This window comes from Polynucleobacter necessarius, from assembly GCF_900095185.1.
In the GTDB taxonomy this organism is placed as follows: Bacteria; Pseudomonadota; Gammaproteobacteria; order Burkholderiales; family Burkholderiaceae; genus Polynucleobacter.
Genome location: NZ_LT606948.1, coordinates 1194871 through 1305261, shown reverse-complemented (window position 1 = coordinate 1305261; position 110391 = coordinate 1194871). Strand labels below are relative to the sequence as shown.

Below are 110391 nucleotides of genomic sequence, written 5' to 3'. Positions count from 1 at the left end.
TGAGGCAAATAACCACCCAGCTCTTGGCGACGCGCTTTCATATACTCCAATTCTGGACTACCCTCGGCAAACTTCACCAATGGCATTTCATCCAACCGCTCATCTTTGACTGGAATCTCAAAGCGATCACGGAAGCGACGTACGTCATCGGCATTCATCTTCTTAGCCTGATGCGCAATATTCATCGCCTCACCTGAACCCCCCATACCGTAACCTTTAATGGTGTGAGCCAAAATAACGGTCGGCTGCTCTTTGTGATTGACTGCAGCGTGAAAAGCTGCAAAGACTTTATGTGGATCATGGCCACCACGATTAAGCTGCCAAATCTCATCATCACTCCAGTCACTTACTAACGCCTTTAACTCTGGGGTGTTAAAAACCGTCTCACGAACGTAAGCACCATTTTTAGACTTCATTGTTTGATATTGACCATCAACGATGTCGCCAAGGCGTTGCATCAAGATGCCTTTTTTATCGCGAGCAAATAAGGCATCCCATTGACCGCCCCACACCACCTTAATGACATTCCAGCCAGCGCCACGGAACTCGCTCTCGAGCTCTTGAATAATTTTGCCGTTACCGCGCACTGGGCCATCTAAGCGCTGCAAGTTACAGTTGATTACAAAAATCAGGTTATCGAGCTTTTCACGACCGGCCATACCAATTGTTCCCAAAGATTCTGGCTCATCAGTTTCACCATCACCTAAGAATGCCCAGACTTTACGACCTTGCTCTTGTATAAAACCACGATCTCCGAGGTATTTCATAAAGCGGGCTTGATAAATTGCCATGATGGGACCTAAACCCATTGAGACTGTTGGGAACTGCCAGAAATCAGGCATCAACCAAGGATGAGGATAGCTAGAGATGCCCTTACCGCCGACTTCTTGACGGAAATTATTCAGTTGATCTTCTTCGAGGCGTCCGAGCATATACGCGCGGGCATAAACACCTGGAGCTGAGTGACCCTGTACGAAGATCAAATCTCCACCGTGCTCTGGAGATGGAGCATGCCAAAAATGATTAAAGCCAACATCATATAAGGTTGCAGCAGATTGGAAAGAGGAAATATGGCCACCAACATTGGTGTCTTTATTGGCACGTAACACCATCGTCATAGCATTCCAACGAGTGTAAGAACGAATACGATGCTCTACGTTTTGGTCGCCCGGTAAGCGCGCTTGATTCTCAACCGGAATCGTATTGATGTATGGAGTTTCTGCATGGAAAGGCTGAACGACCCCGTTTACCCGCGCATGAGAAATTTGTTGATCGATCAGATAGGCAGCTCTTTCTGGCCCTTCAGTACGAATGACGCCATCGAGCGCCTGTAACCATTCTTGCGTTTCGCCAGGATCAGCGTCCCGGGCACTCTGTTTACCTAATACTTGTTCTGGAACGGCTGCCATCTTTTGTCTCCATTAAATAGTGCTGAATTTGTCATTAACTCTATAGTTCTATGCCAAAACTCTCAAGACAATATTCTAGGAAGATATATGGGTGTAAACAAGCAATTTTCCGCATAATGATAGTATTTCTCATAATATGGTATTTTATTGCAGCGCAAATAAGAGAGTGATTTACTAGTCAAAAACCAAATTAAAATGCCTCAAATAGGACAAAATGTTCGTTATTTATGAAATTTACGGCCTTTTCCAGCTTAGTCCTGAGCCCCTTTAGATGGGCTCCGCAAAATACGCGGATTTAAGCTTGTCTACACCCCATCTCTCGCAATCGTGCTCTTTACAGTCGTCATGGGCATTATTTTGGGTACACTGCATTTACAAAAGAAGAATCAATAAGAGGCAGCTCTATTTAGAGAGCTTTCGTTTTCTAAGCAACGCATTCAATCACGCTTTGCAAATAATCTTGAGGCATTAGCCACCATCAATCGTGAAGTTGCTTCTAGCCAAGAGGTGAAGCTGACGCAAATCACGCGTAAACAAGCAGAAGAATTAGTGGTTAACAATCATGAGATCGTTCGAATCGAATGGTTTGATTGGGTGAGTAAAACACAAAATGACTAAGTCATTCATGCCAACCTCTTGTCAATGATTGAGCTGAGTCGTGTTACTAGTCGCTCGGCATTTAGCCAATTCATTTCCCTCAATCTTCCGAACGATGCTGCTATCTCCGCAGAAAAAAAATTGTTTTCTGGCAAGTGGTTCCTAATATTGTAAGCGGGGAAATCGTCGGTTATATCGCTGCACTCTATACAACCCAAGACATATTAGATGTAATACCAGGGGAACTCAAATCGTATTACCGCTTCACTCTTATTACAGACAATGAAAAACTATTGGCAATCTCTTCTGATAGAAATACACCTAAAAGAGCCTTTAGCAATCAAACCAGCTTAGATATTGGTGTATTAAGCCCAAATATTACTTTGCGTATTAACAACTACCCTCCGCCCACCAATCTTACTTTCAGAATGTTGATTGGCGTGGTGCTGGGACTGTGCATATTCGTGATATGGAGTTTGTGGTCAGTTTTAAAGCAAATGCAAGTCCGCCAGGAGGCAGAAGCTAGTCTACGCACTGAAACGAGTTGTCGGAATGCGATGGAGAACTCAACCCCCGTGGGTATCCATGCCCACGACATGGACAAGCGCATTCCTATGTCAATCGCGCTTTTTGCGAGATGACAGGATGGACGCCTGAGGAATTGATAGGTCTCACTCCACCCTTCCCTTGCTGGACCGACAACAGAAGGGATGCGCTAATAAAAAAATGAACCGAACACTGAAATCCGATATCTCTGGAAGCATGAAAATTGGCATTGAAGGTGTGATTCTTCGGCGTGACGGCAAACTCATTCAGACTCGAACTTTTATCGCCCCACTCATCAATGAAAAGAGTAAGCAAACTGGTTAGGTTGCCTCTTTAATTGATATTTCTGAGCCAAAAAAGATTCGCGAGGAGTTAGCCGCCTCTCAAGAATGTTTCACCACTGTTTTAGAGGGTCTGGATGCGGCGGTTGCTGCAGTCTCGCTTGAAACTGATGAGTTGCTTTTTGCAAATCGGTTTTACAGAGAAAATTTTGGCAATGATTCCAAGGGGCACTTTCAGTTAACCCATCAAGAAGATGAAATTGCTACCTTGCATAATATTGCACAAGACCTTCAAGATTACATCCGCGATGGAATACCTACATCTTTCCTTTATCAAGAGTCAGAGTCTGAGAATATTCAATTAACTGATGGCAGCAATAGATGGTTTGAAGTTCGGCGCCGTTTCATACCTTGAGTTGATGGACACCTTGCGCAACCGTTAATTGCGACGGATATTACTGCCCGCAAGGGCGCAGATGATTTGGCACTTCAGCAACAAGAGCGCATGCAATTTTTACAAGCCGCCTTACAACGATGAGTGAGATGGCCTCCTCCTTGGCGCATGAACTCAATCAACCTCTGTCTGCCATCTCCAATTACTGCATGGGGGTTGCCAAGCGTTTAGAGGGCATTTAGAGGGAACCATAGATCCTGGCTCTGCTATTACTAAAGAAAGCCTACCGGCACTTGAAAAAGCTTCTGAGCAAGCCCATCGCGCAGGCACCATCATTCAGCGTATCCGTGGGTTTGTAAAACGTAGTGAACCTCAGCGTAAAGCATTCCTGCATTGCTGAATGCATTAACGATGCCGTTGGTTTAGTGGAAATTGAAGCCCATCGTCATCGACTAACTATTACTTCGGATGTTGCTGAAAATCTACCAGTGCTTCATCTCGACCCCGTGTTAATTTTGCAAGCTGTTGTGAATTTCCTCAAAAATTCCCTTGATAGCGTTCGCGATGCCTACCCTCTCTCTTCACGCTGGTCAGCTCCACCAGTCAATATTAAGGCGGATTTAGACACTAGTATTTTTCCCGCTATGCTTAGAATCCAGGTCACTGACGCTAGAGGCGGAATCCCTGGCTGGCTGCACCTTTACAATACTGATTCCTTTGGAATCCCCTGATCCCAAGGCTGATATTTAATGTTGAATTTTTAGGTTTACCTCGCGAGAACTAATATGAACTTAAGCGCCACTACAAAACCAAACCAAGCTGAAGTTGTCTATGTCGTTGATGATGACGAAGCGGTAAGAGACTCACTCACTTGGCTATTAGAGAGCAATGGTTATGTTGTGCGTTGTCATGCTAGCGCTGAGCGTTTCTTGCAGTCTTTACAACATACAGACAAGTCAACAATCTCGTGTGCCATTTTGGATGTGCGTATGCCAGGAATGTCAGGATTAGAATTACAAGAACGCCTCACAAGTGAAAATTTACCCATGCCAGTTGCCTTCATAACCGGTCATGGTGACGTATCAATGGCTGTATCCACGATGAAACGTGGCGCTGTTGATTTCATTGAAAAGCCTTTCAAAGACAACGATCTCTGTGGCTTGGTGGATCGTATGCTTGCAAAAGCACGCGTCGATTCTTCACAAGCGAGCCAACGCAAAATTACGCAGAGCTTACTAAGTAAACTCACTGGCCGCGAACGTCAAATTCTTGAGCGCATTGTTGCTGGTCGCTTGAATAAACAAATTGCAGATGATCTCGGCATTTCTATTAAGACTGTTGAAGCCCACCGTGCCAACATTATGGAAAAGCTCAACGTCAATACTGTTGCAAACCTGCTCCGCTTGGCTTTATCCGAACCTCAGACTAATTAATATCAAGGGTTCAGGATGCCGGCTCAACTACTCGACGGGAACGCTCTTTCTAAAAAACTGCGTACTGAAATTGCTGCACGCGGTGCGATTGTTACCGCCAAGGGGATAAGACCTGGTTTAGCTGTAATCGTAGTTGGCGATAATCCTGCTAGCCAAGTGTATGTTCGTAACAAAGTTAAGGCCTGTGAGGATGTGGGATTCCACTCTGTCCTTGAACGGTATTCCGCTGAGCTAGGTGAAGAAGAATTGTTAGCGCGAATTGCCACCTTAAACGCAGATCCTGCAATTCATGGCATCTTAGTGCAGCTACCACTACCAGAACACATTGCCGCTGAACGCGTACTGGAAGCGATGACTCCTGAAAAGGATGTTGATGGTTTTCACGTCGCCAATGCTGGCGCACTGATGGTTGGTCAGCCAGAATTCAAGCCATGTACACCCCATGGTTGCATGAAAATTTTAGAAAGCATTGATTACCCTATTCGTGGCGCTCGCGCTGTGATTGTTGGGGCATCCAATATTGTTGGTAAGCCCATGGCCATGCTTTTGTTACAAGCTGGCGCGACTGTGACTATTTGCAATAGCAAAACTCGTGACTTGGCCCACCATACTAAAGACGCTGACATCTTGGTAGTGGCTACCGGAAAACCCAAAATGATCTCTGGCGATATGGTCAAAAATGGTGCGGTAGTTATCGACGTAGGCATCAATCGCCTGCCAGATGGCAAGCTTTGTGGTGATGTAGACTTTGATGCCGCTAAATACGTGGCAGGATGGATTACTTCTGTCCCTGGTGGTGTAGGCCCCATGACTATTACTATGCTTCTAATGAATACATTAGAAGCCGCTGAAAAAGCCTCCAAGCATTAACTGACTTCCTATTAAAGAATTAAGGAGAGCTTTTGGCAAATTTGCCTCTACTCCATTAAGCTAGGGGGAGGACTACATCTACCCCCCTTCCGCTTCCCGCAGCATTACAAAACAACCCTTTGGTGACTTTTGGGCGTGACATTGCTGCCTACTCTGAAGTTAAGCCTGAGCACATTGCCCCTGCAATTGAATATCTTCTCGATCTCGCACAAAAATCCGTAGATATTGCCGTCAACCCCAATACCCCCTCTACATAGAACGCCCTGGCTGAACCATTAGAGGATGCAACCGAAGCGCTAGATAGCTCTTGCGGTGTGATTTCTCATTTAAATAGCGTTGCCAACACATCAGAGTTACGAACAGCATATGAGAACTGATAATGCTGACTTAATGGGATTACCTGAGGATGCTATTGTTGCGGCGGTAGATACAGCCGAACAGAAGCAGTTAAAAGGCTGGGCCTCTACTCTGCACTTCCCCTCTTATTACCCACTCATGCCGTATTCAGAAAACCGTGCACTGCGTCGCTTAATGTATGAAGCCTATGTCACAAAAGAGCTTCTGAACTTGGGCCCCAGTATTCACAGGGTACATTAGAGTGGAATCACACTCAAAATATACTTGATCAATTAAGTCTGCGCGATGAAAAAGCACGCGTGCTGGGATTTAAAAACTATGCGTCCTTAAGTTTGGCACCAAAGATGGCAAGTAGTGTTGAGGCAGTAGATTCCTTTCTAACCAACGTCGCAGAAAAAGCTAAGCCGTTTACTCTTAAGGATTGGCAAGAACTCCCTGGCTTTGCTAAAACGAATCTGGGTATCACCGATGGTTTAGAGCCATGGGATGTAGCTTTTGCATCAGAAAAATTGAAGCAAGAGCGTTATTCTTTCTCTGAAAATGTCAAGAAAAATATCGTGGCTTATTTTTATTTAGATCCCTATGCTCGCCCTGGTAAGCGCAGCGGTGTGCTTGGATGGATGATGCCCGTGGTCGTAGAGTATTGCCCAATGGAGAGATTCAAGCTCCAGTTGCCTACCTGGTATGCAACTTTGCACCGCCTGTCACAATTGATGGCGTACTTCGTCAACCAACCATCACCCATGATGACGTCATCACTCTTTTCCATGAAAGTGGGCATGGATTGCACCCCCTCTTAACTCAAGTCAGTGCTTTAGCCGTATCAGGGATTAATGGCGTTGAATGGGATGCCGTGGAGTTACCAAGCCAGTTTATTGAAAACTTCTGTTGGGCGTGGGAAGTTCTAGAAAAAATGACTGCCCATGCAGAAACTGGCAAACCACTCTCCAAGGAATTATTTGACAAAATGTTAGCCGCCAAAAATTTCTAAAATGGTTATAGGACTCTGCGTCAAATCGTCATGTCATTAACTGACTGGCGTCTGCATTCAAGTTTTGACGTCAAGACAGCCCATGGCCATGCTGTATTGAAACTATCCCGAGAGATTGCTGATCAATTTAACGTGATTCCGCAACCGGCCCTTTCACGTTGGATCAATACCTTTAGTCATATTTTTACCGGAGGGTATGCGGCGGGTTATTACAGCTACAAGTGGGCATAAGTTCTCTCTGCGGATGTTTACTCTGCTTTCGAAGAGGCTGCAAAACCGACTGGCAGTGTCTTGAATGAAAGAACCGGCACTCGTTATCGCGAAGACATTTTGGAAGTGGGCGGTAGTCGTCCAGCAGCTGAATCCTTCAAAGCCTTTAGAGGTCGAGAACCCAGTATTGACGCATTATTAAGACACGATGGTCTAGCTTAATCCTTTTATCACCTCTCTCAAAACCAGATCATGAAAAACCACCCTTAGGTGGTTACCTGTTGAAATCGTTTTTCGACCAGATATATCAGAAGAAATATAGGCAATCTTCCAGGCCTGCGCACCCGTGATAGATGTTGCTATCGACTCTTGCTTGATTACTTGACCTAATTTACCTGCACGCGCCATCTTGAGGACGGCCGCATAAAAAGCTTGTACTGGAGGATCTGCGTAAATAGCTGGAGAAAGCATGCTCAGGACTAGACCAAATACTCAAGCTGAATTGCGGGCAAATTCTTTCATGTCAAAGAATGGTAGGTAAAGTTCAGGCCCTATATATATTAAACACTATGTCTTAAGAGCTCTAAGCCAGCACTTCTTGACTGTCTAAGCTACATAATTTCACAAAATCTTTTGAATAGTGGCAATCACGGGAGCATGGTCTGATGGTTGCTCCCAGGATCTGGGTTCTTTATCCACAAAACTCGCAGTGCACCGATCTTTAAGCGCTTCGCTTAACAAGATGTGATCGATGCGTAAACCAGCATTTCTTCTAAAGCCCATCATTCGATAGTCCCACCAACTATAGGTTTTGGGTGCTTGCTCAAACATTCTGAACGCATCAGTAAGGCCCAGCTTAATAAGCTCTTGAAATGCTTCACGCTCTAGTGGCGAGACTAAGTTCTGCCCCTCCCAAGCCTTGGGATCATAAACATCTTGATCTGCCGGAGCAATATTAAAGTCGCCCAAAAGCGCTAAGCGTTGATTGTGTTTGAGCTCTTCTGCAAGCCAGTTTTGCATAGCCTTTAGCCATCCGAGCTTGTATTGGAACTTATCGCTATCGGGCGACTGTCCATTCGGAAAGTATGCTGAAACTATCCTGAGTGGCTGAGAACCTGCAAAGCAGACTGTTGCTGCCAAAATACGCTGCTGCTCATCTTCAAAGCGAGGAATATTTCTGACAGGTTTTAGGAAAGCTGTTTCTAAAGTAGAAGCAATTGGTGCCAAGGATGCCTTACGTAGAATAATTGCAACCCCGTTATAGGTCTTTTGCCCCGTCGCCAAACTAATATGCCCAGCATCTTCCAAATCCTTGTGCGGATATTTATCATCCGTGAGTTTGAGCTCTTGCAAACAAAGTGCATCAATCGGCTTTTTAGATGCCTCTTGATCTTGCAACCAACGAAGCACCTGTGGAAGGCGAACTTTTAAAGAATTCACATTCCACGTAGCTATCCTTACACAATCAGTCATCAATTCCTAACTCTTGCAACTTGCGGGTAATCGTATTGCGACCAATACTTATGCGCTGAGCTGCTTGAAGAACTGCTTTTTCAAAACGTGCAGTCAAGAGATCAAATACTTCTTTATCACCATCTTGCAACATTTTCACAACTAAACGCCCTAAGCCACTCTCCCAGTCGCCGGATGCCGCCGCCTTGATTAAAGACGAAGTACCAGAAGAAGATTCGCCATGCAGTATAACCGGTTATGCACTTGCCTGTGCAACGATATCAGCAGGACAATCACTCACTCCAATTACATTGGCAGGCGTCATCACAGTGAATCAATGGCACAAGTTTTCCAATTGACGTACGTTGCCTGAAAAAAGCATTGCGCTGATTTCTTTTAGAACCTAATCAGACTGCTTCTTCGGCTCAACGCCCAAAGATTTAGCGCAACTCAACATAAAGTATCTGGCAAGCATTGGAATATCTTCACTGCGTTCACGCAAGGAAGGCATGCGCAAACGAATCACATTGATGCGATGTAATAAGTCTTCGCGGAAGAGAGCCGCAGCAACCCTTGCATCGAGATTATGATGCGTTGACGCAATAATCCGCACATTGGCTTTAATCGGATCTTGACCACCAATACGATCCAATCAATCTTTTGGGACAGCAGAGGTACTCAAAGATACGAAAGGCCCCTTAGCGCAATGGCTATGTTTGTGTAAGGCATGAGCAATCATTTCTTTACCGGTACCTCCTTCACCGGTGGCCGGGTCCGTTATCTATTACATGCAAATCCATCGCCAGCTCATAGCGATGTTTTGCAATCGCAACTGAGCGCGCTGCCCGAATCTTTAATTCAATTTGCGTAACCCCGCTACGAATCTCTTCTGAGAGCGCCTGGGCGACGTTATGAACAATATTCAGAACTGCCTGAATGAATTGTTCACGACCCCCAAAAAATATCAGGCAGGCTACAGGGAGTAGTACATATCAAATTCGATAGGATGGGTTGTCATACGGAAACGTGTGACATCTTCCATCTTCAAATTGATATATGCATCAATCATCGATTCAGTGCATACTCCACCGCGAGTCAAGAATTCATGATCTTTCTTCAATGCATGCAAAGCCTCTTCCAAGCTCGCACAAACTGTTGGAATCTTTGCATCTTCCTCGGGTGGCAAGTCATACAAATTCTTGTCAGCAGCTTCGCCTGGATGAATCTTATTTTGCACCCCATCTAAACCAGCCATCAACAAGGCAGAGAATGCCAAGTATGGGTTGGCCAATGAATCTGGGAAGCGAGTCTCGATACGACGGCCTTTTGGATTCGCAACGTGTGGAATACGGATTGAAGCAGAACGATTACGTGCAGAGTAAGCCAACTTCACTGGAGCTTCAAAGCCTGGAATCAAACGCTTGTAAGAGTTTGTACCCGGATTAGTAATCGCATTCAATGCTTTAGCGTGCTTGATGATGCCGCCAATATAGAACAATGCGAATTCTGACAAGCCTGCGTAACCATTGCCAGCAAACAAGTTCTCACCGTTCTTCCAAACAGATTGGTGAACGTGCATACCAGAACCGTTATCGCCAACTACTGGCTTAGGCATAAATGTTGCAGTTTTACCGTAAGCATGAGCTACATTTTGAATGACATACTTCTGCCAAATAGTCCAGTCAGCGCGCTGCACCAATGTGCTGAACTTGGTACCCAATTCATTCTGACCTTGGCCAGCAACTTCGTGGTGGTGCACTTCAACTGGAATACCCAATGATTCAAGAATCAAACACATTTCAGAACGCATGTCTTGAAATGTATCTACTGGCGCAACTGGGAAGTAACCGCCCTTCTTGCCTGGACGATGGCCAGTATTGCCGCCTTCAATTTCCTTATCTGAAGACCATGGAGCCTCTTCGGAGTCAATCTTCACGAAGCAACCCTGCATGTCAGCACCCCAACGAACACCGTCAAAAATAAAGAATTCTGGCTCTGGACCAAAGTAAGCGGTATCACCTAAGCCGGTACTCTTCAAATAGGCTTCGGCACGCTTGGCAATAGAACGTGGATCACGATCGTACCCTTGACCATCAGCTGGTTCGATAACGTCGCAAGTCAATACTAAAGTTGGCTCTTCATAGAATGGATCAATGTAAGCTGTTGTTGGATCCGGTTTGAGCAACATGTCAGAAGCTTCAATACCCTTCCAACCAGCAATAGATGAGCCGTCAAATGCATGACCACTCTCAAATTTTTCTTCGTCAAAAGCAGAGATTGGAACTGTCGTGTGCTGTTCTTTACCCTTTGTATCTACAAAGCGGAAATCAACGAAAGTACATTCTTGCTCTTTAACTAACTTCATCACATCAGCGACGGTCTTCGTCATGTAAATCTCCTCTATGAACTAAATTCGGAATCAAAACTCAAGGCATACACCCTTGTTTATTCCAGGCATCAAACATGCCTAATGGATGTATGTAATTTACTGAAGCAAACAAATGGGAACCCTGATTATTGCACTATATAAGTGTTGAATTACCCCATATATTGCCTGCAATCCCAGTAATTGCAGCTTTTCGTGCAATTTATCTTAGCTGATATCGTGGATTTCGTATCCAAGCTCTTGGGTGCCCACCCTCAAAGCAAGCCAAGCGCTCTCGAGGAGATTGGCGTTGCCTTTGATGCCCAGCTCAATATGGCGCTGGGCATACACACCACCCTTGGCAGAATCCCCAAGCGAGGGGAGACTAAATACCTTCACCCCAGGGAAATTGACCTCTATGCGCTCCATAAGGGAAGTAAGTGTCGATTCAATACCTGTGGGAATAATAAAATTCTGTTCTGCCCAATTCTCTTGATGAAAGAGATCTTTGTAATGCGTATCTAAACACCACGCCATCATCGGGGCAGCCATCACAGGAAAGCCTGGAACAAAGTGATGCTCTCGAATCCGAAATCCCGGTATTTGGTTGTAAGAGTTCGGAATGATTTCACTACCGATCGGAAACTCACCCATCTTGAAGCGATGCTGATTTTCTGGTGTATGCAGATCTGCCTTAATGGGATCACCCTCTGCCATCGATTGAATACGTCCTGCTATTAGCTCCTGAGCTATTGGATATAATTCGGTTTTAGTACCTAGCGCTAGTGCAGCACATTGCCGCGTGTGATCATCAGGAGTAGCGCCAATTCCGCCTGTGCTGAACACAACATCCCCAGTAGCAAAACTTGCTTTCAGAGTTGCCGTGATTTGCTCGGGATCGTCAGCAACATACTTAGCCCATGCAAGACTGAGGCCGCGTTCACTCAGCAATTCAATCAACTTGCTCATGTGCTTATCTTGGCGACGCCCTGACAATATTTCATCGCCAATCACAATCAAACCAAAGCGACGCTGAGCCCTATTTGATGCCTTGCTTGGATCGTCTACTTCAACTTTTTTTATTGCATTAACCATGGTTAGGAAGTTCCATATCAACAACACGCGACTGCACGGTAAGGGCTTTATCTAGCTCTTCATCTCTTAACTGCTTGAGGGCATCTAATAGAAAATAGCTAAACCAGAGAGCAGCGAAGACAAAAATGAGAGAGTAAATCCACAGAGTAACAAAGCTCACAATTGGAAATAACACCAAGGCCAATGCAGACGTGGCCCAAAAAAAAGTAGGTACAGCACCCAACATCCCGGCTACAATACCCATACAGAGTAAAGGCCGGCGATATTTTTGGATCAAAATATCGCGCTCTTCTGCGCTGGCATGTTTCACCAAAACATCATATGACATCAAGCGCATCGTTAACCAACCCCAAAGCAATGGAGGCAAGACAGCTACAAGTGGTGGCACCCACCAAACTGGTAAGGTCAGCATCACTAAAGTGAGGCAGATAAGAGCAGACCATACGGTGTAAACCAGACCACCAAAGAATCCACCGCCTTGCTTACATTCCAAATCGTGATAAGGCGATTGACGGGTAGCGATTTTCACTATTGCGGGTACAGTTGAAAAAGCAATGAATACTAATAAGCTAATCGTAATCAAGGGAATAATGAGCATAACAAAAAATAGTGTGGCTATCCATGCTCTAGCATTTTCGAAACCCGCCCAAATCAATCCTTCTTGTATCCATCTGGTAAAGATCGAGGTGTTTAAACCAATCCTTAAGGCTTCGAGTGCTGGAGTCCAAGCGAGCCATATCAAAACGCTCCACAAAACGGACACAATGAGAAATGACCTCAAGCTAAGCCATAGCATGCGGGGGTGCATGGTTACGATCAATGCCATTCCAAAGGATTTAAATACCTGCTGCAAGCCGACCATACAACTCCTATTAACCCAAGATCTCCAGCTTACTTAGGCATGAGTCCTCTAAAGGCATGTACCAAACCTTGCCATTGCTGTGTGAGGATCTTTTGTGAAACGGTGACGTAGGATAGACCATCTTTTGAGAAGATGGCAGTTCCAAACAACATATCCTAAAAAGCCAGCAGGATCCCAGCCAATATGTTGATAACCGCACATGTCACCCATACGAATCAAGAGAGGAGCAGCTTTACCGCCAGGGGCGCGGCGCCAAATCTTTTGAATAGGATGATCAGTAAGCGCTTGAAAACGCTGGTCCACCTTGCGTATCTCTTTGCACATGGCTGCTTCGTTGTACAAAATTGTCATTCCGGCTTTAGGTCCAAATTGCGGTTTTTCAAACACCTGACCTTTGGGGCCCTATTTCACGAAATAGGTATGATCAAAGGTGAGATAAACCTTCTTACCGCATTCAGCAGCTTGCACTAGTGCACTCAATGAAAAACAGCCGAGCAAGAACACGCATGCAATACGGAGAACACTGTCACCAACTTCATGGTTGGGATATCGATCCCCCCTACTTTTTTAGAAAAGCGAAGGGTCACCCAAAGCGTTTTGCCATCAGGAGTAATTTCCATATCGTCTGGACCTGCCGGGAGTCCAGTGATGTCTAAATGCAATTTTGCTATCTGCTGTGAAGGCAATATGACTTGGCGTCTTTACTAACTGAGGCCTCACCTGCATTCAGAGTCACAGCCAACTTGGGCTGATTACTTGCCATAGATGTTGTGGAAGAAACAGTAGAGCTTGGAGTCTGCGCAAAAGTGCTTTGGTTAACTAGCAATAAGCCTATGGAAACAGAGAAAGCAATTGTGCGAAAAACGCCATTCTTAATAAATGTGTGCATCCTTATATTGTAAGCAATCGAAGCAGTCAAAAAGCCCTCCGCGTCCCTATGAATTTAGCTTCGAATTGACTTGGCGCAAGCTTGCTAGAACCTTTTCAAAGTGCTTTAAGGACATCGGGGTTGGAGTTTTCAGCTCCTGGGCAAATAAAGCCACCCGCAACTCTGCCAACTGCCAACGAAAATCCGTCAGAGCTTGATCTTCAGAAAGCGTATCGGCAGATGAACCCCTACTGCCCTGAAGGGGTTTTTGCCAAGGACGTGGCACCGTCTCCCAGACCTTGTGACATTGCGCATCACGACTGGTATTAGAGCGTAATTTATCAAATTGCAGAGCAATCGCGTTCAAGTAGCGCGGCAAATGAACTATTTGCGCATAAGGTATGTCAGCAATAAATTTTGCATATATCAACCCCTGCATTTGGGATTGCTTATCAGCATAAGCACTTGGTGAAACCGCTTTTGCACTGGCTACTTTTTTCTGTAGATCTGCGTAGGATTGTAGCGCATTTAAGGCATGTCGAGAAATCTCTTGAGCAATATAATCAGCGCTAATCGAGGTTTGCCAGCCTGCCAGCGCTCTGCAAACTGCTTCGGGCTGACTGAGAGAGTGGCGCGATTATAAATGCCCTCTCTAGAGCCAAGTTGAGAATTTGCTCAATGAGGCTCTCCACTAACCCGATATTAATACATATAACAAACCGAGCTCGCGAATACCAGGTAACTGCTTTTGCAAGGCTTTAAGAGTATCTTTATTGCCTAAAGCAAATAAGCGCCTTAACCCGAGAGCCTGCTGCTTACGCGCTTCTTCTAAATCATCAAAAACTTCGAGATCGCAGAAATCGCCACGATCAACCAGAGCAGGATAACTGCCCTGCTCAATATTGCGAGTTGTGACGCCTTTATTTGTACTGGGGGGTACTGGCCTTTTCTTTATCAAATAGCTCAATACAAAGCTCTACCTGTGCAGTCTCTCTTGGGCAAGCGCCTGGAAGGCGCTGCGTGCAGTCTGGCCATACTCAGATCCTAAACGAGGCAAGTTCCGTTCGACTGCAAGCTGACGACCATACTCATCAATCAGACGAAAGTTCATCGAAGAATGTAATGGTAATGACTCTGGTCTAAAGTCAGTACGTTTAATTTCAAGACCACGCTCTTTACGAATATCGCTGATAAGACTATCCAAAACATCATCCACACCAAATTGTTTTTCTTCTAGCCTGCGCTCCAAGAAAAACTTTGCATAGTCAGGCAAAGGTACGCAGTGGCAACGCAATTTTTGCGGTAAAGACTTCAGAAGGAGTAAGACTTTTTCCTCGCACATGCCAGCCAGGCACTAACCACTCACATCGGCGGCCATCTACCTGGTTTAACTGCGTCAAAGGTACAACTAGAGTCACTCCGTCTTTAGGGCTACCAGGCTCAAAGTGATCAGTGAGCCTCGGCTGAGCGCCGCCGACTAGCATGGTTTTTGGATAACAATCCACTGTAATCCCAGCTGCCTCGTGGCACATAAGATCAGCCTTTTCTAAGCGAAGTTGGCCATCAAGCTCTTTATCTTTGCTGAGCCAGGCTTTAAGACCTTCGCGACTACAAACTGCCTTTGGAATGCGTGCTTCATAAAAGGCAAAGAGCAATTCATCATCGACCAGTACATCTGGTCTATTCGAACGATGCTCTAGGGCTTCAATTTTTTTGATGAGGCGCCGGTTATGCCAAAAAAATCCAAATGTATTTGGGTATTTTTTCTTTGCGTCAGCCTCGGTCTCACGCTGGAGTGCAGGGGTATCCATGCAACCAAACATTTCCTCTTGAACGAGCGTCTGACGAATAAAAAGCTCTATCGCTTTCTCAGGCTTTTGAGGTTCATAACGCACACGACGACCATGATAGATGAGTAAGCCGTACAAAGTGCCTCGTTCAAAAGCCATTACCTCGCCTTGACGGTTATCCCAAAATGGATCGCTCAGGGATTTAACAAGGCGATGGGCGGGCTACCCTCTCAACCCATTGCGGCTCACAATCTTGGCAATTGTTCTGGCGTACATACGATTGGTTTCTTGTAGCTCTCCTGCCAATATCCAAGCTCCCGCTTTTTTGCCAATAGTAGAACCTGGCTAGATAAATGGGCGAATACCACGAGCACCTACATAACCACCAGTTTTGCTATTTCGATCTTGAGATTTTTCATCTTCATCTTTTTTGGCTACATAACCTAATAAGCCGGTTAATAAAGCTAGGTGGACTTGCTCATATGTTGCAGCGAAGCCATTTTCTTTCCAACCTTTCTCGCCTAGCGCACCTAACTCATCCAACAATTGCATACCATCCGCGATTGCTCTTCCCAGAGGTTTATCTATAAATGGGAAATGCTGAATTTTTGGTGAACGCAATGAGCTCATGCGTAAAAGTACTGTCACTAATGAGCTACGCAATATTTCAGGGTCGGTAAACTGTGCGCGCCCCTGGTAATCTTGCTCGCTATCTAGACGCACGCAAATACCATCTGAAACATGACCACAGCGTTCTGCTCTCTGATTGGCTGCTGTCTGAGAGATAGGTTCTATCTGAAGCTGCTCCACCTTATTACGCTAAGAGTAGCGTTTTACTCGTGTCACACCACTATCGATAACCCAACGAATATTGGGTACTGTTAAAGACGTTTCGGCAACGTTTTTTGTCAGAATAATTCTGCGTCCATTACCAGGACTAAACACCCTTTCCCACTCAACGACAGATTGACGGGCAAACAGACTCAGAACTTCAGGGTGAAAGCGCTGTTGCAAAACATGATCTTTGCGTAATCTCTTGAACCACAGCATCTGAAATCTCTTTAGCAGTCTTTGATTCTTTTGTTGCTATCAGGTTTAATATCTGACTCCAGCGGTGCACAGCGCTGCTCAACCGGAAACAAACGCCCGCTCACCTCTATCACTGGGGCAACCTTGCCATTGATAGCAAAGTGCTCGGCAAATCGCTGCGCATCAATTGTTGCTGAAGTAATGATGCGCGTGTCATAAGCGCGTAACCGTGGTTCACGCTGAGTCTCTGCCAGTAAGATGCCATCGGTCATTAACTTGATAGACACAGTAATGCTCGATTTATCAGCAAAGCGAACTTGGTAGCCCACATCCTATCCAATTGGTGAGCCAAGCTCCAGAGCAATTCTTTTGGCTATGGCAGTCGCTGCAATTCTGCGGGGCTGGGTATGACCAATCAATGTGCCCCCATTGATCGTACCTCGTCCCAAATCTAAACAAATCTTGGGGAGTTGAGTGGTCTTGCCCGACCCCGTCTCGCCACAAACGATGACTACCTGGTGGCTGTGCAAGGCATCCTTGATCAGTTGTCGTTGACCAGAGACTGGCCTTTCCTCCGGAAAGCGAATCTCCAACCTGCGCGGGGTGTTGGAAGCAGATGCAGGCCTGAGGATTGCTTTGGGTTTTTGTTGGTTTATAGGCTCTTGCACCCTATAATTTTCTCACTATGCCAACAAATGCACTAAACCAGGCCTCAATTGCCGAAGAAACCACCTCTAACTTCCCTTTTGTGGGCTGGTTGCGCGATGCTGCGCCATACATTCATAACTTTCGAGAAAAGACCTTTGTCATTGCCTTTGCTGGTGAACTTGCCCAAGAAATCGGTCTTGAGAACCTCATTGAAGATATCGCGATGTTGCATGCCATGGGCATGCGCATCGTATTGGTTCACGGCATCCGCCCGCAGATTGAGGAGCAACTCATGCTCCGCAAGATTAAAAGCAAGTTTGGTAACAGTACCATGCATAGCTATCGGATCACAGATGCAGCTGCGCTGGAGTGCGTCAAAGAAGCTGCTGGTGAATTACGTCTTGATATTGAAGCAGCTTTTAGCAGAGGGTTGCCCAACACTCCAATGGCAGGGTCACGTATTTCGGTGATCTCAGGAAACTTCATCACTGCAATGCCCGTGGGTGTTGTTGAGGGAATCGATTACATTCACACGGGTTTAGTTCGTAAAGTTGACTCAGGATCCATTCGTCAATCATTGGATAGCAATAAGATTGTTTTACTTTCGCCTTTAGGTTTCTCACCAACTGGCCAGACATTTAATCTTGCCTATGAAGATATCGCTGCATCAACTGCTGCTGCACTCAAAGCAGATAAGTTGATTTTCTTGAGCCCCTACTCTGGCCTAAAAGATGCTGAGGGAGATCTCATTACTGAACTCTCAATACCACAACTGCCAGACTATATTGCCCAGATCAAAGAGATGGATCTAGGCATAAAGAGTCTGCTCAATATCGCCGGAAGAGCAATCCGAGATGGCGTGAGTCGTGTGCATTTCTTACCCTGCAATCAGGATGGCGCTCTTTTAGAGGAGCTTTTCACCCATGATGGCATCGGCATGATGTTGGCCTCTTCCGATATTGAGAACTTGCGTGAAGCCAATCAAGATGACGTCGGTGGCATTTTGCAATTGACCATGCCCTTGGAAGAGGAAGGTATCTTAGCGGCTCGCGGACAAGACGTGATCGAGCGGGACATTCAGCGTTTCTCAGTGATTGAGCATGACCGCGTTCTTTTTGGTTGCGCTGCCCTCTTCCCATTCCCGAATGGTGTTGGTGAATTAGCCTGTCTTGCTGTTGACCCTGATGTTCAGGGGTCGGGAGATGGCGAACGCCTCCTCAAGCGGGTAGAAATGCGCGCTAAACAAGAAGGTATTAAAAAATTATTTGTTTTAACTACGAGAACTGAACATTGGTTCTTGAAACGTGGCTTTAAAAGGGCAACCGTAGATGATTTACCCGAAGAAAGAAAACAAATTTATAATTGGGACCGCAAGTCCATGGTTTTAACTAAAGATTTATAAGGGGCACTTGAAAGGCATTACAGATGGCACGCATGGTTCAATGCATCAAACTCAATAAAGAGGCTGAAGGAATGGATTTCGCACCTCTTCCTGGTGCGCTTGGCAAAAAAATATGGAATCAGGTTTCCAAAGAGGCTTGGGCTGCCTGGCTAAAGCAGCAAACGATGCTCATCAATGAGAACCGCCTCAATATGGCTGATCCAAGAGCTCGTCAATACCTCTTAAAACAGGTAGAAAAGTACTTCTTTGAAGGTGGCGCCGATACTGCCCAGGGCTATGTTCCACCAACTGCAGAATAAATACGGACTAAATATTGAGTAACTCTTGATTTAGAGTGTTGACAGACCCAAATGACAAGCATAGGATAAAGTTGTGGTGAGGCAGTGGTAGTGCCCCGCTACATTGGCGAAAGCCACTATGAGAATACGTTCATCTATGCGCTTATAGGCTATAAGGCACTAAATCTCTTCCGAGTGTCTGCACCATGCAAACCATAGCAAACAACCCGATGGGTTGTTTAATGTCTAAAACTAAAAACTGAGGTTGTTGTCATTAAAGAGCGATACGCTCAACGTCAGATACGTTGCTGACTAACAAAATATTGGCCTTTTCTTTGGCAAATAAGCCAACCGTAATCACGCCAGCAATTTGATTGATTTGCGCTTCCATGGTGAGTGGGTCGCTAATCTGCAAACCGGCTACATCCAAGATCCAGCCGCCATTGTCAGTCACAAATGGCTCGCTGGGGGTTTGATTGAGGTCAGTGCGGATATTTTTTGCTAAGCGCAAACCGACCTTACCGCCAAACTTTTCTAATTCACGACTCACAACGCCCCGAGCGAGTGGGATAATCTCGACAGGCAAGGCAAAATTACCCAGTACAGGCACTTGCTTTGATGAATCGCAAATACAAATAAATTGCTGAGCCATAGCAGCAATAATTTTTTCTCTCGTGAGCGCCCCGCCGCCGCCCTTAATCATATAACCGGCAAGATCGATTTCATCGGCACCATCGACATAAGCGGGCAAGACCTGCACGTCATTCGGATCGAGAACCTTGAATCCATGCTTTAGTAAGCATTCGGTAGTAGCGTTCGAGCTTGATACAGTGCCAGAAAAATGCTCTTTATGAGGAGCCAGCGCATCGATAAAACAATTTGCTGTTGATCCAGTGCCTACCCCCAAAACTTGTCCAGAAGGCAGCTTAAGCACTTCATCTCTAGCTGCTTCACCTACCATTTGCTTTAGTTGATCTTGATTCATATACCTACTAAATACCTTTACTGGAACAGAGTAATTAATCCATCTATCATATGATATTCAGCGTAAAACCACTATAGAGCAAAGATTAAGTCTATGACCAACGTCTCTTCGTCCACGAGCCAACTAGAGCAACTCAAGAAACTCACCACAGTTGTGGCTGATACAGGTGATTTTGAGCGTATGCGTGCATTTCAACCGCAAGATGCCACTACTAAACCCTTCGCTTATTCTGAAAACTGCGCAGCAAAGCAATTACCAAGATCTAGTTCGCACCGTAAAAGAAGCTCATCCAGGCATGAGTCCAACTGATTTAGTTGATTACATCTTGGTTGCGTTCGGCTTAGAAATTTTAAAGATCGTTCCGGGACGTGTCTCTACTGAGGTGGATTTGCGGAGCAGCCAATGCCACACTCATTTCACCATTCGTCGGTCGTATTATCGATTGGTATAAGGCAAAGCTTGGTACAAGCTGGAGTGATAGAACTAACGGTGGCGCCAATGATCCAGGAGTCACTTCCGTTAAAAGAATCTTCCACTACTACAAGTATTTTGGCACTCCTACTGAGATTATGGGTGCTAGCATTCGCAATACCAACCAAATATTAACCTTGGCAGGTGTAGACCTGCTGACGATCAGCCCAGAATTATTGGCTGAATTACAAAGCAGCCATGCCTCTCTTGAGAAGAAACTGAGCTCAGATAATGCTCAGGCTGCTTTGGAGGCTGAGGGTATTTCACTATTGAAGCTAGATGAATCTCATTTCCGCCTGCAACTTAATAATGTTGCAATGGCAACTGAGAAACTAGCCGAAGGTATTCGGAACTTCTGTGTGGATACTGAAAAGCTAGAGGCACTTCCTAACGAAGTAATTACTTCTTGCCAGTATTAATACCCAGGATTGAATAAGCGGGGCAGTTACCAATCATTCCAGTCAATACAGGAATGACTCCAATCCAAGCCCATGGGCCAGTGATACCAAAACCAGCCAAACCCATCAGCGTGACTCCAACAGTCATTCGGAGTACGCGATCTGTATGTCCCATATTGCATTTCATAGAAGTCCTTATTTAAAGTGAATTACTTGGCAACTTTTTAGATGCTTGCACTAGGCGCTGCCTTAATGCCTCATATAAGCATACGCCACTTGCAACTGAAATATTCAAACTTGAAACTACGCCTTGCATTGGTATACGAACGAGTTCATCGCAATTTTCACGGGTTAAACGGCGCATTCCCTCACCCTCGGCCCCCATCACAATACCAATGGAGCCCGTCAGATCAATATCATAGATAGATTTGGTCGCTTCGTCATCCGTACCAATCAGCCAAACACCCCCTTCTTGCATTTCTTTCATACTACGAACGAGATTCGTTACGGTGATCACTGGCATCACTTCTGAGGCACCGCTAGAGATTCTACTCACGGTTGCATTAATCGATGCAGAGCGATCTTTCGGAATAACTACCGCATCAACTCCAGCGCCGTCCGCTACGCGCAAACAGGCGCCAAAGTTATGGGGATCGGTTACGCCATCCAGGACCAAGAATAGCGACTTCTCCTGGGCATCCTCAACATCCTCTACCACCTCAGTGATGGTACGCGCAATGGTCATTTTTTCTGCCAACGCAACTACACCTTGATGACAATCATGTCCAGTTAATTTATGTAAGCGCTCTGCATCAGCCGCATGTAGGCGCTTACCCAGAATCTCTTCGGCTTGCTTTAAAAAAGCGCCCATACGTCTATCACGACGACTAGGATCAAAGTAGACCGACTTCAAACTATCTGGATCTACTCGCAAGCGCGCTTGAATCGCATGAAACCCTACCAATATTTGCTTCATTAACTTTTCTGTTCAGTTATTATTTGCGGCGTGCTTTAGTGCTGCGTACCGAAGGCTTGCTTCCAGCTGGCCTACCAACAGATCGGCCTAGCTTACTCGTACCAGCAGATTTAGCGACGTGCACATTAATAATACCGCTCGGTTTTTGTGGAACCTTGCTATCGGGACGATTTCTTTGCGAGGCCGCTTTCTTGTTTGATCTGCCAGTATCAGTTGCCAATAATAATTGACGACGATTAGAAGAAGCGCCAGGCTCTGCGCCAACAGTCTTCACAAGACTGAACTCGATCTTACGAGCATCCAAATCCACACGACTCACCAAGACATGCAAACGATCACCTAAACGATAACGAATCCCAGTTCGCTCACCACGCAATTCTTGACGAGCCTCGTCGTATTGGAAGCAATCTCCCCCTAGCTCGGTGACGTGCACCATGCCTTCAACAAATAAATTCTCAAGCTGTATGAATAAACCAAAACTAGCAACGCCAGTAACCGTGCCAGCATATTCCTGGCCAAGATGATCCCGCATGTAGTAACACTTCAGCCAAGCTTCCACATCACGCGATGCTTCATCAGCACGTCTCTCATTAGATGAGCAGTGAACCCCTAATTGACCCCAGATAGGCAATGCAGCATTAGCACCCTTCGGTGTGCTTGCGCCCTTCGCTACACCTGCCTTAGCATCGCTTTGTGATTTCTTAGCATTAACCGCATTCTCACGACCCTTCCCTTTGCGTGGCAGAGTGAGATTCAGAGGTACCTTTGGCGACAATACTGGCACATAAGGTATTTTCTGCAGAATAGATTTAATCACCCGATGCGTCAGCAAATCAGGGTAACGACGAATTGGGCTAGTGAAATGTGAATATGCTGGGTAAGCCAAGCCAAAATGGCCCTCATTATCTGGCTGATACATCGCCTGCTGCATTGCGCGCAGCACAACAGATTGAAGCATATTGACGTCAGGGCGATCTTTAATCTCCCGAATCAATTTAGCAAAATCGCGCGGCTTTGGTTTTTCACCACCGCCTAAGGATAAGCCCGAAGTTTTCAGCACTTGGCGCAATGTAACCAACTGCTCCTCTGATGGCTCGCCATGGACACGGTAGAGACTGAGGTGTTTGTTCTTATCAATAAAGTCAGCTGCACAAACGTTAGCAGTCAACATGCACTCTTCAATCAAGCGATGTGCGTCATTGCGAATACGCGGTTCAATGCGCAAAATTTTGCCAAGCTCGTTGCTAATGATTTGCGTCTCAGTAGTTTCAAATTCAATAGCACCACGCTGCTCTCGAGCTGTTAACAAAATCTTATAAAGCGAATAGAGGTTTGCAAGTAATGGGCGGAACTGTGCAAAGCGCGCGACCTCGGGGCCCTTGCTATTGGAGAGGATCTTCCAAGCCGTCTCATAGGTAAAACGTTGCGCTGAATGCATTACTGCTGGATAAAACTGATAGGCCACTACAATGCCGTTGTTATCCACTACGGAGTCACACACCATACATAGACGGTCTACACCTGGATTGAGCGAGCACAGGCCATTTGAAATCTTCTCGGGTAACATCGGAATCACTCGCCTCGGGAAATACACCGATGTCGCTCGTAATAAGCCCTCATCATCCAATGGATGACCTGGCTTGACGTAATGCGATACATCGGCAATTGCCACAATCAAACGCCATGCCTTTGTCTTGCCATACATCACTGACACACAGTACACAGCATCATCAAAGTCGCGCGCATCAGCGCCGTCAATAGTGACAAGAGGTACATCCCGCAAATCAACCCGACCCTCTAGGTCATCTTGCTGCACTGAGTCTGGCAGCGCAGCGGCCTCTTTCATCGCTGCCGCAGAAAACTCATGAGGTACACCGTACTTACGAACAGCAATTTCGATTTCCATACCGGGATCATCAATCTCACCTAGAACCTCTACCACGCGACCAACGGCCTGACGAGAACTATCTGGGTAATCAATGATCTCTACGCTGACGACCTGGCCTAATTTTGCATTGCCCTGTGCTTTTGGTGGAATGGGGATGTCATGGCCAATACGCTTATCTTCAGGTGCGACAATCAGAACGCCGTTCTCATTCAAGAGGCGGCCAATCACAACCTTGTTCGCGTGTAGAACGACCTCTACGATTTGCCCTTCAGGACGGCCACGACGATCAGTTCCCAAGACTCTGACATGGACGCTGTCACCATGCATCACACGTGACATCTCTCTTTCCGAGAGAAAAATATCTTCACCACCATCATCGGGGATTACAAAACCAAACCCATCTCGATGCCCTTGAACTGTTCCTAAACGGTCAGCCTCACGTGGCATCAAGTTTTTTGCTTTACGCATTTAATCCCTTCGGCAATACATGCCCTGTATATATCTACTGATATCTATTTTTGTTATGAATAAGGCTACTGTATCAAACCACTAAGTCTGAGGGTAAAAAGCCGAATGATGGCAGAAATAAGCCAAAAACGCCCATCCCTCTATAATAAAGGCATGCCCAGATGGGGAAATTGGTAGACGCGCCAGCTTCAGGTGCTGGCGATCGCAAGGTTGTTGAGGGTCGTCGAGTCCCTGCCTGGGCACCAAACACTCTACAAAGTCTCATATGGGGCCAAAAGCTCTTTTTTCAATGACAGACTGTCAATTTCTCAAAGAAAAATCGCCCGTGGGCGGTTCTTTCTTTGAATCTCTAAAATTACAGTTCTAGCTTTTTTGACCTATTTCAAAATTAGCGAGGGTTTCTAGGGCCTTCACCATTGTCTCCATGAACGTCTAAGCTCTTAGAGCTGGCAAAAAAGCCACTCATCAATGCTTGACGGACTCTCGCTGGATCCGCGACCGCTTTAGAAGCAAATAGAAGTGCCTCGGCAATGGCCTCGATATTGAGTGCCACAATAATTTAGTTCGCCACTTTAGCGGTTTGACCATCGCCATTACCACCCACCAAATTAATATTCTTTCTTACACATCAAATCAAATATCGACTTTACTTGATTGAATACGGACTCGTCTCCGCCGACCATGATAGATAGCGTCGCATTTTTAGCGCCTACCTCACCACCCGATACTGGAGCATCTAAATACAAGCAACCTAGATCATTAATCTTTTTAGCAAATTCTTTGGTGGCAATCGGCGAGATGGAGCTCATATCCACCACCGTTTTGCCTTTTCATAATCCAGATGCAACCCCTTTATCACCAAACAGCACCTTTTCAACATCTCGTGTCTAGCTAAAACATGCGCAATGGATTGACGTTCTCTCATTTGTGCATACAAAGGATTGATTGCGGCACCCGGGACGCCAAAGGCTTGTGTTACACCCTCTTTTTCCATCGCCAAAACTGCTGCCATTGCTGCTTTCATCTTAGCCATACATGTCTCCTCGTTTTTCTATGAGTAGAATGATCTTCAAATTCGGGCAACTTGGGCACACCAGCAAATCTATATCTAGTATTCCGTGGTGGAATAGTGTAAAAAGACCTCATAGCTACAAAAGAGAAGGATCATGGATCGCGTTCAAGCCATCTTTCTATTCATCCGGGTCGTTGAGACAGGCTCATTTAGAAAGGCTGCAGAGGATTTGGGTATTACCCAGCCTACCGTCACTAAATTTGTAGCTAGCATGGAAAAACGCCTAGGAACTCTTTTGCTGCACCGCAGTACCAGGGGTGTGACCCCTACTGAAATTGGCAAGATTTATTACGAAAAGCGCAAAGGCATTGCACGAGAAATTGAAGAAGTAGATGATCTAGCCTCTTTGATGCAATCAAAAGTACGGGGGGGGGGAACTGACGATTAGTGCCTCTGTAGCGTTTGGGCGCCGCGTTCTCATGCCCTCTATTTTGGAATTCATGTCCCACCATCCTGAGCTTGAGGTTAATCTCAATATGGATGACCGATACATCAATCTGATTGAGCAAGGAGTAGCTCTGGCAATCCGTATGCGTCGACTCCCAGACTCCTCACTAGGATATCGTTTTTTAGGCTTAAACCCCTGGGTTCTCGTAGCGAACCCGAAATACCTGAAAGAACATCCAGCACCAAAAAAGCCGGAGGATATTCGCAATCACCAAGCCTGAATCTACACAACCGCTCAAGATGATCACCGCTGGAGCTTTACAAAAGATCAAGATCAGACCGAAATAATTGAGGTGAAAGGCCTGTTTACTGCTAATAATTTATCCTCAAATTCTGGCTGCCGCTAGAAATGGCATGGGTTTAGCCGTAGTTCCATGGTATGTGGCTCACCAATCAGTGAAGGATCGTATTTTGCAACCTGTTCTGGAAGACTGGTCGCTACCTGCCCAAGAAATTCACGCGGTTTATTCATCACCAAAACATGTCCCCACTAAAGTCAGTCAGTGTATTGATTGGCTTCAAGGTCAATGCAAAGGTGACTGGTGGTCAGGAATTACTGCAGGTAAAACAGAATAAAAAAGCCCGTCTAATATGTGTATGGATAGACAACGCATCCAATGATATTTTTAGGATTGATTTTTTCATAATGGCGCCACCTGCATCAACCGTTTCTCCTAGATGATCACGGTATTGGCCTTGCTGCTCTTGGAAATACCGCCATGGCATTCCATTTTGCATTGGAATTAAAGCAGTATTTGGACCCATTAATTGAGCTAAATCGTCCACAATCGGCGAGGCTTGATGAGCCTTAACCGCTAGGATCGCAACGTCTGGAATTTCGACATCGCTCATTTTTTCTACTGCTTTCACCTTGGCGATGATTAGCCTTGGCTCGTCTTCCATGTGAAGCATAAGCCCATATTGCTGAATTGCGTTTAACGTGACTCCCCCTGGCAACCACGGTCACTTGATTTCCGGCTCTAGCCAGTTTTGTAGCTAAATAGCCACCAATTGCGCCACCACCACTTATTACGCAGACTTTCATCATTAACCCCCCAAGAATAAAAAAGTTTTGATTAGGGGCGTGATCCTTAAAGAATCTGACTGTGAGAAGAGTTGAATTTGAATGAATGGCACCTATATCTCCTATCGACTATTTTCTAACAACGAAAGATACGCGGGCCCCTCAATACAAATCGAGGGATCAGGGAAGATTAATTCTCCAACTCCTGCGGCCTGCTATGCCTTGAATTTTACAAGCCTTATCGAGAGCATCTATTAAATAAAAGGCTTGCTGAATGCTGACACCACAGACGATGCTGCCATGATTGTGTAACAGCAATGCCTTTTTATTTCTAAGTGCAGATCGGCAGTAAACCCTGCTTTTGTGCAGAAACAGCGATTACAGGATCCACGTGCAAGTGCATTACGCACGCTGCGTCACGTCTAGCAGTATGCACTGCTCCATGAATAGCAACACCCGACTTATTCACGGGGGACCAAGACCACATAAAACATCGCCTTGCAGGTTAACTTTTACGAGGTTTGCAGGGGTTACCTCATCAAAGCGTAACCCAAACCGATTAATAAGATATGCACCCTCTTCATGTGGGACGCAGGCTGCAATATGCGTATAAATGCCATCATCCCAACCTTTTATTTTACCGCTATTATCAAGAATGTTATCTGTAGCTTTATCAGAGGCTTTACTAAAAGTTTTTTCCAATGAGCCTGAATCGATCGCTTTATTTGGCATCAAATTAAAGTCCCATTGAGCGATGCAAAATTTTGGATTTCATCTCCACCCAAAGACTATGAAAATCCTCGATTTTGTCTTCGGATAATTGAATAGTCTCAAAAAGACCACCAAAGATAATGGTGCCCTTCTTAACTAGAGTCTTTTCAAACTCACCTAAACCAATCGGCTTATCGTCCATATCCCTTGTTAGCTCAGCTGAACAAATAATGGCATCAGAATCATCTCGCTCAATCACTGCAAACTCAATAAATTGCTGATTCTTCTCAACAATTACCAGAGTTCCGCGGGCATAGCACACTGCATCATACTCTTGAACAATATAGGTCAAAAACTGATTCTTCTCCTCTTCTTTCTCAATGGGCAGGTCATCTATGAAAAAAAGGTATTGATCACCTTCACCATTCACCAAAGTAAATACCTTTGGGATGACCTCATGACCTAAAGCCAGGTTACGGTAATAAGTAGAGATTTCTACTGCAAGATTCTCAGGAAATAAGTGCATAGTAATTCAATAAAATATTACTCTTTACGAGTTTTGATCGATTCGATGAATTTATAGAAAGCATCCGACTGAACAGAATTCTGACCCTTAAATGGGTGATCGGTAATTACCAATAAAGACATCACCGCCCCTAAAGTAATGGGAAGAATTTTCAAACCTCAGAAAATAGAGTTTCATAATTCGGAGCCAATCCATACGCTACCGTAGTGATGATGAAAAAAGCATATAGGCTTCATAAGAGCTGTCTTCGCTCAAATCGATCTACATAGGCCAACCAAACTGATGGGTATTGATATTGAGAACCCGAATAAAGTCCGGACCCAAAGGCATCATGATCATAATATCGAGAATATGGGTGCACTGAATTCCTGCTAATGCAAATAAAAAGAAGCGCTCTCGCTTCTTCGATTCAGCGGTGTAAGAGGTACTATTCAAGGGCTTGCTTTACTTGGATCATTCAAGATGACATTATCGTCTGTGACGAAATACTTGCCTACTGCTATTTATTTGAATTCATATCCAATTTATGTCGATTACCACTTAATGTTCTGACCCAATCCACCCTCGCCGGCATACCGCCCTTCCATCTAATAAGGGATGAGCTTATCGGGATACTAGGACTTATCCTAGTGCTTCTTTTTCATGGTAGCGCTATTTTTGAAAGATTAACCCATCAGACCCTCAAGGCCAAGCAGATAGATCTCACCACGCAATCACCTGTACCACCCTTAAAGTCAGCTGCACCTCTACCGCCATCATTGAACTAAAATAGATGCGTTCGATCTGACTGAGAAAAGAGATTTAAGAGTGCAAACACATTAGATGTTGCGGTGAACCTACAGTTAAAAATAAAAAATGGACTTGCCTCTCGACAAATCCATTTCTATTTTCAGGTCTATCCTAATTACTTAGCTTGCACTTTCTTTACTTCCAAACGCCATGCGTGCAAAAGCGGCTCGTAGGCTGCTCAAGGCCTTTGAAAATCAAATCACTTGCTGCTTTTTATAGGCATAAGAGTCATTGTAGTTCGGCATCATTGGCTTATAGAGTGGATCGCCTGCATTTTATGCATCAACCATCGTTGCCATTCTGTGCAAAGCTTCTCCTACCTCTTCCTTGGTTACATATGTATGTAGCAACCAGTTTACAATATGCTGACTGGATATACGTAAAGTTGCGCGGTCTTCCAGTAAGCCGAGATTATAAATATCAGGCACCTTGGTCAATACAGCGCACCACATATCCCAAAATACCTTGGCAGTTATTATTGAGCGCCTCGCGGATCTCTTCTTGAGTCCAATCAGGATAAAGCGCAAGTGGTACGGTCAAGAGATCGTTGGTTAAAGCTTCATACTCGGCTGCAGTATCTTGCTTCTCCATTTCCTCTTGAATCCTTGCTAGATCGACCTGGTGAATAGATCGCATGCAAGTTGGATATCAATATGCATGCCGTGATTGCGCAATAAAACAGAGGATGGCGCAGAGGCATCCCCTTGATAACCAACAAACTGTTTCTCGTCGATTAAACCCTGCAGTACTTACGTCTTTTAACGTAACTGAAAGTTTTTTATCGACAACCGTGTATGCGACCTCATCACTATATGAGGCTTTAGCTAATGGAATTGCTTTATCCAAAAATGACCTACATAAGCAACTACCTTTGCACCACGAATTGGGTTGTAGGCACCGTCGCTCCATCTTCTTCGGAGATAACATCTATGCCGTATAAAGCGTCATACAAGGAAGCACAAACGAGCATTGGCAGCATTCAAGGCCATAGCGCGCGCATTGAGGACAGGAACCACAAGCTGAGGTCCAGCTTGAAGAGCGAGTTCATCATCCACATTCTGAGTGGTGGCCACAATTTTGGTAGGGATTTCATCGATATAGCGAATTTCTTGCAAATATTTGCGATAGGCAGGTATATCCTTGATTGCGCCTGGATTTGCTTGATGCCATTTATCAATATCCGCCTGAAGACGATCGCGCTTTGCGAGCAAAGCTTCATTTTTTGGGGTAAAATATTTAACGTTCTCATCAAAACCCTTCCAAAAGTCGGCACTTTTGATACCAGTTCCAAGAAGCACTTTGTCTTCGATAAAACGATAGAGAGGGGTTGCCACTTGAAGGCTGTTGCAGGTAGTACGGGCAATCATGTTGTTAATTTCTTATACAAAAGTTAAAAATGGGGTTAATCAAATATTTTCCATCAACCCTGAAATGGGTGTTGCAGGAGAATGGTTTCATCACGCTCTGGGCCTGTAGACACCATTGCAATCGGTTTGCCAGCGACTTCCTCGATACGGCGGAGGAACTTTTGAGCCTCAACCGGTAATTTATCCCACTCACGAATACCGAAAGTGGTCCCCTTCCAGCCGGGGAAATCTTCATAAATTGGTTCGCAACGCGCAACTGATTCGGCACCCCGTGGCAATACATCTAACAAATTACCGTCCAAGGTGTAGCCAACACATAAGCGAATCGTATCTAAACCATCCAATACATCCAGCTTAGTAATGCAAAGTCCCGATAAACCATTAATCTGAATAGAGCGCTTCAAAGCAGCAGCATCTAACCAACCCGTACGGCGAGGACGGCCAGTAACAGAACCGAATTCTTTACCGACTTCTGCTAAGCGCACGCCAATCGGATCCTGCTTAGCAGGATTGTCATAATCATATAACTCACTTGGGAATGGGCCGGCACCAACACGGGTGCAATATGCCTTGGTAATACCTAGGATGTACTGCAAAGAGTCTAGACCAACACCAGAGCCAGCAGCCGCATTACCTGCCACGCAATTGCTTGAGGTTACATAAGGATATGTACCGTGATCAATGTCGAGCAAGGTACCCTGTGCACCTTCGAATAACAAATTCTGACCAGACTGTTCAGTCGCACATAAAGCACTAGAGACATCAACTACCATAGGCTTGAGACGCTCTGCGTAAGACATAGCTTCTGCCAAAGTCTTCTCATAGTTCACTGGCTCTGCTCCATAGTAATTAGTGAGCATAAAGTTGTGATATTCCAGGTTCTCGCGCAACTGCTCAGCAAACTTTTCTGGATAAAACAAATCTTGCACGCGTAATGCGCGACGCGCTACTTTGTCCTCGTATGCTGGCCCAATACCACGTCCAGTTGTTCCAATCTTAGCCTCACCACGCTTCTTTTCACGCGCATGATCAATCGCAACGTGATAAGGAAGAATTAATGTCGTTGCTTCTGAAATCTTCAAGCGCGACTGAACATCTAGTCCAGCAGCCTCTAGCTCACCGATCTCTTTGAAAAGCGCTTCTGGCGAAAGCACGACACCATTTCCAATGTAGCATGTCACATTTTTATGCATGATTCCGGAGGGAATCAAACGCAAAATCGTTTTTTTATCGCCAATGATGAGAGTGTGACCCGCATTGTGACCGCCCTGGAAGCGAATCACTGCTTTTGCGTGATCAGTCAACCAGTCAACTACCTTACCTTTGCCTTCATCACCCCACTGAGTGCCAATGACAACTACGTTACGACCTTTGGTTTGCTGCTTTGAAGACATAATAAAATCCAAAAAGATAATTACAAAATAAATTAAATATTGACTACTCAATGATTGATTGCTTTATTTGACCTACAGCTCTACTTGTTCTTCACTTCCCAAGCATTTCCCCGCTTGACCAACTCACGATCGCATTCATACTCAGCAGCCTCGATTGTTGTGCCAACTGGAACCTGAATCACTACTTCGCCGTCACCCCTCAAGCTGGCGATTGCCTTTTCCAAATCTACATCGATAATCCAGGGCGCTTGAACTGCCAACTTGCGAGGATTTAGCGGAGATAAGTTAGCCAAGATCAAGAGGTCCAGCGAGAAACCGGTTGCAGGACGTGGGCGACCAAAAGCTTGACTAACATGATCATAGCGGCCGCCTCTTGCAATCGGTTGCGGTAATTGGTCAACGTAAGCAGCAAACATCACACCACTGTGATATTGATAGCCGCGTAGATCAGCTAAATCTATACTCAAATCGAGGTTACTTGCTAACTTTGAAGTAGCAGAAACTAAACGCTCGAGATCAGTCAATGCCTGATCTATTGCTGGGTGTTTGGGTAGTTCTTGTTTAGCCCTCACCAGCACTTCAGCACAAGGTCCATTCAATTGGGTCAATACCAGTAAAGCTTGTGCCACTTTTGGAGAAAAGCAGTTAGACCATTGAATCAAACGAGGGCGATCTTTGCTTTGCAACAAGCCATACAAAACTTCAATGGTTTCTTTATCCAATTTTTGGTCACCGAGAATGCCAGCCAAAATGCCTGCATGAGAAAAATCCGAATAGACTTTCTCTAATCCAGCAAGAGAAAGTGTTTTGAATAGCAAAGTGATTGCTTCTAAATCCGCTTCCCAACCAGCACAGCCGTAGATCTCTGCGCCTAGTTGCAATTCTTCACGCGCAAAACTACCTACTGGTGTCCGAGCGTGTGCAACTGAGCCTACGTAGCAGAGGCGAGTCACTTCAGCACGATTGAGAAGATGCGCATCAATACGTGCTACTTGCGGAGTCATATCCGCACGCAAGCCTAAGGTTCGACCTGACAATTGATCGACCAACTTAAAAGTTTGCAGATTGAGATCGGATCCCGTGCCAGTCAACAATGAATCTAAAAACTCTAGGATGGGAGGAGCAACTAATTCGTAACCATACGATTGGTATAAATCTAAGACAGCTCGACGCAAAGACTCTACTTTGCGAGCTTCCGCAGGCAATACGTCTGCTATGTCTTCAGGAAGTAGCCATCGATTCATGATGCGAGCTATTTACTTTCTTATTTTTTATTGAAGAACTTGAAGAACTCGCCATTTGGCTCAACCACCATCACATCCTTCTTATCCTTGAACGAGCTACGATAAGCCTCAAGACTGCGATAGAACTGAGCAAACTGTGGGTCGCGCCCAAATGCTTCGGCATAAAGGGCGGTCGCTTTAGCGTCTCCTGCTCCCTTAATTTTTTGTGCATCACGATATGCTTCCGCCAATATCGTGTCGCGTTGACGTTCTGCGTTTGCCCGAATCTTATCAGACTCAGCAGCACCAGTGGATCGAAGTTCATTAGCGACTCGCTTACGCTCCGCTTCCATGCGGCGATATACAGAGTCACTAATTTCTGCGAGAAGATCGACACGCTTTAAACGAACGTCGACGATTTCAACCCCAATATCAGAAGCATCATCTGCCACCTTCTTTCGGATCCCTTGCATAACTTCTTCACGCTGATCGGAGATCAGCTCGCGAACAGTGCGCTTAGTAAATTCTTCATTCAAGGCTGAACGAACCAATTGGGTCAAGCGATCTTGTGCTAAACGCTCGTCGCCTTTAAAGCTGATAAAGAACTTACGTGGATCGATGATCCGCCATTTCACATAAGAATCAACCAAGAGGTTTTTCTTCTCAGCAGTAATAAAGCGCTCTGCTTCCGGATTATCGATCGTCAATATGCGACGATCAAAAAAACGTACGCTCTCAAATGGTGCTGGTAGCTTCACCCGAATTCCGGGCTTCTCAATTACACGCACTATTTGTCCAAAAGAAAATACGACGGCGAACTGACGCTGATCCACTACAAAAATACTAGAGGAGAGCACATATATCAGCGCAATAAAGCCGATACCAACTGCAATTAAACGATTTGCATTCATTATCTAACCTCCCTATCGCGACTACGAAGACCATCGCGTTTATCAGCAGCACTGTTAGATGCTGGTATTGCTGGTATTGAGGTATTTGAGCCAGGCGCACTTGCGCCAGTGGCCCCACCGACAGACACACTACCAGTTGGCGTAGTGGCTACAGGCTGTGTAGTTTGGGTACTGGCTGCTTGAGCACTTTCAGCAGTTACCTGAGAAACAATCTTATCAAGAGGAAGATACAACAGACTATTGCTCTTTGTCCTGTCCACCAAGACCTTAGTTACGTTGTTATACATCTCACGCATGGTATCGATATACATACGGTCTTTTGTCACTTGAGGCGCTTTTGCATACTCTACTAAAACTTGTTTGAAGCGGGTGGCATCACCTTCTGCAGTAGCTACTACCCGAGCTTTATAACCCTCAGCCTCTTGAATAAGGCGTTCAGCAGTTCCCTTGGCGCGAGGAATAATTTCGTTTGCATAAGCTTGGCCTTCGCTCTTCAAGCGTTCTTGGTCCTGACCTGCTTTTACTGCGTCATCGAAAGCAGCCTGAACTTGTTCAGGAGGCTGCACATTTTGCACGGTCACACTAGTGACATAGATGCCTGTTTTATAGCTATCCAAAATCTTCTGAATGGAATTAGCCAAATCAATACCGATCTTTTCACGACCCTCGTACAACACTGTATCCATCTTGCTGCGCGCGACGATTTCACGAACAGCAGTTTCAGCAGCTTGCACAACAGCAGCATCGGGATCACGATTATTAAATAAATAATCAGTAGGATCTTTGAGACGATATTGCACAGCAAAGCGCACGTCGATGATGTTTTCATCCTCGGTGAGCATGGATGAATCTTTTTGATTAGTCGCCTTGATTAATACCGGACGCCCCACTTCAACTGACCGAACACCCGATAAATTGACAGTCTCTTCCGCCTGAATTGGCCAAGGCATACGCCAATTAATACCGGGTTTAGCGGTGTAATCGTATTTACCAAACGTCAAGATAACACCAGCTTGTCCCTCTTGAATAATAAAGAAACCACTACATACCCACATAAAGAAAACAACCGCTCCCGCGATGAGAAAGCTCGCTTTAGAACCAAAAGGATTATTAAAGTTGAGATTCGGTGCGCTAAATCCACCATTACCACCACTACCACCGCGCTGCGAAGGCGAGGGAATATCAGTGCTATTGGGTTTATTAGCAGGCCTACTAATAGATCCACTCATGCCGCCAGGTTTTTTCTTGCCACCAAATATGCCCGCAATTCTGTCATTGAAGTCGCGCCATAGCTCATCTAAATCTGGAGGGCCATCTGTCTTCTGTGGCTGACCTTTAGGAGAGTTGCCTGACTGAACATCTGTTGGCTTATTAATATCAGGCTCACCTTTTGGGGCTTGATCACTTCCCTGCCCATCCTTAGCGTCTTTTGATCCACCGGAGTTGTGGCTATTGCCCCAACCGGGATCATTGACCGAAAACAGCTCTAGAAATTTACGCATCATTAGAAAAATAGCTTCGGTTGGAAATCAGATTAAATTTAGAAGATTCTGGTCGTTCAGGCAAAGGCTCTAAAAACTCATCCGGGGCCGATTACTTCTTGGCTCGGTTGTGCTCGACCCTTATTCTATCAGTCATTTGAGCGCATTCAGCGAGGGCCGAACGGAGCAAATCAAGGCCTAAGTCCGTCTTGGCCGAGAGGAAAAAATCTGACTTGGCATACCCTGCCCATCTCGCTCTAAAATGGCTCCATGGCTAAAGGTTTTGGGCGTCTGGTCAATTTTGTTCATGACCTCAATCCGCGCGAGGGCTGTCGTCAGACCCAATTTCTGCCAAAACAGCCTCTACCTCAGCCTTTTGCTCTTTAGCAACGGGGCTACAGACGTCAATCACATGCACAATCAGGTCAGCTGGATGGTTTCATCCAAAGTGGCCCTAAAAGCCTCCACCAATTGGTGTGGTAATTCCCTAATAAAGCCTACCGTATCTGAGACTACTATTGATCCCACCCCATGCAAATGAACTTTTCTGGAGGTGGTATCCAAAGTAGCAAATAGCTGGTCTGCAGCATATGTCCCTGCTTTTGTAAGGGTATTAAATAAAGTCGACTTGCCGGCATTGGTGGAACCCACCAATGAAACAGAAAATACATCTTTACGGTTACGGGCTCTTCTTTGGGTTCTTTACTGACGCTGCACCTTTTCCAGCTCATTTTCGAGACGCTTGGCTTTAGTAGCTAACATCCGGCGCTCCAGTTGTTCCATCTGCGTTTTACCCAGGTCCGCCATGCACACCAATGCCACCTCGTTGCCGCTCTAAGTGACTCCAAGCTCTTACCAAACGAGACATGCGATAACGCACTTGCGCAAGCTCAACTTGCGTCTTATCAATGTGACTTTGTGCGCGTTGACTAAAGATATCCAAAATCAAACCCATATGACGCTCCAAATTGCGTTGTTGTGTTGGAGAAAGAAGTGGATGATTAAAGATCGCAAGTTCCGCGCCTTGCTCCTCCATTACCCACTTGAGCTCATTCGCTTTGCCAGAACCGATAAATAAAGCGGGGTTAGTTCTACCCTTACGGGCAATCACACTAGCCACAGGTATGGAGCCGGCACTATCAGCTCAGAAGACTGAGCTCAGCCATACTGTCTGCAAAATCCTCGCGTCCTGTATCTACCCCAACAAGAACGGCGCGAGCAGCATCTACACCAGTGCTATACAGAGCTGGCTTCTTCTAAACGGAAATCGATCGCACGCGCAGGAACAATCGTTGAGATCGCATGCTTGTAAACCATCTGGGTCACGGTATTACGCAAAAGGACAACATATTGATCAAATGATTCAATATTGCCTTGCAACTTAATACCATTGACGAGATAGATCGAGACAGGAACATGCTCTTTGCGCAAGGCATTGAGAAATGGGTCCTGAAGTAATTGAATTTTGTTGTTATGCATACTGCCCCTTATTTATCTTTTGACAACTACTTTTTTGGGAGTCTTGCTTTTTTAATTAAATTTCAACCATCACTACAAAATACTCACCGTATTTCAACCAATAAAGCACTAACTAAACTTGTTATGTTGAGCTGATTTTCAAAAAAATCAAGCGCAACTTTGCCTCAGCACGAAACCTTAGCCCAAATTAGCGTTTTTTGCCCTTATCGGCATATACGTAAGGGTTTTTGGCGGTATTCATCTGAATCCGCAAAGGGGTACCACGGAGTTTGAAGACATCCCTAAAACGCCCTTCCAAATATCGTTTGTAGCTATCGGTCACCCCACTTAAGGATGTGCCATGAATCACCACAATTGGAGGATTCATACCCCCTTGGTGGGCATAACGTAATTTTGGACGTCCCATGCCAACCCGTTTAGGCTGTTGATACTCGATCGCTTCTTGCAAAATACGGGTTAAACGCGGAGTTGGAAGTTTAGCCATCGCTGCGGCGTAGGCAGCATCAATATCCTTAAATAGATCTTTGAGTCCAGTACCTTTTTTGGCAGAGATCGGATGTACGTTAGCAAAGTCCAAGAAGCGCAATTTTTGTGCGATCTCTAGGCGAGCACGCTCTTTAACGTAGGCATCAATCCCATCCCACTTATTTACCGCCACTACCAATGCGCGACCAGCTTCGACAATAAATCCAGCGATATGGGCGTCTTGCTCAGAAATATCTTGCTGAGCATCCAACATCAAAATCACAACGTTGCAATCTGCAATCGCTTGTAATGTTTTAACAACTGAGAACTTTTCAATGGCTTCAAATACCTTGCCACGACGACGCAAACCTGCAGTATCGACCAAGATATAAGGTTTACCCTTTCGTTCAAAAGGGACTTCAATTGCATCGCGTGTAGTGCCGGGCATATCAAATGCAATCACTCGCTCCTCACCAATCAATTTATTGATCAATGTTGATTTACCCACGTTAGGACGACCCACAACTGCAATCTTCATGGGACGATTTGGATCATTCGCTAATGCTTCCTCATCAGGCTCTGCAATACCAAGAGAATCCAAAACATCGTCAATCAGACTACGCACTCCATCGCCGTGAGCAGAAGAGATTGGGAAAGGCTCACCCAAACCTAGTTCATGGAAGTCAGCCGTAACAACACCGGCTTGCATCCCTTCAGTCTTATTCACTGCCAAAAGAACGGGTCTGCCAGTCTTGCGCAAAAAGTCAGCAATCACACGATCTTGTGGCGCCATTCCTAAGCGGCCATCGACTAAGAAAATCACAATGTCAGATTCAGCAACAGCCTGCTTAGTCTGCTTTGCTATTTCAGCAACAATCCCGGTTTTGGCAACAGGTTCAAAACCACCAGTATCTACACAAATAAACGGACGATCGCCACTACGTCCTTTGCCATAGTGACGATCTCGGGTTAAACCAGAAAAGTCTGCCACCAATGCATCGCGTGATCGCGTTAAATGATTAAAGAGGGTCGACTTACCGACATTAGGACGACCAACGATAGTGATGACTGGATTCATTTTGGACTGTACGCCGCTATTTTTCCACCTTGAGATTGAACCAAGATGAGGCCACCTACCGCTATGGGAGCGGCCGAGATTGGACTACTGTCGTGACGAATACGCGCAACCATCTCGCCATTCGCCTGTGAAAATGCGTGAATATAACCCTGAGCATCGCCCATGAGGAGCACCCTTCCAACCGCAAGGGATTCGCCTACATCACGGAAAGTCAGCTTTGTGTTTTCCCAAACCTGTGTGCCATCTTTAGTTGCAAAAGCCGTGACATAGGATTTGTCATTAGCCGAAAAGACCATGTCAGAATTTTGCGAGGTGCCAGTGTAACTCGAGTAATCTTTGAACCACAGGAGATTGCCTGTGCGCGCCTGACCACAACCGATGCGGCCCTGATAAGAAACTGCGCAAATAATTTCACCTTCCATACTTGGTTTTGCAGTGACATCATTCAAACGTTCGATCTCTGAGAAGCCCTTAGGAAAAGAAACTGTGGTCTCCCAAACTAAACCCCCATTGGCAACCGCAATCATGCCAAAGCGACCACCTGCAAAACCAGTAACAATGGCCTCATTACCAATAGCTAACATTCCATAGCCCACTCTTAATGCCAAGGCAGATGGCTGGCGCTGATAAGTCCACTTACGTGCACCGGTTTGCGCGTCCAAGCCAATAAAACGGTTATCGAGGGCACGGACAATTACTACACCCCCAGCCACTAATGGCTCACTCAACACTTCGCTGCCAACCTTAAAATTCCATATCGGTTTGCCGGTATCGTCATAGACATACACAGTACCTTTAGTTGTAACGGCGACAGTTGTGCGACCATCAGAACCTGGACCAACGGATAAGCGCTCTGGTACGGATACTTCCCAAACTTTATTACCTGATGCCAAATCAATCTTGGCCAAATTTCCACGATGAGAAGCAACATAGACTGCATCACCAGCAACAACCGGATGAAAGTTAAAAGTTTCGGATGAGCCAATGCTAGTTGCCCAGACTGGCTGCAAATCAAACTGATTCGTCACGGGCACTAACTCTGCAGGCTTTCTCACTCTCGCGCTTCCAGAACAAGCCATCAAAGCAAGCACCAATGAACCCAATACCAACGCTACTCCGATGCGTTCTGGCAAGCCTCTCATATTATTCGTCATCACTAAGTAACTCCTCCAACCGCATCAAGCTTCACCTTTAAGAGGCCACGTGCCTCTTCTGGAACTTCTTGGGCTTGATCTAATTTTTTCCAAGCTTCTTGATAACTTTGTTTTGCCTGTTCATTCTTTTTCTGCGCCAAATACCAATCACCACGACGCTCGAGCCATAATGATTCAAAACCAATAATCGGCTTCTGGTTCAAAATTTGATCAGCCTCTGCAAAATCTTTTTCACCGCCCTGCTCAATTAGCTGAGTAACTAAACGCAATTTTGCTAAAGCGAGATAACCATCATTCGATGCATTTTTGGCAGCCCAACGCAAATAATCCAAAGCCTTAGCGCTATCGCCAGCGTCCGATACAATACGTGCAGCAATTAAACTGGACATTGCTGCGTAAGGGGTACGACCAAAATCCTTTTGTAAATCATCTGCTGCACGCAAGATTTGATCTTTATCGCCTTTAGCAATTGCCCCCACCATCGTTTCATAAAGTTTGAAAGCCTCAAGCGCCTGACTATTACGCCACCATTGATATCCACTGTAGACAGTGTAAGCAAACAATACGACCGTGATGACACTAGTAATCAGGTTGCGGTATTTTTGCCAAAACGCTTTGAATTGGTCTAATTGTTCTTGTTCTTCTAAATCTAAAGGCATGTCAATCCAAATTCATTAAGAGAAATTCACGGTAATTTGTAGGTATTGGCTTCATTCTATTCGTTAGCGCCCACAAGAGCGTCAATTGCCGTCCCCAAGACATCATCTAACGGAATAGACTGTTGCTCGCCAGTACCACGTAGGTCTTTCAGTTGGGCCTCATTCTTGACCAACTCATCAGGGCCAATAATGACCGCAAAGGCGGCGCCACTGCTATCAGCCTTCTTCATTTGAGACTTAAAACTAGCCGCCTGCCCATCTGGTGGGCAGAACAGAATGGTATCAATACCAGCGCTTCGTAAGCGCTCTGCAATGATCATGGCAGTTATCACAGTCTCGCCACCTTGGTGCAAAACAAAGATATCGCATTGAGCCTGTGCCTCTGGTAAAGATCCAGAAACCTTCATCAATTCAAGGACACGCTCCATCCCCATTGCCCAACCGCAAGCAGGCGCCGGTTTTCCGCCCATGCGCTCGATCAACGGATCGTAGCGACCACCGCCTGCAATCGTACCCTGCGCACCCAACTCATCGGTCACCCATTCAAATACTGTGAGGTTGTAGTAATCCAAGCCTCGAACTAACCGAGGATTGATCTTGCAGGAGATGTTATTTGCCTTGAGTAAATCCTGCACTGCATTGAAATGCCTGAGCGATTCTTCACCTAAAAAATCCAAGAGCTTTGGGGCATCTTCTATCAAGACTTGCATCTCTGGGTTTTTAGAATCCAAGATACGCAATGGATTAGTCAACAAACGTCGTTGCGAATCTTCATCTAACTGCTGTTTATTCTTTTCGAAGTATGTGACGAGTGCCACGCGGTGCTCTGCTCGCTCGGGCGCTTGCCCGAGAGAATTGATTTCTAAGCACACGCCCTTCAAACCCAACTCATCCCACAAGCGCTGACCCATCAAAATAATCTCTGCATCAATGTCAGGACCAGCAAAGCCAAGTGCCTCAATCCCAAACTGGTGGAACTGGCGATAGCGTCCACGCTGAGGACGTTCGTGACGAAACATGGGGCCGGTATACCACAGGCGCTTTGGACCTTCATAAAGTAAGTTGTTTTCAATTACGGAACGCACTAAAGCAGCAGTACCCTCAGGGCGCAAGGTCAATTGCTCGCCATTCAAGCGATCTTCAAAAGAATACATCTCCTTTTCAACAATATCAGTAACCTCACCAATACCCCGCTGGAATACTGCAGTGGCTTCGACAATTGGCGTTCTCAAAAACTCATAGCCATAAGCACGGGTTAAATCACGTAAGGCATACTCCAAATGCGCCCATTGTGCAGCATCCGCTGGCAATAAATCATTCATACCGCGCACGCCATTAATCTTTTGGATCTTCTGAGCCTGAGCTTGTGATTTTTGGTCTTGGCTTTGATCGGTCATTTTTATTATTGTGGTATCAATGTTTTGTTGATTTTTTATCTGTGAGCTTGCTAGATCTCTTAAGCCTTGGGTGCATAGTTTTGCTTTACATACTCATCCACAATGACCTGAAACTCTTCGGCAATTTTCTCACCACGCAGAGTTTTGACTTTAACGCCATCCACAAACACCGGTGCTGCAGGGCTCTCGCCTGTTCCCGGCAATGAAATGCCGATATTGGCATGTTTGCTCTCACCAGGACCATTGACGATACAGCCCATAATGGCGACGTTCATATTCGCAACATCTGGATGGGTTTTCTTCCATACGGGCATTTGCTGACGTAAATAAGACTGGATGTCAGCAGCCAATTCTTGGAAAGTGGTGCTAGTTGTTCTACCGCAACCAGGGCAAGCAATTACCATTGGTGTGAAATTACGCAAGCCCATGGTTTGTAATATTTCTTGGGCAACAATCACTTCGTTTTCACGGGGTGCGCCGGGATCAGGCGTAAGTGAAACGCGAATCGTATCGCCAATACCCTCTTGCAGCAAAATGCCCATCGCTGCGGTTGAGGAAACCATCCCTTTGCTACCCATGCCTGCTTCCGTTAAACCTAAGTGCAAGGGATAGTCTGAACGACGTGCGAGGTCGCGATAGACCGCCACTAAATCTTGGACATTGCTCACTTTGCAAGAAAGCAAAATTTGATTGGGATTCATACTCAACTCAACCGCTTTTTCTGCAGACTGCAAAGCTGACTGAATTAATGCCTCAATCATGACTTCTTGCGCCGTTTTCGGAACTGCTAATGCAGCGTTGGCATCCATAAGCGATGCGAGAAGATCTTGATCAAAGCTCCCCCAATTCACGCCAATGCGAATTGGCTTTTCGTACTTACATGCCGCTTCAATCATCTGAGTAAACTGCGGATCGCGCTTGGCGCCCTTCCCGACATTACCTGGATTAATACGATACTTCGAGAGTGCTTTGGCGCACTCCGGAAAATCATTTAATAAAGTATGGCCGTTGTAATGGAAATCGCCAATCAATGGCACCAAGACATCCATCTTGTCTAGCTGTTCACGAATATAGGGGACTGCCGCGGCAGCTTCTGGGGTATTTACGGTAATGCGAACCATCTCTGATCCTGCGCGAGCCAATTCTTTTACTTGAATTGCAGTTCCCACAGCATCTGCTGTGTCAGTATTCGTCATCGATTGCACGCGCACGGGCGCATCACCACCTACGGTAATGATGTTGGTCTTCCAAGCAATCGTTGCTTGACGAGTTGCACGCTTTGGACTAGGTCCTAGCGGTAATGGTGGCAATGAATGATGAGAGCTCATAGGAATTGGGTGGCAATAAGCTAGTAATTAATTTAATTTTTTGAGTCATTCGATAGGGTGCGCATCAGCCTCATTGCTGGACTCCACTTCAGCAACTTCAATTTCAGCTTTGTGCACAGCACGCTCGCGTACTTTTGTGCGATCCACTACGTCTCCTGCTAATTGACCACAAGCAGCAGTTATATCGTCGCCTCGGGTCTTACGTACAGTTGCTACCATACCGGCATCCAACAAAATGCTTGCAAAGGCCTTAACATACTGAGCTGGTGAACACTTCAGCCCTGACTCCGGGAAAGAATTAAATGGAATTAAATTAATCTTGCACTTAATGTTTTTCAGTAAATGAACCAGTTCTTTTGCCTGAATATCTGAATCATTTACACCGTCAAGCATGCAGTATTCAAAAGTTAAAAAATCTCTGGGAGCAAACGGCAAATAACGCTCACACGCATCTAGCAACTCGCGTAGCGGATATTTTTGATTGAGTGGCACCAATTGATCACGCAATGCGTCATTTGGCGCATGCAAAGAAACCGCTAATGCTACTGGGCAATCTTGCGCAAGCCGATCAATAATTGGCACGACACCCGATGTAGACACCGTTACACGACGACGTGATAAGCCATAAGCACGATCATCAAGCATCAATCGTAATGCTGAAACCACATTGTCATAGTTGAGCAGTGGCTCACCCATGCCCATCATCACTACATTCGAAATTACACGACCTGTATGCTTCCAACCAGGAGCGGGGAACTTTTCAATTCTCCGAATCGCCTCAGGATCATTACGCAATAGATGCTCTGCAAACCAAAGCTGCCCGATGATTTCACCGGAAGTGAGGTTGCGCGAAAAGCCTTGATGTCCAGTAGAGCAAAAACGGCAATTGACCGCACAGCCTGCCTGGGATGAAATGCACAAAGTGCCACGGTTATCCTCAGGAATAAAGACGGACTCCACCGCATTACCAGCGCCCACGTCCAGCAACCACTTACGAGTACCATCTGCGGCCTGTTCATCTTTGATAACAGGAAGAGAAAATACTTCTGCTTTATCTAGCAAAGTGGCTCGAAAGCTTTTTGCCAAATCACTCATGTCATTGATATCAGCTACACCGCGTTGGTGTATCCACTGCATGAATTGTTTTGCCCTAAAGGGCTTTTCATTCAACCTCGCGACATACGCCGCCATTTGGTCGGCGTCAAAATCTAAGAGATTTACGCGCGGAGAGGTCAATGCGCCTACCTATATATTTCAATAGGTTGTCTGTTTTTAATCGTTGACTAACGATTAAAAACATTCATACCTGGGAAGAAAAATGCCACTTCCACAGCAGCAGTTTCTGGAGCATCAGAACCATGAACTGCGTTCGCATCAATGCTGTCTGCAAAGACAGAACGAATAGTGCCTTTATCTGCTTTCTTAGGATCAGTAGCACCCATTAAGTCACGATTCTTCGCAATTGCGCCTTCGCCTTGCAGCACTTGAATCATTACAGGACCAGAGATCATGAAATTCACCAAATCTTTAAAGAAAGGACGATCTTTGTGAACGGTATAGAACTGCTCTGCTTCAGATTGTGACAAATACGCCATTTTGGAAGCAACGATCTTCAAACCAGCTGATTCAAAACGGTCATAGATTTTGCCGATGACGTTTTTAGCGACAGCATCAGGTTTGATAATAGAAAGGGTCCGTTCAATTGCCATGCAAGACTCCAGTAGTGATTTCAAAGATATTTGCCAAGTAGAAGAGCCAAATAGGCCTTTGCACCCCAGCGACCCCCAAATTATACATTGCCTGACCGTATTTACCCATATGCTCGTAGGGCTAAGCCCTGGAATTTACAGGGTATAAGCTCTTAATTTGTAGGTCTTTTATAGGGGGGCTTGAAATTTGGGCATTTTGTCTATAATTACTGTCAACAGTCCTTCATGGGCTCATGTAATAACTATGAAAAAAAGGAGTCAATATGAGTGATCTGAACTCTTACGGCTTTGGCCAAACCGGCTCAACTAGTACCGTCCAGATACGCAACCGCGTACTGCGCAATACCTATGCTTTATTAGCGCTATCGATGGTTCCGACTGTCATTGGCGCCTGGCTTGGCGTAGCAATGGGTCTGGACTTTTTCGCTGGCAGCCCATTTATTGGCTTTATTGTGTTCATGGCAGTTGCCTTTGGTTTCTTCTGGGCAATTGAAAAGAATAAAGATACTGGCATAGGCGTTCTGCTGCTTCTATGCTTTACATTCTTCATGGGCATCATGATGTCCCGTTTAGTGGGCTTTACCTTAAATAGCTACAGCAATGGCGCCACCCTAATCATGTTGTCTTTTGGCGGTACAGCTGCAATCTTCGCCACCATGGCAACAATTGCAAGCGTGAGCAAAAGCGACTTTTCGGGTATGGGTAAGTGGTTAATGGTAGGTGTGTTGCTCTTGATTGTTGCCTCATTCGCTAACATCTGGTTGCAATTGCCTGCTTTGATGTTGACTGTGATGGTATTAGCAATCGCAATCTTCTCTGCCTTCATCCTGGTTGACGTTCAGCGTGTGCTCAATGGTGGCGAGACAAACTACATCATGGCTACATTAGCTATCTACTTGGATGTGTATAATGTCTTTGCTAACTTGCTCGCTTTGTTAGGCATTGTTGGTGGTAATAGAGATTAAGAAAGATTGATCACACTAACAAGTGTGATAGTGACTCAAGGGGCGCCTGCGGGCGCCTTTTTCTTTAGCACTGATGAATTAAATACCTACTGCAGATTAAACTGCCACAAACATACTCACAGCGTAAGAGAGTGCCAACAAAATTAAGAGAATTGCAAAATTATCTGAGACTTTCATGATGTACCCCCAAGAGCAAATAACAAATTGTTGAGCATCACTTCTAAAGTGCAAAGCTGGTTGGCTGCACACTTTCAATCTACTCTCCATGAAGATGATTGCGAATGAGCTACGCACCTTAAATAGACTTACCGCACTCATCCTGTGCAGAATTTGCTAGAAAACCGATTTATTTCAGATGTTTATGAGATTTATACGCGGTCAAATACCGACATAGACGCAACGTGGGAAGTGTGCGGGAACATATGAATTATTCCGGCGCTACTCAGTCGATAACCTGCCTGATGACAAAGGATCTCCACGTCTCTTGCCAAGGTCTTTGGATTACAGGAAACATAAACGATGCGCTTGCGGTAGTAATTTACTGTGTTGCCAGTGCAACTCTGCAAGCGCCTGACAAATTGCCATCGCACCGTCTCGTGGAGGATCCATGAACCAACAGTCTGCTTTTCCCCAGGATGCGACTGTCTCTGGTATTGCTTTAAACAAATCGCTTTGCATAAAACTCACTTTATTTACTAGGTCATTATGTTCAGCGTTGTCTTTTGCCCTAGCAGTCAAACTAGCCAAGCCCTCTATACCTAAAACCTGCTTTGCTTTTCTGGCAAGTGGTAAGGTGAAGTTACCAATCCCACAAAACAAATCGAGCACGTGATCTGCTGGGTTAACCTCCAGCAATCGAATCGCTCTACTGACCAATGCACGGTTCATCATATGGTTGACTTGAGTGAAATCGGTTGGCTTGAATGGCATCTGACTTTCAAACTCAGGCAGACGGTAGAAAAGCTTTCCGGTCTCTGGATAAAACGGTGCTACGGTCTCGATTCCATTGGACTGCAACCAGATCCAGACTTGATGCTGTGATCTGCAAACGCGCGCAAGAGGCGCTCGTCCTGAGTAGTCAGAGGCTGTAGATATTTGCGGCATGCGATCAACAATCGATAAACCCATTACTAATTTGCGCATCTCGGGCAATAAATCTGAGACATGCTTAGGTAGGATTTCGCAGGCGAGCATATCAGCGACATAACCACTTTTACCTTCATGAAAGCCAATTAATACTGTGCTTTTTTAATCATCCCATGGTGTATTAAATTTGGCTCATAAATCCATCATATCGAGATGACGCATATGATAGCGATTGATGTAGTGATTCCATTTAAATTCTCGGCTATCAGATTCTTGGCTCTCACCCATCTCCCAATAACGCGGAGCCTGGAGTAGATTTTTTAATCAGATCAAAAAAGGCTTGTATTAAAACCTTCTCTTCATCTGGGGGGTTCGCGTGCCTACTTTGATTTGGGGCAAGCCGTCCTTGGTCCTCCCGAGTCACTCATGGAAAATCGGGATAATCTTCTAGACGGCGCAGCCCCACAACATCTGGAATCGTTTCGATATCAAATACGAGTACTGTTGCCATACTGACTTACTGCAACACTACTGCAAATACGGTGTTGGATTGACTGGCTTACCGTTTACACGAAGCTCGAAGTGCAGCTTAATTGCATTAGCATCGGTATCACCCATTTCTGCAATCCGTTGGCCTTTACGCACGGCATCACCCTCTTTTACTAAGAGCTTACTATTGTGAGCATAGGCCGTGAGATAGGTATGGTCATGCTTCACAATCACGAGATTACCGTAGCCACGCAAGCTATTGCCAGCATAGACAACCTTACCGTCAGAGGCAGCCAGGATGGGCTCTCCAACCTTACCGCCAATATCAATACCTTTATTGGTTTCACTAAATTCAGCGATGGCCTTGCCATTAGCGGGCCAAGATAAACGAATGCCTGGTTCAGCGACAACTTCTGGCTTTTTTGCTAGCTCAGCAGTGGTTGCATCCGTCTTATCCGCAGCTGGTTTTTTCTCGGCAACTCGCGCTGACTTGGATCCACTAGGCGCTCTAATAATGATTAAGTCACCTACTTCAATAATATTTGGGTTAAAACTCGGGTTAGCTGCTTTGTTCCGCTGAATCACATCACGTGGTGCTTGACCGTTATCCAATGCAATACGCGCTAATGTGTCACCTTTTTTCACTCGGTAATAACCAGGCGGTGTTGATTCAACGCTGCTACTAGTAGTGCGATCTGTCACACTTGCTGGTTTAGTGCGTGGTGTAGAACAACCCACTACCAAGGTCAAAGACGCAGTCAGTATTGCAATCAGGAAGGGTGTAAATAATGTACGTGGCATCAATTTGGGTTCTGAATTAATGAATTCATCTTAAATCTCATACTACCCCTGATTGTAAGGGGACAAAAAAGACCCCGTCTAGTACGGTCCTTTAATAGCGCTGGGAGCTCGTCTTCTCGACCCTCATCAATTGCTACTCTTTGTCATTTTTAGCAACTGGAGCGACCAGACGACCGCCAATCGATAACTGATCCAATAAAGCATCTGGAATACCTAATCCGGCAGCGGCCAGAATAATGTCATCAAAAGGCGCTGCTTGAGGTAGGCCCAAAATCCTGTCGCCATAAATCAAGCGCAGATTATTAACCCGAAAGGGGCGAAGCTTTGCTCTAGCCATGTTATGAAGTGGACGAATCCGCTCAATCGAATACACTTCGTCTGCCAGCAAACTAAGCACTGCCGCTTGATAACCACAACCAGTGCCAATCTCTAATACCTTGCCAAGCTTGTGTTTCGGTTTATGTAACAACTCAATCATACGATCAACCACTGATGGCTTAGAAATCGTCTGCTCATGACCAATTGGAAGCGCTGTATCTTCATAAGCTTGCACATGCAAACCCGCATCCATAAAAGCATGGCGCGGCACAGTCGCAATTGCCTCTAAAGTTTTACCATGCGTGACACCGGCTAGCATGCACCTTGGCAGCTAGAGCCTTTCGATAGGCAGCAAAGCGCTCTGTCGGTAGCTTCTCAACCGCGGTCCCACCCATTACCGCGCATTGCTGCTAAACGCGCATGGTGTGTTAAATCTAATTGCATTGGCGTAATAGAAATACAACCTTCGGCAATCGCATGAAAGTCAGTACCTTCAGAGCCCTCTTTCACATCGCCTGCTGCGCCAATCCAATAAATTTTCTCACCACGTGGGCTATCTTGCTCAACAACAGGTTGAGAATGATGGCGATTACCCAGACGAGTCACGCGCCAACGATACAGATCTGCATAAGGACGATTCGGAATATTAACGTTGAGTAGAGTAGCAGTTCCATCGCCACGAACTAAAGCGGAAACCAACATTTGCGCCACTACATCATGGGCGGCTTTGGCTGCATTTTCGATTCGCTTCCAACCACGATCAATTTGCGAGAATGCGATACCTGGCACGCCAAACATTACCCCCTCAACCGCAGCAGCCACTGTACCCGAGTACAGAGTATCCTCACCCATGTTCTCACCCTGATTCATTCCAGAGATCACGAGATCAGGCTTCTCATCCAAGAAACCCGTCATTGCTACGTGAACACAATCGGTTGGCGTGCCATTAATAAAGAAAAAACCATCGCGCTCTCCATCAGCAACCCGATGAATCGAGAGCGGCCTGGAGAGAGTTAACGAATTAGAAGCACCACTATGATTTTGCTCTGGTGCTATTACAGTGATGCGACCCAATGGACGCACCGCGTTCACTAATGCCAGAAGACCAGGAGCTAAATAGCCATCATCATTGGAGACCAAGATATGGAGTTGACGATCACTCATGTATTGATGCTTTCTTAATCATGCGTTCACCACAGCACCTGGCTCGATACCCCGCTTAACAACCACGCCCCTCAAAGGGGAGCGCATAATTAAATTGCTAGCGGTCTTGTCGGTAATCTCTATATTCTTAATATCACCAGCACCGAGGTTACGCATCCGATTTACCGCAACTTGCTGAGGAATGCGAGCATCACCCAATAAATCCCCCATCGATTTATTGGACTCAAGAACCTTAGCTGCTTTAGAAGACAGCAAATATTCTTGCTGCGCAGACAAAAATTCAGGACTGCCCATCTCAACGATGGGCGAACCAATTTCTACCTGCGCGCCGTCAAATGCATAGATTCGTGCTACTCGGCCGGGCGCGCACTGATCACACTTTAGATTTTTCTGCATTAAATGCCAAACGACCAGGTACTTTGATATTAACTGGCACTTGTACTTTTTCAGCCGACTGAAATACATAAATCGCAGGATTGAGCGTCACCCCAGGTAGATTTAACTCCAAGATACCGCTACTTTCAACTTTGAGCGCTTTGTCGGATGCCTCAATCTTGACTGCACGATTGACATTGGTCACGCACCCTACAACAATACCCAAAGACAAAATAGCAAAAGCAAACGCAAAAACAGCTAGACGAATGCGATAGCGGTTTTGTGGAGAGAGATTCCAATACAACCCTGCTAGGCCAGCAGCTGCTGCTTTAGCATGTTGCGCACCATGATGGGCGCCCTTGTCCAAAATTGGCTGCGTCTTTTCTGAAACACGCTTTAGAAACGAATGCAATTTGTCTTTCAAAACCACTCCTTAAAAAGGCTCTTTACCAGCGGATACGAGCAATACGGCTTGTGCCTGTAATAACTTGCTCTCTGCCTGAGCCAAAGCAACTTCCAAGTTACGCAATTGTGTTTGCGCAGTCAATAAGTCATTAAAGCCCTGGCCATTATTTGAATACTGTGTCAAGCCTATCTTATACGCTGCATCGGCTTGTGGGGCACTTGGCGATCTTTTAAAAACTGGGCCTGAGCCGTATAGCCTGCTCATAAGTTGCATAGGCAGTATTGACAGCCAATACGATTTGTTGACGATATAGAAATATATCCCACCTCTGCTGCGGCTTGGTTACGTTGCGCCTGCTCTACCCCATATTTTTCCTTAGCGAAAAAATACAAAGGAATAATGAGGTCTAACTCAAATTGATAAAAGAGTGCACCGTTGTTAGCAGAGAATGGGCCCCGTAGTGTGTAGGAAGATCCAATGACTTGGAAATCTGGTAAGTAGGCTTTCTTCGCTAGATCAACCCCTTTGCCTGCAGCATCGAGTTGCAAGGCAGAGCTTTTCAAAGAGGGATAACTATTTTCAGCGTACTCCTCTAGCTCGATGAATGTAGGAACAGCCGTCATGGCACGACGTACATCACCGCGCAATACTAATTTTTCACGAGACAATAAGGCCTCGGCATTGGTATCCGCAATATCGACTACCAGACTTTTCGTACCTGGAAACTGAAAAGGTTGCGCTACTGAAATCGAGTTATTACTACAAATACCACCAGAATATTGCTGAGACGGCGCGTTAGCACCACCCAAAGCAAATGGCCAGTGCACTAGCATACCAGACCACGCTAATCCAACTTGTGGATTAGCCGGTGCATTAATTTGCGGCACTATTGTCTTGGCAGATAAGTAGGACTCACGCAGTGAAGAGAGCTGCGGATTATTCATCTTGAGTTCATAACGGAGCAATACTCATCAATAGTTTTGCTACACCCGATTTATCTTCGCCAAGAATTAACAAATGCGATCACCCCAAAATCTAAAAAGCTGTTTTTTATAGCCCCAGCTACAGATTTAAATCAAATCCATGCCCACTTCTGGTGATTTTACAGATTATAGGGGACAAAAATGAAAGACCTGAGCATTTGGATTATCTAAGTCATTGATTATAAAGATTTTAAGTAGGACTGACTTCAGTAAAGCCGTTAAAACTCAGCATGCACCCTAAATGAAACGATATTTACAGGGCCACGGGCAGAGTTGTAAGCAGGATTATTAATGTGCTGAAAATTCAAGCCAGCCAGTACATTCTTGACAATCAGGGCGTTGTATTGGATCTCACCAATACGCTCAGGGCGATACGAAATGGTTTGGTGAGGACCTGCATAGTCACCAATAAAGTAAGACACACCACCTGCTTGCAAATAATTTCTGCGATAACTCGATAAGCCGTTTTGCATCATCGCAAGTCCAAGCGTGTCATTTGGACAACTCCAGCTTGTGCCATTCATGCCCATACCTTCTGAGATAGAATTATCTGCCTCAGTAAAAGACATCGTCTCTGTACAAGCTCATCCGCTTATGATAAGCGAGCACACTCACCTTGCCAGGCAAATCGGCAATCTGATGCTGACGCTCTACTTCAATTATATCCAATGTAGAAAACTGTCCAGCAGTAATGACGACGCGATTACTGCGCACCGTTTGGGTAATTTGATTGGCGTCGTTTTCAATAACAACTTTATCGCCTTCCTGATTAAAAGTTTGGCGCAAAAATGCTCTTACAGAATAGAACTTTGCGTTGAGTCCCGCAGCTTTAGTGGCCTCACCGTTAGTAAATCCACCAAGGCCGACAAGATCAGAAAACGGAACGCCAGATACTACTTCAGGATTGAAAGAAATATCAGTATGCGGCGCTAAGCGTGCACCAAAGAACAAAGTGCCTGACCAGGCATAACTCATGGACTTCAAAGCAGACAAACTATTTTCACCAGAATAGCTAGAGGTGAAATTGTTGTATCGCTGATGAATATAGGTAATTTGGCCGTGAATATTGACTGGCAATTTGATCCGCGCCGGATCCTGCCCTCTGCGCACAGGCAGAAGTACCAAAGAATGTGCAAAGAATACCAAGCAGGAGGAGTAAATAAATCTTGCGGGTCATTCTCAATTTCTAATGAGGTTGTCAGCATGATGCATTGACAACATGCCGATGAAGAAAACTAAGCAAACACAGCTTGGGATTGAAGCCCAAGGGTGGCGCAGACAAAATTATCCCCAATAAAGAGTAATTTATCTAGTCTTTATGTCGTCTAGATGACAGGGGCAAGAAAAATCACTGCCAGATAAGGCTATGCGTATACCCTGAAAACAACTCAGAGGAAAGTCAGAAAGATTAACGGCGATCCATTAAGGCGCGAGCCAATGTACCCGCATCGACATACTCTAGCTCACCACCCACGGGAATACCGTGAGCAATGCGGGTGACCTTGATACCTTTGGCTTTGAGGACTTCACCTATGTAGTGAGCAGTAGCCTCACCTTCACTAGTGAAATTGGTTGCAAGTACTACTTCCCGAATTGGTACACCAGTATCTGGGGTTTCAATACGAATGAGCAAACGATCAAAGCCGACTTCATTTGGACCCATGCCATCAAGTGGTGAAAGGCGTCCCATGAGGACAAAGTAATTGCCTCTGAAGCTCAGGGTCTGCTCCACCATCACTTGATCAGCAGGGGTTTCTACAATACACAGCAAAGATGGGTCACGATGCTCATCAGAGCAGGTGCTACAGATCTGTGTTTTCGAGAAAGTATTGCAACGCGCACAGTGACCAACCGTTTCTACTGCTTCGCCTAGTGATTGAGCAAGTTCGGCAGCTCCATTGCGATCATGCTGCAATAAATAAAACGCCATGCGCTGAGCAGACCTGGGGCCTACTCCAGGCAATACTCGCAATGCCTCGATCAAACGGCCAAGGGCATCTTGAGGTGCTTCATGACGTGCCATCGGATAACTAACTTAGATAAATTTAGAAAGGCAGCTTAAAGCCAGAGGGCATTGGCATACCCGCTGTTGCACCAGACATCAGCTGGGCACTCGCTGCTTCTACTTGTTTGAATGCTTCTGTATAAGCTATCCCGATCAGATCTTCCAACATCTCACGATCATCCATAGCACCTGGGTCAATCTGCACCCGTTTGAGTTCAAACTTACCTGAGATGGTCACTTTGACTAAGCCACCAGCAGCTTGACCAGTCACTTCAAGCGCAGTCAACTGCTCTTGCGCTAACTTCATCTTCTCTTGCATCTGCTGAGCCTGTTTCATGAGGCCAGCAAGTCCACCTTTCATCATCGCTTGATTTCCTTAGTGCTTATAAATTAATAAATGTCAATGAATGTGCTCTATTAATCTTGCTTTATCAGGTTGGCTGCATCAATCTAGCTTGATTACAGCGGCCTGACCGAACCACCGACCACCTTAGCGCCAAACTCTTTTTCCAGTTGCTGAATAAACGGATCAGCCGCAATCAATTGCTCCGCATTCATTTTCTTCTCTTGATGAACTTGAGCATCAACCTTTGCTATGGTCTTACCCTCCACTTCACCCTTTTCAATCACGAGCTTCACAGATTTACCAAAGTGTGCAGTCAATGCATCAGCTAAACGAGCCACTGAAGCCTCTGAAAGCAATTGCGGCATCGGCGTGACAATCGTCGCGCGCACGCCAGTAGCGGCATCATTCCAATCTTGCAACTCAGTCTGAAACGCTAACTGCTGCACCAAGCCTTTGACGGGTAACTGACGCATCAAGGCATGCCAGTCTGGGCGCTCGGCAGAATTACCAGCTGGATTTGCTGCAGTAGCTACTGATTTAGCTGCAGGAGCAGATGCTCTTGGGGCTGCTGAAGCTGCAGGACGAGCAGCATTAAGGAGTGGAGCGGAGGGTGCAGCACTACCGCCTCCACTGCTATTGCTGTTACCTGGACGAAACGCCAACATCCGCAAGAGCGTCATAGCAAAGCCAGTTTGCTCATCTGGTGCCAGCGATAAATCGGGACGGCTAGTAATGGTGATTTGGTAGAAGAGTTGCGCCTCTTCTTTCGTCAGCTGTGTAGCAAGACGACGAATCTCACCGGCTTCTGGCCAATCATCTAATACTGATTGAGGGACCACTTGTGCTGCTGCAATTTTTTGCAAGAGGCTAGAGAGATCTTGCAACGCTAATGCGAAAGACATGCTGCGCTCACCCATTTCGTTTGCCACCGCTAAAAGACTTGCACCGTCTTTAGCAATTAAGCAATCCAAAATACGAATGAGGTAGGCATCATCTAATGTACCAAGCATGCCACGCACCGATTCTTCGCTGACTTTGCCAGCAGCATAGGCAATTGCTTGATCGGTGAGCGATAAAGCGTCGCGCATCGATCCTTGAGCTGCCTTTGCTAAAACCCGCAAGGCATTGGCTTCGTAGCCCACCTTTTCAGAAGCAAGGACTTTCTCTAGATGCTCAACAATCAGGGGTACAGGCATCTGCTTGAGGTTGAACTGCAAGCAACGCGACAGAATAGTGACGGGGATCTTTTGGGGATCGGTTGTCGCCAGAATAAATTTGACGTGCTCTGGTGGCTCTTCTAATGTTTTGAGCATAGCATTAAAAGCATGATTGGTGAGCATGTGTACCTCGTCAATCATGTAAACCTTATAACGACCATTACTTGGTGCGTAAGCTGCCTTTTCTAATAGTGCGGCAATATCATCAACGCCACGATTACTAGCAGCATCCATCTCGATATAGTCAACAAAACGACCGGCATCGATTTCCAGACAAACTGGACATTTGCCACAAGGCTCTGAAGTCATCTTGCCCGAACCATCAGATCCAGTGCAATTAAGGGCTTTAGCCATAATTCTCGCAATGGTGGTCTTGCCTACTCCACGGGTTCCCGTAAAGAGCCATGCATGGTGTAGGCGACCCTGATCCAAAGCATGGGTTAAGGCCTTAACCACATGGTCTTGTCCTACTAACTCAGAGAAGTTTTTGGGGCGCCACGAACGGGCTAATGCCAATGCTGTCATGTCTTACATTCTAACAAGCTAAAATGGAATTGGATGGGCCTCCCCGCATGGTGGGCTGGATAACCTGGTCAGGTCGGGAACGAAGCAGCCAAACCCAATTTCTGCCAGTGCCGGGGGTTTGGCTCATCCACCCTATTCTGCAAGTTGTTGTTTGTTAATGGATTAAATTTTGTGAAATCCTTAAAACAGCGATTTGTGTCAGTTAGCTGTGTCACCTAGAAGCATTAACTAATAATTTCAGAGGTTCACACAGCCAATTCATCAGTTACTTTTATGTTTTAGAGCCTCTTCAAGTTGATTGATGTTATTTTGCATGGCCGTCATCTTGGCATTCAGCGCACCCACATTCAAGAAGGTCTCATCTGCTACTGGCGCTTTAAGATTGTTGCCCCAGCCCAGCCATGACGAGTCATATACTTTGACCTTCTTCAAACCTAATATCTTGAGAACTGTAGCAGTCTCTGAGGCTCGCATACCGCTTTGACAATAGGCCACAGTCTCTTTCTCGGGATCGAGCTTGGCATATAGTTGCTTGAGATCCGTTTGATTTTTAAGAGACATACTTGGGTTATCAGCCACTTGTTTCTTGCCTAATTTGATTGCAGTGGCTAGATCTTGCCAATTACCCTCATAGGGAATATGGCCACCGCGAAGCGTACGGACATCCTTGCCCGAATATTCATCAGAAGTGCGGACATCAATTATTTGTACCGACTTTGATTAAACGAGCTTTAGCATCTCCTCATTACTCACCACTCATTGCGATTGAGGAACCAGCGTCACAGAAACGGGGGGCAAAGTTTGGCGCTCTTTTTGAATCGGCAGGCCCGCCTGTTTCGAGCCATCAATACCATCATGGTAAATCTGCGCATTTTTTCCAGCAAAATAATTGATGGTGTACAGCCCAAAATAGGTATAAGGATTGCCACGTGCGCCATAGACCACAATATCTTGATTGACATCCAAACGAGCAGCATGAAAGATCTTCTGAATTTAATCTGTAGAAATATAGTCTTCCTTATTCGGGTCACGCAGCACGCCGCCAATATTGATGGCTCCCGATATGTGGCCATCTAAATAACTTTTGGTATCGCGCACATCCCAAACAAACAATGACACCACAAGCGATGGCTTGTTGCACCTGCTCTGTTTGGATGATCGGAGATTTTTGCTGAGCAAAAGTCACTGAAAAAATGGAAACTAAAACGATTGTGAGAATGGTTTTCGTGCGAACTCCTCAAGGCGAATGAAATTAACAATACACCAAGACTTTATTTTTGTGTATAGCGACTTGTTGCCAATATACCGACTGAGATACTTACTTACAGGCCAATACTGTTAGGGGTTTATATTGCACTGCTTTTTGGGCCATCGACTCGAGCCGGTCATTGAAATTGTTTTTCATAAAATACGCGATGACCGCCATTGGCACTACCGAATCAAGGCCTACCGCAGCATCATCTTTCCAAGTACCCTTATAAGTACTTTGCATCGCCACCGACTTGCTCAAAGCTCAGAAGGTTATATGGCACTTCGGTGTATTCCACTACGGTTTTGAGCTCAACATGAAAAAAGAGGATTTCTTCCTCTAGAACTCTGCTTATGCTTACTTTATTAGCAGATCGAGAAAGAATTTTGACATCGACTACTCCTGCAATATTTTGAGAAGCTTCATAGTCAATTAAAAAAGCATATGCATTACAGGGCTGAATGGGAACGGTGTAATTAGTATTAATATGCAAGCGGCCACTGGCACGCTTGATATTTCCCTGAACATTGAAAGGGTTGTCACTATCCTGAGCGCATACTTGCGAACTAATTACACTCAGAATAAAGATTAATCTCCATTTTTGAAGATTTGAACGTAGAGGTATAAGTTGCTAATGAATAGAACACTAAGATGATTTAGATGTAAGCTCATAACCACTGCAGGCACAATAGAAATAATTAACCCATAAAGCTCCCATGTCCCAAGCCATTATTTTTGATGTTGAAGCAACTGATAAGAACGATGCTGTCATTATTGAAGCAGCCTCTCTCGATGTCACCTCTCTCAATCCATTTGCAGTGGACAATCCTTGGGTGCAGCGTTACAACCCAGGCAAGCAGATCAGTTTAGGTGCTCTGGCGACTCATCACATCATGGATGAAGAGTTGGTGAACTGCCCAGCGAGCAGCTCTTTTCAATTGCCTGCTGGCACTAAATACTTAATTGGTCACAACATTGATTTTGATTGGGTTGCAATCGGTAGTCCTGAAGTCAAACGCATTTGCACTTTGGCACTTGCACGCAGTCTTTAGCCAGAACTAGATAGTCATACCCAAAGCGCTTTACTCTATGACTTTGAGCGGAATACCGCTAAGGGGCAATTGCGTAATACCCATAGTGCCTTAGCTGATGTATGGATTTGCTCCAAGATTGTTGGGCAAATGATTAATAATCTACACCCTGTCTCTCTAGAAGAGGCTTTATGGGAGATGTCCGAAAAAGCCCGCATACCGACAATCATGCCGTATGGCAAACATAAGGGCGAACTCATTAGCCAAATACCAGGTGACTATAAGCAATGGTTACTGCGCCAAGACAATGTATCTGGTTATTTACGCAAAGCTTTAGAAGCTAAATAAGATGCTTAATGAGTCCGGTGCTTGAACTGGTTTGCTGCGTTTTTTACTTGGCAACGAGCTGTAGTTTTTGGCAATCCAGGTTCGGAGTGCCATCGTCATTGAGAATATTAAATTCTCGGTATGGGCTCGGTCTTTGTTCATAAATCGAGCAGCGCCAACCTTTTTCTACGCTATGCTTTTAGTAGGGCTACGAAGCGCCGCTACCCTTCTCGGTACCCATTCATACAAGCTAGGTGCGCGTTGAGCTTACTTGTAAGTTCTGCTGGAACCACTCCAGTGCCGTTACCCTCAGTTTCTCCATGGTAGAAACTGACTCGGAAATGCTGGCAAGACATGCCACATTCAAAACAAGGGTTCACACTCTCAATGCTCATCATGCTCATGGTTTAGTGTTCTGCCTTGAATTGCAGTATTGATATCCACTCTTTAATGTGGCTTATGAGCGGCTGTAACTATTTTTTCTGTATAAGCAATTGCCAGAGCAGACAAGACGAATGTGACATGAATTAAGGTTTGCCACATCAAGGTCTTTTCATCATAGGATGCCGCATTGATAAACGTCTTTAATAAATGGATTGATGAAATGCCAATAATGGCTGTTGCCAACTTCACTTTGAGTACGCCCGCATTGACATGCGATAGCCACTCCGGTTGGTCTGGATGATTTTCCAACTCTAAGCGCGACACAAATGTTTCCCAACCACCCACGATCACCATCACTAATAAATTGGAGATCATGACAACGTCAATGAGCCCCAAGACCACCAACATCAAAGCAGTCTCAGTCATACTCTTATTAGCCATCATCTCTACTAGATGAATCAGCTCAACCCAAAACTGCCATACGTAGACGCCTTGAGCAACGATCAGTCCAAGATATAAAGGTGCCTGTAACCAGCGGGACATAAATATCCAGCGTGGCAAGGGCCGTAGTTTCTTGTCTAGGAAGGTTTGCTTATCTTCAGTCATAGAGGAATATTAACCACTTTTCTACGTCGGAAAAGACTTAGCAAATATAGGGGAATTTAACTGCTCTAGATAGCCCTTAGTAGGGAATAAAGAATCCGTGATTTCTTCATTCCCCTTCCAGGCCTACTGCATTTTTACTGCTGTTTACTGCTTTTACCAGCAACTCAATTACTGGTAATTCCGATTAAATACTCGCTTTGTTTCGCTTTCGTGACGCTTAGTGTTTTTCAACACAGTGCAGTAAGACAAAACCATGATGATGGTTAATGAGATCCCGTTAAAGTTATTCATCCAGTCGCTGATAGCGTTTATATGTTTCTCCTCTTTGGCCGTACCGCGTAGCTCATAGCAAAAAAAGGCACTCCATCACAACACCAAACTGCTGGCGCATGGCTTGTGGTGAAGCTTGCAATAAATCCAATATGCTCAGGATGAGCTGGGCTTTGAGTTTTTTGGCAATTTGTTTACCAACACCCCCAGACCTCACTTACCTCGGTCTCACTTATCCACTGATAGAGCTCTTCTTTTGCCAGCGCGTTTACATCGCATACGCCAGCAAACTGTTGGTGTTTTTTTAGTCAAGTGATTGACTAACTTAGCCAGGGTCTTACTGGAACCAATACCGACGCAAACTGGCAAGCCAGTAGTGCCTTTCACTTCTTGTTTAATTTTCTGACCTAACTCGCTGGTGTTTTGGTAGCGCTTTAAGACGGTCTCGATTTGTAAGAAACTCTCGTCAATGCTATACACCTCGAGTAAAGCTTTATCGACAACAACTTTGTCGCCATCGCAAATCCCAGCGCCAAGCATCGAATCACCATTGACGGTGAACATGAATGTGGCCGGCTTGTTCTGCACCAAGTAGTGGTTCAGGTCGAGACCATCTTCAGCGTAATCTGCCACCGGACCAGGCAAACCCGCCGAAATCCAGTGACTCAGAAGCTTGAGCTCATAGGCAGCAAAATGCCCTGCCAAGGCTTGTGGTGCCTGGCTTAAGGTAGCTTTTGCGGGGTTCATTACTGGCGTCATAGTCATTAATATACTATATGCATATACAGTACATATAAAAACCGCAAAAATGAAGGGCTGTTTGTTGTTTTAAGGCTATGAGTGGTCTCAATCCCCTCTTCCTAGTCATAAACCCCAAGCGCCCCCCTGCGTCCATGAGGGTCGAACGAATTGCATACTGATGCTAGACATAGCTCATATAAAAGAAGTTATCCCAGAATGCGAAAAGGTATTAAATGCCTTAAGCAAAAAACATCCTAAAGTCGCTTTTGAATTCGAGTACTTTGATTGGGGTGGCGATTACTACCGTAAGCAAGGCATCATGATGCCCCACGATGGTCTAGAACCTTTACGTTCTAAAGATGCCATTTTGTTTGGCTAAGCTGGTGACCCCAACTTTCCTGATTACATTACTTTATGGGGTTTGCGTCTCAAAAACTGTCAAGGATTTGATCAATATGCGAACGTGCGTCCTACACGCATTCTCCCCGGTATTGAAACGCCACTGTGCAATTGCAAACCAGGTCAACTCGATTGGGTCATCGTGCGCGAGAACTCTGAAGGCGAGTACTATGGTGTAGGCGGTAGAGTGCACCAAGGGCACCCGATTGAAGTCGCTTCAGATATGAGCATCACGACCCGCGTTGGGGTTGAGCGTGTCCAGCGTTTCGCTTTCAAGCTAGCGCAGTCACGCCCTCGTACACACCTCACTGTCCACCAAGTCGAATGCCCAGCGTCACGGTATGGTGATGTGGGATGAGATTGCCAATATCGTTGCCAAAGATTTCCCTGATGTCACTTGGGATCAAGAATTGGTCGATGCCGCCACAGCACGCATGATCAATCGTCCAGTATCTTTAGATACTATCGTGGCAACTAACTTACACGCAGATGTTCTGAGTGATTTAGCAGCAGCGCTAGCTGGCAGCTTAGGAATTGCGCCCACGGCCAACCTTGACGCTGTTTCTACAAGCTCAAGGATGATGGGGAAACGTTCCATAGACTAATGAGAGTGGCTCATGTCTTACTTTACCTCAACTATCTCGCCCTTAGATGAAATCAGATACGCTTTGTTTGACTTATCTTTTCTAATCCGTGTGAGTTCAGATTGATAACCCTGTAATTGCTTGCGATACTTTTCGTATTTCTCACTACCCACCTCTGGGATGGTCAATTTGTAATCGATGATGGCCAAGTAATCATCTAACTCCACTAGACGATCTATACGATAGCTCTTGCCTTCTTCACTAGCAATATCCAGTTCATTCCATGCAGCAATCCATTCGCCTGATATTAAATAGCGCTTAAGCTCAGGGGTGGCTAATACCTTTTGAGTATGTGCAATCAGTTTGCTAGCAACTACTTGATCAACGCCTAGCCAGTTCATGATCTCTTGCTCATTGGGCATGGCTGGCTTTGTTTGATTGGCAGAGTCTGGTGTTAAGAACTCTAGTAACTTGTGGAAGCTTATACCCTCTTCTAGGATTTCTGGGTCGGCTGTTTTTTCTTCTTCAGTCTGAATAAATTGAGTGGTTTTACCACTCTCAATATCGAGTAACTGTTGCTGTTGAGACAGTTTTGCCTGCTCCCAAGTCACTTGCAAATCCTCGATGCAAAAGCGCTCATTGATTGTGGAACTTGCGAGAGCAGACTCTCTCTGTTTCATGTCATCACTCGGCATACGTTCCCCAAGCTCAACTGTAGGCAACTTACCGAACTGAACTCTCGCGTACCAGGATTTTGGATCTAAACCTTCTGGATTATTAGCCGTAGGTTCTTTGGCTACGCCACTGATCCACAAACCTTGTTTTGCTCTAGTCATTGCCACGTAGAGCAAGTTCCAGTTTTCATTTTGACTAATGAGCTCTTCTTCTCGAATGTTGCTACGAGGAGCAGTTAAGTTTGCTTTGGTATAGATCGATAGATGTGATGGGCTGCGATCATTAGGCGACCACTCTAGTAGCACACCAGAATGATCTGAGGCGCCCACCGTATGATTGGCGTCCAGAATTATCACAAAAGGTGATTCAAGACCCTTAGCCCCGTGAATCGTCATGATGCGGACGCGCTTATGTCTATCCTCTTCTGACATTTCACTATCTTCATCAATTTCGGCTAGCTCTACCTCGGCTTCAGCTTCTACATCGCCTTCGTCAGGCGTTTCATCTTCATCACCTCGACGCATAGCATTAATCTCATGAATAAAACGACTCAAACTTGGATAGCGGCCACCATCTTGATTGAGTGACAACTCTAAAAAGGCGTCCAAGTTAGCGACTATCTGTGCACGAGCCAAAGGCTGGGCACTTGTCGCATACCGAATCCGCAAATTGCTTTCTTGATAGATCTGATCAAGTAAATCGTGCACTGGAAGACGTTCCGCCAACACACGCCAGTGCTTCAAAAAACGAGCCACTTTCTGTACAGCAGCGTCTGAGCTATCTTGCAATACATCCCACCAAGAACGGTATTGGTGATTCGCCTTTGTAGTACTGAGGTTTTGCATTTGCTGATCTGTAAAACCAAAGATTGGGCTTCTGAGCACTTGTGCTAACCGTAAATCATGGCGCGGCGAGAGTAGCACTATGAGTAAAGCCACTAAATCATCAATCTCGAGCGTATTTAATAAGCCTCCCATTCGGGAGCTGTCATAGGCTAGGTTGGCCTCGCGCAGCGCCCTCTCAAACTGGGGCAAATATTTGCGACGTTTTACAAGCAATAGAAAATCGCTCTCTCTTGCTGCGCGCCAAACCATCTTGCCATCTTGCTCATCCATCACCTGATGCGTTGCCATCACCTCATGGATCAACCTACTCATTTCTTGACCCTCAACATAGCGCTGGGTTACAGCGATGGTTTGGTTCACATCAGTTATAGGAGAAGCAAATGCATTACCAGCACGAGAGATGAGCTCTGCTCTGACATAAGGCACTAGAGGCAATAATGCTGCCTCCCCTTCTTTGGCATAGATCTGGTCAGGCAAACCCTGTTCTAAAGACTTCCACAGAGTCTCTTGCCGATTAAATTCATAGCTTGGCGGCAATTGCGAGCGAACAAAGGTCTCGTTCACAGCCGAATTAATTTTAGGTGCGTTGCGCCTGGTGGTGTCTTGATCAAGCGCTACTGCGCCCATCTGCGCCCTCAAGAATTCTTTAGCGCTAGCAAATAAGCGTGGGTCTGCCCTACGGAATCGATAAATAGATTGCTTCGGATCGCCAACAATGAAGACACTCGGCTTATTAATATCTTCTCCATAGCCCTCAAACCAAGAGCGCAAAATTTGCCATTGCAATGGATTGGTATCTTGAAACTCATCAAGCAAGATATGTTTGTATTTAGCGTCTAAGCGCGCTTGTAAATAGGCAGCATTCGCAGAATCGGCCATTAATTTGCTGACGCCAATTTCTAAATCATCAAAGTCACGAACGCGCATTGACTCTTTAGCGGCAGCAACGTGCTCCATCATGCGTTCACTCATGGCAAACCAAGCTCGATTTAATTCATATGCAGTTTTTTCTGCCTGCCAATCCAAGTACTCGACAAATGCCTCTGCCCAAGCCTGTTTATAGACAATATGATCCGCTTCTAAATGGGCTTGCCCCTCGTTCTTCAGGTAGGTTTTGACGGCGCCTAAGGCCTTATTATTATTTGATCGCGATATCCCATCTGCATTTAAAAATATAAGCTGTAACTCAGCGGCCACATCCATGACATCACCGCCACGTTGCATACATTCCAAGGCTAAAACTAAGCGTGGCAAGAAATCGCTCTCCTGAGTACTGCTATGCGCAAAGCAACGCACAAGAAATTCAAAATCAGCTCTTGCCCTTGGCGCGTTCCACATGCGCAGCAAAGGATTTTCAGTATTGAGTTTTGGTAAAAATTGCTTGAAATGTTCAATCGGTACAATCCCATTTTCTTTGCATGCCTGAACAAAGAAAGTCCAAGCACCACGCTGCTTCATTAGTCCATAGTTACCCATTAAAAACTTTTGAGTATTGCTTGCACCCAACTCATTTAAGAGAACGTCATAGTGCGTCTTTAAATCTGCAGGAAGATCTCCCCACCAGTCGTCTAGACATTCCTCTATGAGTCGTTTGCCATCCTCACGCAAACTAAAGCCCGGCTGAACCTCTGCTGAAATCGGCGCAGCGTTTAATAACCTACCGAACCAGCCATGAAAGGTATCAATCACAATCGATTGGGGGCTGGACAAAACCTTTAAATACAGGGCTCTAGCCTGAGGTAGTAATGCAATGGCCTGCACTTTAGTAAGGCCTCGATTTTCCAAATCGCACGTGAGCGTAGCATCGTCTGCGGTCGAAAATGCTTCAAGCAAACCGTAGAGACGATCACGCATCTCTTGCGCTGCTTTACGGGTAAAGGTTAAAGCCAGGATTTCATGCGGCTTTGCTCCGGCTAGCAAGAGACGAATCATGCGTGCAACTAATAACCACGTCTTACCGCTACCAGCGCATGCAGACACAATGACTGATTGATGGGGATCGCATGCAATGGCGTTATCGAACTGCTTCATCACCACATCCCCTTCCTGCAAATACCCCTCGCCTCGCAGTATTTACAAACACCATCAGGGGCGAATGCCGCGAGCTCGTTGCCGGACCATAGCTTTTGCATGTCTTCCGTCAACTGTTGATTCAATGCCGGCATTAATTCTGATACATCTCCAATCTCTAAGGAGCGCTGTAACTTTTTATCGCGCTTCAGATCAACTTTCAAAGAGACCCACCCAGCTTGTTTTACTGGGTAGCCCTGGATTCGAGCGTTTTCTGGGCACTCATTGGCAGCGCGAGCATAAATAAGCAGTTGCGGATCATCTAAAAGGTGTTCAGCACGCTTTTTAATTTTAGTTACCGACTGATTCTTATATTCAATTACTTCAGCCTGCTGACCAGCTTCGTTGTTGATATCAAAACGATCTGCGCGGCCCTCAATGCGAATAATGCGACTTTTTCCATTGGCATCTTCAAAATGCAAATCGAAGCCTACTTTATGTTCAGCATTGTGATAGTGCCAGCCTCTTTCTTCTCTTAGCAATTGCCAATCAACAAAACTAGGGATTTGTTTTTGCCAATCACGCAAGATTCCTAGAACTCGACTATCTCCCTCAATCAAGCGTTTAAATTCTTTTTCAGAAATTGAATTTAATTGCTGCACCATCCATTGGCGACGCGCTTTTTTATTAGCTATGATTTGCGTGTCTACTTTTTGCTCTTCAGTCTTGAGAGCTTGATAAAAGTTACGTAGCAAAGCATGTAGCGATTGTCCAGCTAAAGAAGCATCAAAACCATCCTCAAACTCTTTTGCCTCACGCAGACCCAATAGGCTTCGAACGTAGTATTTATAAGGGCAATCTCTTAAAGCCTTATAGGCGCTAGGACTCATTGAGAGAGGCATTGGTAAATCATGCTCTAGAGTCGTGATTGCCTGCTGAATTGGCTTGGCTATACCTTCGTGCAATTGAGGTTGAGCAAGTACTTCTTTCCATTTTGGTAACACAGCCTGCAAGCGCTGTATCCAGGCTGATGGCCTCAAAGGTTCACCACTTTTACTTTTACTTTGCCAGAGCAAATCGACACTTGCACACGAAATTAATAGCTGTGAGAAATCTCGTGCTTGCTGAATGAATTGAGAAGTCATCGTTGAAGATTTCAGAAGGCGATTAAGCGCATCTGAAAAAAATAATGGCGGCTCGGAAAAAGCGGGTAATTGCTGCTCATCACAACCGACTACTACCACCGCATCAAATATTCGTAGCCGCGTTGAGCTCAGCGGCAAGATACTCAAATTGGCCTGCGACTCCTTGCCGGCTTCTTCATAGGAAGCCTCCTCCATGACCGATTTAATTAAGCTAATCCATTCTGGAAGTCGCATACCCAGATCTTGATAGCTAGACTTTAGGTCGAATGTTTGCACCACCTCCAACAATTGCCTTCCCGCTGCATCATCTTCCAGAGCCGTGACCATACCGGTTTCTTGCAAATTCTTGTGCAAGAGCGTATAAGCACTGGAGCAGTTCATATTAAGCTCTTGCCAACCATGGTGACGCTCTCTCACAAATTGCAGCAGTTTTAAAAGTGCCTCGTTTGGGATGGCATCATGACTTGATGCGTAGTCATTAGCCCGCTCAACGGCCATGTAAAACGTTTCCCAGCCAGACTTTGCTTGGCTCGCGACCAAGATGTCTTCCAGTTGAGCGACAAGTCCTATACATACCTCGGGTGCTTTTTGAATACAGCCAGGAATATTTAAGAATGGGTTTTGTAAAAATTCCAATAAGACGGCAGCTGTTGGGCCTTCCTTGGGAGCACGAATCAACTCTAGCCAACTATTCAACGCTGCTGCCGCTCGAGTGGTATCCAACTTCCAGCCAGTTTCATCGCGAATATTTAGTGACGGGCCTAAACGGGCGAATAATGCTCTTGCTCTTCTTGCCACAAGACGATCTTGCGCTACCAAAGCAATATTTTTCTTGCCAGCAATTAAATGTGTCTCGATTGATTTAGTAACTGCCCAAGCCAATTCTTCAAAACGTCTTGCGGAAATTAAATTCCAGTTAGGGTATGGTGCGGCCTTAATATTATTTTGGAGCTGTTTTTCTTGTTCAGCAGTTAATGGAGATAAATCTCCTGCTGCATCTTCTCCAGCAAGTGCTTCTGACCAGAGAGCTACTGCACTCCAATCTAATGAGACCCCAAGCACAGGAGCGTACTGAGCATAATCAGCTAGATACCTACTAATGACTTCGTGATCTACAGGCTTAGGATCGGCGGTTTGCACCCAAATCAAGGATCTCGACTGACCTTGGTTTGCCTTAGCTAAATCTAAATGGGCTACCATTGCAAATTGCTTACGAAAGACCGCATCTCCAGCACTACTAAGATATCGCCAAAATGTGAGTAATACTTTTGATTCTTGATCCACGACCTTTCTTGAAAGCTCTGGATAGACCGATGCAATCGTTTGATCCAATAGGTCTTCTAATTTTTTAGTCCATTCTTCCGAATCCAGAGTGGCACTCTGGATTAAAAAACTTAACTTGTCATGCAATTGCGCAATGATGGCTTCAGACAAAATATCGCATGCGTCAATCACCGATTTAGCAAGACCCCATGCACCCGAATCACTCTCTGCCTTGAACCAAGTTTTCAGTGTGGGGTGTTTACGCAAATTGACATAAACCGATAGCCACCTCTCCAAATCACTTTGTTTCTTAGGAAGCTTCCAAGTACCTGGGGCTGCCTCCAACCAGTCAGCAAAACTAATTACTTGCGGCAGAAAAGCAATATCGCTTGGTAGGCTCTTGGGTCGATTTTTTTCAAGAGCAGCTCTTACCCCGATCAATGGGCCTGCAGTACTGAGCACCACTAAGGGGCGCTGTTTGGTTTGCACCGCACAATCCCAAATCCCTTTTGCTAACTCGGTCAGCGCTTGGCTATTCGGCGTAATTGCCCATGCATGCGGATGCTTTTGCTCTGACATGGTAGGGAAAGGCTGGGACATGAATGGCGTACTTTATCTATTTTGAGCAGAACGTGCCGCTTATTGCTAATATAAGCGTTGTAACGCCATAGGTAAATAACTCGCTATATAAGTTTAAATAAGGAATTTTCATGAGTGCCGGCATTAAGTATGTAACTGACGCTTCTTTCGAACAAGACGTCCTCAAGTCCGATAAACCTGTTCTGCTCGACTTCTGGGCTGAGTGGTGTGGTCCTTGCAAGATGATTGGACCAATCCTGGAAGAGCTCGCTGGTGAGTATGGCGACAAGATCCAGATTGCAAAAATGAATGTGGATGAGAACCAAGGCGTTCCTGCCCAATTCAATATCCGCGGCATTCCAACATTGATCCTCTTTAAAAATGGCACTGTAGCTGCTCAAAAAGTAGGCGCTCTGGCTAAATCTCAGCTGACCGCTTTTCTTGATAGTCATCTGTAAATAGCCTCAGATCATAGGTTCACCTGCTGAGCCTGTGGTTTTTACCAATTTTCCGGCACTTGTCACACCCGTTTTTTAGTGTAGTATTGCAATTAAGAGTAGTTTAGCGCTTTTGCGATTTCCCATTAGCGCCCTCTTTCTAGTAATTTACCCCCCTTCTTTTCGCAACTTTCTAAATTCTGTTTCTCTACATTTGTCTAATCTCCATCTAGACAGCGATACCTCAAAACAAATTCATCTTCTATTGATTTTTCCTTTTATTAACACCCGAGAACGACATGCAATTAACTGAACTCAAAGGCCTCCACGTATCCGCTCTGCTCGAAATGGCAGTTAGCTTGGAGATTGAAAACACCCAACGGATGCGCAAACAAGAATTGATGTTTGCGATTCTAAAAAAACGCGCTAAGGCTGGTGAAACCGTTTATGGTGACGGCACCTTAGAAGTATTGCCTGATAGCTTTGGATTCTTGCGCTCTCCGGAAGCTTCTTACATGGCTTCTCCAGACGATATTTATATTTCTCAAGCACAGATTCGTCGCTTTAACTTACACACCGGTGACAGCGTTGAAGGTGAAGTCAGAACCCCTAAAGATGGTGAGCGATATTTTGCTTTGGTCAAGGTAGATAAGATCAACGGCTTAGCCCCTGAAGCCCTAAAGAATCGCATCATGTTCGAGAACTTAACGCCTTTGCATCCTAATCGGGTGATTGGCTTAGAGCGTGATATCAAAGCTGAAGAGAACCTCACCGGTCGAATCATCGACATGATCTCTCCTATTGGTTACGGTCAACGCGGCTTAATTGTGGCATCACCGAAGTCCGGTAAGACAGTGATGATGCAGCACATAGCGCATGCAATTTCTGCCAACAATCCTGATGCCATTCTGATTGTCTTGCTTGTAGATGAGCGCCCTGAGGAAGTCACTGAAATGCAACGCTCGGTACGCGGTGAAGTGGTAGCGTCTACTTTTGATGAGCCAGCAGTACGCCACGTGCAGGTTGCTGAGATGGTGATTGAAAAAGCTAAACGTTTAGTAGAGATGAGTAAAGATGTGATCATCTTGCTAGACTCAATCACTCGTCTTGCTCGCGCATACAACACCGTCGTCCCTTCTTCAGGCAAAGTACTTTCAGGTGGTGTGGATGCGAATGCTTTGCAGCGCCCAAAACGCTTTTTCGGCGCAGCCCGCAATATTGAAGAAGGCGGCTCGCTCACCATCATTGCTACCGCCCTGATTGAAACCGGTAGTCGTATGGATGACCTCATCTATGAAGAGTTCAAAGGTACCGGCAATATGGAAGTCCATCTTGAGCGTCGTTTGGCTGAGCGTCGTGTTTATCCTTCGATTAACCTCAATAAGTCTGGCACTCGTCGCGAAGAGCTCTTGGTTAAAGCTGAGAACCTACAAAAGATCTGGGTATTGCGTAAATTGCTGGCCGATATGGACGATATCGAGGCGATGAACTTTATTGTCGATAAGCTCAAATCCACCAAAAATAATGGTGAATTCTTCGACCTAATGCGTCGCGGCGGATAATTTAGACCATTTTAAAGCCCCAAAAGGGCCTTTAATGTAAAAAGGGGCTGTTTTAGCCCCTTTTTACTTGTCAAAACAGCGCTTTGTTATTGATTTCATGGCATAATTTGGTTTTTACTGCACCCATACATGCTTTTAAAGCCTGGGAAAGTGTTTAAATCAACTTGACCTCAATGTGACTTTAACGGCTACCCGCTCATAGGACTCAACATGAAACCTGGCATTCACCCCGAATATCGTGAAATCGTCTTCGTAGACGTTTCCAATAATTTCAGCTTTAAGACTCGCTCCACAATGTCTACTAAAGAGACGATCAAGTGGGATGATGGCAATGAATATCCATTAGCCAAGATCGAGACTTCATCTGAATCACATCCTTTCTACACAGGCACCCAAAAGATTATGGATACTGCCGGTCGTGTTGAGAAATTCCATCAGAAGTTTGGCACCAAAGCTATTGCTAAGGCTTCTGGTGATGGCGCTGCCAAAACAGCTGAGAAAAAAGCTGCTGCTGCAGCAGCAGCAGCCAAGAAAAAGGCTTAATTCATTTCTATTCGCAGGGTATGCGAAATACCTGCTCTGCGAAATAATCAAGGCAGCGTTTGCTGCCTTGATTATTTTGAATGTCCCATATGGTCAAACTAACCGCCGCCGCCACTAAATCGATTCCGCGCATCATTATTTTTGCGTTGACCTTGGTTTATGGTTTTGCTGGCCTCTTCTTTCGGGATCCCTGGAAAAATGAAGATGCGATTGGTTTTGGTGGCATGTGGACATTGTTTCGTGGCAACTCTCTTGATTGGGTTGTACCTCACTTAGCAGGCCGTGATATCTCGTTGGGCACGCCTCTCCCCTATTGGATGGGCGCCACCCTGATTGAATGGTTTGGCCCCTTGATTGGTGCCGCCAATGCAGCACGTTTGTATTCTGCAATTTGCTTTTTCTCAGCTGCTCTTGCAATTTGGTATGCGACCTATTTGCTAGGTCATCGTCGTGAAGTGCAACCAATGGCATTAGCAGTTGGTGGTCAGCCAGATTTAAAGAGTTACGGCATGACGTTGGCTGATGGTGCGCTCCTGATCTTCTTGGCATGCGTTGGGTTTGCACAACGCGCACACGAAACTACTCCGATGATGATGCAACTCATGGGCATTAGTATTGTGTTGTATGGAACCGTACGTGACTTAGACAAACCATGGCAAGGTGGCCTGTGGACTGGTCTTGGTATTGCAATCGTCGCCCTGTCTAGCAATCTCACCTTGAGCCTGATTGTTGTGACATCCACCATCATTGCAGTGATTACGAGTAATGCCAAATTGCGTTTTCGCTGGACACTAACCAGCACCATCTTGGGATTAATAGGCTTTGCGCTTTGGCCACTGATTTGGTATTTGACTGATTTACCTCCTTACTGGCGCCATATCGCGGAAGAAGGCTGGCGCAGCATGCCAGAAATGCGTGCCACCCCCTCTATTGAGTCCTTAGGCTTTTTGAGTGTGAACTTTTGGGCTTACACTTGGCCTATTTGGCCGCTAGCTATTGTGTCACTCGCCCATTGGGGTCGCACAAAAGAATCCGGCGCATTGCGTGCACCTCATCTTGCTATTCCGCTGAGCCTATTTATCGGATGCTTAATTTATGTACTGTTTAGGCTCGAGGCTAACGAACATGATTTAATGATTTTGATTCCTAGCCTTTCTATTATTGCTGCATTTAGTTTGCCGATTTTAAAGCGCAGCGTTATCAGCTTTATTGATTGGTTTGCGATGTTTAGCTTCACTCTCATCGCGCTTGCTATTTGGATTATTTGGCTTGCAAAAGTTACCGGTTATCCGGAGTCAACCGCGGCCAACATCGCTCGCCTACTTCCGGGATTTGAAAGCCAATTTAACGTACTGGCATTTATCGTAGCACTTGTCATTACTGGATTATGGCTAGCAGTTGTACGTTGGAGAACGTCACGGGCCCCCAAAGAAATCTGGCGCTGTCTCATTATTTCAGCCTCAGGCACAACATTGATGTGGGTATTACTCATGACCCTTTGGTTACCCACTATCAACTATGCGAAAACCTATCATCATGTATCTGCGCGCCTAGTAAAGGTAATCCCCTCGGGAGGTGGCTGTATCGATACTAGTAATTTAGGCTCTGCACAGCTAGCCTCATTTGAATATTTCTCTAAGCTGAATTTACGTGATGATCCACATTGCCGGTGGATGCTCACCCACAGCCAATCAGAGGCAAAAGCGTACGCAAAACTGAATAATAAAAAGCTCACCCTTCTATGGGAAGATCGTCGCCCGGCTGACCGCGATGAACGTTTACGTCTCTACGAAGTTATCCCAGAATAAATCGTGCTGCACTTTAAGTGGTCGCGACTGCGCGAGGATATTCCCTCCTTATTAAAACTTGCTGGTCCTTTATTAGTTGGTCAATTAGCGGTAATTGCTTTTGGTGTACTCGATACAGCTATGACAGCTCGTTACTCTGCCGATGATTTAACTGCACTAGCAATGGCATCAGCGATCTTTATCAGTATTTACGTTGGCTTAACTGGCGTAGTTTCAGCCCTCGCACCTATTGCGGGACCACTCTTCGGCGCCAAACGCTTTTCAGAAATTGGTGAAGAGGTACGTCAAGCAACCTGGCTAGTCGTCGGCCTAACGATTTTGGGCTGCCTCATTTTGCTTAACGCGGATCACTTATTAGCTATTGCAAAAATGAATTCAGTCATTGAGGACAAAGCAAAGCTATACCTCAATATTTTAGCAATTGGCTTACCTGCTAACATGGCAATGCGCGTCCTCATGGCATTACACAATGCCGTTTCACGCCCGACCGTAATTACAGTTGTGCAGATTATTGGTCTCGCCCTGAAATTACCCCTCAATCTGCTCTTTATTTATGGCGGCTTAGGAATAGAAGGCATGGGTGGACCTGGTTGTGCAGTAGCAACCGTCATCATTAACTGGCTATGGCTACTCATGACTTTAGGCTTTGTTCTGTTCGATCGCTTTTATAGGCCATTTAAGATCTTTTCGCATTTTAGTCTACCAGACTGGCATCGCATCTGGACCCTATTAAAACTGGGCACGCCAATTGGCTTTAGCTACTTAATTGAAGTGACCTCCTTTACCTTCATGTCCCTATTTATTGCTCGCCTCGGAACAACCGCCTTAGCCGGTCACCAAATTGTGGCCAATATGGGGACCGTCATTTATATGGTGCCCTTGTCACTTTCGATTGCGACGATGACGCTGGTATCCCAATCGATTGGCGCTAATAAGCCCGAGCGTGCCGAAGAGATTGGTTGGTCCTCGGTATTTTTTACTACAGCGCTTTGCATCACGATTGGCATTGCTGTCTGGATCTTTAGAGTGCAATTGCTAGACTTGTATGACCCACCTGAGGAAGTCAAAGCGTTTTCTATTCCCCTCTTTCTTTTTATCGCGTTTTACCAAGTATTCGATGCACTGCAGGTAGCTGCAGCATTTATTTTGCGCGCGTACCGCATCGCATTTTGGCCAATGGTTATCTACGCAGGCTCACTGTGGGGCGTAGGACTTGGTGGTGGCTACCTATTGGGATTCAATGTACTAGGCAATACACCCACATTCCTGCAAGGCGCCAATGGATTCTGGGCTAGCAATAGCCTTAGCCTAGCCTTAGCTGCGTGCTTTTTGCTTTATCTATTTAGAAGAGTGGCGGAGCACTATGAAAGCACGCATCCGCCTATAGAGGCGTAATACCGGTCGATTGAATCTGATTGGTCCACGTGCTTCGTTTTTGTGATTACTTATATACCTTCACAGTAGATGCATCATCATCTAGACGCCTCTTGAGATTGTGAACTTGCCCTGCTGATCCGGGATTGTTTGTAATAAAGTTCTGGTCAGCCAGATGTTTGCGAACATCGTCAGCCAAATCTAATGAAGCCAACTTCATCAGTTTTGCCATGCTAAATTCATAAGCAGTATTCTGACCATCAATTTGCACATCCTTACCCTCTCCAGAGGCGACAAATGAAGCAACAATTTGTGTAATCTTGGCATCACAACAATATGAAAGTCCACCGCGACTTCAAGCGTCATTCTTTGAGAGGTAGATTTTGTACCTGAAATGTCAGCCACATTATCCGTACTAGAGACTTCAGTTAAAACGCCATACAGAACGTAATCCGCATCGCCGAAATCGCCAGCCTTAATCCGCTTCACGATATCAAAGTACTCATCACCTTGATTAGCTGTAGCTACATTCGCTGTAGCTTGCACAACTTTATATCAAGACTTAATTAATAAGCCGCGAATCGGGTTGGTTAGGTAGCGTAATTCCACATACTCATTGTTGGTCTGATAACCAGACTTCTTCAGGCGCTGTGTATTGGCAGAAGATGAGCTGTTGCTTGGAGTGGCTGAATCAATAACAGGTGCTGAAGGCTTAGCAGCCTCAGGATTAGTTGCCTTAAGTTCAACCAAGTTAGTGAACTTGACTGGAAATGCAGAAGAGTTCGTGCCGCCACAGTAAGCACAGAAGCGTCAGCCTTATCTGCATCCACCTCAATTGTCTTTGGCGTAATTGTGGAAGAAATACTCTTATCAGTAACAGTACGAGTTTCTTTAATAAAGGTCAGATTCTTGCCTTCCCTTTTAAAATAGATATCGGTGACTGCAATAGATTTAGAGTCTGCTTTGAGAGCCTCCGTGCTAATCACAGGATTCTTAGGCGGATCTGCTGGTAACTTGCCCAACAATCGCTGATTCGGCTGGCTTTACAGGCGGCTTACTAGCGCAACCAGCCAGGATAGCGAGACCGATGCCCGCACATGCTAGAAAGCTTTTATTCATAGATGCCATGTAATCCTTTGCTGTATTAATTTAGCATTATTAGCGAGTGGCAGTCTTACGAATCTCTTTTTCATCAGCCCACGCGAGCAGACTAGATTCGTTATTAATGAGGTTCAGATTAAAGACGTAGTAAACATCTTTTACGTCTTTGGTATTGTTCACGATGGATGCAATTGACCCCTCGATTCGATATTGAGCACCTTGCATATTGCCCGTTTTTGCAATAGTACTATTCTTATATAAACCCGATTGGTTCTGACGCTTTAATTCTTCAGTTTGATTTTGAATTTCTGAAACGCTTACTGCAAATCGAACTTGCCCACTCTTCATCAGCTGGGTGCGAATCTTATCGGTATTGACACGTGTATCAATGTATTCAGAAGTCTTATTTTTCACATCTGCTAGCGTCATAATTGGAGCATCTTTACTTCCAGAGATCGCCTTAGACTGCAGCAATGATCTGGTCATCGCTTCTGCAATCATCTGCAAATCAGTAGAGCCATAGTTTGCGTTGACTGTTTCAACTGCTTTGGCATCGCCATACCACATCTGAGGTCCAGAGCATGCGGCCAGCGTTGCTACCGCTAAAAAAAATGGCAGATAAGTAAATGCTTTGAGTGTTCATATTCATATCTCAGTCCTTAGATCTTCTATTCAGTTGTTTATTTGTATTGGTTTAACTCAAAACGGACATCTGTCGCATCTGGTGTAGGGGCACAATTCCCATAATAATGGTGGACTGACCTTTGCCTATGGTCACAGGCTTCCAAGACTCTTCATCAGTTACGGCCATACCATTGGCTCCAATCCACTTGAAGTGATAAGACACGAGATTGGATTTACTATTATTTTGAATAGTAACTTGTACTGTTAATACGCCATTGCGCACTAAACTGCGCATATCAGTAATTTGAATGCTATCAGTGTCGCCCATTCGAATGGTCATCTCTTTCATCCATGAAATCGAACTACACGCCGCTAATGCAAGCGATGCCATGAGGATTACGAGGTATTTTTTCATCTAGGTCTTTCCTAATTCAAAAGCTGCTGCAGGCTTTTCAGTAGCCTGGGAGGCTCGTAGGGTTTCATGCCTTCCATATTACTGCTTGGAGAATTTAGAGTAGCGCTTGACGCCGGCGCAATTACTGGCGCTGTTACCGTTGTAATTGGTACCTCAGCTGGGTTTTGGGCTGGGCTTAACACCCCACCAGTCGGTGTGCTGATACCTTTGGAACTGGTGATGACTTTACAGGAAGGGCCGCGGGATCATTAGAGGTCAGTACAGTTGCCCTATTTCTGAACATTCGAATATAGACAACGTTATAGCCACCAACTAAATTAACCGTTTGAGAAGCAGTCATCACCCCAGATGGTAGTGTGTATCTCAGAATGGTAGCTCCAATTGGCAATCCCATTCTGGGCATATATGTTTGCGCAGGCAATGTAGACCAATGGCGAACATCGGTAACGTTAATTGCCTGTAATCCATACCCTGTAATCATTCCAGCGATTGCCCCAATGAGTACCGCAGTATCATTATTTTGATTGTTTTGATTACGACTTACTGCTTGTTGAGCGATACGGTCTGTAGCATATTGCGCAGCAAGCGATACCAACGCTCTTGAAGATGCCCTCAAAACGTATAGGCCGGCATCTCATCGCGCAAGTTGTTTCGTGCCATGGAGTCAATATGAGCTACCAACTCTGGGTTAGCTACCCGATCGCCCAACTGAATAAGTGATGGCCCAAATCGTTCAGTCGACTTTTCGATGACAGGGAAAGTCAGGGTCACCAATTTTGGATTACCACTTACATTAAAAGGCTGGCTAATGTGATAAGGAATAATTTTGGGCATATACCCTGTATCAATCACAGTCAAAGTATCGGCAAACGATTTTTTGCTTTGATTTGCAATATTGGCATCTAGCTTAGCAATACTGGTTTTGAAGAAATTGACTTGTGGTCGTAACTCAATAGCAAGGCGATACCCTGGAGCAGCTAGACTGACCTCCCCTTGTGACTCGTGAATAAACCCAGATAAGTAATACGCTCCAGGATGTTGATAGGCATTCTTGAGACTACGCGTTTCTTCATTATCTAACAAATTAACTGGGTAGCCATTAATATTTTCAATACTACTAGTAACACCTTGGGTATTTGGGTTGGATTGCTGATCACGCTCTGTTTTTGTTACTGCAGCAACCTGATTTTGAATTAACTCCTCAATCACTTTTTCACGCTGCGCCATTTTTTTGGCTTCGACCATTGCGTCATTCCACCGACCTTGCGCAAGGTGATTTAGGGCAAGTGTTTGACTTAATAAACTAACTTCATAAGATTTGGGCTCATATTTACTGCTTAATCCCTCAGATAGCACATAAGCACTTGTCCCTGAAAATGAGCGTCTCAGTTTATCGCTCGTAGTAATCTCCCATCAGCTAACTAATTGATCTGCCGCTAATAGATTTTGCGTACTACTTGGAATTTGGGAGGGGCTTTGCAATCTCTGCACCCCGCCTAACTCCAGATAATAAAGTGTCTTTTTCTCTTTGAAGGCAGTTTCAATAACTGCCGAGGTATTTTGCAGGTCACCATTTTTAAACGACTCCTTAGATTCGTTCATCTTGATTTGTTGAGTCTCGGTTGCACATCCCACCAGCATCACCATCGCGAATACGATTCCGAAGTTAGAAAAGTCTAATGCTGAAAATTTAGGAGTGATTGGCAAAAGGAGGTATATGACTGCAAACATTCAGGGTCTCATACCTATAACACATGAAAATATATTCTTGGGCTGATAAGAATATTGGTCTATTGCTCCAATGTTGCGCCAGATTGCTGGACTACTTTGCCCCACATTTGCTCGCTTCTGCTGCCAATAAGCCTTGAAAGCTCTTTTGGACCGCCTGGAGCAGGATCTAAGCCACCGGGCCAAGAGCCGGCGCCGCGCTTTTACCTCTGGATGTAAGACGTTTTTGGATGCTAGGTGGAAGCTTCGCTGGCGCGCCATCCACCGCCTCAAATCCCGCTAGGCCTTGCTCAGCCAAAGCTAGGATCTCCGGGGCGGCATGTGAGCGTTTTAAGGTGGTAACTCCTAAGGCCTGCACTTCACCCGCCTTGATCAAGGGTAGCGAGGATGACCAATTATCAAATAGCATCGAGATTCGTCCGCTCACAAGAACTGGCAAGGATTGTGCCCGTCCCTTATAGGGAATGTGTCGGATCTGAACGCCTGCAAGCTCTTTAAAAAGTTCGCCAAACATATACAAGGAAGTCTCGACCCCAGAAGAATCAAAAGTTAGTTGATTTGGTTTTGCTTTGGCCAATTCAATGAATTCATTTAGGTTGGTCACACCTCATTGCTTACTAACAATTAATACATCGGGTGTGCTAGCTAAAAAACTAATGGGGGTGAAATCCTTTACAGGATCAAAAGTAAGTTTTTCATAGAGAGCACCGTTAATTGCGTGGATACCCACTGTGCCAATCAACAGGGTGTAGCCATCGGGCTCACTCTTGGCAACCAATTCAGCGCCAATATTACCCCCATAATCAGGGCGATTTTCTACTAGGACGGGGATGCCCAAGCTTTGCTGCCAATTTTCCGCCAAAACCCGCGCCCAAATATCAGGATCCCCACCAGGGATGAAGGTAACGATGATGCGTATCGCCTGCTTAGGCCAGGCCGGGTTCCCAGATGGCTGAGATTGCGCTTGAACGTGAGGGATCAATAAGCACAGCGCAAAAACGAAAATGAAATAGTGGATTACTTTGAAAAATTTCATGCTGCATTCAAACTAGACCCAAAGGCCTAAGTTAAAAACCAAAACGAGAGCGCAACCAAATCAAGCCTTCGTATTTATCGGGATCATCTGCGCATGGTCCGATGCCACATTCAAGCAAGGTAGAAACCAAATTGCCAAAAACCAAAAGAATGAACAGAACTACCAAGGCATTGACAAACCAAGAACGCGAGCGTGCTTCACGCTTAGGAAGCATCAACAAGATCGCCATACCAATGAGCAGGCCTGTATAACCCACATAAAGCCCAGGTATAAAAATGCAATTCTAAAAAAGTTGTGCCAAACCCTTTATTACCAGGAAGGATATGCAGAAACACTTGGCGCAGGGAAACCATCATTCCTACTAAGCCACCAATAATCCCCCAACCATAGCGAGCAGAATGAGCGCCACATCGGATATGAAGTACTAATACAAATGCAATCAAAACAAATCCGACGCGTTGCTTTAAACATAACGGGCAAGGTAGTTCACCAAAATATAGTTGATCTACAAATGCATAAGCCAGCATACCAACACCCGCCAACAACGCAAGCCGATTGCTCGGTGCCGCCAAAGATGGAAACGAATGTCTGCTCACAATAAATTACAAGCTGATATTGAGATGACTAGTGGCATAAAAGCGGAACCACACCAATAAAATTCCAACAGTAATAGCCAACACGATTAAGAGCGCCCGCAAGGCGTTTCTCAAACCAGAACTAGTACGAGACCGATAAAAGCTGTCAGAAAAGGAAGAAACATATACATAGAGGAATTCTAGCGCAGGACACTCTTTATAAGGCAAAACCATCAGTACTAGATCATGAGAAAGGGTTTTATGGAAATTTTGAGATGTATGCTTTTGATTAGAATAGTCGTATGACAAATAGCTCCTCCCCACCCTGCTTAGACCTTATCATCGATGGAAAAATTATTAGCGCAGACTTGTTTGTAGCTATTCTCGCCAGATTGCGCGCTTACACTCTGAGATAAGAAAATAGCAAAGATTCCAGGCAAGACCAGGAAGATAGATTTGAGACTCATCGGGAATGCCCGCTTTGTAAATGAATAATTACGAATGTAGCTCAATTTTGATGACTGCGTTTTTACATGCGCCTACTTTTAGGCTAGACCAAGAGCGCTAGCAATCTGATAGGTAATAAATGCAGCAAGATAGGCAAGCCCGAATAGATTGCCAAGCATCATCATTGGAATCTTCCAGCCCCCTGTTTCGCGTTTAACGGCCGCAATAGTAGATAGGCACTGAGGTGCAAAAACAAACCAAGCAAGCAAAGATAGTGCGGTAGCCAATGACCAACCACTGGATATCAGAGGAATCAGGGCATCAGTCGCGTCTGCGCGCGAACTCGATAGCGCATAAACCGTTGCTAATGAGCTTACTACAACCTCGCGCGCTGCCATGCCAGGAACCAGAGCAATACTGATTTCCCAATTAAACCCAATCGGGGAAAAAACATAGGCCAGAGCCTGACCTAACAGTCCTGCAAAACTATATTGAATAGGAGAACCCGTTGCATTCACAGGTGGAAACGGAAAATTAGATAAAACCCACAAACCAATGGTCATTACTAAAATTATTCCGCCTACACGACGAAGGAATATTTCTGCACGTTGCCACAAACTGATTGCTAAATTGCCTAGACGAGGACGATGATAGCTTGGCAGTTCCATCATGAGTGCATTTATCCTAAATTGCTCACTTGTAAATCGCTTCAAAATCCAGGCAACTGCCATCGCCCCAACAATACCTGATAGATAAAGCAAAAACAAAACCAAACCCTGTAAATCGATACCAGCCCACACCTTTTGCTCAGGGATAAAGGCTGAGATCAATAAGGCATATACAGGCAATCGCGCTGAGCAGGTCATCATCGGCGCAATGAGGATCGTCACCATACGATCACGTGCATTCGAGATGCTTCTGGTTGCCATAATCCCCGGAATTGCACAGGCAAAGCTGGAAAGCAAGGGAATAAAAGATCTCCCAGAGAGGCCAACGGACCCCATGATCCTATCAAGCAAATAAGCAGCTCTTGGAAGATAACCGGACTCCTCAAGCAAAAAGATAAAAAAGAACAGGATCAAAATTTGCGGCAAAAAAATGATAACCCCCCCAAGGCCCGCTAAAATTCCCTCAATCAATAAGCTTCGTACCCAACCATGTGGTAATACCTGGGACACCTGACTCCCAAGATATTCCACCGCAGCTTTAATTAAATCCATTGGTACAGTTGCCCAACTAAAGACAGCCTGGAAAATGCAAAAAAGTAGCGCCACCAAGATAATGGGGCCAAATACTGGATGAAGTAATACGGTGTCTAATCGATCACTGAGATCGTCGGGAATGATGCGATCAAGCCTTAGGTTTTGCAGAATACGTTGCACTTGAACATTATCTGATTCAGTATGCTCGATATGCGCGATAACACTCTCAAAATCGGCGCTTTCTTGATGAGACGACATGTCATACAAATGACGCCAATCAAGCTCTGATAAAAAATGCTTAATGTCGTCTGCTCCATTTGACTGAATACCAACACTTGTCAGCACTGGTAAACCCAACTCACCGGAAAGCGCAGCTGTATCGATCTGCAAGCCCTGGCGCTTCGCAATATCCAGCATATTCAGAACCACTAAACAGGGCAATCCTAAACGCTTAGCCGCCAATACTAAGCGCAAGTTACGACGCAAATTCATGGCACTTAAAACACAGATCACTAAGTCGGGCTGCTTCTCGCCATCTGCCCTACCAAGCAATAGATTGCAAGTTACTCGCTCATCCAGTGATCTCGGATAAAGGCTGTAAGCCCCAGGTAAATCCAATACACGGATGTGTTTACCTGACTCCAAGATCAATCGACCTTCTTTGCGCTCAACCGTAACGCCAGAATAGTTGGCCACTTTTTGACGACTATCGGTCAGCAAATTAAATAGCGCAGTTTTGCCGCAATTAGGATTGCCCAATAATGCTACGAGTGGTTCGTTCGGGAAAAAATGCAGTGTAGATTCAGACATGAGAGCAAGCCTCAACCAAAATCATGCTTGCCTCAGGCTGACGCAATGCAAAAGTTGAGGCGCCGACACGAACCATATAGGGTCCCTTACCAAGCAAACCTTTGCGTAGAACAGAAACTTGCTCACCAGGCAAAAAGCCGATGTCCTCAAGCTGCCCCTTAATCTGGGGGGCGCTCTTAGATATATCTACCACTTTCACGCGATAAAGATTACCCACCTCGACTTGATCTAAATTCATTAAATAAGCTTTTTACCTTAGATAAAGTCCATTATAAGGATAAATGAGAATGAATATCATTTGATTGCAGAATTCATTCTTCAATCATCATGATCTAATTGGATACATCAAGCCTTGATCCAAGACAAAAATTCTTGCGTTTAAGTAAGTCTTTCTACAATCTTATCTGAGTAAGAAATTGGGGGGTACATAGCCATATCTTTGCAAAATGGCTTTTGCCTGTGCGCCCCACATAAATTGATAAAGTTCGACTGCTCCATGAGGCGCACCCTTGATAAGAACCATCCGTTGTTTAATGGGCTCATACAACCTCACATCAATTAATGAAAAACTCGTAAATTTGATTACTTCTGAAGACTTGGCAAATGAATAAGCTGTAAAACCTAGATCAGCGGCACCCCTAACCACATAACTTATAGCTGCCCCTATATTATCTGCGTAAACCAACTTATCCTTAGCTAGATCCCACAACCTTCTGCTTGTAAATACTGAACACAGCCGCTCTACCATATGGGGCAAGCTCGGGCTTTGCAATAGCCACCTTATTGGCTTTAATAATCGCTTTCGCTATCTCAGATCTCCTATCAACACAAGGGAATGCCTGAAGACGATTGAGTAATGATTGCCAATTTACCAATGGCATAAATCACACCATCATCGATGGTCTTCCCATTGTTAGCGAGCTCCAATGGAAATTGTTCGTCTACCGCAAGAAATAAATTGAATGGCGCACCACTCATGATTTGAGTAGCAAAGTTTCCAGAGGGATCTGTATACAACTTTCAAGTCCAATTGACTTCTTGATTTCAATGCGATGGAAATTTCTGAAAATGCATCTTTCATATTGGCTGCTGCTGCGATGGTTGATGCTTGCGCAAATGCATTGCCAATGCACCAGAGAGACGCACGCAAGAAAGCAATCATAAACCCATTCTAGTGGATTGACCTGTGCTTTAAGACTCTCTGAAGATCTAGAGCCATTCCTGAATTTGCCTATTGAGCCTCCCTGGCGTATCGCCTGAGGCACTTCGAATCCTGCAGATTAGCTTGGAAGATTCCATTTGCTTCGCCATTTCTTTGCTCATGGCAATAAAGAAGATTTCGTCTCTTAGTGGCACAAAACCAAGACCATGTTCAATGGCAATGTTTTTCACCCCTCCACCCACATCTGCCTTGCCAGCAAGAATGGCATTAGCTGCAACAGAGTGAGTAAATTCCTCATGAAGGTAGTCATTGATATCAGATGGATTAACTCCTTCCTCCTTCAGCAAGTTAATATGAAGAGGGTTACTTTTTTTACAATCAAACCTTGAGTTCTTTTCATAAGCGTTGATAAATTGCCTTCGAACTCTTTTGATCGGAGACATAATACCCAGCAATGTGAGCTTCATTATTTAGCAACTTCTCCAATGATTCACCGGAACCAGCAATTTTTAACTCGACCCCTTTAATTTCTGCTGCTGCTTTTTGAATTACTGAATCACTACTAGAGAAAAATTTCCAGCGAACACTCTCTGACTTCTGTATTTTTTTAATCTCCTTTAACAAAATCTCGTGATAACGAGGGTCGTGCTTTAGATACCCCGCCTGCATATCCTCAATAAACTGAATTAAGAAAATGCCAAATTCCGTGAGCTTAGATTCATGCCCTTTGATGCGAATCATGAGTGGCATGCCCAGCGTATCTTCGACCTAATTTAACTTGCCCCAAGCACCCCCATATAAGGGGTGCCAGATTTTTGGCTGGCAACTACCAGAGAGCAGCCACGGCCAATCTCCCTCAATAACCGGGAGAGCCACATGAGATCAACTGAGCTTCTACCATCGGCCTGAGTTTTAACAATAAGGGTTTGGCGGACTTCGATGTGCATATGTAATTAATTACATATTCAATATGTATTAATGTATACGATGATAAGCCTTTATCTGGCCTCTTTAACTGTATTCTGCCGATTTTTAAGATGAAGACCGGGATTGATGTCAAAGTAGTAGCAGTAGGAACAGGTCAAGCTCTTCACATTGGTAAATATGGCGATGCAGATGTTGTGTTTGTTCACGATAAACCTGCCGCAGAGAAATTTGTTGATGAGGGTTTTTCAACAAAACGTTACGAGATGATGTACAACGATTTCGTTTTGATCGGACCGAAATCAGATCCTGCAAAAATTAGTGGCGCCAAAGATATTCAGGTGGTACTTCAAAAAATCGCCGCAGCCCAAGCTCCCTTTGTGTCTCGCGCAGACAAGAGTAGCACACATGCTGCTGAACTTCGCTACTGGAAAGGCGCAGAGATCTCGATAGCCCCTGGCACACCTTGGTATAAGGAAGCAGACTCTGGCATGGGTCCTGCACTGAATACTGTGTCTGCAATGAATGGCTATATTCTGGCTGACCGCGGAACATGGCTTAGCTTTAAGAACCGTGGTGATCTCACTATTCTGGTACAAGGCGATCCAACGCTTTTCAATCAGTATGGTGTGATGCTAGTCAATCCCGCGAAATTTCCTCATGTGAAAAAAGCACAAGGTCAAGAATTTATTGACTGGATTATTTCCCAAAACGGACAGAATGTCATTGCCAGTTATAAGATTGAAGGCGAACAACTCTTTTTTCCGAATGCAAAATACGATGGCACACAATAATCCCATAAAAACGGAAGCAATTTATGGGCAAGGAGGCCAAAGTTTTAAATTGGCTACCGGTAGTCTTGGTGAATTGGGACTTCTTAGCTGAGTCTGGATCAAGGCAGGTAGTGGCGCCTCTCTTAACCTACTCAAGACAGCACAAGTAGACATGATCATGGTGCATTCCAGATAGAGTGAATAAAGCGATTGCTGAAGGCTGGACTACTAACCGCACCTTAATTGACTCTAATGAATTTTATATTGTTAGGCCAAAAAATGATCCCGCAAATATTAAATCGGCCAGCAGTGATGCAGATGCTTACTCCAAAATAACCAAAGCAAACGCCAACGGCAAAGTTGTTGAACCCAAAATGGGTCAAACCACTTCTCACGTGAAGTTAGATATTGGCGGCGGCCATATCGTTACTGTCTCCATCACCAATGAGGCTGTTGATAAATTGAATCTAAAGGTGGGAGATCAAGCTTGGGCAGTCATGAAGGCTTCTGATGTGATGATGGCTCAAGAGGCTTAATTAAGCAAGTGATACTGAAGCTTCTCCAGACTAACTGGATACAAAAAAGCCCGCATTTGCGGGCTTTTTTAATGCTGATGTAATACTCAGCATGTCATACAAAAAATGGCTTATTTCTTTGGTGTTACAAAGCCAATAGCAATGTCGTCAACAAATTCAACAAGCACATCATCACCTGCTTTGAATTTCTCAAGACCCATAACTGCTGGATCTACTTTAACTTTTTGCTTCTCGCCGCTAGGCATTGTGAAAGTAACAAGACGGGTTTTTTGATCGATTGTTGAAATCTTCACAGTGGCGTAGATGGTATCTGTAGTTTCCTCAAATGGTTTTGCTGAACCCTTACCAGCAACTACTACAGAACGCACACCAGAAACACCTGGCTTAGCATCTTTACCTACTGCAGTTAAGCCAACAACAACGGCTTGTGCATGCTCAACCAAGAATACGTCGCCCTTTTTCACTTTCTCCAAATCATTGATAGATTTAGAAACATTCATCTGCGCCAAATTACCATGCGCGTCTTTTAACATAATGATGCGTTTTTTGACATCTACTGAATCAACGGTTGCGCTTAAGACTACAACCTCAGCAGCTAAAGGCAACATCTTTGCGGGAGCTTGTGCAAATACAGAACTTGCAAAGATAACGCCTACAGCAGCAAACAAACTAGCTAATAAAGATTTCTTCAAGATAACTCCTAATTGAGTAAAAGGTTTCAGACGGGCTAGATTTAAAGCCACCATTCATTGTAACCACGGAATAAGGCGTTTTTAGAGGCCTACCACTATCAATTTCAGAATTTTCTTTGGTAAATTGAGTTTTTAACTCTAAATTAATGTGCTTGCTATCTTGGTAATCTTGATCAAACCGTGGCCTGAGGCAAAATCTAGCGCCTTTTTGGTGCGTCAAAAGGTGTTTATTCAGGAGCAAATGGTTCCGATCGAACTGGAAAGTTGATGAGTTCGACCCGGTTGCATTTCATGCCCTAGCCTACGAAGGTGCAGACTGCATTCGAACTGGTAGGTTAGTCGGCCTCTAGGCAATGGACAATTTCAGATTGGACGCATGGCAGTCCTAGCTCCATTTCGGGGCGTGGGAGTAGGTCAGAAAATCCTCGAAAACCTGATTGATCTAGCCAATCCCAAGCAGCCAAAGCAATTGCGTTGCATTCGCAAGTAACTGCCATTCCTTTTTATGAAAAACTTGGCTTCCTGGCTCAAGGCACTATCTCTGAAGAAGCTGGTATTCCCCATCGTACAATGATGTTGGCATTACCAACATAAATTTTATCTATGACTACTCAGCACAATCCAAATCCATCAGCCTTTATTTACGTCCATCGGGTTTGCTATTCGGACACGGATGCGTCAGGATTTGTGTATCACGGTCGCTACCTTGAAATTTTTGAACGCAGTCGTGCAGAGTGGCTGGCAAAACGCGGTCTCAGCCCTACCAATCTCATTAATGAGATGAATATTGTGATGCCCGTTCGAGAACTGACAATGAATTTTTATAAGCCGGGGCGTTTGAATGACATACTCTTCATTGATCAAGTCGTTGAGAAGTATGGTCGCACTCAGGTATCCGTTAAACAAACAGCCCAAAGAAAGATTGCAGGTAGCGAAAAGCTAGAGGTCATCGCCAGCGCGGTATTACACATTGTCTGTGTGGATACAAAGAGCCTTAGACCAAAAGCATGGCCTGATGGGATATTTTCTGCGAAATAATGAATCATGCTCATTAAAGAGCGTAATACTTCAGAGGGCAAATTACTCACCTTTGTAAAAGAGCTCAGCCTTCTGCTGGAACAAAAACCTAGCGAAGAGGTCATTTTTGCTAAAGGTAAAAACCTTTTGGAGAAACTGATTGCAGTAGATGATTGGTTGCCAGAAGAGTTTACAAAACCACATCCTCAGTATTACCAACAATATTTGCTATATGCAGATCCGCTGGAGCGATTTGCCATAGTGAGTTTTGTGTGTGGCCCGGGACAAAAAACGCCGCTTCATAATCACACTGTTTGAGGAATGATTGGTCAATTACGCGGAGCAGAAAGAGGGGCCCCTACTTCCAGCAACCTAATGGTAGCTTTGAGGCGGGAGAGGCCTGTTTATGCCAAGCGGGCCATGTTGATACCGTCTCGCCCGGGACGTATGACATTCACATAGTGGAGAATGCTGTACCAGATAAGACTTCAATCAGCATTCATGTGTATGGCAGCAATATCGGTCGCATACATCGCTCAGTTTTTGACCCAAGTACTAGTAGAGAAAAATCCTTTGTTTCGGGTGATGTCAATAACCTCTTACCAAACCTCTGGAATCCATCTTAATTCACTAATTTAGTCGTAATTGAAGCGATGATGTAAAATAGAGCTTCTTACTGCAAACGCCTTAGCGTGGCGGCTCATTGGCCGGGATAGTCGATTGTTGAATACGAGTCAATACTTTATTAGCGCCTGTCCGATTTACAGATCTTGGTTTATCAGCACCCATTCTTCGCCCTCTTGCAGAAGAGGACGATACCAGTCCTACACCGATTCAAGCAAAATCCATTCCTGCTGTTTTAAAAGGCGGCGACCTTTTGGCGGCAGCACAAACCGGCACCGGCAAAACAGCTCGCTTTACCTTGCCAATTCTGCAACGTCTATCTTCCACTCAAACAACTTCAGGCAAACGTCTGCTACGGGTTTTAATTTTGACGCCTACTCGAGAATTGGCTGCACAAGTGCAAGAGTCAGTTCTGACCTATGGAAAATATACTGACCTAAAGTCCACAGTTATCTTTGGTGGCGTAGGGGGCCAATCCGCAAATTAAAGCGATCGCTGGCGGTTTGGATATATTGGTCGCCACTCCTGGTCGTTTATTAGACTTAATGTCTCAAAAATGGGTCTCCTTAAATGACATTGAAATATTAGCTTTGGATGAAGCAGACCGTATGCTCGACATGGGTTTCTTGCGCGACATCAAGAAAAGCCTAGCTGCACTTCGCAAGAAACGTCAGAACTGATTATTCTCGGCTACTTTCTCCACTGAAATTAAAGCACCAGCAAATAGTCTATGCAATTCTCCCGACCTGATTGAGGTGGCTCGCAGCAATGGCACCAATGAAGCGATCGCTCAATTAATTCATCCTGTAGACAAGACCAAGAAGCATCCCTTACTGGCTCATCTCATCCAGACTAACAACTGGAAACAAATGCTGGTCTTTAGTCGTACCAAGCATGGCGCAAATAAGTTAGTCACGCAGCTAGAAAAAGATGGAATTTCCAGCATAGCAATCAAAGATTGCTGCACGCGGTATTGATATCGATCAACTGCCGCATGTTGTGAACTATGATCCACCCAATGTCTCTGAAGACTACGTTCATCGAATTGGGCGGTATGTATTGACGAACATCAAATGCTGAGGGATATTGAAAAACTGATTAAGCAAACGCTTCCGCAAGAAGTCATTGCTGGCATTGAGCCAGACCCCAATGCAGTTGCACTGCCTATCCTGCTTCGCAGCCAGCAACACCAACAATCCAGAAATCCAAGACCTATTGGACGCGGCGGCTCACTCCCTAAAAAGACCCATATAAAGCGAACTCATCCGCCAAAATAATCATGCTTCATGCAAGGCATTTGGTGATTTTTTAATCTGCTTCTAGATTTACTCCTGAAGATTAAATACACTCGAAAAATCTAGCTGACCATTACCTGCTTTGCTATGGGTCCTCATAACGCTGCTGCGCCAATTTCCCCAAAGGAACACTAGCATCGAGATTTTCTGCGTTCTCAACTGCCAAACCCAAGTCTTTCAGCATGAGATCAACTCCAAACCCACCGGCATAGCCCTTGGAAGAAGGAACATTTTCCATAACGCCAGGAAAAGGGTTGTACAACTCAAGAGCCCAGTTTCGGCCAGAACTTTTGGACATGATCTCCGACAGCACCTGAGGAGCCAAGCCATTTTAAGCGTAAAGCCTCACTCGTTCCTAACATCTGAATACCCACAAGCATGTTGTTGCAGACCTTGACTGTTTGGCCCGCACCATTAGCACCTGCATGCAAGATATTTTTGCCCATCTTTTCCAATAAGGGGCGAGCACACTCTATTGCTCCCGACTCTCCACCCACCATAAACGTTAAGGTGGCTGCTTGAGCGCCAGCGGTGCCACCAGAAACCGGAGCATCAATCATGGCAAAACCTTTTGCCCTAGCTTGAGCAGCTACTACCTGAGCAACCTGAGGTGAAATAGTGGAACACTCTATCAGCAAAGTCGTTGGATTGACGTGAGCCAGCAATCCTTGATCACCGAGGTAAAGGCTACTCTACGTGACGCGAAGTAGGCAATATGCTAATGAACACATCTGCATCTGTTGCAGCGGCATTTGCGCTTGTTGCAACGATGCCTCCAGCCTCTGCAAAAGCATCTAATTGACTTTAAAACCACTAACACGATGGCCCGCTTTAATTAACTTGAGTGCCATTGGTAATCCCATGTTGCCCAAACCTACAAATCCGATATTCATAGCATTCCTAGTAGTCTTTAGTCTTTTCTTGATGCGAGATATTTAACCCCATCTGGACCATACGATTCCGAATGGGGCTGCTTAAAACTCACACGAAAAATATTACCAACGCCGTAGGCCTTATTTAAACCATCAATAGTGATATTCATGCCTGAACTATAGCGTGGATATACACTCGTAGCATATAGTGCCCAAGGAGAGAAAAAATGGTCAAAGCAATTGACTTAATAGAGTTAATTGATCAACGCGCGCTTGAGGAATACCGCTCCCAAGTCAGTGAAACCGTAGAAAGCTACAAAGGTTCTATTAAAAGCCGTGGCTCAATTAGAGAGCTATTCTGGAACGAACTGGGTTGCGCTCCCTTCAGCACTATTGTGGAGCTGGAATTTTCTCATCTAGAGAATGCTCATTCTTGGGTCGTTAGTCGTGAATACCAAGCGCTAGTGCCAATCCGAAATAAGGCCATGAAACTCACTCTTTTTAGTATTGCGACTTAAGATCACCCTTACGATGCAGCGCTCAAAATAAAACAGCCTAACTCAAACAAGCTAGACTTCTGTTTAATCCGTTGCCAGAATTACTGCTTTGCTTCCATTGTCTCTTTTATAGCGGTACTTTCTTTATGGCGCTCCTTACAAGCACCTGCAATTTCTTGTAAGGCCTTACGCGCACGCGCAGCAGATGCCTTAATCCCTTTATAAATGTTTCGTTTTCAGCTTTATAAGTTTCAAAAGCAGTCAACAATGTAGCGTGTTGTGACATCTCGTCTCCTATTAACAAAAGAATATTTATCCCGACAGCCAAATCAGTCTATCCCCATAAAAACCATAGAAAATCATCTACCAAATCAGGGATAACTCGAATATTGTTTGGTTCATTCAAAATATGGTCATAAGTACAACAAAAGCCAGGAGACCCTGAAAAACGCATGAAATACCTTTGACCTCTGAAGACCAATCTTGATGCAGTGCATCATTTATTGGCTACTATTTGCTGGCCCTATGCAATCAATACCTAAGATTTGGTCAAGTGCGATTTATTCGGTTCATCATTAATAGAAACTTAAATTCAGAGACAGCATGACAATTCAAACAAAAAATTATTCCTTTGTTCGCAATGAACTCCTCAACACAGAAGAGATTGCATTTTTAGACGTGCACGAAGAGGCTCCCCATGCGCAGGAGCACCCTCTTTTTGCTGCCAATCTTCCGCTTTCTTGAGTTGAGATTGACGCCTATGCCAAGCTGCCCAATAAAGATATATTTATTGTTACACTCGATGACGGCAAAGGCTTTGCAGAACTTGCTGCACAACGCTTAGTCCAAGCAGGTTACACAGATGTATCGACATTCGAAGGCGGAGTCAATGGTTGGAAATTGGCTGGAGGTGAAGTATTTAAAGATGTCAACGTTGCGAGTAAATCCTTTAGTGAGTTTTTGGAATGCAAACGTCATACACCATCTTTATCTGCTCAAAAAGCCAAACAATTAATCGACGCTAAAGAAGATGTAGTGGTAGTGGATGTGCGGCGTTTTGATAAATACAACACGATGAGTATTCCGACGAGTATTAGCGTACCAGGCACAGAACTTGTCCTTCGCCTACCAGAGCTTGTTGCCCCAAACCCAAAAACCATTTAGATCCCTACCAGGCGGACAGCTTGCTCAGGCAATAGAAATGGTTGCCCATTCCGGGGTGCACGCATAGTTTTAGCTGATCCCAGTGGTAGCGGAGTAAGAGCCAATATGCCAGCCTCTTGGTGAGCACAAATGGCTTGGGAAGTTTATGTATTAGATGAAATCAATCCCTCAGATCTCACTGAAAAGGGCCTGTGGCAAGCTCCGCTTCCAACATTGCCAAAAATCGAAAACGTCGATACGACCACTGTTTCTCACTGGCTTCAAAATGATAGCAACATAATAGCCATGGATTTCAGTACTCATGCTCATTACGTTAATGGACACATCCCTGGCAGTTGGTATGCCCTGCGATCCCAACTCGCTGAAGCAATGAAGAAGATTCCGCAGGTAGATCGCTATGTCATCACCAGCTCCACCAGCGAGTTAAGTCTCTTTGCTGCGCAGGAGCTACAAACCCTTACTGATGCTGAAGTCCTTGCACTAGAAGGTGACAACCCATCCTGGGTTAAGGCCGGGCTCGAGCTTGAGAAGGGTCCAAGTCATCCGGGGCCCCTCCACTTGAGCGCTACAAGCGGCCCTACGAGGGCACAAACGTAGATCCAGCTGCAATGCAGTCATCTCTGGGCTGGGAGTTTGGCTTGGTAGAACAACTTGGGCAAGATGGAACACACCACTTCTGGGTCCTATAGCTATAGCAAGTTAAGCATGGAGCGAAATGGCGCTAAGCACCCGCCTGTGAGCGCGAGGTCTATATAACCTGGACCCGCAACTCACCCACCGAAGCCAAAATACCGATGGTTCTCAGAAAGGCTCAAATGGAATTTAAGGGCGACAAACTCAATTACTGTGGCAGCCTAGGAAACCATAGTTACTTTGACCATCAGTGCATGACTGCTACCAATCAATTTAGCGTTACCTTTACCCCCCAGGCCTATTTCTCATCAATGGTGCCGAGCTTCAATATAAAGCTCTATAAGTAAATATTCAATTATTTATGAATCGTCTCAGTCCCAAGAAACTGCTGTTGACTACATGGACTGCAGTAGAGCCCATTACTAAACAAAAACATTTTTTAGTCAGCAAAGTCATTATTCCAGAGCCTCCCAAAGAAAAAAATTGAGTTCGTTGAAATTGAAGCTGTCTATTCTACAAAACTACCATTATTTCTTGGCGCGACCTTACTAATACTGAGCTTTGGTTGCAGGGCTGGAAATAAAAAAACCGCCTCAGTAGTGAGGCGGTTTTTTATGGACCATTATCAGAAATATTTATTTATCAGCACTCTTTTTACTACCTGATTTTTTAACTAACTCATCAATGTTCTTTTCAGCAGTCTCAGCTACCTCATTCGCAATCCAAGGACCTTCTTTACACATATGCTGGCCAGTCACTGACATTTCATGCACCACCTTGGATAGCTTGTCAGCATCATGGGCTGGCATTTTATTTTCAGCGTCTTCAAACCAAGTTACTAGGGAGCTACGCACCTTCTCGAGATGCTTTTCAGTTTCATCAGCAGCGCCATCACCAAGCTCTTTCAAAACTGCTGTCACCTTTTCTTGCAATAACCAGCTGCGCGTTTCGCCGCCTCCTTTGCAGCCTCCTCTTGCAAATCCTTAAGCTTTGCTAAATCATTTTTAGCAGCAGACTTGGCGCTATCTAAGGCATTGTTCATCCCCCACTCAATCTCCGCCATGTGATGTTCGCTTAATTTTTTTTGCTGCCTCTAGCAAGATGTGAGCATAATCAAACAATTCCTTTGCTTTTTCACGTTGCCACTTTTGAAGTTCTTTTGCATCTATTTTTCACTCCCAAAAAAGTTAATTAAATACTCTTAAAGTAACTCGATACCCAAATTAGCAAACTGTCAATGCCCCGAATTTACCGCATTAAAATGACAATTTGATTCAAAGAATAGCGATTGATGAGTCTTTGGGCGGAATGGATCAAATTGATACATTAGTAGACCGTTTCTACAATTGAATGGCCCTAGAATCGAATTTTAGCGATTTACGGGCAATGCACCTGCAGGATCTCTCTAGTTCCCGTGAAAAGCTGAAGTTTTTCCCAACAGGGTGGATGGGCGGCCCTGACATCTACTCTCCAAAGTTTGGTCATCCTATGGGGAACGCGTCATCTACCCTTCAAAATCGGTCTGAAGGAGCGCAATCAATGGCTCGCTTGGCATGTATCAAGCAATGGAAGAATGTGGCATCGATGGCAATATAGCCAAACAACTAGAAGAATCTTTATTTAATACTGCCGACTGGATAAGGAATCAGCCTAATTAATTTATCCAATTAATCTAGCTTAGCTCCAGCTTATTTTACTGCTTTTGCCCAACGCGGCATTTCATCTATCAGAAACTTTGTAAATTGATCGGCATTCAAATAAGCGGGATCTGCGCCTTGATCAATCATTTTTTTCTGCACCTCAGGCGACTCCAGTATTTCCTTAAATGCTTGACTCAATTTATTGACCACCTCAGGAGGAGTTCCCTTGGGAGCTAATATCCCATAAAACCCCACTACAGCTAAATTAGCTACACCCGTTTCTATCACAGTAGGTGTATTTGGCAGAACCGGATTACGTTTAGCACTAGTCACAGCCAGAGCCTTTACTTTGTCCTGTTTCGCATAATTGGCGGCCTGCGGCACTGACTCCGCCATAAATTGAACATGACCAGCAATCAAATCTGTGAACGCAGGTGCGCTTCCCTTGAAAAGAATATGCACCATATCTATTCCCGTCTCACTCTTTAGCATCTCCGGAACCAAATGGGAAATTCCACCATTCCCAGCTGATCCATAGTTTAATTTTCCAGGGTTTGCTTTTGCATATGTAACAAATTCTTTTAATGTATTTGTTGGCACATCCTTATTCACGATCAGCGCTAATGGTTGTTGGGCAGTTCTAGCAATTGGCTGAAAATCTTTTAACGTGTCGTAAGAAGACTTCGTATAGATGACAGGATTAATCACCATAGTCCCTGTATTGGCTAATAGCACCGTATACCCATCCGGCGGTGATTGCGCCACAAACTGTGCGCCAACTGCACCTCCTGCTCCAGCTTTGTAATCCACAATTACTGTTTGACCTAAAGAGGTTTGCAATCTCTCAACCAAGAGTCGAAGATGCGCATCAAGAGGGCCACCCGCGGGGAAACCAATGATGATTTTAATAGGCTTGCCTGGATAGGCCGCTTTTAAGGGGCTTATAGTCAACATGACCAGTATGGATATACAAAGAGATCTAATTATTCGTGAGAACTTAACCATAGCGGTTAATATAGAACTTAGATTAATACACTTTATATTCCAATAAGTTAGAAAATGCTCGAAAGCTCAATGCAACTTCTCAGCAATCCCAATGTATGGATCGCTTTCTTAACGCTCTCGGCTCTAGAAATTATTCTTGGTATTGATAACATCATTTTTATTAGCGTGATCGCCAACCGTCTCCCGATCGAAATTCAGGAGAAAGTGCGGCGCTTTGATTTGATCTTCGCATTGGTAACGCGGATTCTTCTCTTGCTTAGCCTATCTTGGGTAATGGGTCTCACAGCACCTATTTTTGATATGGCTGATAAATCCATCAGCGGCAGAGATTTAATTCAATTCTAACGGTTATTGGTGTTGTCTTGATAGCCGAGGGTATGGTTGTGCCCATCCCTAAAGGATATGTTTATGTAGCGATGGCGTTTTCATTATCCGTAGAACTTTTAAATAGTCGCTCACGGGATAAAAAAGCGCTCCAGCTAGAGCATTCAAGCCATCCTCTTATATAGGGGGCATGAGCACAAGCATAACCGCTTGCCCAGGCCCATTGGAAATTATATCCACCTAAGTGACCGGTGACATCAACACACTCTCCGATAAAGAAAAGTCCTGGGTATTTGCGCGACATCATGGACTGAACATCCAACTCTTTGCGATCGACACCATCCAATATGACCTCAGCTTTTTTCCAGCCCAAAGTGCCGGCCGGTTTTACAGATCAGTTTGTTAGCAGCTCTTTGAGTGCTTGACGATCCTTCTTGGAAACTTCCGCCCCCTTACGACCTGTTAAGTTTTTTTGATCCGAAAAAGCTTTAGCAAGGCGCTGCAGAAGCACCGAGGCGAGAATAGGCTCAGTTAGCTTTAAGCGATGCTCTTCATTATTAAATGAGCTCGTCGCAATTAAATCCTCGTGGACATTCTATAGCACCCAGTCAATCAATATGAATAGGCTCGCCCTCTTCCCAATAACTACTGGCTTGCAAGACTGTAGGTCCAGAAAGCCCTTTATGGGTTAGCAGTAAGTCTTCATTAAATCTACAAGCACCGTGTAGCGATGACCTTTAGAGCCAGAAGCAATCCTGACAGATTACCGAAATTATCAGCAGTAAAGGAAAGGGGTACCAAGGCTGGTCGTGGATCAATCTTGGTGCCACAACAGCCTATTTACTAATGAAGGGTGACGGGGACATGGATATGGGCGACAAAAAGCATGTGCACATATGGAAGAAGCCAAGAAAGATGCGCCTGCGGCTGCCCCTGCTGCACCAGCTGCTGCTCCTGCAACTGGTGCTAAGAAGTAATTTTTTCTTCAGCAGATAAAACCGCGGTCAGCCGCGGTTTTATCTGCTGATTTTGATCAATCCGAAATTCATGGACCTCTCCACCCTCTCTTCTTTTGCGCCAACAGGCACCCTGCTGCGTGTCGGCGTTAACCTTGGTCATCCGATTTTGGCCAATGAAGATGCGAACTCCAAGACTTCGTATGGAGTCACTATTGATATTGCTCATGAAATTGGTAAAAGAATTGCTCTTCCAGGAAATCTTATGCCTTGCAAGACTGCAGGCGCAACGGTAGATGCCGTGAAGGCTGGTCATGTTGATCTCATATTTGTAGCTATAGATCCAGTCCGCGGAGCGGATATTAGCTATACCCCACCCTACATTCAAATCGAGGGAGCCTAGATGGTTAAAAAAGCATCTTCTCCCATCCAAACCAATGAAGATGTGGATGTAGCAGGCACAGAAATTGTAGTTGGCAAAGGAAGCGCCTACGACCTTTACCTAACCCGGGATATAGAACATGCCAGCCTCATATGAGTTGCTAGTTCGCAAGCAGTCCTGGATGACCTCATGTCTGAGGTAGGAAATGTTGCCGCCGGGGTAAAACAACAATTAGAGGGTGATGCAAAGCGTTATCAAGGTTTGCGCATGCTGCCGGAGCGCTTTATGATAATCAATCAAGCGCTTGGCATCCCAAAGAATAGACCTCTCTACAAGATCACTACCGCATACCTCAGCAATCTGATTGCAGATTTGAAGCAATCTAGATTTATAGCTGAAGCCATGAAACGACACAGCATTCAAGGCGCCAAAGTTGCTGAATCACTAACACTGATATGTGTATAGTCGCTCAGGAATGATGACAGTGCTCCAATGCAATTCATCCCTACTGGATTGCGCAAAAACGGAAGATGACTCTCTGGCTCCCCATGCCCTACAAAGACCGTTTTGGGTGTTTGTTCAAATCCCCGCAACCAATCGAAGAGACCAGCCTGATCGGCATGTACAGAGAGTCCTCCAATAGTATGAATCGCAGCTTTTACAGCCACCTCTTCTCCAAATAAACGAACCTTTTGCACCTTCCACCAGACGTCTTCCAAGGCTGCCATATGCCTGAAATCCAGTAATCACAATAGCATTCTGAGCGCGTGGCAGATTACTTGCTAAGTGATGCACAATTCGGCCAGCGTCACACATACCACTCGCAGAAATAATGATTGCGCCGCCCTTAATTTTGTTAAGCGCTTTCGACTCTTCCACATCTGCAATGAAACGGAGATCTACTGCACCGGGATTGTTTTGATACCACTCAAAAGTAGCTTGAGATTGACCGTCTCATTGGGAAAAGAATTGTTGAGGAAGATGAGTAGCTGCGGTTGCCATCGGCGAATCTACCCAAATACTTAAATACGGCAGACGCCCTCTTCTCAATAGATCAATCAACAAAAACAATATCTCTTGAGTGCGCTCCACTACAAAAGCCGGCATCACGCCATTACCACCAACATTCATAGTTTAGTTAATCACGTCAACTAACTCATCCTCAGTATCTTTTAAGCTACCATGCAAACGATCGCCATAAGTTGACTCCACTACGACAACATCTGCTGTTTTAATGACATCCGAATCAGGCATCAAGACCTTACCCTTCATGCCGATATCACCCGAGAAAATACAGCGCTTTCTATTTGCGCTATCTTCAGCAAGATCAAGCACAGCTAAAGCCGATCCCAAGATCTGTCCCGCATTACAGAACTCTCACTGGACCCCAGACATTAACTCAACTTTTTGATAGTAGGCTGAAACTGAGTTAGTGTCATTTCAACTTCTTCTTTGGAAGACAGTGCCACCGGCAAATCTCCACGCCATTTACCAGCCTTTTGCCTTCTCTCGGCTTGCTCCAGTTCAGGAGTAGCTTTTGTGCAATAAATAGGACCTGAAAAACCTTGTGCACATAAACGTGGCAACAGGCCACTATGATCAATATGCGCATGAGTTAAGACCACAAATTCCAGCTCTTTTGGCGACAACGGTAAGGGCTCAAGATTTTTATTAGTCGCTTCACGCCCTCCTTGAAACATTCCGTAATCGACCATGAAACGCCGTGACTTTCCTGCCAGTAAGACTTCCACCAAATGGCGTTAGCCCGTCACCTCACCCGCTGCACCCAAAAATTGAATCTTCATCATTCCGGCATACGCTTTCTTATAATGAGCTCAAGATCTCTGCAATCAGAGCAATACTATTTATATGAGCATCCAACCTGAACCCCTAGCAGTACCCAACCTTGTTCATCAACTCAAACGCGGGCCTACAGAACATAAAGGCAATGCTGGTAAAGTTGTTTTGATTGGGGGTGCACCAGGAATGGCTGGTGCACTACTTTTGGCTGGTAAGGCCTGTATTCATCTGGGGGCTGGCTGGACAATCTTGGAGATGCTTGATCCCGCCTCTGCCCGTGCGGATACCGAGCAGCCTGAACTGATGATTCGTCTGGCTACCTCAAACATACAAGAAACGCTTAACGCTACCACTCCCGATGTGATGGCCATAGGGCCGGGTCTTGGCCAATCAACTCTGGCACATCAATATTTAAATGCGGCACTTGCGCATCCAAATATTCCTTTAATTCTTGATGCAGATGCTCTTAACTTAATTAGCGATTCAAATGCGCTATTGTCACTACTCCAGGCTCGAAATCTTCAGTACCCTGGTCTAACAACGCTGACTCCCCATCCTGGCGAAGCAGCAAAGCTTTTAAAAAGAAGCGCAGAAAAAGTTCAGTCTGATCGCATGAAAGCGATTGAGAATCTGATTGAGCTCACGCATTCAATCGTGGCTCTCAAAGGACAGCACACGCTCATAGCATCTCCACAACATAGGCCACTTCAGTGCCTGGCAGGAAACCCTGGAATGGGAACAGGAGGCATGGGAGATGTTTTGACAGGGAGCATCGCCGCTGTTGCTGCTCAAGGAGTACGTCACCAACTAGATCTTTGGCAAGCGACTTGTATCGCGGTTCAGCTTCATGCTGCTGCAGCAGACAATCTAGTGAAAAAAGGAATTGGTCCGATTGGTCTCACCCCCTCCGAGACCATATTAGAAATGCGATCCCTACTTAATCAGCTGACCTAATTAGAGATGCACTCGGCTAGCGCAGCCTGGACAAACCCTCATCTTTTCCTTGTAAATTAACTCAGTGGGTCATCGTCAACGCTACCTCTATGGCATCTTGATGGCTGGAGTTGGCTCTATGCTTCTTTCGGGCAAAGCTATTCTGGTAAAGCTCGCGTTTGAACATGGGGCACATGCGGAAACACTATTGGCTTTGCGAATGCTCATGGCTCTTCCCTGATTTTGGGGAATATTTTGGTGGAAGGCGCGACGCAAAGCAATGAGTCCAGTCACATGGGTCGATCGGACTAAATTATTTTTTCTAGGATTTTTAGGTTACTTTTTATCAAGTTATATCGACTGCTTGGGTCTGCAATATATCTCTGTCGGCCTAGAACGAATCGTTCTTTATCTCACCCCAACAATTGTTTTAGTCATTTCCTATTTTGTTTTAAAAAAGTCTATTTCTCGCTTGCAGTGGTGCTCTCTCGTGGTTGGATACATTGGGGTGTTTATTGTCTTTATTCAAGATGCTAGCTCTACCGGAATCAGTGCTTGGCTCGGGATGGTTCTGGTCTTTGGCAGCGCCTGCTCATATGCAGCTTATATGATTGAAGCAGGAGAAATGGTCAAGCGAATTGGAAGTGTACGCCTTGTGGTATATGCAAGTTCAGCCTCTGCGGTCTTAAGCTTACTGCAATCCACTTTTCATCATCTAAGCGCAATTTTTGAACAGCTTCCAATAATTTATTGGTATAGCTTACGCAATGCGAGCTTATGTACTGTCATTCCAATGTTGCTGATTATGATTGCCATCAACCACATTGGATCACCACTTGTAGCCCAAGCTGGAATTCTGAGTCTGGTATCAACAATCTTTATGGGTTACTTCATTTTGGCCGAACCTATTACTTGGATACAAATTAGCGGAATGGCTTTGGTCATTTCCGCGATGTGGCTACTTGTTCGCAATGACGCTCCAAGCAAAAAGTCATCAGACTCCAAACAATCTGCTGACCTGGAGAGTGCAGAACCTCTCAATTAAGTGAGATTGATTACTAGGTTGCTGCGTCTGTAGTTGCTTTAGACTTCTTTTTAGATTTCATTTTGGACTTCTTCGCTGCCTTTTTTCCTTCTTAGCTGTTTTCTTCGCCTTCTTCTCGGCCGACTTATCTGTAGGGACTGCAGCAGGTGAAGCGGCTGCCGGGGCTGGAGCTGGGTCGGCAGCCATTACCGAGATTGGTGCAATACCAATTGCAGCAGAGATAAACGCTACTAAGCTCATTCGAGCGATACGCGAAATCATGTCATTCTCTAATAAAGTTTGTGGATTATTTGATAATACTCAACAATATGAAATTAATGCTTCATTTTAAAAGGTTGGCTATGAATCATTTTCCGAAGGATATTTTTACTGAGCCTCAAGATTATTCAGTCAATACTCTGGAGCCGCTTGGACCTCTTACTGGAATGGCCGGCATTTGCGAAGGTATAAGAGGCTTAGACGTTAAGCCAAAAAGCGGAAGGGCCGAGAAAAAGCAGGCTTACGTTGAGCGCATTGAACTTCAATCAATTGACCCACAAACGAATGGTCCTCAATTACTTTATGGCTTGAGATATCACAACCATATCACCAAGCCAGATTAAGTCAAAACGTATCACGACCAGGTAGGATATTGGCTCTGGGAGCCGGCGACTAAGAGTGTTATTCATACCCTGACAATTCCTAGAGGGATGATCAGTATGGCTAGCGGTTTTGCCAAACCTGATGCCAAAGAGTTTGAGCTATTTGCAAAAGAAGATGATCGCTGCGCTGGCATATCCTCCATCCCCTTCTTCAATTATGCATTTAGGATAGTTGAATTCCGCATCAAGGTATCCATGCATTCAGATGAGACCTGGTCCTATGAGCAAGATACCGTTATGAAAATCAAAGATCAGGCTCAGATTTTTCATCATGTAGACAACAACACGCTTCATAAGATCGGAGAGGCAACACCCACAATCCTCTTGCGAGATGATGTAGTCAATAGGAATTTATTTTCAGTAGATGCGATAAGGGCCATCATTGATGGTCCTTATTTAATACAGAGTGATAACCTTGAGATACCAATAGATTACTTTGTACCTAGCTCTACTTGCTTATCTGTTAACGCTGCCAATCCGAGAGATTGGGTTTCTTTCATTACGTTACGCAGAATCTTCAATGCATCGGTGGGCATAGTAATGTGATACACATGGCCACTCTTTTCGTAGGCCTCCATAATCTGTAGCCACTTTTTGAGATCCATCGAGAAGCTACTGCTTTAAGTAGCATCGATACGTTCACGTGCGCGCTCGCCAAGAGCGATCAATGCGCAGCAGGGCGAACTACACCACCCGTTTTTTGTGGTGCAGTCATCAACACATCAACCTTGCAAGCCTTCATATCAACCCACATTGTGCGCCAGAAGCAATGCAATCTAATACGAACAAGCCATTCACAGAACGCACTGCCTCACCAACTGCTTTAAGGTAGTCATCCGGAAGGATGATGCCAGCAGCGTTGAGGTCTCAACGCGCAGAGCGAATACAACCGCTGGCTTTTCTTTCTTAATCAACATTGGGAAGCAAGCCTGGCATAGTAATTTCCTAGGGATTGCTATGGTGAACCATGAATGATACCGATTTAAGGCTTTTTTTGAGGCTTTAACCCCTTATTTTGGCTGTCTTTGAGGAAATTCCTATACGGACAACGATCATGGCAAATGCAATGCCACGGACAAATTGTGGCTTAGAAGATCGCCTACTACCATCTCCATAAATAACAAGGCCACCAAATCACCACATGATAAAACAATTCTAACATCCAGTAGACTAACAACGGCACCAACCATCTGCAGAATGTTCGGCTTAACCTGATACAAAGCCCCTCCAATCAACAACATCCAGATTGGCATACTTACGCCAATCAATCTGACATTAATGGCAGTGGAGGTTTGAAGCGCAAGATAGAGCAGCACGTTGTAGCTGCCTACCCTAAAGGAAGCAACAACAAGGCAGCAAGACCCCAACGAACAAAACTTAAAGTAATTGGGGAGATGCTCCCCACCAAGACGCGACCCGCAATTGCATATTGCCTGCCCACAAAGCAGTCGCAGTGAGCAAAGAAGTAATGGCTGCGAAATTCAATTGGTGTATGTACATGCTTGTAAGGGAAGTCGTTGGAGGTAGTAATTGGGGTCCCAAACAAGGGATACTCCATGCTTGTAGAAGCAAATCCCTGGTATTGCTAAGATAGAGCATACATCACGCTTTTATCAAATTTTGATTTATCCAAATAGCACCAATATAGAAGACTTGCGGGTCCTCCACCAAAAACGTACCCCCAAGATGTTCTACGACTATGCCGATTCTGGCTCATGGACTGAATCGGCATACTGCGCCAATGAATCCGATTTTCAGAAGATTAAATTACGTCAGCGTGTTGCGGCTAATATGACTAATCGCACCACAAAAACGACGATGGTTGGCGAAGAAGTTGCCATGCCAGTTTTGCGCTCGCCCCCACTGGCTTAACTGGTATGCAGCATGCTGATGGTGAAATTTTGGCAGCTTAAGCTGCAGAAAAATTCGGCATACCGTTTTGCCGCTCCACTATGAGTATTTGTTCAATTGAGGATGTGGCTGAACGTACTACCAAACCATTTTGGTTTCAGCTATATGTCATGAAAGATCGTGGCTTTATTGAACGCCCAATTGAGCGTGCTAAAGCTGCTAAGTGCTCTGCCCTTGTCCTCACTTTAGATTTACAAATTCTCGGACAACGCCGTAAGGACCTGAAGAATGGTCTCTCAGCCCCTCCAAAACTGACTATTGCATATATGATCAATATGGCAACTAAGCCACGCTGGTGCATGGGAATGGCAATGACGCCTCGAAGAACTTTCCGTAATATTATTGGCCATGCAACTGGAGTGGACAATATGTCCTCGCTTTCATCCTAGACTGCCGAGCAATTTGATCCAAGCCTCAATTGGGGAGATGTTGAGTGGATCAAAAAGCTTTGGGGTGGAAAACTCATCATCAAGGGAATCCTTGATGAAGGTGATGCACGCTTAGCTGCGAACTCTGGTGCAGATGCATTAGCAATGAGAGCTAAGACCGTTTGGCGCAGTTCTGTCAAAGGATCCTTCTCTCCGGTGATTTTTTGTGCGACAGAGCCACCAAAAGCAACTGCTACAACTGGTAATTCTGGAATGCCCATCTGAGATAAAGACTTAGAGGCACCCTTCCACATCCATTCATTTTTGACTAAACCTAAAGCGCGAATCATATTTTGAAATAAGATTTTTGCATCACCTTGGGGTTCATTCCCATAAAACCACCAGATACCCTGATAAGGTACGCGTGGCACTATGATCGGACGACCATTCTTGTATGGCTTGGGAGCAATGGGCGAAGCGGGTGTAACTAAGTGTTTAGAAATTATTCACAATGAGTTGGATATCACTATGGCATTTACTGGTCATCGCGATATTCAAAACGTGACTAAAGATATCTTATATCCAGGAACCTTTTAAATTTTGCATCTACTGAACTATCCTCTTGCAGTCTTTGGAATTTCATTCCTCATAGTTGCCTTTGCTGTTTGGTTTGGTCATGCTGTTTTAAGAAAAAACCGTACCAAAGATACTGAGATATCTGAGGATTTAGGAGTGATCCAAACTGCCACATTAACTTTGCTGGCTTTAATTATTGGCTTTACATTTTCAATAGCAATCGATCGACATGATCAGCGCGAGGTACTTGAAGAGAGCGAAGCAAATGCGATTGGCACAGAATATTTAAGGGCCGATCTACTACCTCCGAATGCGGCTGCAGCGACAAAGGATCTTCCCATTCAATACATTGATCAACAAATCTTGTTTTATGCAAGGCAGAGTCCAGCAAAAATACAAGAAATTCGCAACAAAACAGATCAAATACAAATGACCCTTTGGAATGAAATACTGCCCAACCGTGCGTGCACAAACTACCGCTATTAACGCGCTAGTTGCCTCCAGTGTAGATGATGTCATTAATTCCCAAGGATATGTTCAGGCGGCTTGGTGGAATCGTATTCCCATTGCTGCATGGGAACTGATGCTTGGTCATAGCCACCAGCGGTAATGAACTTCCGTTGGAATGCAGCTCGAAAGAGTTCCGATGTGATTGGCGCATCTAGATTCACTTAATCGCCACCCCCAGCACTGGTAGTCCGGGGCTCTCGATCATATGTATATACGCTAATTTGTAGGCATTCAATTTATCTATCGCCGCAGTAAACAATGCAGCTAGATCACTATCACCAATGTCATTGAATGTGCCTAAGGAGAAAGGCGTACTCCAATCTTATCGCTCGCAAATACTTTGCTAACTGACTTAATAACTTCCCCCAAGAGGCGAAGACGATGTTCGGCAGTACCTCCATACTCATCGGTACGTTGATTGGTTTTATCTTGCAAGAACTAATCCAATAAATATCCATTTGCAGCATGAATTTCAATCCCATCAAAGCCTGCTATTTTGGCATTATGTACAGCTGTCTCTTGCTCTTTAAGCAAGCGAGTAATATCTTTCTTACTCATTGCTGTCGGTATCTCGTAGTCATGCAATTTCCAATCTGCACCATACGTTTGACTTGCCGCAGGAATGGCAGAAGGCGCTTCAGGAGCGCCCTGCTCTGGATGTGATGAAGAGTGTGAACAGTTTGATAGACCCAAGATTAACTAGGGTGAACATAATTTCTTTTCCGGACATTTTTTGCTGCCTTTTTAATAATTAATGATGAAGGTGAATGACTGTAACAAGGATTAATGAATGTTGCTGATTGAGCAATTTACATAGCTAAGTAGCAGCAAATTGTTCGCGGATACAGTCGGCTAATGCATTGAACTCTTTGGTATGTGCGGTGGATTGGCGCGCTACCAGTGCAATAATTCTTTTAGGGGCCGGGGTTGCTAACTCCTTAGCGACCAATTGAGAGTGATTTAAAAGACTGCTATTAACTGCCATTCCGGGCAGCAGTGCAATACCCAGTCCTGACTCGACCATCTGCAATAAGGTTAGTAGGCTGGTAGCCTCCAAGCCTTCGGCCTTAAGTATATCGGCGCGTTTACAAGCTTGTAAACTATGCTCTCGTAAACAATGCCCCTCTTCCAGTAATAGGAGTCGTTCAGCCATCTTGGCTGGTAAGGTCACCTCTTTTCCATTCAATGCTGGATCACCCTCCTTTGCAACTAACCAGAACGGATCATCGAATAATTCTTGTACTAATAATCCGCTCACATCATATGGCAGAGCAATCAAAGCAAAATCTAATCTGTGCTCAGCTAATCTAGATAGAAGGTTTGCAGTCAAGTTCTCTCGAAGAGTAATTTTGAGATCCGGAAAGCGTGTCCGAATTTCTGGCAACACAGTAGGCAATAAAAATGGAGCAATAGTTGGAATGACGCCAAGGCGAATGGTTGCTGTCATTGGCTTACCAGTCGTACCCGCATACTCGACCAAATCTTCAGATGCAGCCAAAATCAATTTCGCACGTTTGAGAACTTCTACTCCAACTGGAGTAATAGAAACATTTTGACGATCTCGCTCGACTAAATGGATGCCAAGAGCATCCTCTAACTCCTTCAGGCCAGCACTCAATGTCGATTGCCCTACGAAGCAAGCTTGAGCTGCTCTAGTGAAATTAAGCTCTTTGGCCAAGACTACAAAATACCTCAGTTGTCTTAATGATGATAAGTAGGCCACTTCCCCTCTTTTATCGATTTATTAGATAAATAGTATCATAATGATTTATTGGACTGATAATTAAATTGGGCGCAAACTACATCCATAGTTGAGAAATCGATGAAAAGACTCAACAAACTGAATTCAATTAAGAAAGGCATCAAAATGACACGTCCAGCAATCAAAACTATTCAAAACTTAGAATCGGCCTTTGCTGGTGAATTGATCGCTCACATTAAGTATCGCTACTTTGCAAAATTAGCCCGTGCTGCTGGCGACGAGGAAACTGCAAAAATATTTGAGGCTACGGCTGATCAAGAAATACTGCATGCTTTCGGCCACTTAAATTTGCTCTACCCAGCTAATAGTAAATGGAAATACTTGCTTAGAAATATCTGAGGTAATTTTAAGAACTTGGCGATCATAGTCTGTGGGCGAAACACCAGGTGCCTTATGAAATTCGGGCCTTGAATGATCGCGTACATACATCGTTGCATACACTGCAATCAGGAAAAAGCGAATCCATAAACGATTCACACCACTGAGTAAGTCTGGGTTTGAACGCATTAATAGCGCAAATGCCTCACCATGACGGAATTCATCATTGCCCCAATACAATGACTCCAACACGTGCTTTGGAGATTGCAATTGAAGGGGAGACTTATGAATACACTGAAATGTACCCTTCGTTTCGTAAAACTGCTGTTGAAGAGGGCAATAGCGCTGCAATGCAAGAAATTGATGAGCAGATTGCAGAATCAAAGGAGCATGCTGAGCAATTTCAAGCAGTGTTAGCAAAGCGTTTTGCAGCCTTAGTCAATGTCGAAGAGCGTCATGCAAATCACTATAAACAAGCTTTGGAAAAAGCAAAGAATTTTGTAACTCAATAAGAGTAGTACGGTAATCGTTAAAAATTAAATTTAAAATTCAGAAAATCAATTAAGGAATCAAAATGAAAACTTGGCAATGTATCGTATGTGGCTATATCCATGATGAGGCTAAAGGGATCCCTGAAGATGGGATTGCTCCAGGGCCAGTTTGGGCAGACGTGCCAGAAAACTGGGAATGTCCTGACTGTGGCGTCGCAAAAGCAAACTTTGAGATAGTTCAAATAAGCTAAGACCGATTTAGCGTTTTTTACCCTTTATACATTCGCGATTTAGAGAGTCAAGTCTTGGATCAATCTATCCCACAACCCCAATCCACTATTGTCATTATTGGCAGCGGATTGGCTGGCTATACCGTCGTACGCGAAATTCGTAAACTAGATAAGTTGGTGCCAATTACTTTGGTGACACGAGAGCCTGGTTATTTTTACTCCAAACCGATGCTCTCTACTGCGCTAGCTAGCAAAAAAGAGGCTGCGCAATTAATTTCCATTCCAGTCGATGGAATGGCGACTCAACTCGAGATGACCATCTTGGGTAATTGCGATGTCAGTTCGATCAATCCGCAAGCTCACACTATTCAAACTAAGCAAGGTGAAGTGCCTTACGGAAAGCTTGTTTTGGCCTTGGGAGCAGAGCAAATTCGCCTGCCCTTGGGTGGTAATGCTGCAGATGCAGTTATCACCGTGAATGACTTAGAGGACTATAGTCACTTTCGTCAAGCGATTGCCGAAAAAAGGAAGGTGGCTATTTTAGGTGCCGGACTAATCGGCTGTGAATTTGCCAATGATCTCGTGCTAGACGGCTATGAGGTTGATGTGATTGAGCTTGCTCCGCAAGCGCTCGGTCGTTTATTGCCTGAGGCTGCCGCACTGGAGCTCCAAGATAAATTAAGCACTGCGGGTGTACGTTGGCACCTTTCAACCACAGTTCAATCGATGGATCATCAGGGCGATGCACTACAAGTAAGCTTAGCGAATGGCAATACGATCAATTGCGATGTCTTTTTATCCGCAGTAGGGTTAAAACCCCGCATTGAGTTAGCCAAGGCTTCAGGAATAAATGTTGGTGCAGGCATTCAAGTGGATCGTCAACTTGAAACTAATATTCAGAATATCTTTGCTATAGGTGACTGCGCTGAAGTGGATGGCCTAGTGCTTCCCTATGTGATGCCCATTATGCAAGCGGCTAGAGCTCTAGCGCCAACATTGATTGGTCAAGCTACAACATTGACATATCCTGCAATGCCAGTCATGGTCAAAACACCAGCCCTAGCAACCGTGGTATCTCCTCCTGCAAAAGGTGCCGAAGGCGCATGGACTAGTATTCCAATTGAAGGCGGCATTGAAGCTCGGTTTGAGTCTGCAGATGGTCAATTACTAGGCTTTGCCTTAATGGGCGCTGCAACCTCACAGCGAGGCGCGCTCACTAAAGAAGTTCCAGCCATCCTTGCTTAATTGATTCATACTAGCAACCAATCATTAGTCTAGGTCGATGAAATCAAAAGGCCCGCAATTCGGGCCTTTTCTTTAAACAGCAAACTTCGACTAAGAAATAATTACAGCCCAGGTGGTGTTGTGTAATTGTGCAACCGTCAGGCCCAACATTGGGATAGATAAGATCGTGTTTAAGCGTGAGGTCAACATCGCAACGCGAGCAGATTTTGCTTTCACATCAGGCTCAACGGGAACGATACCCAGAGCACGTTTTTGATTTGACCAAATAATGAACTACACGTTAATTGCCATGATTACAGCAATCCACATTCCCAATCCAATAGCTCAAAAAGGCGCTTGCAAAGTGAAGGCTTGATGCAAATAACCATGCAAGCCAGCAACAATGAAACCAGTGCCCACTGTAAGTAATGCTGCATAACGAAACCACAATATTGCTGTTGGAGCAATCACTTTACCAATTGCTGGTTTTTGCTCATCGGGAATCTTAGGCATAGAAGGAGTTTGCACAAAGTTGAAATACCAAAGCAAACCAATCCACATCACACCAAACATAACATGCAACCATCGAAACACAAATGGGAGTTCATGATTACCAAAGCTCCCACCAAAAGCAAAAATAATTAGGACTAGAAGGACAAATCCAGCTAAAACCGTACACCCCAAAGAGGTCAATATAGAAGACATGTCGCTTTCCTAAAGATCAAGTAAGTAATTAAGCAAAATTTTGACTTGCAAAATCCCAATTTACTAGATTCCAGAAATTTTCTAAGTATTTTGGACGAGCGTTACGGGTATCAATATAGTAAGCGTGTTCCCAGACATCGCAAGTGAGTAATGGTTTGGCATCGGTAGTCAATGGAGTTGTTGCATTGCTGCTTGAAACAAGATCGAGACTGCCATCAGACTTTTTAACCAACCATGCCCAACCAGAACCAAAAGTTCCAACTGCACACTTTGTAAACTCTTCCTTGAATTTATCAAAGGCACCCCATTTAGCATTAATGGCATCTGCCAATGGGCCAGTAGGTGCACCGCCGCCATTTGGTTTCATTCCCATCCAATAAAAAGTATGGTTCCAAACTTGAGCAGCATTATTAAAAACACCGCCTGCAGATTTTTTGACGATATCCTCAAGAGATGCATTTTCAAACTCAGTGCCTTTAATTAAATTGTTCAAATTAGTGACATAAATCTGATGATGCTTTCCATAGTGATACTCAAGAGTTTCCTTAGAGATGAAGGGAGTAAGTGCGTCAAGTGCATATGGTAACTGAGGCAAGGTGTGTTCCATTTGTATTCCTTTTAATGTGATTAAGAAAAAATAGAGCTTATTTTTGGATAACTATAGACTATTCTGACGTTTTTGTTTGGGCCATGAATGCCGGCAAACCCACTCGCCAGTATGTGATTCAGCGCTAGGCTGAATATTGTGCTGTCCAGCCACCATCCATATTCCAGGTAAAGCATGGTGTGTTGTGTGAAAAGCAGAGCTTAAATTAATAGCGATGATAGCATCCCATTTATCAGTCGGAAAATCTTCAATATTGGCGGTGTATTGAATGCCTGCGTTATTTACGAATATATCCACAGGGAACCAACTCGTTTTTCAGCTTGCCTGATCAGATCTTCAATCTCAGCAGGCTTACTCATATCTGTACCGTGATAATCAACCGCTACTCCACAGGCTTTGATTTTGGCAATCACTTCCTCTTTCTCACCAAAACCATTGACCATAATATTGGCACCCTGCTTAGACAAGGCGATGGCCATACCTAAAAACCAATACCACTAGTTGAGCCAGTTACTAGGGCTGTTTTACCTTTTAATATGGACATCTCCCTACCGTATTACATTAACCAAGAGGCCTTATCATGCTGATAAACCTCGAAAACTCGATGTTACATGAAAGAGTGAGCCCACCCCGTGCAAAAAATGCAAGCGGATGGGCTAGAACAATCTAGAAACCAGATTGAATTAGATTTTCTTTAGGGCGCGAAGAATCTTTTCACAAGTAATCGGCTGATCAAAGACGTTGACATTAAATGGCGCAAGGGCGTCATTAATTGCATTTTAGACTGCGCCAAGAGCACCTGCAGTTCCCTGCCTCGCCCGCTCCTTTTGCGCCTAATTTGGATGAGTGGGTTGGCGTCTCAACGTGTGAGCTACTTCAATGTCAGGCATCTCATTAGCCATCGGAACTAAATAGTCAGCCATACTAGCGTTTCGAAGCAAGCCACTTTCATCATAGAGGCACTCCTCGAACCAACATGGGATTAATCACTCAGCCACAATCTTCAACCGCCCAATGCTTTAAAAGCTTTACAAAACCGGTATCAGGATCTACCTCGACGTAAGAAGCCTGTACTGCATTGGTAAAGATACATAGATACTCTTTTTGAGAGTAATGACGAGCGACCATTAAATCAGCAGAGAAACCGACTGGGAGAGTATCTATGCGGAAGTAACCCACTCTACCGACCTCACTAAAGGGCAGTAACTGCTCTCCGGTTGCCTTATCAAGAATATAACCACGACGAGCAATCAATTCTGTAACGGGACGATTCAAAATTGCGCCTGCCAACTTCAAACTATTTTCTTGCAAAGCTTGAGCAGCCAAGAGGACTGCTGCACCACCTACACCTGCTCCACGTGATGCCTATAAGTACCACCTCCATAAGGAGTGACATCAGTATCACCTGTGACGAGATGCGTACCTGATCTATTGGAACGCCCACAGCATCGGCAGCGATTTGAGTGTAGATGCCTTCAGCACATTGCCCTTGCTCACCCACGCCGACCAAAACAGAAACAACTCCAACAACTATGATCCATGCGCATGATCGCACCATCCTGGGAGGCAATACGCGCGGCACCCACACCATAGAAGGCGGGACTCGGATTAGTCAATTCAATTAATGTTGCAAAGCCTATGCCGCGGTAAATACCCTGCTTACGTAATTCAGCTTGCTCTTTATGCAATGCAGGATAGTCCATCATTTTTTCAATGGTGCGTAAGCACTGCTCATGCGATAAAACTTCTAACTTGATGCCAGAAATTCCAGATACTGACAGGTTGGAGTTTTGTTTTGAAATACCACATTTAGGTGCGAGCGATAGCCCTGATGCTTATATGGTCCGCCAACGTCTTTACAAATCACATGAACATCGGATTCTGAGAGCCCAAACTGACGACAATACAAATCCTGCATCATGTGTGGAGCTTGTTGAGAATGATAGACAGTCAAGCGACGATCGTCTGGGTTTGTAATCGGCAATTTGGCAACGCGGTGCTTGAGCTCTAGTTTCTGCTACTACCGCTACTACCGGTTCACCTTGCC

Annotated in this window: 135 protein-coding genes, 1 tRNA gene, 1 other RNA gene and 25 pseudogenes (2 of these 162 cut by a window edge); 51 read left to right on the top strand and 111 right to left on the bottom strand. The window is 45.0% G+C overall.

Translation table 11 applies throughout. The annotated features are described in order from the left end of the window. Nucleotides 1–1409 carry the 5' portion of a pyruvate dehydrogenase (acetyl-transferring), homodimeric type gene (aceE, locus tag DXE31_RS07530; protein ID WP_114698360.1) on the bottom strand. Its footprint begins 1288 nt before the window's first position, so the window shows 1409 of its 2697 coding nt (coding positions 1–1409); its start codon is at nt 1407–1409; its stop codon lies beyond the left edge, outside the window. Nucleotides 1410–2161: 752 nt separating this feature from the next. Here aceE and DXE31_RS10565 point away from each other — a divergent pair. The 7 genes and pseudogenes from DXE31_RS10565 to DXE31_RS07510 all read left to right on the top strand — a co-directional run bounded on the left by DXE31_RS10565 (nt 2162) and on the right by DXE31_RS07510 (nt 7310). Next, nucleotides 2162–2647: a hypothetical protein gene (locus DXE31_RS10565; RefSeq protein ID WP_197712199.1), complete on the top strand. Its 486-nt coding sequence runs from the start codon at nt 2162–2164 to the stop codon at nt 2645–2647. Beyond that, nucleotides 2644–2736, top strand: a complete 93-nt coding sequence (locus tag DXE31_RS10560; RefSeq protein ID WP_197712198.1) for a hypothetical protein — start codon at nt 2644–2646, stop codon at nt 2734–2736. The genes DXE31_RS10565 and DXE31_RS10560 overlap by 4 nt, the downstream gene beginning before the upstream one ends. Before the next feature lie 272 nt (nt 2737–3008). Further along, the gene (locus DXE31_RS10550; RefSeq protein WP_197712196.1) at nt 3009–3248 is read left to right on the top strand and encodes a hypothetical protein; all 240 of its coding nucleotides are present in this window, start codon (nt 3009–3011) and stop codon (nt 3246–3248) included. Nucleotides 3249–3592: 344 nt separating this feature from the next. After that, on the top strand, nt 3593–3958 hold the full coding sequence (locus DXE31_RS10545; protein ID WP_197712195.1) for a sensor histidine kinase: 366 nt from the start codon (nt 3593–3595) through the stop codon (nt 3956–3958). Between the two features lie 54 nt (nt 3959–4012). Further along, entirely contained in the window at nt 4013–4660 is a 648-nt protein-coding gene (locus DXE31_RS07520) for a response regulator transcription factor (RefSeq protein ID WP_114698359.1), read from the top strand. 15 nt (nt 4661–4675) lie between these two features. Beyond that, entirely contained in the window at nt 4676–5530 is an 855-nt protein-coding gene (gene folD, locus DXE31_RS07515) for a bifunctional methylenetetrahydrofolate dehydrogenase/methenyltetrahydrofolate cyclohydrolase FolD (protein WP_114698358.1), read from the top strand. Between the two features lie 122 nt (nt 5531–5652). After that, a pseudogene (locus tag DXE31_RS07510) lies at nt 5653–7310 on the top strand (M3 family metallopeptidase). On the opposite strand, the gene DXE31_RS07505 reads toward DXE31_RS07510, so the two are convergent. The 13 genes and pseudogenes from DXE31_RS07505 to DXE31_RS12985 all read right to left on the bottom strand — a co-directional run. Beyond that, nucleotides 7302–7559, bottom strand: coding sequence for a hypothetical protein (locus DXE31_RS07505; RefSeq protein WP_114698357.1), 258 nt, complete (start codon nt 7557–7559; stop codon nt 7302–7304). The pseudogene DXE31_RS07510 and the gene DXE31_RS07505 sit on opposite strands and share 9 nt — an antisense overlap. Nucleotides 7560–7709: 150 nt before the next feature. Next, nucleotides 7710–8561 (bottom strand): exodeoxyribonuclease III, encoded by an 852-nt coding sequence (gene xth, locus DXE31_RS07500; protein WP_114698356.1) that lies wholly within the window; start codon nt 8559–8561, stop codon nt 7710–7712. Then, complete coding sequence (locus tag DXE31_RS10540) at nt 8554–8700, bottom strand: hypothetical protein (protein ID WP_197712194.1); 147 nt, start codon at nt 8698–8700, stop codon at nt 8554–8556. The genes xth and DXE31_RS10540 overlap by 8 nt, the downstream gene beginning before the upstream one ends. 243 nt (nt 8701–8943) lie before the next feature. After that, complete coding sequence (locus tag DXE31_RS11580; RefSeq protein ID WP_231969468.1) at nt 8944–9192, bottom strand: sigma 54-interacting transcriptional regulator; 249 nt, start codon at nt 9190–9192, stop codon at nt 8944–8946. After that, nucleotides 9193–9321: a sigma 54-interacting transcriptional regulator gene (locus tag DXE31_RS11575; protein WP_269460633.1), complete on the bottom strand. Its 129-nt coding sequence runs from the start codon at nt 9319–9321 to the stop codon at nt 9193–9195. After that, nucleotides 9308–9502 (bottom strand): annotated as a pseudogene (locus tag DXE31_RS11570) (ATP-binding protein); the annotation flags it as partial. The gene DXE31_RS11575 and the pseudogene DXE31_RS11570, both read right to left, overlap by 14 nt. Nucleotides 9503–9513: 11 nt before the next feature. After that, nucleotides 9514–10929 carry a type I glutamate--ammonia ligase gene (glnA, locus tag DXE31_RS07485; RefSeq protein WP_114698355.1) on the bottom strand — a complete coding sequence of 472 codons (1416 nt, stop codon included), beginning with the start codon at nt 10927–10929 and terminating at the stop codon, nt 9514–9516. A 204-nt stretch (nt 10930–11133) separates the two neighbouring features. Continuing rightward, nucleotides 11134–12000: a competence/damage-inducible protein A gene (locus DXE31_RS07480; protein WP_269460601.1), complete on the bottom strand. Its 867-nt coding sequence runs from the start codon at nt 11998–12000 to the stop codon at nt 11134–11136. After that, nucleotides 11993–12862 carry an EI24 domain-containing protein gene (locus DXE31_RS07475; protein ID WP_114698354.1) on the bottom strand — a complete coding sequence of 290 codons (870 nt, stop codon included), beginning with the start codon at nt 12860–12862 and terminating at the stop codon, nt 11993–11995. Before DXE31_RS07475 ends, DXE31_RS07480 begins: the two co-directional genes overlap by 8 nt. A 48-nt stretch (nt 12863–12910) precedes the next feature. Then, nucleotides 12911–13213: a polysaccharide deacetylase family protein gene (locus tag DXE31_RS07470; protein ID WP_197712193.1), complete on the bottom strand. Its 303-nt coding sequence runs from the start codon at nt 13211–13213 to the stop codon at nt 12911–12913. 125 nt (nt 13214–13338) lie between these two features. Next, nucleotides 13339–13524, bottom strand: a complete 186-nt coding sequence (locus DXE31_RS07465) for a YncE family protein (RefSeq protein WP_114698353.1) — start codon at nt 13522–13524, stop codon at nt 13339–13341. 273 nt (nt 13525–13797) lie between these two features. Beyond that, nucleotides 13798–15072, bottom strand: a pseudogene (locus DXE31_RS12175) (DUF3418 domain-containing protein). A 70-nt stretch (nt 15073–15142) separates the two neighbouring features. Further along, nucleotides 15143–17181 (bottom strand): annotated as a pseudogene (locus DXE31_RS12985) (DUF3418 domain-containing protein); the annotation flags it as partial. A gap of 53 nt (nt 17182–17234) precedes the next feature. Between DXE31_RS12985 and argA the strand changes: the two are divergent. Next, nucleotides 17235–18599, top strand: coding sequence for an amino-acid N-acetyltransferase (gene argA, locus DXE31_RS07415; protein ID WP_114698344.1), 1365 nt, complete (start codon nt 17235–17237; stop codon nt 18597–18599). A 23-nt stretch (nt 18600–18622) separates the two neighbouring features. After that, nucleotides 18623–18898 carry an oxidative damage protection protein gene (locus DXE31_RS07410; RefSeq protein WP_114698343.1) on the top strand — a complete coding sequence of 92 codons (276 nt, stop codon included), beginning with the start codon at nt 18623–18625 and terminating at the stop codon, nt 18896–18898. 253 nt (nt 18899–19151) lie between these two features. On the opposite strand, the gene rpiA is transcribed toward DXE31_RS07410, so the two are convergent. Beyond that, the gene (gene rpiA / locus DXE31_RS07405; protein WP_114698342.1) at nt 19152–19862 is read right to left on the bottom strand and encodes a ribose-5-phosphate isomerase RpiA; all 711 of its coding nucleotides are present in this window, start codon (nt 19860–19862) and stop codon (nt 19152–19154) included. A gap of 93 nt (nt 19863–19955) precedes the next feature. Here rpiA and DXE31_RS07400 point away from each other — a divergent pair. Next, nucleotides 19956–20752 (top strand): annotated as a pseudogene (locus DXE31_RS07400) (transaldolase family protein). Here the strand turns inward: DXE31_RS07400 and DXE31_RS07395 are convergent. From DXE31_RS07395 to rnr, 3 genes are read right to left on the bottom strand one after another with little or no spacing between them, the layout of a single operon-like run. Then, nucleotides 20733–20918 carry a YgaP family membrane protein gene (locus tag DXE31_RS07395; RefSeq protein WP_114698341.1) on the bottom strand — a complete coding sequence of 62 codons (186 nt, stop codon included), beginning with the start codon at nt 20916–20918 and terminating at the stop codon, nt 20733–20735. The pseudogene DXE31_RS07400 and the gene DXE31_RS07395 overlap by 20 nt on opposite strands. A gap of 12 nt (nt 20919–20930) precedes the next feature. Beyond that, nucleotides 20931–21707, bottom strand: coding sequence for a 23S rRNA (guanosine(2251)-2'-O)-methyltransferase RlmB (gene rlmB / locus DXE31_RS07390; RefSeq protein ID WP_114698340.1), 777 nt, complete (start codon nt 21705–21707; stop codon nt 20931–20933). Between the two features lie 19 nt (nt 21708–21726). Further along, nucleotides 21727–24063, bottom strand: a complete 2337-nt coding sequence (gene rnr / locus DXE31_RS07385) for a ribonuclease R (protein ID WP_114698339.1) — start codon at nt 24061–24063, stop codon at nt 21727–21729. A gap of 155 nt (nt 24064–24218) precedes the next feature. Between rnr and DXE31_RS07380 the strand changes: the two genes are divergently transcribed. Continuing rightward, nucleotides 24219–24308: transfer RNA gene (locus tag DXE31_RS07380), tRNA-Leu, on the top strand. A gap of 173 nt (nt 24309–24481) precedes the next feature. Here DXE31_RS07380 and DXE31_RS07375 read toward each other — a convergent pair. Then, a pseudogene (locus tag DXE31_RS07375) lies at nt 24482–24950 on the bottom strand (NAD(P)-binding domain-containing protein); the annotation flags it as partial. Continuing rightward, nucleotides 24947–25096: pseudogene (locus DXE31_RS07370) on the bottom strand (thiamine pyrophosphate-binding protein); the annotation flags it as partial. The pseudogenes DXE31_RS07370 and DXE31_RS07375, both read right to left, overlap by 4 nt. A 133-nt stretch (nt 25097–25229) precedes the next feature. Here DXE31_RS07370 and DXE31_RS12505 point away from each other — a divergent pair. From DXE31_RS12505 to DXE31_RS12495, 3 genes are all read left to right on the top strand, one after another. Then, nucleotides 25230–25523, top strand: a complete 294-nt coding sequence (locus DXE31_RS12505) for a LysR family transcriptional regulator (RefSeq protein ID WP_231969467.1) — start codon at nt 25230–25232, stop codon at nt 25521–25523. A 31-nt stretch (nt 25524–25554) separates the two neighbouring features. Further along, nucleotides 25555–25803 carry a LysR substrate-binding domain-containing protein gene (locus tag DXE31_RS12500; protein WP_331852011.1) on the top strand — a complete coding sequence of 83 codons (249 nt, stop codon included), beginning with the start codon at nt 25555–25557 and terminating at the stop codon, nt 25801–25803. Nucleotides 25804–25936: 133 nt separating this feature from the next. Next, a complete protein-coding gene (locus tag DXE31_RS12495; RefSeq protein WP_331852010.1) occupies nt 25937–26158 on the top strand; it encodes a LysR substrate-binding domain-containing protein in 222 nt (73 codons plus the stop codon). Here the strand turns inward: DXE31_RS12495 and DXE31_RS07360 are convergent. The 23 genes and pseudogenes from DXE31_RS07360 to ndk form a co-directional block, all read right to left on the bottom strand. Next, nucleotides 26129–26494 carry a ketopantoate reductase family protein gene (locus DXE31_RS07360; protein ID WP_269460600.1) on the bottom strand — a complete coding sequence of 122 codons (366 nt, stop codon included), beginning with the start codon at nt 26492–26494 and terminating at the stop codon, nt 26129–26131. The genes DXE31_RS12495 and DXE31_RS07360 overlap by 30 nt on opposite strands. After that, nucleotides 26391–26627: a ketopantoate reductase family protein gene (locus DXE31_RS12165; protein WP_269460632.1), complete on the bottom strand. Its 237-nt coding sequence runs from the start codon at nt 26625–26627 to the stop codon at nt 26391–26393. Before DXE31_RS12165 ends, DXE31_RS07360 begins: the two co-directional genes overlap by 104 nt. Before the next feature lie 159 nt (nt 26628–26786). Continuing rightward, a pseudogene (locus DXE31_RS12980) lies at nt 26787–27093 on the bottom strand (class II aldolase/adducin family protein). After that, nucleotides 27072–27338 (bottom strand): class II aldolase/adducin family protein, encoded by a 267-nt coding sequence (locus DXE31_RS12160; protein ID WP_114698336.1) that lies wholly within the window; start codon nt 27336–27338, stop codon nt 27072–27074. Before DXE31_RS12160 ends, DXE31_RS12980 begins: the two are co-directional and overlap by 22 nt. A 4-nt stretch (nt 27339–27342) precedes the next feature. Next, complete coding sequence (locus DXE31_RS07340) at nt 27343–27843, bottom strand: hypothetical protein (protein WP_114698335.1); 501 nt, start codon at nt 27841–27843, stop codon at nt 27343–27345. Between the two features lie 17 nt (nt 27844–27860). Further along, nucleotides 27861–27998, bottom strand: coding sequence for a hypothetical protein (locus DXE31_RS09780; RefSeq protein ID WP_162785568.1), 138 nt, complete (start codon nt 27996–27998; stop codon nt 27861–27863). A 106-nt stretch (nt 27999–28104) separates the two neighbouring features. Further along, nucleotides 28105–28278, bottom strand: a complete 174-nt coding sequence (locus DXE31_RS10490) for a hypothetical protein (protein ID WP_197712192.1) — start codon at nt 28276–28278, stop codon at nt 28105–28107. Nucleotides 28279–28907: 629 nt separating this feature from the next. Continuing rightward, nucleotides 28908–29084, bottom strand: coding sequence for a hypothetical protein (locus DXE31_RS12975; protein WP_415077903.1), 177 nt, complete (start codon nt 29082–29084; stop codon nt 28908–28910). After that, nucleotides 29053–29268, bottom strand: a complete 216-nt coding sequence (locus tag DXE31_RS12970) for a hypothetical protein (protein ID WP_415077902.1) — start codon at nt 29266–29268, stop codon at nt 29053–29055. The genes DXE31_RS12975 and DXE31_RS12970 overlap by 32 nt, the downstream gene beginning before the upstream one ends. A gap of 2 nt (nt 29269–29270) precedes the next feature. Then, a pseudogene (locus DXE31_RS12965) lies at nt 29271–29999 on the bottom strand (malate synthase G); the annotation flags it as partial. 53 nt (nt 30000–30052) lie between these two features. Continuing rightward, nucleotides 30053–31393 carry an adenylosuccinate synthase gene (locus DXE31_RS07325; RefSeq protein WP_114698334.1) on the bottom strand — a complete coding sequence of 447 codons (1341 nt, stop codon included), beginning with the start codon at nt 31391–31393 and terminating at the stop codon, nt 30053–30055. 80 nt (nt 31394–31473) lie between these two features. Beyond that, nucleotides 31474–32637, bottom strand: coding sequence for an ATP phosphoribosyltransferase regulatory subunit (locus DXE31_RS07320; RefSeq protein ID WP_114698333.1), 1164 nt, complete (start codon nt 32635–32637; stop codon nt 31474–31476). A 20-nt stretch (nt 32638–32657) separates the two neighbouring features. Further along, the gene (hflC, locus tag DXE31_RS07315; protein ID WP_114698332.1) at nt 32658–33527 is read right to left on the bottom strand and encodes a protease modulator HflC; all 870 of its coding nucleotides are present in this window, start codon (nt 33525–33527) and stop codon (nt 32658–32660) included. Continuing rightward, complete coding sequence (gene hflK / locus DXE31_RS07310) at nt 33527–35032, bottom strand: FtsH protease activity modulator HflK (protein ID WP_114698331.1); 1506 nt, start codon at nt 35030–35032, stop codon at nt 33527–33529. The genes hflC and hflK overlap by 1 nt, the downstream gene beginning before the upstream one ends. Nucleotides 35033–35120: 88 nt before the next feature. Next, a pseudogene (hflX, locus tag DXE31_RS07305) lies at nt 35121–36174 on the bottom strand (GTPase HflX). A gap of 70 nt (nt 36175–36244) precedes the next feature. Continuing rightward, nucleotides 36245–36487, bottom strand: coding sequence for an RNA chaperone Hfq (hfq, locus tag DXE31_RS07300; protein WP_114698330.1), 243 nt, complete (start codon nt 36485–36487; stop codon nt 36245–36247). 187 nt (nt 36488–36674) lie between these two features. Next, nucleotides 36675–38030, bottom strand: coding sequence for a ribosome biogenesis GTPase Der (gene der, locus DXE31_RS07295; protein WP_114698329.1), 1356 nt, complete (start codon nt 38028–38030; stop codon nt 36675–36677). Further along, nucleotides 38027–39184: an outer membrane protein assembly factor BamB gene (gene bamB / locus DXE31_RS07290; protein WP_114698328.1), complete on the bottom strand. Its 1158-nt coding sequence runs from the start codon at nt 39182–39184 to the stop codon at nt 38027–38029. The genes der and bamB overlap by 4 nt, the downstream gene beginning before the upstream one ends. A 2-nt stretch (nt 39185–39186) precedes the next feature. Continuing rightward, the gene (locus DXE31_RS07285) at nt 39187–39843 is read right to left on the bottom strand and encodes a YfgM family protein (RefSeq protein WP_114698327.1); all 657 of its coding nucleotides are present in this window, start codon (nt 39841–39843) and stop codon (nt 39187–39189) included. A gap of 56 nt (nt 39844–39899) precedes the next feature. Then, the gene (gene hisS / locus DXE31_RS07280; protein ID WP_114698326.1) at nt 39900–41240 is read right to left on the bottom strand and encodes a histidine--tRNA ligase; all 1341 of its coding nucleotides are present in this window, start codon (nt 41238–41240) and stop codon (nt 39900–39902) included. A gap of 59 nt (nt 41241–41299) precedes the next feature. Beyond that, entirely contained in the window at nt 41300–42568 is a 1269-nt protein-coding gene (gene ispG, locus DXE31_RS07275) for a flavodoxin-dependent (E)-4-hydroxy-3-methylbut-2-enyl-diphosphate synthase (RefSeq protein ID WP_114698325.1), read from the bottom strand. Between the two features lie 45 nt (nt 42569–42613). Then, on the bottom strand, nt 42614–43804 hold the full coding sequence (gene rlmN / locus DXE31_RS07270) for a dual-specificity RNA methyltransferase RlmN (RefSeq protein ID WP_114698324.1): 1191 nt from the start codon (nt 43802–43804) through the stop codon (nt 42614–42616). Nucleotides 43805–43851: 47 nt separating this feature from the next. Further along, nucleotides 43852–44277 carry a nucleoside-diphosphate kinase gene (ndk, locus tag DXE31_RS07265; protein WP_114698323.1) on the bottom strand — a complete coding sequence of 142 codons (426 nt, stop codon included), beginning with the start codon at nt 44275–44277 and terminating at the stop codon, nt 43852–43854. A gap of 263 nt (nt 44278–44540) precedes the next feature. On the opposite strand from ndk, the gene DXE31_RS07260 reads away from it, so the two are divergent. Continuing rightward, nucleotides 44541–45242, top strand: a complete 702-nt coding sequence (locus DXE31_RS07260; RefSeq protein ID WP_114698322.1) for a Bax inhibitor-1 family protein — start codon at nt 44541–44543, stop codon at nt 45240–45242. A 368-nt stretch (nt 45243–45610) separates the two neighbouring features. Here the strand turns inward: DXE31_RS07260 and DXE31_RS07255 are convergent. The 14 genes and pseudogenes from DXE31_RS07255 to dnaX form a co-directional block, all read right to left on the bottom strand. Further along, a pseudogene (locus DXE31_RS07255) lies at nt 45611–46490 on the bottom strand (methyltransferase domain-containing protein); the annotation flags it as partial. 33 nt (nt 46491–46523) lie between these two features. Beyond that, nucleotides 46524–46839, bottom strand: a pseudogene (locus DXE31_RS12960) (3'-5' exonuclease); the annotation flags it as partial. Nucleotides 46840–46856: 17 nt separating this feature from the next. Continuing rightward, on the bottom strand, nt 46857–47618 hold the full coding sequence (locus DXE31_RS07245) for a peptidoglycan DD-metalloendopeptidase family protein (protein ID WP_114698321.1): 762 nt from the start codon (nt 47616–47618) through the stop codon (nt 46857–46859). 133 nt (nt 47619–47751) lie between these two features. After that, the gene (locus DXE31_RS07240) at nt 47752–48255 is read right to left on the bottom strand and encodes a protein-L-isoaspartate O-methyltransferase family protein (protein ID WP_415077893.1); all 504 of its coding nucleotides are present in this window, start codon (nt 48253–48255) and stop codon (nt 47752–47754) included. 56 nt (nt 48256–48311) lie between these two features. After that, nucleotides 48312–49100, bottom strand: a complete 789-nt coding sequence (gene surE / locus DXE31_RS07235; protein ID WP_114698320.1) for a 5'/3'-nucleotidase SurE — start codon at nt 49098–49100, stop codon at nt 48312–48314. Nucleotides 49101–49118: 18 nt separating this feature from the next. After that, nucleotides 49119–49496 (bottom strand): efflux RND transporter periplasmic adaptor subunit, encoded by a 378-nt coding sequence (locus DXE31_RS07230; protein WP_162785567.1) that lies wholly within the window; start codon nt 49494–49496, stop codon nt 49119–49121. Beyond that, nucleotides 49474–49899 (bottom strand): hypothetical protein, encoded by a 426-nt coding sequence (locus DXE31_RS07225; protein WP_162785566.1) that lies wholly within the window; start codon nt 49897–49899, stop codon nt 49474–49476. The genes DXE31_RS07230 and DXE31_RS07225 overlap by 23 nt, the downstream gene beginning before the upstream one ends. Nucleotides 49900–49908: 9 nt before the next feature. Then, the gene (locus tag DXE31_RS10480; RefSeq protein WP_197712191.1) at nt 49909–50064 is read right to left on the bottom strand and encodes a hypothetical protein; all 156 of its coding nucleotides are present in this window, start codon (nt 50062–50064) and stop codon (nt 49909–49911) included. 77 nt (nt 50065–50141) lie between these two features. Further along, nucleotides 50142–50825, bottom strand: coding sequence for a TolC family protein (locus DXE31_RS07220; protein WP_197712190.1), 684 nt, complete (start codon nt 50823–50825; stop codon nt 50142–50144). Between the two features lie 257 nt (nt 50826–51082). After that, nucleotides 51083–51433, bottom strand: a complete 351-nt coding sequence (locus DXE31_RS10475; RefSeq protein ID WP_197712189.1) for a carbohydrate porin — start codon at nt 51431–51433, stop codon at nt 51083–51085. Next, entirely contained in the window at nt 51420–51941 is a 522-nt protein-coding gene (locus DXE31_RS10470) for a hypothetical protein (RefSeq protein WP_197712188.1), read from the bottom strand. Before DXE31_RS10470 ends, DXE31_RS10475 begins: the two co-directional genes overlap by 14 nt. A gap of 331 nt (nt 51942–52272) precedes the next feature. Then, nucleotides 52273–52887: a recombination mediator RecR gene (recR, locus tag DXE31_RS07210; protein WP_114698317.1), complete on the bottom strand. Its 615-nt coding sequence runs from the start codon at nt 52885–52887 to the stop codon at nt 52273–52275. A 22-nt stretch (nt 52888–52909) separates the two neighbouring features. Beyond that, nucleotides 52910–53233, bottom strand: a complete 324-nt coding sequence (locus DXE31_RS07205; protein WP_114698316.1) for a YbaB/EbfC family nucleoid-associated protein — start codon at nt 53231–53233, stop codon at nt 52910–52912. A gap of 95 nt (nt 53234–53328) precedes the next feature. Next, the gene (dnaX, locus tag DXE31_RS07200; protein WP_114698315.1) at nt 53329–54957 is read right to left on the bottom strand and encodes a DNA polymerase III subunit gamma/tau; all 1629 of its coding nucleotides are present in this window, start codon (nt 54955–54957) and stop codon (nt 53329–53331) included. Between the two features lie 32 nt (nt 54958–54989). Between dnaX and ffs the strand changes: the two genes are divergently transcribed. After that, nucleotides 54990–55088: signal recognition particle sRNA small type (gene ffs, locus DXE31_RS07195), an RNA gene on the top strand. 130 nt (nt 55089–55218) lie between these two features. On the opposite strand, the gene DXE31_RS07190 is transcribed toward ffs, so the two are convergent. From DXE31_RS07190 to DXE31_RS07175, 5 genes are all read right to left on the bottom strand, one after another. After that, nucleotides 55219–55662 (bottom strand): sulfurtransferase, encoded by a 444-nt coding sequence (locus DXE31_RS07190; RefSeq protein WP_114698314.1) that lies wholly within the window; start codon nt 55660–55662, stop codon nt 55219–55221. 51 nt (nt 55663–55713) lie between these two features. Then, complete coding sequence (locus tag DXE31_RS07185; RefSeq protein WP_114698313.1) at nt 55714–55923, bottom strand: hypothetical protein; 210 nt, start codon at nt 55921–55923, stop codon at nt 55714–55716. A 27-nt stretch (nt 55924–55950) separates the two neighbouring features. After that, a complete protein-coding gene (locus tag DXE31_RS07180; protein WP_162785565.1) occupies nt 55951–56079 on the bottom strand; it encodes a rhodanese-like domain-containing protein in 129 nt (42 codons plus the stop codon). Nucleotides 56080–56275: 196 nt separating this feature from the next. Further along, nucleotides 56276–56449, bottom strand: a complete 174-nt coding sequence (locus DXE31_RS09775) for a hypothetical protein (RefSeq protein WP_162785564.1) — start codon at nt 56447–56449, stop codon at nt 56276–56278. Next, the gene (locus DXE31_RS07175) at nt 56433–56699 is read right to left on the bottom strand and encodes an SRPBCC family protein (protein WP_114698311.1); all 267 of its coding nucleotides are present in this window, start codon (nt 56697–56699) and stop codon (nt 56433–56435) included. The genes DXE31_RS09775 and DXE31_RS07175 overlap by 17 nt, the downstream gene beginning before the upstream one ends. 223 nt (nt 56700–56922) lie before the next feature. Between DXE31_RS07175 and DXE31_RS11545 the strand changes: the two genes are divergently transcribed. Then, complete coding sequence (locus DXE31_RS11545) at nt 56923–57258, top strand: 3'-5' exonuclease (protein WP_231969466.1); 336 nt, start codon at nt 56923–56925, stop codon at nt 57256–57258. A gap of 69 nt (nt 57259–57327) precedes the next feature. After that, nucleotides 57328–57585, top strand: a complete 258-nt coding sequence (locus tag DXE31_RS11540; protein ID WP_231969465.1) for a putative quorum-sensing-regulated virulence factor — start codon at nt 57328–57330, stop codon at nt 57583–57585. 426 nt (nt 57586–58011) lie between these two features. Here the strand turns inward: DXE31_RS11540 and DXE31_RS07160 are convergent, their stop codons facing one another. Together DXE31_RS07160 and DXE31_RS10465 are read right to left on the bottom strand one after the other, a co-directional pair. Then, complete coding sequence (locus tag DXE31_RS07160; protein WP_114698310.1) at nt 58012–58554, bottom strand: TIGR00645 family protein; 543 nt, start codon at nt 58552–58554, stop codon at nt 58012–58014. Between the two features lie 498 nt (nt 58555–59052). Continuing rightward, on the bottom strand, nt 59053–59589 hold the full coding sequence (locus tag DXE31_RS10465; protein ID WP_197712187.1) for a LexA family protein: 537 nt from the start codon (nt 59587–59589) through the stop codon (nt 59053–59055). A 154-nt stretch (nt 59590–59743) separates the two neighbouring features. Here DXE31_RS10465 and DXE31_RS07150 point away from each other — a divergent pair. After that, nucleotides 59744–60521 (top strand): annotated as a pseudogene (locus DXE31_RS07150) (isocitrate/isopropylmalate family dehydrogenase); the annotation flags it as partial. Nucleotides 60522–60586: 65 nt separating this feature from the next. Here DXE31_RS07150 and DXE31_RS07145 read toward each other — a convergent pair. Both DXE31_RS07145 and DXE31_RS07140 read right to left on the bottom strand, forming a co-directional pair. Next, nucleotides 60587–64120 carry a UvrD-helicase domain-containing protein gene (locus DXE31_RS07145; RefSeq protein ID WP_231969464.1) on the bottom strand — a complete coding sequence of 1178 codons (3534 nt, stop codon included), beginning with the start codon at nt 64118–64120 and terminating at the stop codon, nt 60587–60589. Continuing rightward, on the bottom strand, nt 64099–67065 hold the full coding sequence (locus DXE31_RS07140) for a PD-(D/E)XK nuclease family protein (protein ID WP_231969463.1): 2967 nt from the start codon (nt 67063–67065) through the stop codon (nt 64099–64101). Before DXE31_RS07140 ends, DXE31_RS07145 begins: the two co-directional genes overlap by 22 nt. A 131-nt stretch (nt 67066–67196) precedes the next feature. On the opposite strand from DXE31_RS07140, the gene trxA reads away from it, so the two are divergent. From trxA to DXE31_RS07115, 5 genes are all read left to right on the top strand, one after another. Beyond that, nucleotides 67197–67523, top strand: a complete 327-nt coding sequence (gene trxA / locus DXE31_RS07135) for a thioredoxin TrxA (RefSeq protein WP_114698307.1) — start codon at nt 67197–67199, stop codon at nt 67521–67523. Nucleotides 67524–67801: 278 nt separating this feature from the next. After that, nucleotides 67802–69064: a transcription termination factor Rho gene (gene rho / locus DXE31_RS07130; RefSeq protein ID WP_114698306.1), complete on the top strand. Its 1263-nt coding sequence runs from the start codon at nt 67802–67804 to the stop codon at nt 69062–69064. Between the two features lie 210 nt (nt 69065–69274). Beyond that, nucleotides 69275–69607: a type B 50S ribosomal protein L31 gene (locus DXE31_RS07125; protein WP_114698305.1), complete on the top strand. Its 333-nt coding sequence runs from the start codon at nt 69275–69277 to the stop codon at nt 69605–69607. A gap of 89 nt (nt 69608–69696) precedes the next feature. Continuing rightward, on the top strand, nt 69697–71415 hold the full coding sequence (locus DXE31_RS07120; RefSeq protein ID WP_114698304.1) for an ArnT family glycosyltransferase: 1719 nt from the start codon (nt 69697–69699) through the stop codon (nt 71413–71415). Nucleotides 71416–71418: 3 nt separating this feature from the next. Then, nucleotides 71419–72810 carry an MATE family efflux transporter gene (locus DXE31_RS07115; protein ID WP_114698303.1) on the top strand — a complete coding sequence of 464 codons (1392 nt, stop codon included), beginning with the start codon at nt 71419–71421 and terminating at the stop codon, nt 72808–72810. 46 nt (nt 72811–72856) lie between these two features. Here the strand turns inward: DXE31_RS07115 and DXE31_RS11535 are convergent, their stop codons facing one another. The 18 genes and pseudogenes from DXE31_RS11535 to DXE31_RS09770 all read right to left on the bottom strand — a co-directional run bounded on the left by DXE31_RS11535 (nt 72857) and on the right by DXE31_RS09770 (nt 82836). Next, the gene (locus DXE31_RS11535; protein ID WP_231969462.1) at nt 72857–73009 is read right to left on the bottom strand and encodes a hypothetical protein; all 153 of its coding nucleotides are present in this window, start codon (nt 73007–73009) and stop codon (nt 72857–72859) included. After that, complete coding sequence (locus DXE31_RS11530) at nt 73009–73335, bottom strand: hypothetical protein (protein WP_231969461.1); 327 nt, start codon at nt 73333–73335, stop codon at nt 73009–73011. Before DXE31_RS11530 ends, DXE31_RS11535 begins: the two co-directional genes overlap by 1 nt. A gap of 9 nt (nt 73336–73344) precedes the next feature. After that, complete coding sequence (locus tag DXE31_RS11525) at nt 73345–73539, bottom strand: hypothetical protein (protein WP_231969460.1); 195 nt, start codon at nt 73537–73539, stop codon at nt 73345–73347. Nucleotides 73540–73947: 408 nt separating this feature from the next. Beyond that, nucleotides 73948–74457 (bottom strand): penicillin-binding protein activator LpoB, encoded by a 510-nt coding sequence (gene lpoB / locus DXE31_RS07105; RefSeq protein WP_231969459.1) that lies wholly within the window; start codon nt 74455–74457, stop codon nt 73948–73950. Nucleotides 74458–74584: 127 nt separating this feature from the next. Then, on the bottom strand, nt 74585–74929 hold the full coding sequence (locus DXE31_RS07100; protein WP_231969458.1) for a DUF1425 domain-containing protein: 345 nt from the start codon (nt 74927–74929) through the stop codon (nt 74585–74587). A 175-nt stretch (nt 74930–75104) separates the two neighbouring features. Then, nucleotides 75105–75545, bottom strand: a complete 441-nt coding sequence (locus DXE31_RS11520; RefSeq protein WP_231969457.1) for a COG3014 family protein — start codon at nt 75543–75545, stop codon at nt 75105–75107. Further along, nucleotides 75542–76174 carry a hypothetical protein gene (locus DXE31_RS11515; RefSeq protein WP_231969456.1) on the bottom strand — a complete coding sequence of 211 codons (633 nt, stop codon included), beginning with the start codon at nt 76172–76174 and terminating at the stop codon, nt 75542–75544. Before DXE31_RS11515 ends, DXE31_RS11520 begins: the two co-directional genes overlap by 4 nt. Nucleotides 76175–76342: 168 nt before the next feature. Continuing rightward, nucleotides 76343–76660, bottom strand: coding sequence for a hypothetical protein (locus DXE31_RS11510; RefSeq protein ID WP_231969455.1), 318 nt, complete (start codon nt 76658–76660; stop codon nt 76343–76345). Nucleotides 76661–76826: 166 nt separating this feature from the next. Next, nucleotides 76827–77693: pseudogene (locus DXE31_RS11505) on the bottom strand (tripartite tricarboxylate transporter substrate-binding protein). Nucleotides 77694–77724: 31 nt separating this feature from the next. Then, nucleotides 77725–77907: a hypothetical protein gene (locus DXE31_RS10450; RefSeq protein WP_231969454.1), complete on the bottom strand. Its 183-nt coding sequence runs from the start codon at nt 77905–77907 to the stop codon at nt 77725–77727. Next, entirely contained in the window at nt 77897–78289 is a 393-nt protein-coding gene (locus DXE31_RS07085; RefSeq protein WP_197712183.1) for a disulfide bond formation protein B, read from the bottom strand. Before DXE31_RS07085 ends, DXE31_RS10450 begins: the two co-directional genes overlap by 11 nt. Nucleotides 78290–78813: 524 nt before the next feature. Beyond that, complete coding sequence (gene feoB, locus DXE31_RS07080) at nt 78814–80727, bottom strand: ferrous iron transporter B (protein WP_114698302.1); 1914 nt, start codon at nt 80725–80727, stop codon at nt 78814–78816. Further along, nucleotides 80720–80965, bottom strand: a complete 246-nt coding sequence (locus DXE31_RS07075; protein WP_114698301.1) for a FeoA family protein — start codon at nt 80963–80965, stop codon at nt 80720–80722. Before DXE31_RS07075 ends, feoB begins: the two co-directional genes overlap by 8 nt. Before the next feature lie 162 nt (nt 80966–81127). Further along, nucleotides 81128–81475, bottom strand: a complete 348-nt coding sequence (locus DXE31_RS10445; RefSeq protein ID WP_331852039.1) for a substrate-binding domain-containing protein — start codon at nt 81473–81475, stop codon at nt 81128–81130. Nucleotides 81476–81549: 74 nt separating this feature from the next. Then, nucleotides 81550–81744 (bottom strand): substrate-binding domain-containing protein, encoded by a 195-nt coding sequence (locus DXE31_RS10440; RefSeq protein WP_231969453.1) that lies wholly within the window; start codon nt 81742–81744, stop codon nt 81550–81552. A gap of 192 nt (nt 81745–81936) precedes the next feature. Beyond that, nucleotides 81937–82236 (bottom strand): substrate-binding domain-containing protein, encoded by a 300-nt coding sequence (locus DXE31_RS07065; protein WP_162785563.1) that lies wholly within the window; start codon nt 82234–82236, stop codon nt 81937–81939. A 49-nt stretch (nt 82237–82285) separates the two neighbouring features. Beyond that, nucleotides 82286–82639: a hypothetical protein gene (locus tag DXE31_RS07060; protein ID WP_114698299.1), complete on the bottom strand. Its 354-nt coding sequence runs from the start codon at nt 82637–82639 to the stop codon at nt 82286–82288. A gap of 23 nt (nt 82640–82662) precedes the next feature. Continuing rightward, nucleotides 82663–82836 (bottom strand): hypothetical protein, encoded by a 174-nt coding sequence (locus tag DXE31_RS09770; RefSeq protein ID WP_162785562.1) that lies wholly within the window; start codon nt 82834–82836, stop codon nt 82663–82665. A gap of 12 nt (nt 82837–82848) precedes the next feature. On the opposite strand from DXE31_RS09770, the pseudogene DXE31_RS07055 reads away from it, so the two are divergent. Both DXE31_RS07055 and DXE31_RS11500 read left to right on the top strand, forming a co-directional pair. Next, a pseudogene (locus DXE31_RS07055) lies at nt 82849–83607 on the top strand (ABC transporter substrate-binding protein); the annotation flags it as partial. 176 nt (nt 83608–83783) lie between these two features. Beyond that, nucleotides 83784–84122 carry a TOBE domain-containing protein gene (locus DXE31_RS11500; protein ID WP_231969452.1) on the top strand — a complete coding sequence of 113 codons (339 nt, stop codon included), beginning with the start codon at nt 83784–83786 and terminating at the stop codon, nt 84120–84122. 110 nt (nt 84123–84232) lie between these two features. On the opposite strand, the gene DXE31_RS07040 is transcribed toward DXE31_RS11500, so the two are convergent. Next, nucleotides 84233–84814 carry a hypothetical protein gene (locus tag DXE31_RS07040; RefSeq protein ID WP_114698680.1) on the bottom strand — a complete coding sequence of 194 codons (582 nt, stop codon included), beginning with the start codon at nt 84812–84814 and terminating at the stop codon, nt 84233–84235. 474 nt (nt 84815–85288) lie between these two features. On the opposite strand from DXE31_RS07040, the gene DXE31_RS10435 reads away from it, so the two are divergent. The 4 genes and pseudogenes from DXE31_RS10435 to DXE31_RS07020 form a co-directional block, all read left to right on the top strand. Next, nucleotides 85289–85408, top strand: a complete 120-nt coding sequence (locus DXE31_RS10435) for a GNAT family N-acetyltransferase (RefSeq protein ID WP_197712180.1) — start codon at nt 85289–85291, stop codon at nt 85406–85408. 9 nt (nt 85409–85417) lie between these two features. Further along, nucleotides 85418–85852, top strand: a complete 435-nt coding sequence (locus DXE31_RS07030) for a YbgC/FadM family acyl-CoA thioesterase (protein WP_114698297.1) — start codon at nt 85418–85420, stop codon at nt 85850–85852. A 6-nt stretch (nt 85853–85858) separates the two neighbouring features. Next, nucleotides 85859–86457, top strand: a pseudogene (locus tag DXE31_RS12955) (cysteine dioxygenase family protein). 101 nt (nt 86458–86558) lie between these two features. Continuing rightward, nucleotides 86559–87699: pseudogene (locus tag DXE31_RS07020) on the top strand (DEAD/DEAH box helicase); the annotation flags it as partial. Nucleotides 87700–87835: 136 nt separating this feature from the next. On the opposite strand, the gene DXE31_RS12155 reads toward DXE31_RS07020, so the two are convergent. Further along, nucleotides 87836–88048 (bottom strand): NAD-binding protein, encoded by a 213-nt coding sequence (locus DXE31_RS12155; RefSeq protein WP_114698296.1) that lies wholly within the window; start codon nt 88046–88048, stop codon nt 87836–87838. After that, nucleotides 88014–88601, bottom strand: a pseudogene (locus DXE31_RS12950) (NAD(P)-binding domain-containing protein). Before DXE31_RS12950 ends, DXE31_RS12155 begins: the two are co-directional and overlap by 35 nt. A gap of 248 nt (nt 88602–88849) precedes the next feature. Between DXE31_RS12950 and DXE31_RS07000 the strand changes: the two are divergent. Beyond that, entirely contained in the window at nt 88850–89140 is a 291-nt protein-coding gene (locus DXE31_RS07000) for a DUF1330 domain-containing protein (RefSeq protein ID WP_114698293.1), read from the top strand. An 80-nt stretch (nt 89141–89220) separates the two neighbouring features. On the opposite strand, the gene DXE31_RS12485 is transcribed toward DXE31_RS07000, so the two are convergent. Continuing rightward, complete coding sequence (locus DXE31_RS12485) at nt 89221–89334, bottom strand: hypothetical protein (protein WP_331852038.1); 114 nt, start codon at nt 89332–89334, stop codon at nt 89221–89223. 388 nt (nt 89335–89722) lie between these two features. On the opposite strand from DXE31_RS12485, the gene DXE31_RS12480 reads away from it, so the two are divergent. The 5 genes and pseudogenes from DXE31_RS12480 (at nt 89723) to DXE31_RS11495 (ending at nt 91403) form a co-directional block, all read left to right on the top strand. Continuing rightward, nucleotides 89723–89863, top strand: a complete 141-nt coding sequence (locus DXE31_RS12480) for a rhodanese-like domain-containing protein (RefSeq protein ID WP_331852008.1) — start codon at nt 89723–89725, stop codon at nt 89861–89863. Nucleotides 89864–89869: 6 nt separating this feature from the next. Continuing rightward, nucleotides 89870–89962: pseudogene (locus DXE31_RS12475) on the top strand (hypothetical protein); the annotation flags it as partial. 57 nt (nt 89963–90019) lie between these two features. Continuing rightward, nucleotides 90020–90283 (top strand): rhodanese-like domain-containing protein, encoded by a 264-nt coding sequence (locus DXE31_RS12470; RefSeq protein WP_331852007.1) that lies wholly within the window; start codon nt 90020–90022, stop codon nt 90281–90283. A gap of 129 nt (nt 90284–90412) precedes the next feature. Beyond that, a complete protein-coding gene (locus DXE31_RS12465; RefSeq protein ID WP_331852006.1) occupies nt 90413–90880 on the top strand; it encodes a rhodanese-like domain-containing protein in 468 nt (155 codons plus the stop codon). 397 nt (nt 90881–91277) lie between these two features. Continuing rightward, complete coding sequence (locus tag DXE31_RS11495; RefSeq protein WP_231969451.1) at nt 91278–91403, top strand: TIGR02450 family Trp-rich protein; 126 nt, start codon at nt 91278–91280, stop codon at nt 91401–91403. Between the two features lie 148 nt (nt 91404–91551). Here DXE31_RS11495 and DXE31_RS11490 read toward each other — a convergent pair whose 3' ends face one another. Further along, nucleotides 91552–91836, bottom strand: coding sequence for a hypothetical protein (locus DXE31_RS11490; protein WP_231969450.1), 285 nt, complete (start codon nt 91834–91836; stop codon nt 91552–91554). Beyond that, the gene (locus DXE31_RS12140; RefSeq protein WP_269460599.1) at nt 91833–91958 is read right to left on the bottom strand and encodes a hypothetical protein; all 126 of its coding nucleotides are present in this window, start codon (nt 91956–91958) and stop codon (nt 91833–91835) included. Before DXE31_RS12140 ends, DXE31_RS11490 begins: the two co-directional genes overlap by 4 nt. 308 nt (nt 91959–92266) lie before the next feature. Here DXE31_RS12140 and DXE31_RS06975 point away from each other — a divergent pair, with 308 nt between their 5' ends. After that, nucleotides 92267–92512, top strand: coding sequence for a globin domain-containing protein (locus DXE31_RS06975; protein ID WP_331852005.1), 246 nt, complete (start codon nt 92267–92269; stop codon nt 92510–92512). Between the two features lie 92 nt (nt 92513–92604). On the opposite strand, the gene DXE31_RS06970 is transcribed toward DXE31_RS06975, so the two are convergent. After that, nucleotides 92605–93510, bottom strand: coding sequence for a Bug family tripartite tricarboxylate transporter substrate binding protein (locus tag DXE31_RS06970; RefSeq protein ID WP_231969449.1), 906 nt, complete (start codon nt 93508–93510; stop codon nt 92605–92607). 120 nt (nt 93511–93630) lie between these two features. On the opposite strand from DXE31_RS06970, the gene DXE31_RS12460 reads away from it, so the two are divergent. Next, on the top strand, nt 93631–93906 hold the full coding sequence (locus tag DXE31_RS12460; RefSeq protein WP_331852004.1) for a TerC family protein: 276 nt from the start codon (nt 93631–93633) through the stop codon (nt 93904–93906). A gap of 61 nt (nt 93907–93967) precedes the next feature. Here DXE31_RS12460 and DXE31_RS11485 read toward each other — a convergent pair whose 3' ends face one another. Both DXE31_RS11485 and DXE31_RS11480 read right to left on the bottom strand, forming a co-directional pair. Continuing rightward, on the bottom strand, nt 93968–94258 hold the full coding sequence (locus DXE31_RS11485) for an NAD(P)/FAD-dependent oxidoreductase (RefSeq protein ID WP_231969448.1): 291 nt from the start codon (nt 94256–94258) through the stop codon (nt 93968–93970). Nucleotides 94259–94493: 235 nt separating this feature from the next. Further along, the gene (locus DXE31_RS11480) at nt 94494–94580 is read right to left on the bottom strand and encodes an NAD(P)/FAD-dependent oxidoreductase (protein WP_231969546.1); all 87 of its coding nucleotides are present in this window, start codon (nt 94578–94580) and stop codon (nt 94494–94496) included. Nucleotides 94581–94932: 352 nt separating this feature from the next. Here DXE31_RS11480 and DXE31_RS11475 point away from each other — a divergent pair, with 352 nt between their 5' ends. The 3 genes from DXE31_RS11475 to DXE31_RS11470 are packed head-to-tail and all read left to right on the top strand — an operon-like array spanning nt 94933 to nt 95688. Further along, entirely contained in the window at nt 94933–95244 is a 312-nt protein-coding gene (locus DXE31_RS11475; protein ID WP_231969447.1) for a type 2 periplasmic-binding domain-containing protein, read from the top strand. Then, on the top strand, nt 95245–95379 hold the full coding sequence (locus tag DXE31_RS12135) for a hypothetical protein (protein WP_269460598.1): 135 nt from the start codon (nt 95245–95247) through the stop codon (nt 95377–95379). A gap of 33 nt (nt 95380–95412) precedes the next feature. Continuing rightward, complete coding sequence (locus DXE31_RS11470) at nt 95413–95688, top strand: type 2 periplasmic-binding domain-containing protein (protein WP_231969446.1); 276 nt, start codon at nt 95413–95415, stop codon at nt 95686–95688. Here DXE31_RS11470 and DXE31_RS12945 read toward each other — a convergent pair. From DXE31_RS12945 to DXE31_RS12925, 5 genes and pseudogenes are all read right to left on the bottom strand, one after another. Beyond that, entirely contained in the window at nt 95643–95951 is a 309-nt protein-coding gene (locus tag DXE31_RS12945; protein WP_415077871.1) for an MBL fold metallo-hydrolase RNA specificity domain-containing protein, read from the bottom strand. The two genes, DXE31_RS11470 and DXE31_RS12945, sit on opposite strands and share 46 nt — an antisense overlap. Before the next feature lie 37 nt (nt 95952–95988). Then, a pseudogene (locus tag DXE31_RS12940) lies at nt 95989–96102 on the bottom strand (hypothetical protein); the annotation flags it as partial. Between the two features lie 75 nt (nt 96103–96177). Further along, on the bottom strand, nt 96178–96354 hold the full coding sequence (locus DXE31_RS12935) for a hypothetical protein (protein ID WP_197712179.1): 177 nt from the start codon (nt 96352–96354) through the stop codon (nt 96178–96180). Between the two features lie 3 nt (nt 96355–96357). Continuing rightward, nucleotides 96358–96576: a hypothetical protein gene (locus DXE31_RS12930; RefSeq protein WP_197712178.1), complete on the bottom strand. Its 219-nt coding sequence runs from the start codon at nt 96574–96576 to the stop codon at nt 96358–96360. 41 nt (nt 96577–96617) lie between these two features. Next, entirely contained in the window at nt 96618–96974 is a 357-nt protein-coding gene (locus DXE31_RS12925; protein WP_415077868.1) for an MBL fold metallo-hydrolase, read from the bottom strand. Between the two features lie 118 nt (nt 96975–97092). On the opposite strand from DXE31_RS12925, the gene DXE31_RS06940 reads away from it, so the two are divergent. The 3 genes from DXE31_RS06940 to DXE31_RS06935 all read left to right on the top strand — a co-directional run bounded on the left by DXE31_RS06940 (nt 97093) and on the right by DXE31_RS06935 (nt 99001). Next, the gene (locus DXE31_RS06940) at nt 97093–97977 is read left to right on the top strand and encodes an NAD(P)H-hydrate dehydratase (RefSeq protein ID WP_114698291.1); all 885 of its coding nucleotides are present in this window, start codon (nt 97093–97095) and stop codon (nt 97975–97977) included. Nucleotides 97978–98041: 64 nt separating this feature from the next. Continuing rightward, the gene (locus DXE31_RS11460) at nt 98042–98197 is read left to right on the top strand and encodes a hypothetical protein (protein ID WP_231969445.1); all 156 of its coding nucleotides are present in this window, start codon (nt 98042–98044) and stop codon (nt 98195–98197) included. A 39-nt stretch (nt 98198–98236) separates the two neighbouring features. Next, complete coding sequence (locus tag DXE31_RS06935) at nt 98237–99001, top strand: DMT family transporter (protein WP_231969444.1); 765 nt, start codon at nt 98237–98239, stop codon at nt 98999–99001. A gap of 57 nt (nt 99002–99058) precedes the next feature. On the opposite strand, the gene DXE31_RS06930 is transcribed toward DXE31_RS06935, so the two are convergent. Then, nucleotides 99059–99262 (bottom strand): protein tyrosine phosphatase, encoded by a 204-nt coding sequence (locus tag DXE31_RS06930; protein WP_231969443.1) that lies wholly within the window; start codon nt 99260–99262, stop codon nt 99059–99061. Nucleotides 99263–99342: 80 nt separating this feature from the next. Between DXE31_RS06930 and DXE31_RS06925 the strand changes: the two are divergent. Further along, nucleotides 99343–99957, top strand: a pseudogene (locus tag DXE31_RS06925) (FABP family protein); the annotation flags it as partial. A gap of 119 nt (nt 99958–100076) precedes the next feature. Here DXE31_RS06925 and DXE31_RS11455 read toward each other — a convergent pair. Together DXE31_RS11455 and DXE31_RS10410 are read right to left on the bottom strand one after the other, a co-directional pair. After that, nucleotides 100077–100553, bottom strand: a pseudogene (locus DXE31_RS11455) (alanine--glyoxylate aminotransferase family protein); the annotation flags it as partial. A gap of 141 nt (nt 100554–100694) precedes the next feature. Beyond that, on the bottom strand, nt 100695–101072 hold the full coding sequence (locus DXE31_RS10410; RefSeq protein WP_462803953.1) for an EamA family transporter: 378 nt from the start codon (nt 101070–101072) through the stop codon (nt 100695–100697). Nucleotides 101073–101328: 256 nt separating this feature from the next. Here DXE31_RS10410 and DXE31_RS12920 point away from each other — a divergent pair. Continuing rightward, nucleotides 101329–102518 (top strand): annotated as a pseudogene (locus DXE31_RS12920) (alpha-hydroxy acid oxidase). A gap of 3 nt (nt 102519–102521) precedes the next feature. Continuing rightward, on the top strand, nt 102522–102983 hold the full coding sequence (locus tag DXE31_RS06900) for a hypothetical protein (RefSeq protein ID WP_114698289.1): 462 nt from the start codon (nt 102522–102524) through the stop codon (nt 102981–102983). Nucleotides 102984–103304: 321 nt separating this feature from the next. Here the strand turns inward: DXE31_RS06900 and DXE31_RS11450 are convergent. Together DXE31_RS11450 and DXE31_RS06890 are read right to left on the bottom strand one after the other, a co-directional pair. Next, nucleotides 103305–103700, bottom strand: a pseudogene (locus tag DXE31_RS11450) (oxidoreductase). Nucleotides 103701–103824: 124 nt separating this feature from the next. Next, complete coding sequence (locus DXE31_RS06890) at nt 103825–104730, bottom strand: hydrogen peroxide-inducible genes activator (RefSeq protein ID WP_114698288.1); 906 nt, start codon at nt 104728–104730, stop codon at nt 103825–103827. Between the two features lie 99 nt (nt 104731–104829). On the opposite strand from DXE31_RS06890, the gene DXE31_RS06885 reads away from it, so the two are divergent. After that, nucleotides 104830–105108, top strand: a complete 279-nt coding sequence (locus tag DXE31_RS06885) for a ferritin family protein (RefSeq protein WP_331852003.1) — start codon at nt 104830–104832, stop codon at nt 105106–105108. Here DXE31_RS06885 and DXE31_RS06880 read toward each other — a convergent pair. After that, complete coding sequence (locus DXE31_RS06880) at nt 105052–105336, bottom strand: ferritin family protein (protein ID WP_231969442.1); 285 nt, start codon at nt 105334–105336, stop codon at nt 105052–105054. The two genes, DXE31_RS06885 and DXE31_RS06880, sit on opposite strands and share 57 nt — an antisense overlap. Here DXE31_RS06880 and DXE31_RS06875 point away from each other — a divergent pair. The 3 genes from DXE31_RS06875 (at nt 105327) to DXE31_RS06865 (ending at nt 107053) form a co-directional block, all read left to right on the top strand. Then, nucleotides 105327–105599 (top strand): ferritin family protein, encoded by a 273-nt coding sequence (locus DXE31_RS06875; protein WP_231969441.1) that lies wholly within the window; start codon nt 105327–105329, stop codon nt 105597–105599. The genes DXE31_RS06880 and DXE31_RS06875 overlap by 10 nt on opposite strands. 62 nt (nt 105600–105661) lie before the next feature. Continuing rightward, nucleotides 105662–105829: a rubredoxin gene (locus tag DXE31_RS06870; RefSeq protein ID WP_114698287.1), complete on the top strand. Its 168-nt coding sequence runs from the start codon at nt 105662–105664 to the stop codon at nt 105827–105829. 54 nt (nt 105830–105883) lie between these two features. After that, on the top strand, nt 105884–107053 hold the full coding sequence (locus tag DXE31_RS06865) for an NAD(P)/FAD-dependent oxidoreductase (RefSeq protein ID WP_114698286.1): 1170 nt from the start codon (nt 105884–105886) through the stop codon (nt 107051–107053). Between the two features lie 324 nt (nt 107054–107377). On the opposite strand, the gene DXE31_RS11445 is transcribed toward DXE31_RS06865, so the two are convergent. The 7 genes and pseudogenes from DXE31_RS11445 to DXE31_RS11430 form a co-directional block, all read right to left on the bottom strand. Next, complete coding sequence (locus tag DXE31_RS11445) at nt 107378–107737, bottom strand: hypothetical protein (protein WP_231969440.1); 360 nt, start codon at nt 107735–107737, stop codon at nt 107378–107380. A 28-nt stretch (nt 107738–107765) separates the two neighbouring features. Beyond that, nucleotides 107766–108344, bottom strand: coding sequence for a superoxide dismutase (locus DXE31_RS06855; protein ID WP_114698285.1), 579 nt, complete (start codon nt 108342–108344; stop codon nt 107766–107768). A 117-nt stretch (nt 108345–108461) separates the two neighbouring features. Further along, nucleotides 108462–108882, bottom strand: a pseudogene (locus tag DXE31_RS06850) (SDR family NAD(P)-dependent oxidoreductase); the annotation flags it as partial. Nucleotides 108883–109334: 452 nt separating this feature from the next. Further along, nucleotides 109335–109670: a molybdopterin cofactor-binding domain-containing protein gene (locus DXE31_RS12130; protein WP_269460597.1), complete on the bottom strand. Its 336-nt coding sequence runs from the start codon at nt 109668–109670 to the stop codon at nt 109335–109337. Nucleotides 109671–109837: 167 nt separating this feature from the next. Further along, nucleotides 109838–110050: a hypothetical protein gene (locus DXE31_RS12120; RefSeq protein ID WP_269460595.1), complete on the bottom strand. Its 213-nt coding sequence runs from the start codon at nt 110048–110050 to the stop codon at nt 109838–109840. Nucleotides 110051–110091: 41 nt separating this feature from the next. Continuing rightward, the gene (locus DXE31_RS11435) at nt 110092–110328 is read right to left on the bottom strand and encodes a molybdopterin cofactor-binding domain-containing protein (RefSeq protein WP_231969439.1); all 237 of its coding nucleotides are present in this window, start codon (nt 110326–110328) and stop codon (nt 110092–110094) included. 45 nt (nt 110329–110373) lie between these two features. Further along, on the bottom strand, nt 110374–110391 hold the end of the coding sequence (locus DXE31_RS11430) for a hypothetical protein (protein ID WP_231969438.1). The gene runs 363 nt beyond the window's last position; only the last 18 of its 381 coding nucleotides appear in the window; its start codon lies off the right edge, out of view — the gene reads right to left on this strand; its stop codon occupies nt 110374–110376.

Excerpts from the sequence above, each read along its gene's own strand:
- DXE31_RS10560 (WP_197712198.1), top strand. The coding sequence starts at position 2,644 with ATGACAGGATGGACGCCTGAGGAATTGATAGGTCTCACTCCACCCTTC.
- DXE31_RS07520 (WP_114698359.1), top strand. The coding sequence starts at position 4,013 with ATGAACTTAAGCGCCACTACAAAACCAAACCAAGCTGAAGTTGTCTAT.
- folD (WP_114698358.1), top strand. The coding sequence starts at position 4,676 with ATGCCGGCTCAACTACTCGACGGGAACGCTCTTTCTAAAAAACTGCGT.
- DXE31_RS07505 (WP_114698357.1), bottom strand. The coding sequence starts at position 7,559 with ATGCTTTCTCCAGCTATTTACGCAGATCCTCCAGTACAAGCTTTTTAT.
- xth (WP_114698356.1), bottom strand. The coding sequence starts at position 8,561 with ATGACTGATTGTGTAAGGATAGCTACGTGGAATGTGAATTCTTTAAAA.
- glnA (WP_114698355.1), bottom strand. The coding sequence starts at position 10,929 with ATGACGAAGACCGTCGCTGATGTGATGAAGTTAGTTAAAGAGCAAGAA.
- DXE31_RS07480 (WP_269460601.1), bottom strand. The coding sequence starts at position 12,000 with ATGGTTAATGCAATAAAAAAAGTTGAAGTAGACGATCCAAGCAAGGCA.
- DXE31_RS07475 (WP_114698354.1), bottom strand. The coding sequence starts at position 12,862 with ATGGTCGGCTTGCAGCAGGTATTTAAATCCTTTGGAATGGCATTGATC.
- DXE31_RS07470 (WP_197712193.1), bottom strand. The coding sequence starts at position 13,213 with ATGACAATTTTGTACAACGAAGCAGCCATGTGCAAAGAGATACGCAAG.
- argA (WP_114698344.1), top strand. The coding sequence starts at position 17,235 with ATGCCAACAAATGCACTAAACCAGGCCTCAATTGCCGAAGAAACCACC.
- DXE31_RS07410 (WP_114698343.1), top strand. The coding sequence starts at position 18,623 with ATGGCACGCATGGTTCAATGCATCAAACTCAATAAAGAGGCTGAAGGA.
- rpiA (WP_114698342.1), bottom strand. The coding sequence starts at position 19,862 with ATGAATCAAGATCAACTAAAGCAAATGGTAGGTGAAGCAGCTAGAGAT.
- DXE31_RS07395 (WP_114698341.1), bottom strand. The coding sequence starts at position 20,918 with ATGAAATGCAATATGGGACATACAGATCGCGTACTCCGAATGACTGTT.
- rlmB (WP_114698340.1), bottom strand. The coding sequence starts at position 21,707 with ATGAAGCAAATATTGGTAGGGTTTCATGCGATTCAAGCGCGCTTGCGA.
- rnr (WP_114698339.1), bottom strand. The coding sequence starts at position 24,063 with ATGCGTAAAGCAAAAAACTTGATGCCACGTGAGGCTGACCGTTTAGGA.
- DXE31_RS12505 (WP_231969467.1), top strand. The coding sequence starts at position 25,230 with ATGGATCGCGTTCAAGCCATCTTTCTATTCATCCGGGTCGTTGAGACA.
- DXE31_RS12500 (WP_331852011.1), top strand. The coding sequence starts at position 25,555 with ATGCCCTCTATTTTGGAATTCATGTCCCACCATCCTGAGCTTGAGGTT.
- DXE31_RS12495 (WP_331852010.1), top strand. The coding sequence starts at position 25,937 with ATGGGTTTAGCCGTAGTTCCATGGTATGTGGCTCACCAATCAGTGAAG.
- DXE31_RS07360 (WP_269460600.1), bottom strand. The coding sequence starts at position 26,494 with ATGCTTCACATGGAAGACGAGCCAAGGCTAATCATCGCCAAGGTGAAA.
- DXE31_RS12165 (WP_269460632.1), bottom strand. The coding sequence starts at position 26,627 with ATGAAAGTCTGCGTAATAAGTGGTGGTGGCGCAATTGGTGGCTATTTA.
- DXE31_RS12160 (WP_114698336.1), bottom strand. The coding sequence starts at position 27,338 with ATGCCAAATAAAGCGATCGATTCAGGCTCATTGGAAAAAACTTTTAGT.
- DXE31_RS07340 (WP_114698335.1), bottom strand. The coding sequence starts at position 27,843 with ATGCACTTATTTCCTGAGAATCTTGCAGTAGAAATCTCTACTTATTAC.
- DXE31_RS12975 (WP_415077903.1), bottom strand. The coding sequence starts at position 29,084 with ATGTGGTGCGCTGTATTGACCAAGGTGCCTGATATTTATAATCTCGGC.
- DXE31_RS12970 (WP_415077902.1), bottom strand. The coding sequence starts at position 29,268 with ATGCGATCTATTCACCAGGTCGATCTAGCAAGGATTCAAGAGGAAATG.
- DXE31_RS07325 (WP_114698334.1), bottom strand. The coding sequence starts at position 31,393 with ATGTCTTCAAAGCAGCAAACCAAAGGTCGTAACGTAGTTGTCATTGGC.
- DXE31_RS07320 (WP_114698333.1), bottom strand. The coding sequence starts at position 32,637 with ATGAATCGATGGCTACTTCCTGAAGACATAGCAGACGTATTGCCTGCG.
- hflC (WP_114698332.1), bottom strand. The coding sequence starts at position 33,527 with ATGAATGCAAATCGTTTAATTGCAGTTGGTATCGGCTTTATTGCGCTG.
- hflK (WP_114698331.1), bottom strand. The coding sequence starts at position 35,032 with ATGATGCGTAAATTTCTAGAGCTGTTTTCGGTCAATGATCCCGGTTGG.
- hfq (WP_114698330.1), bottom strand. The coding sequence starts at position 36,487 with ATGCATAACAACAAAATTCAATTACTTCAGGACCCATTTCTCAATGCC.
- der (WP_114698329.1), bottom strand. The coding sequence starts at position 38,030 with ATGAATCCAGTCATCACTATCGTTGGTCGTCCTAATGTCGGTAAGTCG.
- bamB (WP_114698328.1), bottom strand. The coding sequence starts at position 39,184 with ATGACGAATAATATGAGAGGCTTGCCAGAACGCATCGGAGTAGCGTTG.
- DXE31_RS07285 (WP_114698327.1), bottom strand. The coding sequence starts at position 39,843 with ATGCCTTTAGATTTAGAAGAACAAGAACAATTAGACCAATTCAAAGCG.
- hisS (WP_114698326.1), bottom strand. The coding sequence starts at position 41,240 with ATGACCGATCAAAGCCAAGACCAAAAATCACAAGCTCAGGCTCAGAAG.
- ispG (WP_114698325.1), bottom strand. The coding sequence starts at position 42,568 with ATGAGCTCTCATCATTCATTGCCACCATTACCGCTAGGACCTAGTCCA.
- ndk (WP_114698323.1), bottom strand. The coding sequence starts at position 44,277 with ATGGCAATTGAACGGACCCTTTCTATTATCAAACCTGATGCTGTCGCT.
- DXE31_RS07260 (WP_114698322.1), top strand. The coding sequence starts at position 44,541 with ATGAGTGATCTGAACTCTTACGGCTTTGGCCAAACCGGCTCAACTAGT.
- DXE31_RS07245 (WP_114698321.1), bottom strand. The coding sequence starts at position 47,618 with ATGCCACGTACATTATTTACACCCTTCCTGATTGCAATACTGACTGCG.
- DXE31_RS07240 (WP_415077893.1), bottom strand. The coding sequence starts at position 48,255 with ATGCTAGCCGGTGTCACGCATGGTAAAACTTTAGAGGCAATTGCGACT.
- surE (WP_114698320.1), bottom strand. The coding sequence starts at position 49,100 with ATGAGTGATCGTCAACTCCATATCTTGGTCTCCAATGATGATGGCTAT.
- DXE31_RS07230 (WP_162785567.1), bottom strand. The coding sequence starts at position 49,496 with ATGCAGAAAAATCTAAAGTGTGATCAGTGCGCGCCCGGCCGAGTAGCA.
- DXE31_RS07220 (WP_197712190.1), bottom strand. The coding sequence starts at position 50,825 with ATGAATAATCCGCAGCTCTCTTCACTGCGTGAGTCCTACTTATCTGCC.
- DXE31_RS10475 (WP_197712189.1), bottom strand. The coding sequence starts at position 51,433 with ATGTCTTTTACTGAGGCAGATAATTCTATCTCAGAAGGTATGGGCATG.
- recR (WP_114698317.1), bottom strand. The coding sequence starts at position 52,887 with ATGGCACGTCATGAAGCACCTCAAGATGCCCTTGGCCGTTTGATCGAG.
- DXE31_RS07205 (WP_114698316.1), bottom strand. The coding sequence starts at position 53,233 with ATGATGAAAGGTGGACTTGCTGGCCTCATGAAACAGGCTCAGCAGATG.
- dnaX (WP_114698315.1), bottom strand. The coding sequence starts at position 54,957 with ATGACAGCATTGGCATTAGCCCGTTCGTGGCGCCCCAAAAACTTCTCT.
- DXE31_RS09775 (WP_162785564.1), bottom strand. The coding sequence starts at position 56,449 with ATGCAAAGTACTTATAAGGGTACTTGGAAAGATGATGCTGCGGTAGGC.
- DXE31_RS11545 (WP_231969466.1), top strand. The coding sequence starts at position 56,923 with ATGTCCCAAGCCATTATTTTTGATGTTGAAGCAACTGATAAGAACGAT.
- DXE31_RS07160 (WP_114698310.1), bottom strand. The coding sequence starts at position 58,554 with ATGACTGAAGATAAGCAAACCTTCCTAGACAAGAAACTACGGCCCTTG.
- DXE31_RS10465 (WP_197712187.1), bottom strand. The coding sequence starts at position 59,589 with ATGACTATGACGCCAGTAATGAACCCCGCAAAAGCTACCTTAAGCCAG.
- DXE31_RS07140 (WP_231969463.1), bottom strand. The coding sequence starts at position 67,065 with ATGTCAGAGCAAAAGCATCCGCATGCATGGGCAATTACGCCGAATAGC.
- trxA (WP_114698307.1), top strand. The coding sequence starts at position 67,197 with ATGAGTGCCGGCATTAAGTATGTAACTGACGCTTCTTTCGAACAAGAC.
- rho (WP_114698306.1), top strand. The coding sequence starts at position 67,802 with ATGCAATTAACTGAACTCAAAGGCCTCCACGTATCCGCTCTGCTCGAA.
- DXE31_RS07125 (WP_114698305.1), top strand. The coding sequence starts at position 69,275 with ATGAAACCTGGCATTCACCCCGAATATCGTGAAATCGTCTTCGTAGAC.
- DXE31_RS07120 (WP_114698304.1), top strand. The coding sequence starts at position 69,697 with ATGGTCAAACTAACCGCCGCCGCCACTAAATCGATTCCGCGCATCATT.
- DXE31_RS11535 (WP_231969462.1), bottom strand. The coding sequence starts at position 73,009 with ATGAAGTTGGCTTCATTAGATTTGGCTGACGATGTTCGCAAACATCTG.
- lpoB (WP_231969459.1), bottom strand. The coding sequence starts at position 74,457 with ATGTGGTATGGCGATGCCAAAGCAGTTGAAACAGTCAACGCAAACTAT.
- DXE31_RS07100 (WP_231969458.1), bottom strand. The coding sequence starts at position 74,929 with ATGAAAAAATACCTCGTAATCCTCATGGCATCGCTTGCATTAGCGGCG.
- DXE31_RS11515 (WP_231969456.1), bottom strand. The coding sequence starts at position 76,174 with ATGGTCGAAGCCAAAAAAATGGCGCAGCGTGAAAAAGTGATTGAGGAG.
- DXE31_RS11510 (WP_231969455.1), bottom strand. The coding sequence starts at position 76,660 with ATGTTTGCAGTCATATACCTCCTTTTGCCAATCACTCCTAAATTTTCA.
- DXE31_RS10450 (WP_231969454.1), bottom strand. The coding sequence starts at position 77,907 with ATGCTTCCTAAGCGTGAAGCACGCTCGCGTTCTTGGTTTGTCAATGCC.
- feoB (WP_114698302.1), bottom strand. The coding sequence starts at position 80,727 with ATGTCTGAATCTACACTGCATTTTTTCCCGAACGAACCACTCGTAGCA.
- DXE31_RS07075 (WP_114698301.1), bottom strand. The coding sequence starts at position 80,965 with ATGAATTTAGATCAAGTCGAGGTGGGTAATCTTTATCGCGTGAAAGTG.
- DXE31_RS10445 (WP_331852039.1), bottom strand. The coding sequence starts at position 81,475 with ATGGTAGAGCGGCTGTGTTCAGTATTTACAAGCAGAAGGTTGTGGGAT.
- DXE31_RS07060 (WP_114698299.1), bottom strand. The coding sequence starts at position 82,639 with ATGCCACTCATGATTCGCATCAAAGGGCATGAATCTAAGCTCACGGAA.
- DXE31_RS09770 (WP_162785562.1), bottom strand. The coding sequence starts at position 82,836 with ATGCACATCGAAGTCCGCCAAACCCTTATTGTTAAAACTCAGGCCGAT.
- DXE31_RS07030 (WP_114698297.1), top strand. The coding sequence starts at position 85,418 with ATGACTACTCAGCACAATCCAAATCCATCAGCCTTTATTTACGTCCAT.
- DXE31_RS12155 (WP_114698296.1), bottom strand. The coding sequence starts at position 88,048 with ATGTCCAAAAGTTCTGGCCGAAACTGGGCTCTTGAGTTGTACAACCCT.
- DXE31_RS07000 (WP_114698293.1), top strand. The coding sequence starts at position 88,850 with ATGGTCAAAGCAATTGACTTAATAGAGTTAATTGATCAACGCGCGCTT.
- DXE31_RS12480 (WP_331852008.1), top strand. The coding sequence starts at position 89,723 with ATGACAATTCAAACAAAAAATTATTCCTTTGTTCGCAATGAACTCCTC.
- DXE31_RS12465 (WP_331852006.1), top strand. The coding sequence starts at position 90,413 with ATGGCTTGGGAAGTTTATGTATTAGATGAAATCAATCCCTCAGATCTC.
- DXE31_RS11495 (WP_231969451.1), top strand. The coding sequence starts at position 91,278 with ATGAATCGTCTCAGTCCCAAGAAACTGCTGTTGACTACATGGACTGCA.
- DXE31_RS12140 (WP_269460599.1), bottom strand. The coding sequence starts at position 91,958 with ATGAACAATGCCTTAGATAGCGCCAAGTCTGCTGCTAAAAATGATTTA.
- DXE31_RS06975 (WP_331852005.1), top strand. The coding sequence starts at position 92,267 with ATGGCCCTAGAATCGAATTTTAGCGATTTACGGGCAATGCACCTGCAG.
- DXE31_RS06970 (WP_231969449.1), bottom strand. The coding sequence starts at position 93,510 with ATGTTGACTATAAGCCCCTTAAAAGCGGCCTATCCAGGCAAGCCTATT.
- DXE31_RS12460 (WP_331852004.1), top strand. The coding sequence starts at position 93,631 with ATGCAACTTCTCAGCAATCCCAATGTATGGATCGCTTTCTTAACGCTC.
- DXE31_RS11475 (WP_231969447.1), top strand. The coding sequence starts at position 94,933 with ATGGACCTCTCCACCCTCTCTTCTTTTGCGCCAACAGGCACCCTGCTG.
- DXE31_RS12135 (WP_269460598.1), top strand. The coding sequence starts at position 95,245 with ATGGTTAAAAAAGCATCTTCTCCCATCCAAACCAATGAAGATGTGGAT.
- DXE31_RS11470 (WP_231969446.1), top strand. The coding sequence starts at position 95,413 with ATGTCTGAGGTAGGAAATGTTGCCGCCGGGGTAAAACAACAATTAGAG.
- DXE31_RS12945 (WP_415077871.1), bottom strand. The coding sequence starts at position 95,951 with ATGGCAGCCTTGGAAGACGTCTGGTGGAAGGTGCAAAAGGTTCGTTTA.
- DXE31_RS12935 (WP_197712179.1), bottom strand. The coding sequence starts at position 96,354 with ATGAATGTTGGTGGTAATGGCGTGATGCCGGCTTTTGTAGTGGAGCGC.
- DXE31_RS06940 (WP_114698291.1), top strand. The coding sequence starts at position 97,093 with ATGAGCATCCAACCTGAACCCCTAGCAGTACCCAACCTTGTTCATCAA.
- DXE31_RS06935 (WP_231969444.1), top strand. The coding sequence starts at position 98,237 with ATGAGTCCAGTCACATGGGTCGATCGGACTAAATTATTTTTTCTAGGA.
- DXE31_RS06930 (WP_231969443.1), bottom strand. The coding sequence starts at position 99,262 with ATGATTTCGCGTATCGCTCGAATGAGCTTAGTAGCGTTTATCTCTGCT.
- DXE31_RS06885 (WP_331852003.1), top strand. The coding sequence starts at position 104,830 with ATGAAAAGACTCAACAAACTGAATTCAATTAAGAAAGGCATCAAAATG.
- DXE31_RS06875 (WP_231969441.1), top strand. The coding sequence starts at position 105,327 with ATGACTCCAACACGTGCTTTGGAGATTGCAATTGAAGGGGAGACTTAT.
- DXE31_RS06870 (WP_114698287.1), top strand. The coding sequence starts at position 105,662 with ATGAAAACTTGGCAATGTATCGTATGTGGCTATATCCATGATGAGGCT.
- DXE31_RS11445 (WP_231969440.1), bottom strand. The coding sequence starts at position 107,737 with ATGTCTTCTATATTGACCTCTTTGGGGTGTACGGTTTTAGCTGGATTT.
- DXE31_RS06855 (WP_114698285.1), bottom strand. The coding sequence starts at position 108,344 with ATGGAACACACCTTGCCTCAGTTACCATATGCACTTGACGCACTTACT.
- DXE31_RS12120 (WP_269460595.1), bottom strand. The coding sequence starts at position 110,050 with ATGATGGACTATCCTGCATTGCATAAAGAGCAAGCTGAATTACGTAAG.